This is a genomic window from Brevundimonas sp. UBA7664 (assembly GCF_002483305.1).
Classification (GTDB): Bacteria; Pseudomonadota; Alphaproteobacteria; order Caulobacterales; family Caulobacteraceae; genus Brevundimonas.
Genome location: NZ_DLHQ01000026.1, coordinates 200,069 through 312,292, shown reverse-complemented (window position 1 = coordinate 312,292; position 112,224 = coordinate 200,069). Strand labels below are relative to the sequence as shown.

Sequence of the window (112,224 nt, the reverse complement as noted above, 5' to 3'; positions counted from 1 at the left end):
CCGATCCGACGGCGGTGGTCTTCTCCAGCGGCGGCACCGAGTCCAACGCCCAGGCCGTGGCCAGCGCCATCGCGGCCGGCTGCGAGCGGCTGATCGTCAGCGCCACCGAACATCCTTGCGTGGCCGAGGCGGCGAACGTCAGCGGCGTGCCGGTCGAGATCCTGCCTGTCGACGCCGACGGCGTGGTCGATCTGGTGTGGCTGGCGGAGGCGCTGAAGCGGCCGGGCCGGGCGCTGGTCGCCATCCACCATGCGAACAATGAGAGCGGCGTCATCCAGCCGATCGCCGAGGCGGCGGCGCTGGTCCGGGGCGCGGGCGGCTGGCTGCACGTTGATGCGATCCAGACGGCGGGCAAGATCCCGGTCGACATGCGGACGCTGGACGCGGACACCCTGACCCTGTCGGCGCACAAGCTGGGCGGGCCGCAGGGTGTGGGCGCGCTGATCTCGAAAGAAGGCGTTCCGATCATCCGCACCCTGCACGGGGCGGGGCAGGAGCGGGGGCTGCGCGCCGGCACCGAGAATGTGCCGGGCATCGCCGGCTTCGGCGTCGCGGCCGACTGCGCCGCGCGCGATCTGTCGGAAGCCATGGCGCACAGGGCGTGGCGCGACGCGGCCGAGGCCCGGGTCAAGGCTGCGGGCGCCACCATCATCGGCGGGGCGGTCGAGCGCCTGCCCAACACCCTGTTCATGGCCGTCGAGGGCTGGGACAGCCCGCAGCAGCTGATCACCCTCGACCTGCAGGGCGTCATGGTTTCGGCGGGCAGCGCCTGTTCCTCGGGCAAGACCAAGCCGTCCAAGACGATCTCGGCCATGGGGCTGGATCATCTGGCGACCGGCGGCGTGCGGGTCTCGGGCGGCTGGGGCACCACCCGCGACGACTGGGCGCGGTTCGCGGAGGCCTGGGTCGCTGCATATGAGACGTATCGCGCGCGGACTGCCGCCCGCCAGAAAGCTGACGCCTGATGGCCGCCGTCCAGAAGACCATCGACGCCGTCGCCGCCCTGGAGAAGTACGAGCACGGCTTCACCTCGGACATAGACACCGAATACGCGCCGCGCGGGCTCAACGCCGACATCGTCCGCTTCATCTCCGAGAAGAAGGGCGAGCCGGAATGGATGCTGGAATGGCGTCTGGCCGCCTATGAGCGCTGGCAGGCGATGGAGGAGCCGACCTGGGCGTCGGTGAAATATACGCCGGTCGATTACCAGAGCCTGTTCTACTACGCCGCGCCGAAGGAGAAGGCGGGGCTGAAGTCGCTGGACGAGGTCGATCCGGAGATCCTCGCCATCTACGCCAAGCTGGGCATTCCGCTGAAGGAGCAGGAGGTGCTGGCGGGGGTCGAGGGCGCGCCGCGCTACGCCGTGGACGCGGTGTTCGACAGCGTCTCGGTGGTCACCACCTTCAAGGCCGAGCTGGCCAAGGTCGGCGTCATTTTCATGCCGATTTCTGAGGCCTTGCGCGAACATCCTGAGCTGGTGCGCAAATATCTGGGATCGGTGGTGCCGGTCTCGGACAACTATTTCGCGGCCCTGAACAGCGCGGTCTTCAGCGACGGATCGTTCGTCTACATCCCGCCGGGCGTGCGCTGCCCGATGGAGCTGTCGACCTATTTCCGCATCAATGCGAGCCAGACGGGCCAGTTCGAGCGAACCCTGATCATCGCCGACAAGGGCAGCTACTGCTCCTATCTGGAGGGCTGCACGGCCCCGATGCGTGACGAGAACCAGCTGCATGCGGCGGTGGTCGAGCTGGTCGCGCTGGACGATGCCGAGATCAAATATTCGACGGTGCAGAACTGGTACCCCGGCGACGCCGAGGGCAAGGGCGGCATCTACAACTTCGTCACCAAGCGCGCCGACTGCCGCGGCGACCGGTCGAAGGTGTCCTGGACCCAGGTCGAGACCGGGTCGGCCGTGACGTGGAAATACCCGTCCTGCATCCTCAAGGGCGAGGAAAGCTCGGGCGAATTCTATTCGATCGCCATCACCAACGGACATCAGCAGGCCGACACCGGCACCAAGATGATCCACCTCGGCAAGAATTCGAAGAGCCGGATCATCGCCAAGGCGGTCTCGGCGGGCAAGTCGGACTCGACCTATCGCGGCCTGGTGTCGGTGCACCCGAAAGCGACGGGCGTGCGCAACTTCACCCAGTGCGACAGCCTGCTGATCGGCGGCGACTGCGGCTCGCACACCGTGCCCTATATCGAGGCCCGCAACGGCTCGGCCCAGCTGGAGCACGAGGCGACGACCACGCGCCTGTCCGACGACCAGCTGTTCTACGCCCAGCAGCGCGGCCTGTCGCAGGAGGAGGCGGTGGCCCTGCTGGTCAACGGCTTCGTCCGCGACGTGATGCAGAAGCTGCCGATGGAGTTCGCCGTCGAGGCGCAGAAGCTGGTGGCGATCAGTCTGGAAGGGAGCGTGGGTTGAGCGTCGATAGCGGTCTGATTGTCCGCAAGGACAGGCTGCCGACGCGTGCGGACCTGACGGCCGCGATCGCCGAGACGGGCGTGACCATCGCCTTTCCCGCCGGCTTCCGTCCGGACCGAACGGCGGACGGCTGGCTTGCGGTCACGGTCGACGGGGACAAGACGGGCTTCGACTACCGTGTTCAACCCCTGGCCGAGATCGCGTCGGAAGACCTGCCCGAAGGCGCGGCGGACTGGGGCGACACGGTGTTGTGGTTCGGCGCGCGAGGTTCGCTGTCGGCGCAGACGGTGTCGCTGATCCAGGAAGTGCTGGGCCGTCGGTACGAGGCGGCCCTGATGATCGACGGCGAACTTGTGCCGCCGACGGCGCTTGAAGCTGCCGGCGAACCGTCCGCCGACCTCGATCCGGACTTCGCCGCGACGATGCGGGGCACGCCCGCCGAGCGCGCCGCGGCGATGGAGCGCTACGTGGCCAAACACTATCCGCCCATTCCGGTCGACCCGCACGCGAGGACGAAGGATCTGCTGAAACAGCTGATCGTCCCCATCCTCATCTTCGCCGCGCTCGGCGGCTTCTACCTCTGGTCTCAGCTCAAATAATGCTCTCCATCTCCAATCTCCACGTCTCCGTCGGCGACAAGCCGATCCTCAAGGGGCTGACGCTCGACGTACCCGCGGGCGAGGTGCACGCCATCATGGGGCCGAACGGGGCCGGCAAGTCGACGCTGGGCTACGCCGTGGCCGGACGGCCCGGCTATGAGGCGACCGAGGGCGGCGTGTCGTGGAAGGGCGAGGATCTGCTGGGTCTGGAGCCCGCCGAGCGGGCGGCCAAGGGCGTCTTCCTGTCGTTCCAGTATCCGATTGAGATTCCCGGCGTCCCGGCGCTGACGTTTGTGCGCACGGCGCTGAACGCCCAGAAGCGGGCGCGCGGCGAGGAGGAGGTCTCGGCCCCCGCCTTCCTGAAGTTGGTCAAGACGGCGTCGGCGGCGCTGAAGATGGATTTCGACATGTTGAAGCGGCCGCTCAACGTCGGCTTCTCGGGCGGCGAGAAGAAGCGGATGGAGATCCTGCAGATGGCCCTGCTGGAGCCGTCGCTGCTGATCCTCGACGAGACGGATTCGGGCCTCGACATCGACGCCCTGCGGATCGTGTCGGAGGGCGTCAACGCCCTGCGGTCGCCGGACCGGGCCATGCTGGTGATCACCCACTATCAGCGGCTGCTGGACTACATCAAACCGGACCGGGTGCATGTGCTGGCGGGCGGGCGGATCGTGGCGTCCGGCGGCCCGGAGCTGGCGCTGCAGCTGGAAGCGGAAGGGTATGACAAATACCTGCCGGAGGCGGCGTGAACGCGCTTCCGGTCATCGATCTGAAGGACGCCTCCAGCTTCCCCTCGAAGCGGGTCGAGGCGTGGAAATACAGCGACCTGCGGCGATATCTTCGCGAGGCGCCGCCGCCTTCGCCGTCGGCGGCGGTGCCGCTGGTCGGGTCCGGGCCGTTTGGAGCGCTGGGCGGCGAGGCCATGGTGTTCGTCAACGGCCGGGCCGTGAACGAGACCCAGCTGATGGTCTGCGGCGACAAGACCGTGCGCCTGCGGCTGATTTCCAAGGCCGAGGGGACGGGCCACGCCATGACCGCGCGGCTGTCGGCGCGGGCGGGCGCGAAGCTGCTGTTGCTGGAGACGCATGAAGGCCAGGGCTCGGCCTATGTGGCGCACAACCGGCTGGAGCTGGACGTGGCGCGCGGGGCCGAGGTGACCCGGATCGTTCTCGCCGACGAGCCGGCCGATGCGATCTCGATCAGCCAGGCGGTGGTGCGGGTCGAGCCGGGCGGTGTCTATCGCCAGACCATCCTGACGACCGGCGCGAAACTGCAACGGCTGGAGACCCAGGTGGCGCATCGGGCGCAGGGCGCGGATGTTCGGCTGGACGGTATCTATGTGCTGTCGGGCGAGCGGCAGAGCGATCTGACCACGGTGGTCCGTCACGACGGCCTGAACGGCGTGACCAGCCAGCTGACCAAGGGCGTGGTGCGCGACACGGCGCGGGGGGTCTTCCAGGGCAAGATCGTGGTTGAGCGCGGGGCCGACGGCACCGATGCGCGGATGGGCCACCACGCCCTGATCCTCGGCGAACGGGCCGAGGTGGACGCCAAGCCCGAGCTGGAGATCTACGCCGACGACGTGCAGTGCGCGCACGGCAATACGGTCGGGAATCTGGACGAGGCGGCGCTGTTCTACATGCAGCAGCGCGGGTTGCCGGTTGATGAGGCGCGGGCGCTGCTCACCCAGGCGTTTCTGATCGAGGTCGTGGACCGGATCGCGCACGAGGGCGCGAGAGAGGTGGCGAGGGAATGGCTGGAGCAGCGCTTGTGACCACCCGCCCCTCCACCGCTTCGCGGTCCCTCTCCCCCGATGGGGGAGGGGACTTCGATCCTTACGCCGCCCGCGCCCAGTTCCCGATCCTGTCGAGGACGGTGAACGGCAAGCCGCTGGTCTATCTGGACTCGGCCGCCTCGGCGCAGAAACCGAGGGTTGTGATCGACGCCCTGACGGCGGCGATGGAGCATTCCTACGCCAACGTTCACCGTGGCCTGCATACCCTGGCCAATGAGACGACCGAGGCGTTCGAGGCGGCGCGCGAAAGCGTAGCGCGGTTCCTGAACGCGGAAAGCCCCGACCAAATCATCTGGACCAAGGGCGGGACCGAGGCGATCAATCTGGTGGCGTCGGGCCTCGGCCAGTCCATCCGGCCGGGCGACGAGATCGTCATTACCCAGATGGAGCATCACGCCAATATCGTGCCCTGGCATATGCTGCGGGAGCGGTTCGGCGCGGTGCTGAAATGGGCGCCGGTCACCGACGACGGCGCCTTGGACATGCCGGCGCTGGCGGCGCTGATCGGGCCGCGGACCCGGCTGGTGGCCGTGACCCATATGTCGAACGTGCTGGGCACGGTGAACGATGTGCGCGCCATCGCCGATCTGGCCCATGCGGCCGGGGCGCTTGTGCTGGTGGACGGCTGCCAGGGGGCGGTGCATTGCAGCCCCGACGTCCAGGCCCTGGACGCGGACTTTTATGTCTTCACCGGCCACAAGCTGTTCGGCCCCACCGGCATCGGCGGCCTGTACGGCAAGCGCGCGGCGCTGGAGGCCCTGCCGCCGTATCAAGGCGGGGGCGAGATGATCGCCACCGTGACCGAGGATACAGTCACCTATGCGGGCCTGCCCCATCGGTTCGAGGCGGGAACGCCGCCGATCCTTGAGGCCATCGGCCTGGGGGCTGCGATCGATTGGCTGGGCCAGTTCGACGCCGGTGCGATCCGTGCTCACGAAGCGATGCTGATGGACCGTGTCCGTGTGCGGCTGGACGGCCGGAACTGGCTGACCGAGATTGGAACCGCGGCGGGCAAGGGGGCGATCTTCACCTTCACCGTCGACGGCGCCCATGCCCATGACATCGCCCAGGTGATGGACCGTTACGGCGTCGCCGTGCGCGCCGGCCTGCACTGCGCCGAGCCGCTGTCCCGCCGGTTCGGCGTCACATCGAGCGCCCGCGCCAGCTTCGCCCTATATAACACCCTCGAGGACGCCGACGCCTTCGCCGACGCCATGATCAAGGCCCGTGAGTTTTTCGCATGAGCGACCCGACGATCCCTGTCACTGACAACGCCGCCTTCGCCGAAGCGTGGGACGCGCCGCAGAAGAGCGCCCTGGCCCAGGCCGAGATCGACCGGATGACGGACGACATCATCGAGGCGCTCAAGTCGGTGTTCGATCCGGAGATCCCGGTCGACATCTATGAGCTGGGACTGATCTACAAGGTCGACCTGTCCGACGACCGCGACGTGGCCATCGAGATGACTCTGACGGCACCCGGCTGTCCCGTGGCCGGCGAGATGCCCGGCTGGGTCGAGGACGCGGTCCGGAAGGTCGAGGGCGTCCGGTCGGCCAAGGCAGAGCTGACGTTCGATCCGCCGTGGGACGCGTCGAAGATGAGCGACGAGGCCAAGCTGGCCCTGAACATGTTCTGATGGACCGTCCGATGACCGAGCTTCAGACCACGACCCGTCCGCGCCGACCGCGTCCCAAGGCCGTCAGCCTGACCGAGGCCGCGGCGGACCGCGTGCGCGACATCATGGCCAAACCCAGGAAGGACGGGGCAGACAAGCCCTATGTCGCCCTGCGCGTCGGGGTGAAGAACGGCGGCTGCGCGGGGCAGGAGTACACCTTCGCCTATGCCGAGACGATCGAGCCGATGGATGAAGTCGTCGAGGACAAGGGGGTGACCATCCTGATCGACCCCAAGGCGATCCTGTTCCTGATCGGCTCCGAGATCGACTATGAGACGACGAAGCTGGCGTCGAAATTCGTGTTCCGGAATCCGAACCAGACCGACGCCTGCGGCTGCGGCGAGAGCGTCACCATCATTCCCGCGAAGGCGCTGGAAGCCGACTGATGATCCGACTGGAGAGGGTGACGAAGCGCTTTCATAGCGCGGCGGGCGAGCGCGTGGCGCTCGACGCCGTCGATCTGACCGTCGAGGCGGGCCAGGTGTTCGGCGTGGTCGGGCGCTCGGGGGCCGGCAAGTCGACGCTGATCCGGGCCATCAATCTGCTGGAACGGCCGGACGCCGGGACGGTGACGGTTGATGGCAGGGAGATGACGGCCCTGGCGCCGGCCGAGCTGCGCGCGGCGCGGCGGCGGATCGGCATGATCTTCCAGCATTTCAACCTGCTGAACGCGAAGACGGTGGCCGAGAACGTGGCCTTCCCGCTGCGGCTGGAGGGGCGGCCGGCGGCGGATGTGGACCGGCGCGTGGCGGACCTGCTGGAGCAGCTTGGGCTGTCCGAGCATGCGCGCAAGCATCCGGCTCAACTGTCGGGCGGGCAGAAGCAGCGGGTGGGCATCGCCCGGGCCCTGGCCTGCGAACCCGGCGTGCTGCTCTGCGATGAAGCGACCAGCGCCCTGGATCCCGAGACGACCGACGAGATCCTTTCGCTGCTGGACCAGCTGAACCGCGACCTGAAGCTGACCATCGTGCTGATCACCCACCAGATGGAGGTGGTGCGCCGCGTCTGCGACCGGGTGGCGGTGCTGAAGGACGGGCGGGTGGTGGAGGAGGGGGCGACGGCCGACGTCTTCCTGCATCCGAAACACGCCGCGACCCGCGCCATGCTGGCCGAGGGCGAGGACGGATTCGAGACCGCTGACGTGCCGCCGGGCGGCCGGCTGGCGAAGCTGACGTTCCGGGGCGGCTCGACCTATGAGCCCGAACTGAGCCGCGTCGCGCGGTCGGTGGGCGTGGACTATTCGATCCTGTCGGGCCGCATCAGCCGTATTCGCGGCGAGCCCTATGGCCAGCTGGTCGTGGCCTTCACCGGCGGCGACGCCGAAGCGGCGGTGGCGCAGCTGACCACGCGTGGCGTTACGGTGGAGGCGGTTTGATGGAAGCCTTCTTCGCCAATGTGGACTGGCCCGAGATCGCCCGGGCGTCGCGCGACACCCTGCTGATGCTGGGCGGATCGATGGCGCTGACGGTGCTGTTCGGTATTCCGTTGGGGGTGCTGCTTTATCTGTCGGGCAAGGGCCGGCTGGCGGCCAATCCGCTGGTGAACGCGGTGCTGTCGTTGATCGTCAACATCCTCCGCTCTGTGCCCTTCATCATCCTGCTGATCGTCATGCTGCCGGTGACGGTGCTGCTGGTCGGGACGTCGCTGGGCGTCGCCGGAGCGATCCCGCCGCTGGTCGTGGGCGCCGCGCCCTTCTACGCCCGGCTGGTCGAGACGGCCCTGCGCGAGGTCGACAAGGGCGTGGTCGAGGCGACCCAGGCCATGGGCGGGACCACCTTCCAGATCGTCACCCGGGCCCTGCTGCCCGAGGCCATGCCCGGCATCATCGCCGGCGCGACCGTGACCGCCATCGCCCTTGTGTCCTACACCGCCATGGCCGGGGTGGTCGGGGCCGGGGGTCTGGGCGACCTGGCCATCCGCTTCGGCTACCAGCGCTTCCAGACCGATGTCATGGTGGTGACCGTCGTATTGCTGCTCCTGCTGGTGCAGGTCCTCCAGATGCTCGGCGACCGGCTGGTCGCCTCTGTTTCCCACCGCTGATCGCTCCCCGAAAGGCCCGCCCATGATCCGCCGCTCGCTCCTGATCCTCGCCGCCGCCGCGACGGTGCTCGCCGCCTGTGGGCAGGGGGCGGACAAGGCCGGGGGCGAAGGGCCGCTGCTGGTTGGGGCGACGGCCGTCCCGCACGCCGAAATCCTCGAGCATATCAAGCCGCTGCTGGCGGCCGAGGGGGTGAACATCGAGATCAAGGTTTTCAACGACTACGTCCAGCCCAACACCCAGCTGGCCGAGCGCCGGCTGGACGTGAACTATTTCCAGACCAAGCCCTATCTGGACGAGTTCAACGCCTCGCGCGGCTCCGACCTGATCACGGTGGCGGGGGTGCATGTCGAGCCGCTTGGCGCCTATTCGCGCCGGTTCCGGACCCTGGCCGAGCTGCCGGACGGGGCGGAGGTGGCGGTGCCCAATGACGCCTCCTCGATCGGACGGTCGCTGATCCTGCTGCAAAAAGCCGGGCTGATCCGCCTGAAGGATCCGGCCAATCCGCTGCAAACGCTGAGGGATATCGTCGCGAATCCGAAGAACCTGCGCTTCCGCGAACTGGAGTCCGCGACCCTGCCGCGGGTGCTCGACCAGGTCGACATGGCGGTGATCAACACCAACTATGCGCTGGACGCCGGCCTGAGGCCGCGCACCGATGCCCTGACCCTTGAAGGCGCCGACAGCCCCTATGTGAATTATCTGGTGGCCCGGCCGGACAATCGCGAGGACCCTCGCGTCGTGGCCCTCGCGGCCATGCTGCGCAGCCAGGCGGTCAAGGATTTCATCGCCCGGAAATACGACGGGGCGGTGATCCCGGCGGCCTGACGCATGGCCTATGACCCCGACTTCGGCGAATGGGTGCGCGAGCATTTCGCGGCCCTGGGTCCGCTCGAGATCAAGCGGATGTTCGGCGGCGCGGGCGTCTATGCGCATGGCCTGATCTTCGCCCTGCTGGATGACGGCGTGGTCTGGCTGAAGGCGGACGAGGTCAATGCACCGCTGCTCGCGGCGGCCGGGTCGCGTCAGTTCACCTATCCGACGAAGGACGGCAAGCAGATGGCGATGGCCTACTGGTCGCTGCCGGAGCCCGCGCTGGACGATTCCGACGCGGCGGCCGACTGGGCCCGGACATCGATCGACGCCGCCCTTCGCAAGTCGGCGCTCCGGAAGCCGCGCAAGCCGAAATCCTAGGCCGCAGCGGCCGGTGTCTTCGCCCGTGCGGCTTCATCGGGCGCGAGAACCCGTACGGCCGGAGCGACGGGACGGCCCGTGGCCTCGGCGATCAGTTCGGCAGTCCTGCCCTCGACGGCGGCTTCGAGGCGGGCGAGGAATTCCTCCTTGCCCAGCCCGGTCGGGATGGGATCGAGGAATTCCAGCGTCGCGGTCCCCGGCGTCTTGCGGAAGGCCTCCTGCGGCCAGAACAGGCCCAGGTTGGTGGCCAGCGGCACGACCGGCATGTCGAAATCGCGGTACATGTGCCAGACGCCGGAGCGATAGCGGAATTTCTCGCCGACCTTGGCCAGGTTGCCCTCGGGATAGATCAGGATCTTCCGGCCGGCGGCATGGGCGTCGGCGGAGCGGTGTTTCAGCGCCTCGCGGGCTTCGCGGCCGCCGCAGTTGTTGACCACGATGGCGCCGAGCTTGCGCAGGACCGTGCCGAGCAACGGAAACTTTTCAAGGTGGTCGCCGGTGACGAAGGCGAGGTCGTCGAACTGGTCATAGGTCGCGAACCCGTCGCCCCAGCTCTGGTGTTTGGACGCGATGATGAAGGCGGCGGCGGGCAGGCGGTCCTTGCCGCGTGCCTCGATGCGGATGCCGGCGAACAGCCGCATGGCCTGGACCATCCGTTTCACATAGCGGCGGATGATCCAGCTGGTCGCGCCTCGGCCCGGCGTCAGGGCCGCGAAGGCCGCCGCCGAGGCATAGATGACCGACAGGAGCCAGTAGGCGACGTTGAAGGCGAGGCTGCGCATCGGTCCACTATGACGTGAAACGGTCCGGGCGAAAGGCTTCAGGCAGCCTGGTCGAGCCGCTCGGCGCTGGTCACCCGGTTGCGGCCGGCGTGCTTCGACGCATAGAGGGCCGCGTCGGCGCGATCCAGCAGGCAGGAGGCGGATTCGCCGACGCGTCGCTGCGCGAAGCCGGCCGACAGGGTCACGGCTCCGAGTTCATCGTCGGTCGAACGGCGGCGCAGCGAGCGAGAGGCGATCTCCTTGCGGATGGCCTCGAGCGCGTTCTGGACCTGGGGGAGGCTTTCCTCGGGGAAGATCATCGCGAACTCCTCGCCACCGTAGCGGGCGGCGATGCGCGGCGCCTTGGCCACCCGGCCCATGACGCTGGCGACGTAGCGCAGCACCTGGTCGCCGGTCTGGTGACCCCAGGTGTCGTTGAACCGCTTGAAATGGTCGATATCGAGCACCGCCAGGGTCAGGGCGCCGCCCTCCGACTCAGCCCGGGCGCAGGCGGATTCCAGATGTTCGTCGAACGCCTTGCGATTGGCTAGATTGGTCAGGGCGTCGGTCATGGCGTCGCGACGGACCTGTTCGAGGTGCTCGCGCAGACGGGCCACCTCCCGCGTCGAATCGTCGAGCCGCTTCTCGAGGGTCTCGTTTTCGCGCTGGATGCGGCGGGTGGCGGTGGTCAGGCCCGAGACGATGGTCTGGAGACCGGCGCCGTCACTGGCCGTTTCGATGCTGGTGGCGGCCTTGTCGAGGGTGTGGCCGTAGGCGGCCTGGGACTTGTGGGCGTTGGCGATGGCTTCGGAGACGCTGGACAGTTCGCGGTCCAGCACCCGGCCGGCGTCGCGGATTTCCTCGGTCAGCCGTCCCCGCGGCAAATACTCGGCGGCGAGCATGTCGGCAGTCGCTTCCGTGAACGGCTCGGACGCGGCCAGGATACGCTTGATCTCCCGCCCCAGCGCGCCGTCGGGGTCGCCGAGATAGTGGACCCAGATTTCGAAATTCAACGGGGTCGGCCAGACGCCAGCCGATTCCATCGCCTCGATCACCCGGCGCGCCAGTCCGTAGGCTTCCGGGCCCCGAAGGGTGGTTTCGAGCTGAGGCGCCATACGAATTCCCCGACGCGTCGCCCTGAGCGACCGTTTCTGCCGGCAACGCTATGCGCGGTTCCGTAACGTCGGGTTAAATCCGGTTCGCTGATCGTCGAATTCCGAGACGTTTCAACCCTTGAGGGAAACGGGCCGACGCAGGAAGGCGGGAACGTCGCCTTCGCCGAACGGACGTCCGTTCGAACGTTGGGGCTCGGGGCTTGTGCCGTCGCCGCGGCGGTCCGACTGGCGCAGGTGAGTCTCCTGCATCGGTCGGTCCTGGGTCGCCGCAGCAGGCGCCTCGGCGGGTGCGGCGATCGGCGCCGGAGTCGGCATCGGAGCCTCAGCCGCCTCCGCCACGGCGGACCTGGCCCCACGACGGCTGCGGGTCCGGCGGGGCTTGGGGGCGTCAGCGGCCGCGACGTCGACCTCGGGGGTTTCGACGGCCGCGGCGACGGGTTCAGGCATCGGAGCCGGCTCGGCGGACGCGACCGGTTCGATCGCGGCGTCGCGCGGTGTTTCGCGGGGCCCGCGGCCGCGGCCCCGGGCGGGCGCACGTTCGGAGCGGCTGGAATCGCGATCCGCGTCGCGGCGCGGCTGCTCCTTGCCGGGCGAGAAGTCGGCACCGTCCAGGGTCAGCTCGATGGGATCCATCTTGATCAGCTTCAGCACCTTGTCGAGCGACCGGTCATCGGCCGGCGTCACGATCATGAAGGTCTGGCCGAGCTTGCCCGCCCGACCGGTGCGGCCGATGCGGTGGACGTAGTCGTCGGCGTGGTGCGAGACGTCGTAGTTGAAGACGTGGCTGACGTCGGGGATGTCGAGACCGCGTGCGGCCACGTCGGAGGCGACCAGCAGCTTCAGCTCGCCCGAGCGGAAGGCGGCCAGGGTCTTCATGCGTAGCGACTGGTCGAGGTCGCCGTGGATCGGCGCGGCGTCGAAGCCGTGCTGTTTCAGCGACTTGGCGACCACATCGACTTCGGATTTGCGGTTGCAGAAGACGATTCCGTTGCGCACGTCGGCGCGGCCGATCAGGGCGCGCAGGGCGGCGCGCTTGGCCTTGGGATCGCTGGACGGGATGCGGACTAAGTACTGGGTGATGGTCTCGGCCGTCATGGCCGGGCGCGAGGCCTCCAGCCGGGTCGGGTCCTTGAGGAACTGGGTCGTCAGTCGGGTGATCTCGGGCGGCATGGTGGCCGAGAAGAAAAGGGTCTGGCGGCGCGGCGGCGTCAGTTTGAAGATGCGCTCGATGTCGGGGATGAAGCCCATGTCCAGCATGCGGTCGGCTTCGTCGATGACCATGATCTCGACGCCGTTCAGCATGACCTTGCCGCGCTCGAACAGGTCCAGCAGCCGGCCCGGGGTGGCGATCAGGACGTCGACGCCCTTGTTCAGCAGGGTCACCTGGTCGCCCATGGAGACCCCGCCGATCAGCAGGGCCCAGCTGAGCTTGGTGCCCTTGGCGTATTTCTCGAACGAAGAGGCGACCTGGTCAGCCAGTTCGCGGGTCGGGGCCAGGACGAGGGCGCGCGGCATGCGGGCCTTGGCCCGGCCCGACGACAGCCGGTCGATCATCGGCAGGGTGAAGGCGGCGGTCTTGCCGGTGCCGGTCTGGGCGATGCCGAGCACGTCACGGCCGGCGAGGGCGACCGGAATGGCGGAAGCCTGGATGGGGGTGGCGGTGGTGTAGCCGGTGTCGGCGACGGCCTTGAGAGTCGTGGGCGAGAGGCCCAGCATTGAGAATTCGGTCATAGGTCCTTGGGACTGGTAAGGACGGCCCGCGCATCGGGTCGTCGTGCGATGTCGCGGAACCGCCCTGTCTCTGGGCGAGCGGGCGGCGCGGATTCGCCAGTCCTGTCCCGAACGTGCGCCGCATATAGAAGTCCCCACGACAGAGTCAACTATTCGTGTGCCGGGTGTCGGGGCTTGGCTTTTCCTAACCGATTGTTAATAGTCGGCCTCGGGATGGGTTGAGTTGGGGGCTTCCAGATGCTGCGAGCGCTTGTCGTCGCGACCTTGGCTGTCGTGTGTCTGGCTGCAGGCCCGGGCCGGGCCGACATAAACTCCGTTTTCGGCAATACGGTGGTCTCGCGCTATCCGGACGGCGGCTGGGTCAAGCACTGGTTCAATCCGGACGGCACCTATGCGGCGCAGTTCTCGGACGGACGGCGGCTGGCGGCGCGCTGGTCGGTGGCGGGCGAGCGGGTCTGCCTGACGCATATGCGGCCCAGCATCATGATGATCCCGCGCTTCTGCACCGAGATGGTTGAGGCCGAGGTTGGCGAGACCTGGCAGTCCCGCGATCCGCTGGGCCGCCGGGTCCAGAATATCCTGGTCGCGGGCCGCAACCCGTAGCACCCGATCTCCCCCACGGGTTGCGCGCCCTCGCCGGACGGCGACGCGTCGCTAGCGTGCGGGTCTGAAACCTCGGGGGAGGGCGTGTGCGTCTGTTTCTGATCGCCCTTACGGCCGCCTTCGCCGTGTGGCTGCCTCGCGCGCCCGCCGAGGGCAGCGAGGTTCCCTATATCCCCGCGGCGACGATCCAGGCTGGCCAGGCCGTCCTGACCATGCCGCCCGGGCGCTATGGTTCGATCCAGCATGTCCGGACCCCGTTGCCGCCCAAGGCCATCGCCCTGACCTTCGATGACGGCCCCAGCCCCCTGTACAACACCCAGGTGCTGGACATCCTCGACGCGCGGGGGATCAAGGCCACCTTCTTCTTCGTCGGCCAGTATGTGCGAATGCACCCTGAACAGGTGCGCGAGGTCGTGCGCCGGGGCCATAACGTGGCCAGCCACAGTTGGTCGCATCCGACCTATCTCCGCCATTGGGCGCGTGAGGCCCAGGTCAGCGAGGTGCGCAAGAGCTACGCCGCCCTCGAGGCCGCCCTGGCCGACGCCCCGCCCGAGGAACGCGCCCGGATCGAGCCGATGTTCCGCTTTCCGGGTCTGGGCGAGGGCGCCTGGATGGCGGATTGGCTGAACCAGCGCGGGATCATCGTCGTCTCGGCCGAGGCCGGCACCGATGACTGGCGCGGCTATTCGGCCGAGTCGATCACCCGGATCACGCTGAATGCGATGGAGAGCAACCGGGGCGGGGTGCTGATCCTGCACGAGACCCGGCCGCAGATGATCCGGGCGCTACCCGGCCTGCTGGACGAACTGACCGCGCGCGGCTTCACCTTCGTGCAGATCACGGCGGGGCCGGACGGGCGCGAACAGGCGCTGGCGGCGGATGATGCGGTGCTGACGCTGCGGTGAGGGACGCCGGTTCACACCGGCGGGGCCGCGCCATTCCCTGATTTCGGTTTCAAAGGGAATGGCGCGAGTGACGGGACTCGAACCCGCGACCTCCGGCGTGACAGGCCGGCACTCTAACCAACTGAGCTACACCCGCGTATTCCCGACGCGAAGCAGTGCTCCGCGGCGAGGGGCGTCGTTTAGGCGGGGGGGCCTCGCAGTGTCAAGCGCGTCCGGGAAGGAAATCGACGATCATCGCGTTGTGACTCCCGGACCCGCCACCGCGGCGGCTTCCGGAGGCGCGACCGGGCCCGTGATACCGCCGTCCACGGGCAGTTGGACCGCGACCGCAGGCGGCGGTGGCGTGTAGTGGACGCCGACCCCCGGCCCCAGCGGCAGATCCAGCGCGACCCACAGCGCCACCATGGTCAGGCCCGCGACCAGGAAGGCGCCGGCGTAGGGCAGCATGGTGGACATCAGCGAGCCCAGGCCGAATCTCGGGTCCCAGCGCTGGGCGAAGGTCAGGATCAGGGGGAAGTAGCTCATCAGCGGGGTGGCGATGTTGGTCACCGAATCGCCCATGCGGTAGGCGGCCGTGGTCATCTCCGGGCTGATGCCCAGCAGCATGAACATGGGCACCACGATCGGGGCGAGGGCCGACCATTTGGCCGAGGCCGAGCCGACGAACAGGTCGAAGAAGCATGACACCAGGACGACGCTGATCAGCAGCAGGGGAGCGGGCATGTTGATCTGGCGCAGCTGCTCGGCGGCATTGATGGCAAGGATCGGCCCTAGGCCCGACCAGTTGAACATCGCCACGAAATGGGCGGCGAAGAAGACGAGCACGAGATAGGGGGCGAGCTGGACGATGCCCTCGCGCATCATGCGGACCAGATCGCGGTGGCTGGTCACGCTGCGCGCGCCGATGCCGAAGGCCGCGCCGGACATGAAGAAGGTCAGGGCGAAGAAGGCGGCGAGGGATTTGTAGAGGGGGTTGAACCGCTGGGCCGCCTCGGCGTCGGGGTCGACGAAGGGCGAGCCAGGCAGGGCGGTGATCAGGGCCCAGAGGGCGATCATGGCGAGGACCGTCAGGCCCGCGAAAGCGAGGCCACGTTTTTCATCTGCGGTGATGGCGGTCTTCTCGTCGGCGGTCGTGACGGCGCCGTCGATCGGCTTCCAGGGCCCGAGGCGGGGCTCGATGATCCGGTCCGTGATGAACCAGACGATCGGGGTGAAGACCAGCACGACGCCGACGATGAAGAACCAGTTGCCGGCGATGTTCACGGAGTAGGACGGGTCGATCAGATGCGCGGCCGGTTCGGTGATGCCGAGCAGCAGGGCGTCCTGGGCGCCGGGGAACAGGTTTCCCGCATAGCCGCCCGAAACCGCCGCGAACCCGGCTGCGAGACCGGCCAGGGGATGGCGGCCGACGGCGGCGAAGATCACGGCGGCCAGGGGGATGACCACGACATAGGCGGCGTCAGAAGCGTGGTGGGAGAGCATGCCGGTGATGACGATGACCGGCGTCAGGATCGCCTTGGGGGCGTTCAGCAGGGCGGAGCGGATCGCGGTTGTGAACAGGCCGCTGCGTTCGGCGACCGAGGCCCCGTAGATGATGGTGACGACGATACCCAGGGGCGGGAAGTCGGTCAGGGTCGAGGGCATGCCGATGATCAGCCGCTCGAGGTTCTCGGGCGCCAGCAGGCTCTTCGCGGCCAGGGCATCGCCCGTGACCGGATTCACCGCCGACCAGCCCAGGCCGGCCCCGACAAGGCTCAGGACGATCAGTCCGCCGATCAGCCAGAGGAACAGGAAGACGGGATCGGGCAGTTTGTTGCCGATGCGTTCGATGCCGTTCAGCACCCGGCTTCCCATGGTCATGCGTCCCTCCCGGACGGTTCTCAGAACAGCGCGCCATAGGGCGGGAGCGGCGCTTGCGAGGCAAGACTGACGGCCTGCGACATGCTGTCCCCTAATCTGCGAACCATTCTCAAGAAAAACCTTTCGTCACATGGGTTTGAACGGGCGCGGTTCCGGGGCTAGAAAGCGCCGAATCCGCCCCTCCCTTTGACGGCGGACAAGGTCCCTTCCGGATGAATGCATTCCTGCTCGAATATCTGCCGATCGTGATCTTTCTCGGGATCGCGGCGGTGCTCGGTCTCGGTTTCATGCTGGCGGCCTGGGTGCTGGCGCCGAAGAACCCCGACAGCGAGAAGCTGTCGGCCTATGAGTGCGGCTTCAACGCGTTCGACGACGCGCGCATGAAGTTCGACGTGCGCTTCTATCTGGTCTCCATCCTCTTCATCATCTTCGACCTTGAGGTGGCCTTCCTGTTCCCGTGGGCGGTGTCGATGTTCGACCTGTCGCGCGCGGGCATGGTGTTCGCCTTCTGGTCGATGATGGTCTTCCTCGGCGTGCTGACCGTCGGGTTCATCTACGAATGGAAGAAGGGCGCGCTCGAATGGGAGTGACGACCAATACCGTCCCGCTGGTCGGAGTCGGCAACCAGGGCGCTTCGCCCGTGGGGCCGGCGTCGTCGCGTCTGGCCACGCCGATGAGCACGACCATGTTCAACACCGGCGCGCGGTCGGCGGTCGAGGGCTATGACCCGGCCATCCACGACAAATTCTTCGAGGCCGTGAACGCCGAACTGGGCGAGCGCGGCTTCATCACCACCTCGCTGGACGACGTCATCAACTGGGCCCGGACGGGTTCGCTGATGTGGATGACATTCGGCCTGGCCTGCTGCGCCGTGGAGATGATGCAGGCGTCGATGCCGCGCTTCGACATGGAGCGGTTCGGCATGGCCCCGCGCGCCAGCCCGCGTCAGTCGGACCTGATGATCGTGGCCGGCACCCTGACCAACAAGATGGCTCCGGCCCTGCGCAAGGTCTACGACCAGATGCCGGACCCGCGCTACGTCCTGTCCATGGGCAGCTGCGCCAACGGCGGCGGGTATTACCACTACAGTTATAGCGTGGTGCGCGGCTGCGACCGGGTCGTGCCGGTGGATGTCTATGTGCCGGGCTGTCCGCCGACGGCGGAGGCGCTGCTGTACGGGCTGTTGCAGTTGCAGAAGAAGATCCGGCGCACGGGGACGATCGACCGATGAACGCGCTCGCCCGTATTGCGGAGATGGAATCCGCCCTGACGCCGCTCGGGGCGGAGATGGTCGGCGAACTGGGCGTCGAGGCGCAGGTGGCGTTCGGCGAACTGACGCTGATGGCCACGCGCGCCAACATCCTGTCGGTGCTGACGGCGCTGAAGGAGCGGTTCGGTTTCCACCAGCTGCTCGACCTGTGCGGCGTCGACTTCCCCGACCGGGCCGAGCGGTTCGAGGTGGTCTATCACCTGCTGTCGATGACGCGGAACGCGCGCGTGCGGGTCAAGCTGACGACCGACGAGGTCCAGCCGGTGCCGAGCGCCGTGGGCGTCTTCCCCTGCGCCGACTGGTTCGAGCGCGAGGCGTTCGACATGTACGGCATGCTGTTCGAGGGCCATCCGGACCTGCGCCGGCTGCTGACCGACTATGGTTTCCAGGGGCATCCGCTCCGCAAGGACTTCCCGATGACCGGGTATGTCGAAGTGCGTTACGACGAGGAGCAGAAGCGGGTTGTGTATGAACCCGTCAAACTGACCCAGGAGTTCCGGAACTTTGATTTCCTGTCGCCCTGGGAAGGCGCGGACTATCCGCTGCCCGTTCTGCCCGGCGACGAGAAGGCGGGATGATCCATGAAGATGAATCGCGCGGCCATCCGTTCGGCGTCCTCCTTCTTCCTGGTGACGTTCTCGACGGCCTTCCTGTTCACGCTGGGAGCGCGGCTGACCGGCTGGTTCACGCGGGCGCCCGAGGTGGAGCCGGCGCAGCTGCAGTCGCTGGGCGTGGCGATCATGGTCGCCGTGGTCTGTCTGGCGGTCGGGGCAGGGATCCGTCGGCTGTCGGCCGGCGAGTTGCAGAGCGCGCTTCTGGGCGCCTCGGCGGTGCTGCTGTCGACGCCGCTGGCGCTGGCAGTGCTGACCGGCAACTGGGAGCTTTCAACGGCCGCGGTCTCGGGCATGGGCGTGTTGACGCTGGCCCTGGGATGGCTGGTGGCACTGACCCGCAAGGGCCGTTTGCACGACGAGGATTCCGTTGATGGCTGACGGTCACAACAAACCCCTGCCCATCGGCGCCACCGACATCTTCGATGACGGTCTGACCGATCACGCCCGGGCGATGGACGAGCGGAAGTTCACGATCAATTTCGGCCCGCAACACCCGGCCGCGCACGGCGTGCTGCGTCTGGTGCTGGAGCTGGACGGCGAGCTGGTCACCCGCGTCGACCCGCACATCGGCCTGCTGCACCGCGGCACCGAAAAGCTGATGGAGGCCCGGACCTACCTGCAGAACGTGCCCTATCTCGATCGTCTCGACTATGTCGCGCCGATGAACCAGGAGCACGCCTTCTGCCTGGCCATCGAGAAGCTGCTCGGCGTGGACGTGCCGTACCGGGCCCAACTGATCCGGGTGCTGTATTCCGAGATCGGCCGCATCCTCTCGCACCTGCTGAACGTGACCACCCAGGCCATGGACGTCGGCGCCCTGACGCCGCCGCTGTGGGGCTTCGAGGAACGCGAGAAGCTGATGGTGTTCTACGAGCGCGCCTCGGGCGCCCGTCTGCACGCCAACTATTTCCGCCCCGGCGGCGTCCACCAGGACCTGCCGATGGAGCTGGTCGACGACATCGGCCGCTGGTGCCGTGAATTCCCGGCGGCGCTGAAGGACATCGAGTCCCTCGTTACCGAGAACCGCATCTTCAAACAGCGCAACGTCGACATCGGCGTGGTGTCGAAACAGCAGGCGCTGGACTGGGGTTTCACCGGGGTGATGCTGCGCGGTTCGGACATTCCGTGGGACCTGCGCAAGTCGCAGCCGTACGAATGCTACGCCGATCTCGAGTTCGACATCGCCGTCGGCAAGAACGGCGACTGCTGGGACCGCTACCTGTGCCGCATCGAGGAGATGAAGCAGTCGGTGCACATCATGGAGCAGTGCATCCACAAACTGCGCAACTGCCCCGGCGAGCCGGTCATGGTCGAGGACAACAAGATCGTCCCGCCGCGTCGCGGCGAGATGAAGCGGTCGATGGAAGCCCTGATCCACCACTTCAAACTCTACACCGAAGGCTTCCGCACCCCGGAGGGCGAGGTCTATGCCTCGGTCGAGGCGCCCAAGGGCGAGTTCGGCATCTATCTGGTCTCGGACGGCACCAACAAACCCTATCGCGTCAAGATCTCGGCCCCGGGCTTCCGCTCGCTGCAGGCCATGGACTGGATGAACCGCGGCCACATGCTGGCGGATGTCTCGGCCATTCTGGGCTCGCTCGACATCGTGTTCGGCGAGGTCGACCGGTGATGTTCGACTGCGATCCCGCCACCGTTATCGACCAGCAACTCGCCGCATGGCGGGCGCGCGACGCGGAGGCGTTCGCGTCCCACTATGCCGCCGACGCGGTGATGACCGACCATCCGGGCGTGGTGACCTTCAGCGGCCGCGAGGCCATTCAGGCGCGCTATGCCGAGGCGTTCGCCGCCAGGGGCGCAGCAGAGGTGGTCATCGAGACGCGGATCGTTTCCGGCGAATACGTCATCGACGACGAGACGGTTTCGTGGGCGCGGGGCGGCGGACGCGCCGTCGTCATCTATCGCGTGCAGAACTGCCTGATCACCCGTGCGGACTATCTGCCGTTCCAGGCGGCTTCGGCCGGGACGGAGGCGGTCCAGTGAGCGCCTTCGCCGTCGATCCGATTTTCACCCAGTTGCAGGCGATCGCGTTCGCCGGGCTGCTGGCGTTCGCCGTCGCGGTGCAGTTCGCCTTCTCGCCCAAGCGTCGGGCGATCATGGGCGGGATGAAATTCGCCATGGCCAGCGCCGTCGTCGCGGCTCCGGGGCTGGCCGGCGTGACCTTCGTGCGCGGAGCCTACCGGCTGGGTTATCTGGAAGAGGGGCGCGGCTTCTGGGAGGCCAATCTGCGCTCGATCGTCTGGATGAGCGGCGCGATCTTCGCGGGCCAAATGGCCGTGCGTTTCCTGCCGCCGATGTCGTGGCTGTCGCGTGATCTGGGGAACGCCGGACGGGCCGTGTGGAGCGAGCGTCTGGGCCGCTGGCTGGGGAGGACGCGATGAGCGACAAACCCCTGAGCGATCTGGTGCGGCAGGGCTGGTCCGTGGTCGCCTATTCGGCCACCGACATGAGCGGCGAAACCTATCAGCACAATGTGCTGCTCACCCGTCAGGGCGCGCATCGCATCCTGACGCTGCGCAAGAAAATGATGGGCGAGGGGATCGTCGCCTCGGAGTTGGAAGTCTGATGAGCGTTCGTCGTCTCGCCAAGGAACAGCCCGCCTCGTTCGCCTTCTCGAAGGCGACGAAGGCCAAGGCCGACTGGTGGATCGCCAAATATCCGGATGACCGCCGCCAGTCGGCGGTGATCCCGATCCTGTGGCTGGTGCAGAAGCAGGAGGGCTGGTGCCCCGAGCCGGCGTTGCGCGCCATCGCCGAGCTGCTGGGCATGCCCTACATCCGGGTGCTCGAGGTCGTCACCTTCTACACCATGTTCATGCTCGAGCCGGTCGGCTCGGCGGCCCTGATCCAGGTCTGCGGCACCACGCCCTGCATGCTGCGCGGGGCCGGCGAACTGATGGACGTCTGCAAGAAGAAGATCGGGCCGAAAGACACGCTGAGCGCCGACGGCCGCTTCACCTGGCAGGAAGTCGAATGCCTCGGCGCCTGCGCCAATGCGCCGATGGCCCAGATCAACGACTATTATTTCGAGGATCTGACCGCCGACAGCATGGCGCAGATCATCGACGACTTCGCCGCCGGCAAAACGCCGAAACCGGGCAGCCGCGTCGGTCGCGCCAGTTCCGAGCCGGAGGGCGGGGCCCTGACCCTGACCGATCCCAAGCTGTACGACGGCTCGGCGGGCAAGAAGATCAAGAAGCTGCCCAATAGCGATCCGGTGGTCGCATGAGCCGTCCCGACCTTTCCGATGACGCCCGGCTGGCCGAGTACCGCGCGGAACTGCGCACGGTTGGCCGCAACCAGCGGCTGGCGGGTTTCGCCCTGGTCATCCTCGGGGCCATCGCCGTCTGGGCCGCCGGCTATGCCGGTGGAGCGGGACCGGCGGTCCAGTGGGGCGGCTATGCGGCCCTCGCGTTCGGCTGGGCCCTGATGCTGGCCGCCATCTTCCTGCGCACGCGCTATCACCGCCGCCGCATGCGGGAGGAGGGGTGATGACGATGAACCTGAAGCCGGAGACCCTGCGCATTCTCGTCTTTGCCGGGATCGCGGATGTCGTGATTGGCGCCGGGCTGGCGATCGCCATGATCAGGGGCCTGTTCGGCCCCGGCCTCGAGCTGTTTTCGCTCGCTGGCGTCGCCGTCGCCGTGTGGGGAGTGGTCCTGATCGTATGGGGCCGCCACAAGCTCAGCCAGGTCGAAGACCGGCGTGGAGATCTGAACTGACCATGGTCGGAATCCTCGAAGACAAGGATCGCATCTTTACCAACCTCTACGGCCTCCAGGACTGGACGCTGGAGGGGGCGAAGAACCGCGGCGCGTGGAACGCGACGAAGGACATGCTCGACCTCGGGCGTGACTGGATCATCACCAACGTCAAGAACTCGGGCCTGCGCGGACGCGGCGGGGCCGGTTTCGGCACGGGTCTGAAATGGTCCTTCATGCCGAAAGAGGTGAAGGACCGGCCGCACTATCTGGTCGTCAACGCCGACGAGTCCGAGCCCGGGACCTGCAAGGACCGGGAGATCATGCGCCATGATCCGCAGCTGCTGATCGAAGGCTGTCTGATCGCCAGCTTCGCGATGCAGGCGCACGCCTGCTACATCTATCTGCGCGGCGAATATGTGCTGGAACGCGAGCGCATGGAGGCGGCGGTCAAGCAGGCCTATGAGGCCAGGCTGATCGGCAAGAACAACGTCCACGGCTGGGATTTCGACGTCTATATCCACCACGGCGCGGGCGCCTATATCTGCGGTGAAGAGACGGCGCTGCTGGAGTCGCTGGAGGGCAAGAAGGGCCAGCCGCGACTGAAGCCGCCGTTCCCGGCGGGCGCGGGTCTGTACGGCTGCCCGACCACGGTGAACAACGTCGAGTCGATCGCGGTGGTGGGCACCATCCTGCGCCGCGGGGCCGAGTGGTTCGCGGGCTTCGGCCGGCCGAACAACACCGGCACCAAGATCATGTCGATCAGCGGCCACGTGAACCGGCCGTGCAATGTTGAGGAGGCGATGTCGATCCCGCTGCGTCAGCTGCTGGAAGACCATTGCGGCGGCGTGCGGGGCGGCTGGGACAATCTGAAGGCCATCATCCCCGGCGGCTCCTCGGTGCCGCTGATCACGCGCGAAATGTCGGAAGTCGCGCTGATGGATTTCGACTCCTTGCGCGAAATGCGCTCGGGCCTCGGCACGGCGGCGGTGATCGTCATGGACCAGTCGACCGACCTGGTCCGCGCCATCGCCCGCATCAGCTATTTCTACAAGCACGAGAGCTGCGGCCAGTGCACGCCGTGCCGCGAGGGCACGGGCTGGATGTGGCGGGTGCTGGAGCGGATGGCCGTCGGTGAAGCCGACCCGTCCGAGATCGACCTGCTGCTGGAAGTCTCGACCCAGATCGAGGGCCACACCATCTGCGCCCTCGGCGACGCCGCCGCCTGGCCGGTGCAGGGGCTGATCCGGCATTTCCGTCACGAGATCGAGGAGCGCATCTCGTCCTACCGCAGCCGCCGTGCGAATTTCGCCGGCCATGCGATCGCGGCGGAGTAGGGGATGCGGGTTCTCGCCGTCATCGTCGTGACCGCTCTCGCTCTCGCCGCCTGCGGCGCGGAGTCGGAGACGGCTGCGCCGACGCCGGAGGTTGTTGCTGGGCCTGTGGTTCCTGCTGTTGACGCCGGTTCCGCCCCCGCCGTCGTCCTGAACGAGACAAGCCGACGGCAGGTCTGCGTCGCGGGCATGGCGGCGATTCACGGGCAGACCATCGACGCGGCCGGCTTCGAAGGCGAGACGGTCGGGGCGGTTCGCATCGATGGAACCGACGGGAACATCATCTCCCTCTCCTGGCCGGCCCCGGTCGACGGCGGACGGCGCTTCGCCGACTGCCGGATCGAGGGCGATGTGATTCAGTGGCGACCCACCCGTCCGGGCTCCGGCGAAACCGCGGCCTGGATGAACGGGCCTGCCGATCCGGTGACCCGCTTCGCTTTTGAGGGTGACGAAATTCTCGTCACCCAGACATTCGATGACGGAACAAAGACGCAGACGATGCTGTCTGCACCGTCTGCCAGGGGGCGGGGCTGATGCGCGGCAAGGTTCTGAGTTACGACGACTATACCGGCTCCGGCCTGATCAGCGGCGACGACGGCGTGCGCTACACCTTCACGCGCGGGAGCCTGATGGGCGGGGCGCGCGAGGCCTTCGCCGGCCAGCAGGTCGATTTCGAGGTCGCGGACGGCGTGGCGACCAACATCTACGTCACCGGCGGCGCACCGCTGAACCTGTCGGGCGACAAGAACCGGATCGTGGCCGCCCTGCTGGCCTTCGTTCTCGGCGGGATCGGCATCCACAAATTCTATCTCGGCAAGACGACCGCCGGGGTGCTGATGCTGCTGGGCGGCACGATCGGCTGGATCACGTTCGGCTTTGTTCCGGCGCTCGTCTACCTCATCGCCTTCATCGAATTCATCATCTACCTGCTCAAGACCGACGGCGACTTCCACCGCGACTATGTCGCGGGGAACAAGTCCTGGTTCTGATCCGGTCCGCTTAGAGAAACGCAGAGGTCGCGGCGAATGCCCATCGCGAAAGTCAACGGCGTAGAGGTCGAGTTCGAGCCCGGGATGACCGTGCTCCAGGTCGCCGAGCGCGCTGGCGAGGAGATTCCGCGCTTCTGCTATCACGAGCGGCTGTCGATCGCCGGCAACTGCCGTATGTGCCTGGTCGAGGTGAAGCCCGGACCGCCGAAGCCGCAGGCGTCGTGCGCCCTGCCGGCCGCCGAGGGCCAGGAGATCTTCACCGACACGCCGATGGTCAGGAAGGCCCGCGAAGGGGTGATGGAGTTCCTGCTCATCAACCACCCGCTGGACTGCCCGATTTGCGACCAGGGCGGCGAGTGCGACCTGCAGGACCAGGCCATGGGCTATGGCCGCGACGGCTCCCGCTATGCGGAGAACAAGCGCGCGGTCGAAGAAAAGAACATGGGCCCGACCATCAAGACCTTCATGACGCGGTGCATCCAGTGCACCCGCTGCGTGCGGTTCGTGACGGAAGTGGCGGGCGTGCCGGACATCGGCATGATCTCGCGCGGCGAGGACGCCGAAATCACCACCTATCTGGAGAAGGCGGTCGACAGCGAGCTGTCGGGCAATGTCAACGACCTGTGCCCCGTCGGCGCCCTGACCCACCGGCCGTGGCAGTATCACTATCGTCCTTGGGAGCTGAAGAAGACCGAGACCATCGACGTGATGGACGCGCTGGGCTCGAACATCCGGGCCGATGCGAAGGGCAGCGAGGTCATGCGCATCCTGCCGCGCGTCAACGAGGGCATCAACGAGGAGTGGCTGTCGGACGTCAGCCGCTATGCCGTTGACGGTCTGCAGGCGCGTCGTCTGGACCAGCCGTATGTGCGAGAGAACGGCAAGCTGCGCCCGGCCACGTGGGACGAAGCGCTCGGGGTCGTGGCCGAGAAACTGACGGCCGCTTCGGCGGACCGGATCGGCGTCATCGCCGGCGATCTGCAGGATGCGGAGTCGATGAAGGCGGCGCTGGATCTGTTCCGGGCGCTGGGATCGGCCAATACCGACTGCCGTCAGGACGGCTCGGCGCTGGGTTACGGCCCGCGCGAGGGCTGGCTGTTCAACTCGGGCCTGGCCGGGATCGAGGCGGCCGACGCCGTGCTGATCGTGGGCGCCAATCCGCGCACCGAGGCGCCGCTGCTGAACACCCGTCTGCGCAAGGCGTGGCTGGCGGGGACGAGCGAGATCGGACTGGTCGGCGAGCAGGCCGATTTGACCTATGAATACAGCTACCTCGGCTCGGGTTCGAAGACCCTCGGCAAACTGCCCAAGGCGGCGATCGACGCCCTGACCAAGGCCGAGCGACCGGCGATCATCGTCGGCGGCGGCGCGCTGTCGGGCGAGTCCGGACCGTCGGTGCTGAACGCGCTCGGCGCGCTGGCGAAGAAGGTCGGCGTGGTGGCCGGGGGCTGGAACGGCTTCAACGTCCTGCACACCGCCGCTTCGCGCGTGGCGGGTCTGGACATGGGTTTCGTGCCCGCTGAAGGCGGCCTGACGGCGGCGCAGATGGCGGGCAAGGGCGCGCTGGACGTGCTGCTGCTGCTGGGCGCGGACGAGATCGACGCCTCGGCTTCGAAGGCTTTCAAGGTCTATCTGGGCAGCCATGGCGACCGTGGCGCGCACGGCGCCGACGTGATCCTGCCGGGCGCGGCCTATACGGAAAAGTCGGGCCTCTACGTCAACACCGAGGGCCGGGTTCAGCTCGCCGAACGCGTCGTCTTCCCCAAGGGGCAGGCGAAAGAGGACTGGGCCATCCTGCGGGCGCTGTCGGCCCGCGTGGGGCGGACCCTGCCGTACGACACGCTGGACGCCCTGCGTGCGAAGCTGATGGCGGATCACCCGACCTTCGGCCGGATCGACTATCTGGCCCCGGCCGCGTCCTTCGACGTCGGGTCGCTGGGCAAGAAGGGCGACCTCGGCGACGTGGCGTTCCGTTCGGCCGTGCGCGACCCTTATCTGAACAACCCGATCACGCGCGCCAGCGCGACCATGGCCGAGCTGTCCGCCCTGCGGATCGCCCCGGTCGCGATGGCGGCGGAGTAAGGCGCGATGGACTTCTGGACCACACCCCTCGGCTGGACCCTCGCCACGGCGGGCGGCATCCTGCTGGTCACCGTCGGGATCCTGATCTCGCTGGCCTTCCTGCTGCTGGCCGACCGGAAGATCTGGGCCGGCGTGCAGATGCGCAAAGGGCCCAATGTCGTCGGGCCGTTCGGCCTGCTGCAGTCGTTCGCCGACTTCTTCAAATTCGTGCTGAAGGAAATCATCGTCCCGGCCGGCGCCGACAAGGTGGTGTTCCTGCTGGCGCCGCTGCTGACCTTCATCCTGGCCTTCATCGCCTGGGCGGCCATTCCGTTCGCGCCGGGCTGGGTTATCTCCGACCTCAACGTCGGCATCCTGTACATCTTCGCGATCAGCTCGCTGGGCGTGTACGGCATCATCATGGGCGGCTGGGCTTCGAACTCGAAGTATCCGTTCCTCGGCTCGTTGCGGTCGGCGGCGCAGATGGTGTCCTATGAGGTGTCCATCGGCCTGGTGATCATCAACGTCATCCTGCTGGCCGGGTCGATGAACCTGACCTCGATCGTGACGCAGCAGCAGGGCATGTTCTGGAACTGGTTCGCGTTCGGCGGCGGGGCCGGGACCTGGCCGACCATCGCGGTCATGTTCCCGATGGCGATCATCTTCTTCGTCTCGGCCCTGGCCGAGACCAACCGTCCGCCGTTCGACCTGCCCGAGGCCGAGTCCGAGCTCGTGGCGGGCTATCAGGTCGAATACAGCTCGACCCCGTACCTGCTGTTCATGATCGGCGAGTACGCCAACATCGTCTTCATGTGCGCCATGATCACCCTGCTGTTCTTCGGCGGGTGGAATCCGGGCGTGCCGCAGGACTGGCTGGACATGCTGCCGGGCTGGCTGGAGCAGGCCATCTATCTGGTCACCTTCCTGGGCAAGACCGTCTTCTGGTTCTGCATGATCGCTCTCGTGAAGGCCTTTGTGCCCCGCTACCGCTACGACCAGCTGATGCGTCTGGGCTGGAAGATCTTCCTGCCGACCTCGCTGGTCTGCGTCGTCGTGGTCGCCGCCTGGCGCGTGTTCGCGGTGGGCGCATGACCCGGATCCTGACCATCGCCGTGCTGGCCGCGCTGACCGGCGCCTGCACCATCCCGACCTATGAGGCCGACCCTGTGTCGCCGCATCAGTGGGAACGTCGCCAGGAGGCGATCATGCGCCAGCAGGCCGAGCGGGAACGCCTGTGCCGCATCACCAGGGAAGACGACCCGCGCAAGGAAGAGCTTTGCCGCGGCGTGTCCGGAGCCAGCCAGTAATGTTGAACCGTCTCGTCCAGGCCGCGAAGGGCGCCCTCCTGATCGACGTGATCGGCGCCGTCGGCCTGTCGCTGAAATACATGGCCCGGCCCAAGGCCACGGTGAACTATCCGTTCGAGCGCAATCCGCAGTCGCCGCGTTTCCGGGGCGAGCACGCCCTGCGCCGCTATGCGAACGGCGAGGAACGCTGCATCGCCTGCAAGCTTTGCGAGGCGATCTGCCCGGCCCAGGCCATCACCATCGAGGCCGAACCGCGCGCCGACGGCAGCCGCCGCACGACCCGCTACGACATCGACATGGTCAAATGCATCTACTGCGGCCTGTGCGCCGAGGCCTGCCCGGTCGACGCCATCGTCGAGGGTCCGAACTCGGAGTTCACCGTCGAGACGCGGGAAGAGCTGCTCTACGACAAGGACCGGCTGCTCGCCAACGGCGACCGCTGGGAACGACTGATCGCGAAGAATCTGGAACTCGACGCGCCTTACCGGTAAGGCGCACACGCTGAACAGGACGGCGATTCCGAACGGGGTCGTCCTCCACTAACCGAAAGGGGCGCAGGCCTCCGATGTTGCAAGGCATTGCCTTCTATCTGCTGGCCACGGTGGCCGTGCTGGGCGGCCTGATGGTCGTCACGGCGAAGAACCCCGTGCACAGCGTGCTGTGGCTGATCCTGGCCTTCTTCTCGTCGGCGGGGCTGTTCGTCCTGCTCGGGGCGGAGTTCCTGGCGATGCTGCTGGTGGTCGTCTACGTCGGCGCCGTGGCGGTGCTGTTCCTGTTCGTCGTCATGATGCTGGACGTCGACTTCGTGAAGCTGCGCGAGGGCTATGCCCGCTATCTGCCGCTGGCGATGATCGTCGCGGGAATCCTGCTCGCCGAGATGGTCATGATCTCGCTGGCCGTGGTCAGCGGGGGCGCGGCCGCCGATGCGACCGGGCCGGTCGCGGCGACGGCGGACATGAGCAATGTCGAGGCCATCGGACGTGTTCTGTACACGGACTATGTCTACATCTTCCAGGCGGCGGGGATCGTCCTGCTGATCGCCATGATCGGCGCCATCGTCCTGACCCTGCGCCACAAGCCCGGCATCAAGCGCCAGAACATCGCCCGCCAGGTTGGCCGCGATGCGAAGACGGCGATGGAGGTCAAGTCCGTGACCACCGGCGCCGGCGTCACTCCCGAGGATCTGGTCTGATGGATATCACCCTGCAGCACTATCTGGCGGTGGGCGCGATCCTGTTCACCATCGGGGTCTTCGGCATCTTCGTGAACCGCAAGAACGTCATCATCATCCTGATGTCGGTCGAGCTGATCCTGCTGGCCGTGAACATCAATTTCGTCGCCTTCTCGGCCTATCTGAACGACGTGCAGGGGCAGATCATGGCCATGTTCGTCCTGACCGTGGCCGCGGCCGAGGCCGCCATCGGCCTGGCCATTCTGGTGACCTTCTTCCGCAACCGCGGCGACATCGCGGTTGACGACGCCTCCGTGATGAAGGGCTGACCGTGGATCTCGCGCTTCTCGTCACCCTGGGCGTCTTCGCGCCGCTGCTCGGCGCCGTTATCGTCGGCCTGAGCGGCCGGCGGCTCGGCGACCTGGTCTCGAAGACCATCACCACGGGCCTGCTGTTCTTCTCCTGCGCCGTGGCGTGGGTCGTGTTCAGCCAGTGGACCTGGGGGCATATGGAGGCCTTCACGGTCGAGCTGTTCCCCTTCATCAATGTCGGCGATTTCCAGTCGGTCTGGTCGATCCGCATCGACGCCCTGTCGGCGGTCATGCTGGTCGTGGTCACCAGCGTGTCCTCGCTCGTCCACCTCTATTCGTGGGGGTATATGGCCGAGGATCCCGACAAGCCGCGGTTCTTCGCCTATCTGTCGCTGTTCACCTTCGCCATGCTGGCGCTGGTCACCGCCGCCGACTTCATGCAGCTGTTCTTCGGCTGGGAAGGGGTGGGGCTGGCGTCCTATCTGCTGATCGGTTTCTGGTACAAGAAGTCCACCGCCAGCGCCGCCGCGATCAAGGCCTTCGTGGTCAACCGGGTCGGCGACTTCGGCTTCGCCCTCGGCATCCTGACGGTGTTCTGGATGTTCGGCACGATCCAGTTCGCCGAACTGTTCCCGATGATCGCCGCCAAGGCGGGAACCGGCTGGGTCTTCCTGGGTCACAACTGGTCGGCGCTCGACCTCGCTGGCGCCCTGCTGTTCGTCGGCGCCATGGGCAAGTCGGCCCAGTTCTTCCTGCACACCTGGCTGCCCGACGCCATGGAGGGCCCGACGCCGGTGTCGGCCCTGATCCACGCGGCGACCATGGTCACCGCCGGCGTCTACATGGTCTGCCTGCTGTCGCCGATCTATGAGTACGCCCCGTTCGCCTCGGCCATCATCGCCCTGACCGGCGCGGTCACGGCCCTGTTCGCGGCGACGGTCGGTCTGGCCCAGAACGACATCAAGCGGGTCATCGCCTATTCGACCTGTTCGCAGCTCGGCTACATGTTCTTCGCGGCGGGCGTCGGCGCCTATCAGGCCGCCATGTTCCACCTGTTCACCCACGCCTTCTTCAAGGCCCTGCTGTTCCTCGGCGCCGGCTCGGTCATTCACGGCATGCACCACGAGCAGGACATGCGGAAGATGGGCGGGCTGTGGAAGCTGCTGCCCGTCACCTATGCGGTGATGACCATCGGCACCATCGCCATCACCGGCCTGGGCATTCCCGGCGTTGGCGGTCTGGCGGGCTTCTATTCCAAGGACTCGATCATTGAGAGCGCCTTCGCCTCGTTCACCAACGGCCATTCGGCCATGGGGCTGTTCGCCTTCTTCGTCGGCATCCTCGCCGCCGGCCTGACCGCCTATTATTCATGGCGTCTGGTGTTCATGACCTTCCACAACAAGCCGGTGTGGAAGGACGCGCATCACGACGACCACGCGCATGACGACCACGCCGCTCATCCGGCCCAGCTCGAGACGCATGACGAGCCGCTGGCTGATGACGGCCATGCCCATGACGACCACGCCCATCACGGCCCGCTGAAGCCGCACGAGAGCCCGTGGATCATGCTGGTTCCGCTGCTGCTTCTGGCGGTCGGCGCGATCGCCGCGGGCTTCGTCTTCGCCCCCTGGTTCATCGGTCACCACGAGCACGACTTCTGGCGCGGCGCGATCTTCGTCGCCGAGTCCAACCATGTCCTGCACGACAGCCACGACGTCCCGACCTGGGTGAAGTGGTCGCCGCTGGTCCTGACGCTGATCGGCAGCTTCGCCGCCTTCTGGCTCTATGTGATGAAGGAAGGCATGGCGCGCCGGATGGCCGACCGGGGCGGGCTGGTCCACGGCTTCCTCTACAACAAATGGTATTTCGACGAGCTGTATGAGGTCGTGTTCGTGAAGGGCGCGCGGGCGGTCGGCGACCTGTTCTGGAAGGTCGGCGACGTGAAGATCATCGACGGCGGCGGGCCCAACGGCATGGCCTGGCTGTCGCGCAAATTCGCGGGCGGCCTGAGCCGCTTCCAGTCCGGCTATGTCTATTTCTACGCCTTCGTGATGTTGCTCGGCCTGGCCGGCTTCCTCGCCTTCGCCATCTATACGTGGGGAGCCTGATCTTGCCCCAGATCCCCTTCATCCTCAGCGTCGTCACCTTCCTGCCGCTGGTCGGCGCGGGCCTGATCCTGCTGGCGCGGCTTTTCAACAAGGCCGGAGCGGACAGCGCGGCGCGCTGGATCGCGCTTCTGACCACCGTGGTCACCCTTGCGGTTTCAGCCGTGCTGGTGGCGACGTTCGATCCGTCGAGCGCGGCCTACCAGTTCGTCGAGCGCTACGTCTGGTTCGTGGGCGCCCAGTACCATATGGGCGTGGACGGCATCTCGATCCTGTTCGTCCTGCTGACCGCCTTCCTGATGCCGATCTGCATCCTGGCCAGCTGGGCCACGATCAAGGAGCGGGTGGTCGATTACATGATCGCCTTCCTGGTTCTGGAGACGCTGGTCATCGGCGTCTTCACCTCGCTGGACCTGTTCCTGTTCTACATCTTCTTCGAAGGCACCCTGGTGCCGATGTTCATCATCATCGGCGTGTGGGGCGGGGCGAACCGGATCTACGCCTCGTACAAATTCTTCCTCTACACCCTGCTGGGCTCGGTGCTGATGCTGCTGGCCATGCTGTGGATGGCCGCCGAGACCGGCACGACCAGCATTCCGGCGCTCAAGGAATACGCCTTCAGCCCGACGGTCCAGCCGCTGCTCTGGCTGGCCTTCTTCGCCTCCTTCGCGGTCAAGATGCCGATGTGGCCGGTCCACACCTGGCTGCCCGACGCCCACGTCCAGGCGCCGACGGCGGGGTCGGTCATCCTGGCCGGCATCCTGCTGAAGCTGGGCGGCTACGGGTTCATCCTGTTCAACCTGCCCATGTTCCCGCAGGCGTCGCAGACCTTCGCGCCGCTGGTCTTCGCCCTCTCGGCCATCGCCATCGTCTACACCTCGCTGGTCGCCTTCCGGCAGACGGACATGAAGAAGCTGATCGCCTATTCGTCGGTGGCGCACATGGGCTTCGTGACCATGGGCATCTTCGCCGGCAACGATCAGGGCGTGCAGGGCGCGGTGTTCCAGATGCTGAGCCACGGCCTGATCTCGGGCGCGCTCTTCCTCTGCGTCGGCGTGGTCTATGACCGGATGCACACCCGCGAGATCGCCCTGTACGGCGGCCTGACCGCGCGCATGCCATGGTTCGCGGCCATCTTCATGCTGTTCACCATGGCCAACGTCGGCCTGCCGGGCACCTCGGGCTTTATCGGCGAGATCCTGACCATGGTCGGCATCTATGAGGTCTCGACCTGGACGGCGTTGTTCGCCGCCTCGGGCGTGATCTTCTCGGCGGTCTATGCGCTGACGCTGTACCGCAACGTCATGTTCGGCGAGATCACCAATCCGGCGATGAAGGCGATCACCGACGTCGACAAGCGCGAACTGCTGATCTTCGCGCCGCTGATCATCGGCACCCTGTGGCTGGGCTTCCAGCCCGGTCTGGTGCTGGACTACACCGCCGCCTCGGTCGAGGCCCTGACGACCACCTATCGCGCCGCGATCGGCGGGTGAGACGATGATGCCAGATCTTGATTTCGCCCTGCGCCTGTCCGCCCCCGAGAGCACGCTCGCGGTCGGCGGCCTCGTGCTGCTCATGCTCGGCGCCTTCATGGGTGAGAAGAGCGCGCGCTTCATCTCAATCCTGTCGGTCGGCCTGCTGGTCGCCGCGACCGCCGTGACCGTGACGGGGCCGCTCGGCATGGCCTTCAACGGCGCCTATGTGGCCGATCCGCTGGCCGTCTACGGCAAGGCGCTGATCTTCCTGTCCAGCGCCGTGGCCATCGTGCTGGGCGACGGCTGGATGCGCCGGGCGAAGATCGCCAAATTCGAATATCCGGTCCTGATCGTGCTGGCCTCGGCGGGCATGGGGATGATGGCGTCGTCGGGCGACCTGATCTCGCTTTATGTCGGCATCGAGCTGCACTCGCTGGCCCTCTATGTGCTGGCCGCCTACCACCGCGACGACCTCAAGGCGTCGGAAGCGGGGCTGAAGTATTTCGTGCTAGGCGCCCTGTCGTCCGGACTGCTGCTGTACGGCGCGAGCCTGATCTACGGCTTCACCGGCTCCATGCGGTTCGACGAGATCGCCGCCTACGCCGCCGCCAATGAGTCCACGGGGCTGATCTTCGGCCTGGTGTTCCTGATCTGTGGTCTGGCTTTCAAGGTCTCGGCCGCGCCGTTCCACATGTGGACGCCCGACGTCTATGAGGGCGCGCCGACGCCGGTGGTGGCCCTGTTCGCCACGGCGCCCAAGGTCGCCGCCATGGTGCTGATCGCGCGTACGCTGGAAGGCGCTTTCGCCGGTTCGCATGACCAGTGGGCCCAGGTGCTGATCCTCATCTCGCTGATCTCGTTCGCCGTCGGGGCGTTCGGCGGTCTGGTGCAGAAGGATCTGCAGCGGCTGCTGGCCTATTCCTCGATCGCCAATATCGGTTACGCCCTGCTGGGCATCGCCGCCGGTACGACGCTGGGGGTCAAGGCCATGCTGGTGTTCATGACCCTGTATGTCATCGACCAGTTCGGCTTCTTCGCCATCCTGCTGTCGCTGTCGCGCGGTGGAAAGCCGATCCGCAGAATCGCCGACCTGGCGGGCCTGCGGAAGGACAAGCCGGTGACGGCCATTGCCCTGACCGTGCTGTCGCTGTCGGTGCTGGGCATGCCGCCGCTGGCCGGCTTCTGGGCCAAATTCTATGTCTTCGGCGCAGCCGCCGACGCCGGCTACTGGATGGTCGGCGCGGCCGGTCTGGTCGCCTCGGTGGTGGCCGGGTTCTACTATCTGCGCATCATCAAGCTGATGTGGTTCGACCCGACGCCCGAGGGCGTGGGGCCGACGGATGCGTCGCCGGTCGAGGCGAGGACCATCGCCTGGGCCTCGGCGGCTTTCGCCTTCCCGCTGGTCATCGTCGCCATCGGCTGGATCGACCATTTCGCGGGCATCGCGGCGACCGGCTTCGGAGCCGGGTAGGGGCGGATGCCCGCCGCGCCCATCCTGCTGCTCGACCAGACCGACTCGACCAATGCCGACGCCCGCCGGCGCGCGGACGCGGGCGAGTCCGGCCCGTTGTGGATCGTCGCCCGACGCCAGACCGAGGGCCGGGGACGGCGTGGGCGGTCTTGGGAAAGCCAGGACGGCAACCTGTTTTCCACCCTGCTGCAATTGACCCGAAAATCGCCCGCTGAAGCGGCGCAGGTGACGTTCGTCGCCGCGCTGGCGATCGCGGACCTGCTGGACGCGTACGCCCCCGTGTCGCTGGTGACGATCAAATGGCCCAATGACGTGATGTTGGCGGGTCAGAAGGCGTCTGGCGTGCTCGTGGAGTCCGGGGCGCACGAGAGCGGCGGCCTGTGGCTGGCGGTCGGGATCGGCGTGAACCTGGCCCATGCACCGGACGGCACCGAGCGGCCGGCGACGGCGCTGGTCCACCACCTCCGGGGAGACGTGACGGCGCCGCCCACGGTCGAGGCCGCGGCCGCGACGCTGGCCGGCGCCTTCGACGTCTGGATGACGCGGTGGGAGACGTTGGGCTTTGAGCCGATCCTCGACGCCTGGCGGGCGCGGACGGCCGGGCTGGAGGGGCCCGCGGTGGCGCGGCTGGGTCGCGAGACGGTCGAGGGCATCGCTGAGGGCGTGGCGCCCGACGGCGCGCTGAAACTGAGGCTGGCGGACGGGAGCCTGCGGCTGATCTCCGCCGGCGATGTCTTCTTCGGGGAGGCCGCGTAATGCTGCTGGCGATCGAGCAGGGCAATACGAACACACTGTTCGCGGTCCATGACGGCAGCGACTGGATCGCCCAGTGGCGCACGGCCACGGAAAGCAGCCGTACGGCCGACGAATACGCCGTCTGGCTGAGCCAGTTGCTGGCCATGCACGGGCTGGCGATCAGTCAGCTCGACGGCTGCATCATCTCCAGCGTCGTGCCGCAGTCGATCTTCAACCTGCGCAACCTGTCGCGCCGCTATCTGTCGGTCGAGCCGCTGGTCATCGGCGACAATGTGCAACTGAGCATGGCGGCGCGGATCACCAAGCCGAGCGAGGCGGGGGCGGACCGGCTGGTCAACGCCATCGGCGCGCATCTGGTCTATCCGGGCGACCTGATCGTCATCGACAGCGGCACGGCCACGACGTTCGACGTCATAGCCGCCGACGGGGCCTTCGAGGGCGGGGCCATCGCGCCGGGGATCAATCTGAGCCTTCAGGCGCTTCACGAGGCGGCGGCCATGCTGCCGCGCATCGCCATCCAGCGACCCGACCGGGTGATCGGCAAGGATACCGTCTCCAACATGCAGTCCGGCGTCTTCTGGGGCTATGTCGCCCTGATCGAGGGCATGGTCGCGCGCATCAAGGCGGAGTGGGGCAAGCCCATGACCGTCATCGGCACCGGCGGCGTCGCTTCGCTGTTCGAAGGGGCCACAGAATCAATCGACCGGTTCGATCCGGACCTCACTATCCGCGGCCTGCTCGAAATATGGCGGCGGAACACCCATCTAAAGGACGCATGAAAAAGAACCCCAACGACGAACTCGTCTTTGTCCCGCTCGGCGGGTCGGGCGAGATCGGTATGAATTTGAACTGCTACGGCTACGGGCCGGAGGCGAATCGCCAATGGCTGATCGTCGACGTCGGCGTGACGTTCGGCGACCTGTCGACGCCCGGCGTCGATGTGATCGTGCCCGATCCGGCATTCCTGGACGGCGAGACCATTCGCGGCATCGTCCTGACCCACGCGCACGAGGACCACATCGGCGCCCTCGGCTGGCTGTGGCATCGCATTAAGGCCCCCATCTACGCCACGCCCTTCACCGCCTTTCTGATCCGGGAGAAGCTGCGCGAGGCGGGTATCCTGAACGAGGTGAAGATCATCGAGGTGCCGCTCAGCGGCACGATCGATCTCGGGCCCTTCCAGGTGACCATGATCACCATGACCCACTCGATCGCCGAGCCGAACTCGCTGGCCATCAAGACGCCGTTGGGCACCGTCTTCCACACCGGCGACTGGAAGCTGGATCCCAGCCCGGTCATCGGCCAGCCGACCGACATCGCGGCCATCACCAAGCTGGGCGACGATGGTCTGCTGGCCATGGTCTGCGACTCGACCAACGTCTTCGTCGAGGGCCAGGCCGGCTCTGAATCCGACGCCCAGCAAGGGCTGATCGATCTGATCGGCAGCCTGAAGACCGGCCGGATCGCGGTCGGCTGTTTCGCCTCCAACGTCGCCCGCATGGTCAGCGTCATCAAGGCGGCCCAGCTGGCTGGACGGCGCGTGGCGCTGGCCGGTCGGTCAATGCACCGGATCACCGCGGCGGCCCGGCACGTCGGTCTGTTCAACGACTCGCAGCGCATCCTGACCGAGGAAGAGGCGCGGGTCTGGCCGGCGGACCAGATTCTCTATCTGTGCACCGGCAGCCAGGGCGAGGACCGCGCCGCCCTGTCGCGCGCGTCACAGGGGACCCATCCGCTCATCAAGCTCGGATTGGGTGACCACTGCATCTTCTCGTCGCGCGTGATCCCGGGCAATGAGCTGTCGATCGCGGCCCTGCAGGACCGGCTCGCCGACCGCGGGGTGCGCCTCTACACCGAGAAGGATCACCCGCACGTCCACGTCTCCGGCCACCCGTGCCGGGATGAGATGAAGCAGATGTACGCCTGGGCGAGGCCGCGCATCTCCGTGCCGACGCACGGCATGCGCCGCCACCTCGCCGAGCACGCCAATATGGCGAAAGACCTCGGCGTCCCCGAGCAGGTCACGCCCCGCAACGGCGACATGGTGCGTCTTGCGCCGGGTCTGGCTGCCATCATCGACGAGGTCCCCAGCGGCCGGCTCTATGTCGACGGCGGGCGTCTGGTCACCGAACAGGGCGAGGCGCTGCATGAGCGGCGGCACGCGTCGACCAACGGCGTGCTGATCGTCAGCTTCGCCATGGACAAGCGCGGCAAGATCGTCAGCGACATCGACGTGCGCGCCATTGGCCTGCCGGGCGACGAGGCGTCGCCGCTGGGCGATGCCCTGGATGATCTGGCGGAACGCGCCGAACAGGCGGTGATGAAGCTGAAGGGCGCGGCGCTGGAGGACGAGATGGTCATCGAACAGGCCGTCTCGCGGGCTCTGAAGAAGGCCAGCCAGCAGATCTGGGACCGGCGGCCGATCGTCGAGACGATCATTCTGCGGATGTAATCCGGGCAGTCAGGCCTTTGAACCGGCGGGTTCGCTTCCTATAAGGAGCCGAATCCGCCGCCCAGGACCGCCCCATGCCCGACGCCCCGCCCGAGTTTCTGTACAAGCGCGTCCTGCTCAAGGTCTCGGGCGAGGTCCTCATGGGCGATCAGGCCTATGGCATCGACATGAAGACCGTCTCCGTCGTGGCCCAGGCCGTGGCGGATGTGGCGCGCGAGGGCGTCGAGATCTGCCTGGTTATCGGCGGCGGCAACATCTTCCGTGGACTGAGCAAGGCCGCCGGGGACATGGAGCGGGCCACGGCTGACTATATGGGCATGCTGGCCACGGTGATGAACGCCCTGGCCATGCAGGCGGCGCTGGAGAAGATCGGCGTCCAGACCCGGGTGCAGAGCGCCCTGACGATGAATGCGGTGGCCGAGCCCTATGTGCGCCGCCGGGCGCTGCGCCATCTCGAAAAGGGCCGGGTGGTGATTTTCGCCGCCGGCGTCGGCGCGCCGTTCTTCACGACCGATTCGGGCGCCGCGCTGCGGGCCGCGGAGATGGGCTGCGACGCCCTGCTGAAGGGCACCAGCGTGGACGGCGTCTATACGGCCGATCCCAAGAAGGACCCGACCGCGACGCGGTACGAGACCCTGACCTATCACGATGTGCTGGCGAAGGATCTGAAGGTCATGGACGCCTCGGCCATCGCCCTGATGCGTGACTCGGGCATTCCGATCGTGGTTTTCTCGATCCGGGAAGACAATTCGCTGCGTCGGACGTTGACGGGGGAGGGGACCTTTACGGTCATCTCGTCCAACAAGGCCGCCTGAGCCGCCAAAGCCAAGAAAACACGAGAGAAACCACCATGGCCAAGCCCGACCTCAAGACCTACCGCGAGCGTATGGACAAGTCCGTGTCCGCCCTGAAGGAAGAGTTCAACGGCCTGCGGACCGGCCGCGCCAACGTGGGCCTGCTGGACCCCGTGCAGGTGCAGGCCTACGGCTCCAACGCCCCGCTCAACTCGGTCGCCGCGATCAGCGTGCCCGAGCCGCGGATGATCTCGGTCAATGTCTGGGACAAGTCGATGGTCGGCCCCGTCGAGAAGGCCATCCGCGCCGCCGGCCTGGGCCTGAACCCGATCGTTGACGGCCAGACCCTGCGTATCCCGGTGCCGCCGCTGACCGAGGAGCGCCGCAAGGACCTGGCCAAGCTGGCCGGCAAATATACCGAGCAGCAGAAGATCGCCGTCCGCAACGTGCGCCGCGACGCCAATGAGGATCTCAAGAAGGCCGAAAAGGCCGGCGAGATCAGCCAGGACGAGCAGAAGAAGATGGAAACCGAGGTCCAGAAGGACACGGATGCGGCCATCAAGCGCATCGACGAGGCGCTTCGGGCCAAGGAAGTTGAGATCATGCAGGTTTGACGGCGCGAATTGCCGTAGGATACGCGTCGCATGCCCGCCGAGCCCTTTCATATCGCGCCGACTGACGGACCGCGCCACGTCGCCCTGATCATGGACGGCAACGGGCGCTGGGCCGAGGCGCGGGGCGTGCCGCGGGCCATGGGTCACCGCGAGGGCGTGCAGGCGCTGAAACGCACCGTCGAGGCCGCGCCCCGGTTCGGCATCCGCTGCCTGACGGTGTTCGGCTTTTCGACCGAGAACTGGAGCCGGCCGGCCGAGGAAGTGTCGGACCTGATGGGACTGGTCCGCTCCTATGTCGCCAGCGATCTGAAACGGCTGGAGCGTGCGGGCGTGCGGGTCCGGGTGCTGGGCCGCCGCGCCGGCCTGCCGGCTGACATCATCCGCATCATCGAACACGCCGAGGCGTCGACGGCGCACAATGACAAATTCCTGCTCCAGGTCGCCTTCAACTATGGCGGCCGGGCCGACATCGTCGATGCGGTGCAGCGCCATGTCGATGACGTCCTGGAGGGTCGGGCGACCGGCCCGCTGGACGAGGAGGCACTGGGGCTTCGGCTGTCGACGGCGGGCGCGCCGCCGGTCGATGTGATCGTGCGCACCTCGGGCGAGCAGCGGCTGTCGAACTTCCTGCTGTGGGAGGCCGCCTACGCCGAACTGGTCTATCAGAACGTGCTCTGGCCGGACTATGGCGCCGAGGGGCTGGCCGACGTGGTGGAACAGTACCGCAACCGCGATCGTCGCTTCGGCGGCCGGACTGCGCCAGCCGAGGCCGCCGCGCCCGCCCTTGCGGCCGGCTGATGGCGGTCAAGGCGGGCGACATTGGCCTGAGGGCTGCATCGGCCATCGTGCTGGCGCCGGCCGCGGTCCTGGCCATCTGGGCCGGGGGGCTGTGGTTCCTCGCCCTTATGCTGATGGCCTGCGCCCTGCTGGCGGCCGAATGGGCGATGATGAGCGCCGCGCGGGCGTGGCGGGTCATGGCCGGGGCCGTGGCCTTCGGGCTTGTCGCCGGGGTGGTGGCGGCCCACGCCGGGCAACTGTCCCTGGCCCTGGTCATGCTGGTCTTCGGCGCGGTCGCGGCCGGCCTGTTCGCCCGCAATCGCGGTCAGGAGGCTCTGGATGCCGCCTACGGCGTGCTCTACCTCGGCTGGCCCGCCGTGCTGCTCATCTGGCTGCGAGACGTCGACACCCCGAGCGGTCTGGCCTGGACCGTGTCCGCCTTCGCCATCGCCTGGGCGTCCGACATCATGGCCTATCTGGTCGGCAGCCTGGTTGGCGGACCCAAGCTCTGGCCGCGCTTCTCGCCCAACAAGACGTGGTCGGGCTTCATCGGCGGTCTCGCCGCCGGCACCGTCGCGGGCGCCGCGCTGGGGACCTTCCTCGACATGGGCATCGGCGCCTACTGGGGGGCGGCCCTCGGGCTGGCGGCCGCCCTGGCCACCATGGCCGGCGACCTGTGGGAATCGGCGCTCAAGCGGCGTTACGGCGTCAAGGACGCCGGCAAGTTGATCCCGGGCCATGGCGGCCTGCTGGACCGGGTGGACGGACTGATGTTCGCCGTTGTGGTCGTGGCCTGCGGCCGGCTGATCGTCGGCCTCACGGGCGGGGCGGCATGATCCGGCGGCGGATCACGGTGCTGGGTTCGACGGGCTCGGTCGGCTGTTCGACGCTGGACCTGATGGATCAGGCCGAGACGGCGGGAACGGGTGTTTTCGAGGTCGAGGCCCTGACCGGCGGCGCCAATATCGCGCGGCTGGCCGAACAGGCGCGGCGCTGGAAGCCGAAGCTGGCGGTCACCGCCGACCCGGCCCGGCTGGACGCCTTGCGCGAGGCCCTGGCTGGAACCGGGGTCGAGGTCGCCGCGGGCGATCAGGCGGTGATCGAGGCCGCGGCCCGGCCCGTCGACTGGATCATGGCCGCCATTGTCGGCGCCGCGGGCCTGCGCTCGGCCTGGGCCGCGGCGGCCACCGGCGCGACCCTGGCCCTGGCCAACAAGGAGAGCCTGGTTTGCTGCGGGCCGGCGCTGATCGACCGGGTGAGGCGGTCCGGGGGACGGCTGCTGCCGGTCGATTCCGAGCATTCCGCCATCCACCAGGTGTTCCCGCATGAGGCCCCCGAGCGGGTCGCCAAGCTGGTTTTGACGGCTTCGGGCGGGCCGTTCCGCACCACGCCGCGCGAGGCCCTGAAGGCGATCACGCCCGAGCAGGCCGTGGCCCATCCCAACTGGAGCATGGGGGCCAAGATCTCGGTCGACAGCGCCACCATGGCGAACAAGGGCCTGGAGGCCATCGAGGCGGCCTATCTGTTCGACATGCCGGCTAACCGGATCGGGGTGGTCGTGCACCCGGAGTCCATCGTCCACAGCCTGGTCGAATATGTCGACGGCTCGACTCTGGCCCAGATGGGGCCGCCGGACATGAGGACGCCGATCGCCTATGCCCTGGCCTGGCCCGACCGGCTCGCGTGGAACGCGCCGCGCCTCGACCTCGCCGCCATGGGCCGATTGACGTTCGAGGCCCCGGACGAGGACCGCTTCCCCGCCCTGAAACTCGCGCGTCAGGCGTTACAGGCGGGCGGCGCGGCGCCCATCGTGTTCAATGCGGCGAACGAGGTTGCGGCCCTGGCCTTCCTTGACCGTCGACTGGGCTTTCTCAATATTGCCGCAGTCGTCGCCGACACCTTGTCGCGCGTGACGGCCTCGGGGGTGGATTCGGGTTCCGACAATGCCTGCGACGCGGCCCTGGCCGTGGATGCTCAGGCGCGTCGGATGGCGGAATCGATCATCCGCGGCATCGCGGCGGCAGCCTAAATGGCGGAGGGACCGATATCGGCATGACGGGATTTATCGGTCAGGCGCTGCTCTACACCGTACCCTTCCTGCTGGTGCTGACCTTTATCGTCACCATCCATGAGCTCGGCCATTTTCTTGTCGCCCGCGCCTTCGGGGTGAAGATCGACCGGTTCTCCGTCGGTTTCGGCAAGACCATCGTCGCCCGCACGGACAAACACGGCACGGAATGGCGGCTGGCCTGGCTGCCGCTGGGCGGCTACGTCAAATTCTCGGGCGATCTGGACCCGTCCAGCGTGCCGGACCAGGCGGGTCTGGCCGAGCTGAAACAGCGGGTAATCGCCGAGAACGGGGCGGGCGCCGAGCGCCACTATTTCCATTTCAAGCCGATCTGGCAGCGGGCGTTGATCGTGGCGGCGGGGCCGGCGGCGAATTTCGTGCTGGCCGCCGTGCTGTTCACAATCCTGTTCAGCGTCGTCGGAGAGCAGAGCGCGGCGCCGCGGGTTTATCAGGTGGCTCCGGGCTCGCCGGCCGCGGCGGCCGGTTTCCAGCCCATGGACCTGATCAAGTCGGTGAACGGACGCCCGGTCGTCGACAGCAGCCAGGTCACCAACACCGTCATGCTGAGCGCCGGAGACCCGCTGACCTTCGTGATCGATCGCGGTGGGCGCGAAATGACCCTGGTCGCCACCCCGGTCCGCCGCCTGGAACAGGACGACCTGGCCGGACAGGTTCGCGTCGCGCGTATCGGCATGGTCATGCAGCCCGACATCCGCGTCCGTCGGCTCAATCCGCTGGAGGCGGCCGGCAAGGGGTTCGAAACCATCGGCACGACCGTGGCGACCACGGGCACTTATATCGGCCGAATCTTCGCTGGCAAGGAATCCGGTGATCTGCTGAGTGGCCCGATTGGCATCGCAAAGGCCGCCGGCGGCGTGACCCAGCAGGCGGTCGCGGCGAATCCCGACCCGGCCTGGATGGCCCGCAACCTCGCCCTGTCGTTTATTAGCCTCGCCGCCATAGTTTCGATCGGAATTGGCATTGTTAATCTGCTGCCGATACCGGTCCTCGACGGGGGCCACCTGCTGTTCTACGGCTATGAAGCTGTGGCGCGCAGGCCAGTCCCCGCCCGCGTTCAGGAGGTCGGCTACCGTGTCGGTCTTGCTTTGCTGGCGGGATTGATGTTGTTCGCGACCTGGAACGACCTGCAGAAGCTGAGCCTGTTCAAATTCCTCGGCGGGCTCGCATGACGAGCCGACGCCAGCCCCCGATGGTTTCCCGTATGATCCGACAAGATGCGTCCGCCCTCCGTTTCGTCAGGGCCCTGAGCCCCAGCCTGCTGGCCCTTGCGGTAGCCGCGGGGCTGGCCGGCCCGGCCATGGCCCAGACAGCGCCTCCGCCCGCGCCCGCGATCCAGCCCGGCGCCCCGGTCGAGGCCGCTCCGCCGGCCGAGGCCGAAGCGGCGCCCGCCCAGCAACAGGGTGTCACGATCAATCGCATCCTGGTGCGCGGCAACCAGCGCATCGATCAGACCACGGTCCTGTCCTATCTGCCGATCCAGCCCGGAGACACGGTCGATCCGTCGGTGCTGGACGTCGCCGTCCGCACCCTGACGCGCACCCAGCTGTTCGCCGACGTCCAGCTGGGCGTCCAGCCGAACGGCGATCTGGTCGTCGAGATCGTCGAGAACCCCATCATCAACCAGGTGGTGTTCGAGGGAAACAGCGCGATCGGCGAGTCCAAGCTGATCGAGGAAGTCACGCTGAAGCCCCGCGGCATCTATACCCGCGCCCGAATTCAGGAAGACGTCGGCAAGATCGTCGAGCTCTATCGCCTGTCGGGCCGCATCTCGGCCACCGTGACGCCGAAGATCGTCCAGCTGGACCAGAACCGCGTCGACGTGGTGTTCGAGATCAACGAAGGCCCCGAGACCGGCGTGCGTGCCATCACCTTCCTGGGCAATTCGGCCTTCTCGGACAGCGACCTGCGCGAGGTCATGATCACGGAACAGTCGGCCTGGTACCGGCTGTTCACCAGCAACGACAACTACGACCCCAACCGGCTGGACTATGACCGCGAACAACTGCGGAAATTCTACACCAACCGCGGCTATTACGACTTCCGCGTCCTGTCGGCGATTTCCGAACTGGCGCCCGACTCCAGCGCCTTCGGCATCACCCTGACCGTGGACGAGGGAGATCGCTACAATTTCGGCACGATCGAGATCACCACCGAGAACGATCGTCTGAACACGGATTTCCTCAAGCTGCTGCTCCCCATCCGGACCGGCCAGCTGTATGAGAGCGACAAGATCGAGACCGCCGTCGACGCCCTGACGTTCGCGGCGGGTTCGGCCGGTTACGCCTTCGTCGAGATCAACCCGACCTATCGCGCCAATCCCGAGACCGACACGGTCGATGTGACCTTCGCCATCAGGGAAGGCCAGCGCGTCTACGTCGACCGCATCAACATCATCGGCAACACCCGCACCCTGGACAATGTGATCCGGCGCGAGATGATGCTGACCGAAGGCGACGCCTTCAACCGTACCTTGCTGGAGCGGTCGCGCAACAACTTGCGGGGTCTGGGCTTCTTCAAGGACGTCACCATCGATGAGGCCCGCGGCTCGGCTCCGGACCGGTCCGTGGTCAACGTCAGCGTGATCGAACAACCGACCGGCGAGCTTTCGGTCGGGGCCGGTTTCAGTTCGGTCGACGCCTTCGTGATCAATCTGGGCATCACCGAGCGCAATTTCCGCGGTCGGGGCCAGAACGTGGTCGCGCGGGCCGAGTGGGGTTCGCTGCGCCAGCAGATCGACTTCCGCTTCACCGAGCCCAAATTCCTCGGCCGCGATCTGCGGGCGGGCTTTGATGCCTTCCACTCCCGCTACGACCTCAGCGAATATTCGTCGTACGATTACCGTTCGACCGGCGGCGGGCTGCGCATTTCCTATCCGCTGAACGGCTACACCCTGCTCAGCACCCGCTACTTCCTGAAGAGCGACGAGATCATCGTGCCGAGCGGCTTCTGCAGCACCGGCGCCGGCGGCTCCAGCGCCCTGTGCGACCAGATCGGCTCGTTCATCAACTCATCGGCGGGCTATACCCTGCTGGTCGACCGCCGGAACGATCCGGTCCGGCCGACGCGCGGCTGGACCGGCACAATTCGTCAGGATTTCGCCGGCATCGGCGGCGATGTGAACTATGTGAAGAGCGAGGCGGAAGTTTCGGCCTACTGGGGCATCACGCCTTCGTGGGTGGTCACGGCGACGACCTCGATGGGGTATATCTCGGGCTGGGGCGGCGATCCGATCCGGATCAATGATCGCTTCTTCAAGGGCGGGAACAGCTTCCGCGGCTTCGAGACGGCGGGCATTGGGCCGCGCGACCTCACGCTGGGCACCAACAATGACGCCCTTGGCGGCAATTTCTACGCCATCGGCACGCTGGAAATGACCCTGCCGAACGGCTTGCCGGAAGAGTACGGCATCCGGACCTCGCTGTTCGCCGACGTTGGTACCGTGGGCATTCTCGACGACCGTTACACCCTGGGCGCCGGCGGCGTTCCCAATCCTGCGATTGTTGACGACCTGGCCCTGCGGGCCTCCGCCGGCCTCAGCATTCACTGGCGCTCGCCGATGGGCCCGATCCGTTTCGACCTCAGCCACATTCTCGGCAAGGAAGACTACGACAAGACCGAAACCTTCCGCTTCTCGACTTCCACGCAATTCTAACGGCGGGTCCCGTCCCGCACCAAAGGTCCAAGATGAAACTGTTCGCTATCGGCGCTTTCGTTCTCGCCTCCCTGGCCGCAGGCTCCGCCGCGGCGCAGTCAGCCGCGCCCCCGGCCAACCCCGGCCCCGTCATTCCGGGTGTGTGCGTGTTCCACAACGACCGTCTGCTGGCCCAGTCGACCGCCGGCCAGTCGGTCCAGGCCGGCATGCAGCGCCTGTTCACCGAGGTTCAGGGCGAACTTACCCCCTACGCCACCTCGCTGCAGACCGAAGCCCAGGCCCTGCAACAGGGCGGCCAGGCCGCTGACCCGGACGGTTCGCGCGCCCGCGCCTTCCAGGCGCGCGCCCAGGAGGCCCAGCAACTGGAGCAGCGCCGTCAGGCCGAGCTGCAGTACACCCAGCGCCAGCAGATCCGCGCCATCGCCACCGCCGCGGACCCGATCCTGGTCGCCGTCTATCAGGAGCGTGGCTGCGGCCTGCTGCTGGACCGTTCGACGGTCTATCTCCAGAACCCGGCCATGGACATCACCGACGTCATCATCCAGCGACTGAACACGTCCCTGCCGTCGCTCTCGTTCAACCGCCTGGAAGTTCCGGCCGAACAGCAATAGTCGGCTGCCATGCCCGATCCGCGCTTTTTCGATGGCCTGCCGGCGCTGGGCGTCGCCGAGCTGGCGGAACGGATCGGAGGCGAAGTCATGCGGGGCGGAGACCGACAGGTCTCCGCCGTCGCTCCGCTGGCGTCGGCGGGTCCCGGGGACGTAGCCTTTCTCGGTGATCGCAAATTCGTCGCCGCCCTGGGCGAGACCCAGGCCGGCTGCGTCATCGTACCGGCCGTGGCGCAGGAGGCCGTCCCCGCCGCCGCCTCCATCATCATCTCTGACGAGCCGCAGGCGGCCTGGGCGCGCGCTTCGGCGACGTTTCACCGGCCGGTGAGCCTCGACGCCGCCGCCGACCCGCGCGAGGTCGCGGAAGACGATACGGTCGTGTTCGAGCCCGGCGTGGTCGTCGGTCGCGGCGCGCGCATCGGGCGGGGCACCCGCATCGGCGCCAACAGCGTGATCGGGCCCGGCGTCCAGATCGGGCGCGACTGTTTCATCGGGGCCAACGTCAGCATCGCCTTCGCCCTGATCGGCGATCGCGTTCGCCTGTTTTCGGGCGCGCGGATCGGCGAGGCCGGCTTCGGGGCCGCCCGCTCGAAGGCCGGCCCTGTCGATATTCCCCAGCTGGGCCGGGTCATCCTTCAGGACGGCGTCACCGTCGGGGCCAATACCTGCATTGATCGCGGGGCCTATGACGACACCGTCGTCGGCGAGAACACCAAGATCGATAACCTGGTCATGATCGCCCACAATTGCGTGATCGGCCGCAACTGCCTGCTGGCCGCCCACACCGGGATTTCCGGCTCGTGCATCGTCGGCGACAACGTCATGTTCGGCGGCCAGGCCGGTGTCGGCGACCATATCCGCATCGGCGACGGCGCCCGGGTGGCGGGCGGGGCCGGCGTCCTCGCCGATATTCCGGCGGGCGAAACATGGTCGGGATATCCCGCCAAACCGATCCGACAGTCCTTGCGCGAAGCGGTCTGGCTCGCCAAACAGGCGTCAGGCAGGGCGCGCTCTTAGCCGCCGACGGCGAGGAAGGCCGCAGGATGAGTGACGGTAGAATTGACTATGCCGAGGTGATGCGGCGGCTGCCGCACCGCTATCCCTTCCTGCTGGTCGACAAGGCCGAGGATTTTGTCGCCAACACCTCGATCACCGGCATCAAGAACGTCACTCACAACGAGCCGTATTTCCCGGGACATTTCCCGATCGATCCGGTCATGCCCGGCGTGATGATTATCGAGGCCATGGCCCAGACCGGCGCCCTGCTGATGTCCAAGTCGATGGACGTCCAGGTCGAGGGCAAGGTGATCATGTTCATGTCCATCGACGGCGTCCGTTTCCGCAAGCCGGCCCGACCTGGCGATCAGCTGCACATGAAGGTCATCGTGACCAAGATCCGCGGCGACATCTTCAAATTCCGCGGCGAGACCTTCATCGACGGCAAACTGGCCTCAGAAGCCGATTTCGCCGCCATGATGGTCACCGTCGACAAGCCGGTCCCATGAGCCGCATCCACGCTACGGCGGTTGTCGATCCGGGCGCGCAGCTGGCGGACGGGGTCGAGATCGGCCCGTGGAGCATTGTCGGTCCGGGGGTGATCCTGGCCGAGGACGTGCGTCTGGCCAGCCATGTGGTGATCCAGCAGGACACGACGGTCGGCGCCCGCACCGTCATCCACCCCTTTTCCGTCATCGGCGGCGATCCCCAGCACGGGGGCTACAAGGGCGAGCCCGTCCGGCTCGAGATCGGCAAGGACAACCTGGTGCGCGAGCACTGCACCTTCAACCGGGGCACGCCGGGCGACCGCAAGCTGACCACCATTGGCGACAACTGCCTGTTCATGACCGGGGCCCATGTCGGTCACGACGCGGTCGTCGGCGATCATGTCACCTTCGCCAACCACGCCACCCTGGGCGGCCATTCGCGGGTCGGGAGCCGGGTCTTCCTGGGCGGGCTTTGCGCGGTGCACCAGTTCGGGCGGGTCGGGCAGGGGGCCATCGTCGGCGGACTGGCGGCCGTGACGCGCGACGTCATTCCCTATGGCTCGGCCTGGGGCAATCACGCCCAGCTGCACGGCCTCAATCTGATCGGGCTGAAGCGCAAGGGCTACGACAAGACCGCCATCCGCCGTCTGCTGGCCGCCTATCGGGAGCTGTTCGAGGGCGGAGGGACGTTCGCCGACCGCCTCGACATGGTCGGGGCCGGCTATGCCGACCTGCCGGAGATCATGGAGATCGTGGCCTTCATACGAGAGGACGGCAAACGTCCCCTTTGCCTGCCGGGCGAATGAGCAAGCTCGGCCTGATCGCCGGCGGCGGGGCCCTGCCGGTATCCGTGGCGGCGCGCTGCGAGGCCGAAGGCCGGCCGGTGTTCGTCGTGCGGCTGGCCGGCTTCGCTGACCTGCACCTGGCGCGCTATCCGGGCATCGAGGCCGGCATGGCCGAGTTCGGCAAGATCCTGTCGGCGCTGAAGAAGGCGGGGTGCACCGGCGTGTGTTTCGCCGGCATGGTCAGCCGTCCTGATTTCAAGACCCTGAAGCCGGACCTGAAGGGCGCGACCCTGCTGCCCGGCATCATCAAGGCGGCGACCCAGGGCGACGACGCCCTGCTGCGCAAAATCCTGTCGGTGTTCGAGGGCGAGGGCTTTGGCATCGAGGGGGCCGACGACATTCTGGGCGGCGAGACCCTGCCGGGCGGGGCGTTGGGCGCCGTCCAGCCGACGCAAGAGCAGCTGTCTGATCTGAGGAAGGCGCTGCACGTCGCGGAAAAGGCGGGCGAACTCGATATCGGTCAAGGCGCAGTCGTCTGCGACGGCCTGGTGCTGGCGGTCGAGGCCCAGGAAGGCACGGACGCCATGCTGGCCCGGGTCGCGGGCCTGCCTGCCGATCTGCGCGGCTCGGCGGAGGACCGCAAGGGCGTGCTGGGCAAGGCGCCCAAGCCGATCCAGGACCTGCGGGTGGATATGCCGGTGATCGGCGTCCGAACCATCGAGATGGCCGCGGCTGCAGGGCTGGCGGGGATCGGCGGCGTTGCGGGCAAGCTGATCCTGATCGACCGGGCCGGGCTGATCGAGGCCGCCGACCGGCTGGGCCTGTTCGTCTGGGGCGAGCAACGGTGAGCCGGCCGCTGAAGATCATGCTGGTCGCCGCCGAGGCGTCGGGAGATGCGCTGGGGGCCGGGCTCGCCGGGGCGCTGAAGGCGCGGCTGGGGCCAGAGGTCGCCTTTGTCGGCGTCGGCGGGCCGCGCATGGCGGCACAGGGGGTCGAAAGCCCCTTCGATATCGCCGAACTGTCCATTCACGGCTGGGTGGAGGGGCTCAGGGCCTACGGGATCGTCAAGCGGCGCGTAGCCGACACGGTGGCGCTGGGCCTGGCCGAGAAGCCGGACGCGGTCGTGCTGATCGACAGCTGGGGCTTCACCATCCGGGTGGCCAAGGCGTTCAGGGCCGCTCTGCCAGACGTACCGCTGATCAAATACGTCGGGCCGCAGGTCTGGGCCTCGCGCCCGGGGCGGGCGAAGACACTGGCGGCGGCGGTCGACCACCTGCTGGCCCTCTACGCCTTTGACGCGCCGTGGTTCGAGCGCGAGGGTCTGACAACGACGGTGGTGGGGTCGCAGGCCCTGCATGTCGACATGAGCGCCGCCGATCCTGCCGCCTTCCGGGCCTCGCGCGGCATCGCGGCCGCGGCGCCCTTGTTGGTGGTCCTGCCCGGCAGCCGCCCGTCGGAAATCCGGTTGATGACGCCCGTCTACGAGGCGGCGGTCGGCCGGCTGAAGGCCGCCGATCCGTCGCTCGAGGTCGCCGTGATCGCAGCCGGAACGGTCGCGGCCGATGTGACCGCGCGGGTCGCGGCCTGGCCTTTCCGCGCCCATGTCGTCGGCGAGGAAGAAAAATACGCCGCCATGCGCGCGGCCACGGTCGCCCTCGCCACCAGCGGCACGGTCTCCACCGAACTGGCCCTGGCCGGGGCGCCGATGGTCATCGCCTACCGCTTCCAGCCGCTCAGCTATGCGATCATGAAGCCGTTCTTCACGGGCAGGTATGCGACCCTGTTCAACCACGCCGCGGACGCCGAGATCGCCCGCGAACTGATCCAGAATGACGCCACGCCGGAGAAGGTGGCGGCGGAGGTCGGGCGGCTGCTGGCCGATCCGCAGGTGCGCTTCGTGCAGTCGGCGCGTCAGACGGCGGCGCTGGACCTGATGGGGCGCGAGGGGCGCGATCCGTCCGAGATCGCGGCGGATGCGGTGTTGAGGGTTATTGCTGGCAAGGCTGGCAGATAGCGCTATCTGACCGGCCTAGAACGATCCGCTCCCGGAGGGCCATAGATCGAAATCCGGGTAAGCGATTCTTAGGTCTCGCCGGGCGCGGGCACCTGACTGATCAAGATCGCACGGCTGTCGGGATCCAGCAGGCTCTCAACTTCAGAGAGGTAGAAAAATTCGCAGTCATAGTCCCGCCGCGGCTCCGAGAGCGGAGTAATGCGTGCGGTAACGTGCTCCCACATATCGCCGTAGTCCCGTCCCCATCCGGTACCGTCGTAGACTCTCAGTTCTTTACCGCTCGCCATGCGTACGATGGTGCATCGCCCGTATCGCTCCGTGAGCACTCGAAGGATGGCCGCTCCAAGTCCTTCTTTGAGCTCACCCCAGCCTTGTCGTTCGATCATTGCGCCCGCCTCCCAGTTGCCCCGGCGTACTGGATCGCACCTCCGCCTTCCATTCAAAGCGCACGCCAATGAAAAACGCCGGGGCTTTTACCCCGGCGTTTCGCAGTTCCGTATTTGACCGCTTGATCAGCCCCGCGACTGGATCGGCACGTAATCCCGCTCGGTCGGGCCCGTGTAGAGCTGGCGCGGGCGGCCGATCTTCTGGCCGGGGTCGGCCATCATTTCCTGCCACTGGGCGATCCAGCCGACGGTGCGGGCCAGCGAGAACAGCACGGTGAACATCGAGGTCGGGAAGCCCATCGCCGACAGGGTGATGCCCGAATAGAAGTCGACGTTCGGGAACAGTTTGCGCTCGATGAAATACTCGTCGTTCAGGGCGATGCGCTCCAGCTCCTTGGCGACCTGGAACAGCGGGTCGTTGGGGTCGCCGACGGCGGCCAGCACCTCGTCGGCGCTTTCCTTCATCACCTTGGCGCGCGGGTCGTAGTTTTTGTACACCCGGTGGCCGAAGCCCATCAGCTTGTATTTCTTGGCCTTCACGCCCTGGATGAACTCCGGGATCTTGTCCGGGGTGCCGATCTCCTTGAGCATGTTCAGCGCCTCCTCGTTGGCGCCCCCATGGCTCGGGCCCCACAGGCAGGCGATGCCGGCGGCGATACAGGCGAAGGGATTGGCGCCCGACGAACCGGCCAGACGGACGGTCGAGGTCGAGGCGTTCTGCTCGTGGTCGGCGTGCAGGATGAAGATGCGGTCCATGGCCCGGGCCAGCACCGGGTTGACGACATACTCCTCGGCCGGAACCGCGAAACACATCCGCAGGAAATTCTCGGCGTAGTTCAGGTCGTTGCGCGGCGAGATGAATGGCTGGCCGATGTGATATTTGTAGGCCCGCGCCGCCAGGGTCGGCATCTTTGCGATCAGCCGGATGGCCGAGATGTTGCGCTGGACCGGATCATGGATGTCCAGGCTGTCGTGATAGAAGGCCGACAGCGCCCCGACCGTGCCGACCATGATCGCCATCGGGTGGGCGTCGCGCCGGAAGCCTTCGAAAAAGCGGTCGAACTGCGAATGCAGCATGGTGTGCATGGTGACGCTGCGCTCGAACGCCTCGTACTGGGCGGCGGTCGGCAGTTCGCCGTGCAGCAGCAGGTGGCAGACCTCGACGAAGTTGGACTGCGAGGCCAGCTGGTCGATCGGATAGCCGCGGTGCAGCAGGGTGCCGATATCACCGTCGATGAAGGTCAGGGCGCTTTCGCACGCCGCCGTCGAGGTGAAGCCGGGGTCGTAGGTGAAGGCGTCGGTCGCGCCATACAGCTTGCGGATGTCGATCACGTCGGGGCCGGTCGACCCCGAAAGCACCGGCAGGTCGACGCTCTTGTCGCCGTAGGTGAGGGTGGCCGTGCCGGCGGGTTTGGCTTGTTCAGTCATTGCAGCCCCTGAATTGCTAGGCGGCGGATCGGCGCGGGGAGGCGCAATCCACGGTCTGGTGAAATGTCAGATAGTCTGTTGCAGCGCATCATCCAAGCGCCCGAGGCTTTCTTCGCGGCCCAGGGCGGCCAGGGTCTTCGCAATATCGGGCGAGACGCCGTCCCCTGTCAGGGCGGCGCGGACGGCGGGGCCGATCTTGCCGAAGCCGACGGCCTCTTCCTCGGCGAAGACCTTGAGCTCTGCCTCGAGCGCAAAGACGTCCCAGCTGGCGAACAGCCTGAGCCGGTCTCGCAGACGGCCGATCCGCTCGCCTGATTCGCCCGTCAACATCGGCAAGGCCTTTTCATAGATCGACAGGGGCCGGACCTTGAGCGCGAAGCCGGTCTGGTCGGCCAGCTCCAGCACGGTCTTCGCGCGGTCCTTGATGAAGGGCATGGCGCGCAGCAGGCGGGCTTCGTCGTCGGGGCCGAGGGCGTGGCCGCGGGCGAGGTGGACGTCCAGCGTCATCTTGGCCAGCCGGTCATCGTCGGCGAGGCGGATCCAGTGGGCGTTGACGTGGGCCAGCTTGTCGAAGTCCAGCCGCGCCGGGGCCTTGCCCACGCCGGTCAGGTCGAACCATTCCAGCGCCTGGGCGTCGCTGAACAGCTCATCGTCGCCGTGGGCCCAGCCCAGCCGGGCCAGATAGTTGCGCATGCCCTCGGGCAGATACCCCATCTCGGCATATTCATGCACCGCCTGGGCCCCGTGCCGCTTGGACAGTTTGGCGCCGTCGGGGCCGTGGATCAGGGGGATGTGGGCGAAGGTCGGACGCGTCCAGTCCAGGGCGTCATAGATCAGGCTCTGGCGAGCGGCGTTGTTCAGATGGTCATCGCCGCGGATGACATGGGTCACGCCCATATCGTGGTCGTCCACCACCACGGCGAGGTTGTAGGTCGGCGCGCCGTCGCTGCGCAGCAGGACCAGGTCGTCGAGGTCGTCATTGGCCCAGCTGACCGTGCCCTGCACCTGGTCCTCGACCGTCACCTGGCCGGGGAGGGGGCGACGGAACCGGACCACGTGAGGCTGGGACAGGTCATCGACAGACGGTTCGCGGTCGCGCCACGGAGATTCGAAGGTGCGGCGCTCGGCCTTGGCCAGGTCGCGCAGACGGCCGGTCTCCTCGGCCGAGGTGAAGTCGCGATAGGCGGCGCCGCGTTCCAGCAGGTCGTTGACGACTTGGCGGTGGCGGTCGGCGCGGCTGTACTGGAACACCGGTTCCTCGTCGGCGAACAGCTCGAGCCAGCTGAGGCCGTCGAAAATGGCCTTGACGGCGGCGTCGGTCGAGCGCTCGCGGTCGGTGTCCTCGACCCGGACCAGGAACTTCCCGTTGCGTCCCTTGGCATACAAATAGTTGAAAAGCGCCGTCCGGGCCCCTCCTATGTGCAGGGAGCCGGTTGGCGAGGGGGCGAAGCGCGTGACGACAGCGGGCGTGGAGTCGGATGGGGAGGCCATGGCGGGCGTTATAGCGCCGGCGCCGGCGAATCCCACCCTCGCCGAACGGGCGCGCCGGTTCCTGGCGACGCAGGTCGCCGCCCAGACGTTGCGCTGGCGGCTGTGGGCCCCGGTGGCGTTCGGCGGCGGCTGCGCCGTCTATTTCGCCCTGAAGTCCGAACCGCCGGCCTGGCTGTTGATCGCCGGGGCCATGCTGGCTTCCGGTCTCTGGATCGGGGCGCGCCGCTTGGCGCTTACGCGGGCCTGGACGCTCGGACTGATGCTGTTGGCCTGTCTGGCCGGGGGAATCGCCGTGGCCAAACTCCGGACGGACGCCGTGGCGGCGCCGATCGCGCCCGCGATGGCCGCGCCGACGGTGGTCGAGGGCTGGGTCATCGATGTCGACAGCCCGGGCGCGGCCGGGCCGCGGGTCGTCATCGCCCCGGTCCGCATTCGCGGCCTGTCGCCCGAGGCGACGCCGGTGCGGCTCCGGGCCACGGTGCGCGGCGCGGCGCCGGAGCCGGGCCAGGCCGTGCGGCTGTTCGCCATTCTCAATCCACCGCCGGCGCCGGCCAGTCCGGGGGCCTATGACTTCGGCCGCAATGCCTATTTCCAGGGTCTCGGCGGGGTGGCCTTTTCGCTGGGCGAGACGCGGCCGGCGTATCTGCCGCCGCCGCCGTGGAAGGTCAGGGCGGCCATGGCGGTCAACGGTCTGCGCTACGATCTCGCGAAGCGGATCGTGGCGCGGCAGGGCGAACGGACCGGCGGGGTCGCCGCCGCCATGACCACGGGACACGAGGCCTGGCTGGACCCGGCCCAGGTCGATGTCATGCGCGATTCCGGCCTGGCGCACATCCTGTCGATCTCGGGTCTGCATATGGCGGTGGTCGGCGGCTTCGCCTTCTTCCTCGTGCGCCTGCTGGTGGCGGCCTGGCCATGGCTGGCGCTGCGGGTGTCGGGCAAGAAGGTGGCGGCGGTCGCGGGGCTGCTGGCGGTGGGGACCTATCTGGTGGTGTCCGGCCATCCCCCGCCGGCGGAGCGGGCGGCGATCACTGCCTCGATCGCCTTCATCGCCATCCTGCTGGATCGCCAGGCGATCAGCATGCATGCCCTGGCGGTCGCGGCCTTTGCGGTCCTGATGCTTCAGCCCGAGGCCATCGTCACGCCGGGCTTCCAGATGTCGTTCGCGGCCACCGCGGCCCTGGTGGCCCTGGCCGAGGCCTGGCCGGCGAGGCCACGCGAAATCTCGACGCCGTGGCCGATCCTGATCGTGCAGCGCGCCGGCGCCTGGGTGGGCATCGCCGTGATGGCCAGCCTGGTGGCGGGGGCGGCGACGGGGCCGTTCGCCATGCAGCATTTCAACCGGACAGCCATGTACGGCCTGCTGGCCAATCTGGCGACGGCGCCCTTGTCGGACTTCCTCATCATGCCGGCGTTGGCGCTCGGCGCCCTGCTGGAGCCGCTGGGCCTCGGCGCGCCCTTCCTGTGGCTGGCGGGGCAGGGGATCGGGATGATGCTGGCCATCGGCGCGTGGACGGCGGGCCTGCCAGGGGCGGTGAAGACGGTGGCCAGCGCGCCGGGCTTCGTCCTGCCGGTCGCCTTTCTCGGCGTCCTGTTCTGCTGCCTGTGGCGCGGGAGGTTGCGCTGGCTGGGCCTGCCGTTCGCGGCGGCGGTCATGCTGTGCCCGCGCGCGCCGACGCCGGACCTGTGGATCGGCGACGGCGGGACCAATGCGGCCTTCGTCGAGCGCGGTCAGGCCGTGGTGATGCGGCCGGGCGTGCGGCAGTTCGCGATCGATGTCTGGTCGCGTCGGCGCGGCGTGGCTCCGGTCGACCGGGCGACGGAGGGGTGGGCCTGTGCGCGATTCTCGTGCGCGCCGGTCGAGCCCGGAGCCGGTCCGATGGCGATGTGGTGGGGCCGCCGCGCGCCGTCGCCGGAACAGATCGACGTCCTGTGCCGCTCTGCCCCGATGGTCAGCCTGCGGGCGTCCATCGCGGTGCTGCCGCCCTCATGCGAGGGACGGCTCGTTCTGGACGGGACGGACCATGCCCGCGGCGGTGCGGTCGAACTTTGGCGCGACGGGCCGGCGTCAGCCAACCGCTGGCGCGCGGTCTGGGCGGCCGAGGTGCGCGGCGACCGGCCGTGGAGCAGGCTCGGCGATCCGGAAGTCAGTGATACCGGCGGATGAGCCCGACCAGCTTGCCCTGGACCTCGACCTGATCGGGTCCGAAGATGCGGGTCTCGTAGTTGCGGTTGGCGGGCTCGAGCGCGATCGAGGCGCCCTTCTTGCGCAGGCGTTTGAGGGTGGCTTCCTCGCCCTCGACCAGGGCCACGACGATCTCGCCCGAGGTGGCGGTGTCGGTCGATTTGATGATCACCAGATCGCCGTTGAGGATGCCGGCCTCGATCATCGAGTCACCCTCGATCTCCAGCAGATAGTGCTCGCCCGCGCCCAGCATGGCCTCGGGCACCGGATAGCGGGCCGTTTCGTGCTCGATGGCGGCGATGGGCGTGCCGGCGGCGATCTTGCCCATCAGCGACAGTTCGCGGGTGTCGTTGGCCGGTTCGGCGGCCATGGGGCGCCCGCCGCCCTCGATGACCGAGGGGGCGAAGCCCGCCCGGCCGCGCGGTGCGCCCGCCGTGGCCTGATCGGGCATCTTGGTGACCTCCAGCGCCCGGGCGCGGTGCGCCAGACGCCGGATGAAGCCCCGTTCCTCCAGCGCCGTGATCAGCCGGTGGATGCCCGATTTGGACGCCAGATCGAGCGCCTCCTTCATCTCGTCGAAGGAGGGGGACACGCCGGTCTCCTTGATCCGTTCGTGGATGAACATCAGCAGTTCGTGCTGTTTGCGCGTGAGCATGGCGACCTCGAAGACGAATCCCGTTGCAGGAACGCTAGCGGAACAAACCGCAAACGTCCACAGGGTGTTCCTGTGCTGTTCCGGTTAAGGTCCGGTTACCGCAGGAGGTCGCGCGTCGCCGCCTCGACATCCGCCTGACGCATCAGGCTCTCGCCGACCAGCACCGCCTGGGCATGGGCATCCGACACCCGCTGCACATCGTCGGGCGTGAAGATGCCGCTCTCGGCGACCAGCAGGGCGCGGACGGGGCTGAGGATGGCGAGGCGTTCGGTCACGGCGAGATCGACCTCGAACGTCCGCAGGGAGCGGTTGTTGATGCCGACCAGATCGCCGCCCAGCTTGCAGGCACGGGCCATTTCGGCCTCGTCGTGGGTCTCGATCAGCGCGTCCATGCCGAACCGTTCGGCCTCGGCGAGCAGGTCGGCGGCGAGGGCGTCGTCGATCATGGCGAGGATGATCAGGATGCAGTCGGCGCCCAGCGCCCGGCTCTCGGCCACCTGCCAGGGATCGACGAGGAAGTCCTTGCGCAGGCAGGGGAGGGCGACGGCGTCACGGGCGGCGGCGAGGAAGGCGTCGTCGCCCTGGAAGCTGGGGCCGTCGGTCAGGACCGACAGGCAGGTGGCGCCGCCGGCCTCATAGGCGCGGGCGAGGGCGGGCGGGTCGAAGTCGGCGCGGATCAGGCCCTTGGACGGGCTGGCCTTCTTGATCTCGGCGATCAGGGCGGGACGGCCGGTGTTTTCGACATGGCGCTCAAGGGCGGCGCGGAAGCCGCGCGGGGTGGAGGCAGCGCGCGCCAACAACTCGACCGCGTCCTGCGATGTCGCGGCCTTGCGGGCGGCCACGTCCTCACGCTTGTAGGCGGCGATGCCGGCCAGAACATCGCTCACGCCGGCTCTTCCTCGATGACTGTGTTGGTGGCCTCGACCAGATCGGCGAGGGCCCTGGCCGCGCGGCCGTCGTCGATCACCGTCGCCGCCAGGACCGCGCCCTCGGCCAGATCGGCGGCGCGGTCGGCGACGACGAGGGCGGCGGCGGCGTTGAGCAGGACGATGTCGCGATAGGCGCCCGTCGCTCCGTCCAGCAGGGCGCGGAGGGCGGCGGCGTTCTCTTCCGCGTCGCCGCCGCGCAGGGCGTCGAGCGAAGCGCGGGGCAGGCCGGCGTCTTCAGGCGTGACGGTGAAGCGGCGGACGGCGCCGTCCTTCCATTCCGCCACCTCGGTCTCGCCCGTGGTGGTCAGTTCGTCGAGGCCCTGGCCGTGGACGGTCCAGGCCCGGGTCGCGCCGAGCCGGCCCAGCACCTCGGCCAACGGTTCGAGCAGGCGGGGATCATAGACGCCCATGACCTGCCGCTTGGCGCCGGCCGGATTGGACAGCGGGCCCAGCAGGTTGAAGACGGTACGGAAGCCGATCTCGGCCCGCACCGGCCCGACGTGGCGCATGGCCCCGTGGTAGGCGGGGGCGAACAGGAAGGCGATGCCGGCCTCGTCCAGCGAGCGGCGCTGCTGGGCCGGCGTGGCCTGCAGATTGACGCCGAGCACCGACAGCACGTCCGAGGAGCCGGATTTGGAGCTCATCGCCCGGTTGCCGTGTTTGGCGACCTTCAGGCCCGCGCCGGCCAGCACCAGGGCGGCGGCGGTCGAGATGTTGAAGGTGTGCTGGCCGTCGCCGCCGGTGCCGCAGGTGTCGATGGCGTCATAGGGGTGGTCGAGGGTGCGGGCGGCCTCGCGCATGGCGGTGGCGAAGGCGGCGATCTCCTCGACCGTCTCGCCGCGGATGCGCAGGGCGGTGACGGCGGCGGCGACCTGGGCGGGGGTCGGCTCGCCGCGCAGGCAGGCGGCGAAGAAGTCGTGCGCCTCGTCCGCCGACAGGATGCGGCCGTCGACCAGTTTGGCCAGCAGGGGTTTGAAACCTTCAGCCATCTCAGACCATCGCCGTGAGTCTGACGTTGGCCAGATCGAGGAAATTGGCGAGCAGGTCGTGGCCGTGTTCGGTGGCGATGGATTCGGGGTGGAACTGGACGCCGTGGATCGGTCGGGTCTGGTGCGCCAGCCCCATGATCTCGCCGTCGGCGGTCCAGGCGGTGACCTCGAGCACATCGGGCAGGGTCTCACGGCGCACGGCCAGCGAGTGGTAGCGGGTGGCGGTGAAGGGCGAGGGCAGGCCCTTGAAGACGCTGTGGCCCTCATGCTCGATCGGCGAGGTCTTGCCGTGCATCAGGGATTTGGCGCGGATCACCTCGCCCCCAAAGGCCTGGCCCATGGCCTGATGTCCCAGGCAGACGCCGAAGATCGGCATGTCCAGCGGGGCGGTGTCGAGGATCGAGAGGCAGATGCCCGCCTCGTTCGGGGAGCAGGGGCCCGGCGACAGCAGCACGGCCTCTGGCCTGAGGGCGAAGGCCTCTGCGGCGGTCAGGTCGTCGTTGCGCACGACACGCGTCTCCGCGCCCAGTTCCGCAAGGTAGTGGACCAGGTTCCAGGTGAAGCTGTCGTAGTTGTCGACGACGAGGATCATGCCCGGCTTCTAGGGGCTGCACGGGGCCGCGCCAAGCGGCTGTGACGGTAAGTCTTCGTTAACCGAACCCGCCCGAACTGGGGCCACCAACCGGAGGGGCACCATGGCACACGCAGGCATCACCAAGGCGCGCACCCTGCTGGCGCCGGCGCAGCCGTCCCGGTCCAGTCCCTACGCGGCCCTCGGCGCGGCTTCGCTGGCCGCGATGGCGGCGGTGTTGATGGCCGGGGTGATGGTGCTCGGGCCGGGCGTGCGGTTCGACGAACCCGCGATTTCAGCCCAGCCCTAACGGTTTCCGAACGGATAGCGCCAGGCGTCCTCGGCGGCGCGCATGGGCGCGCGGGCCTTGGCGAGGGTTTCGGCGTATTCCGCGGCCGGATCGCTGTCGGCGACGACGCCGGCCCCGGCCTGGACGTGGATCTTGCTGTCGGCGAAGAGGGCGGTCCTGAGCACGATGCAGATGTCAGCCTCGCCGCCCGCCGAGATGTAGCCGACGCCGCCGCCGTAACCGACGCCGCGCTTTTCGCTCTCCAGCTCGTCGATGATCTCCATGGCCCGGACCTTGGGCGCGCCGGACAGGGTGCCGGCGGGCAGGGCGGCCAGCAGGGTGTCGACGGCGTCGAGGTCGGGATGGGCGTCACCCTGGACTTCGGAGACGATGTGCATGACCGAGCTGTAGCGTTCGACGCGGAAGCTCTCGATCACCTCGACCGTGCCGGGGGCGGCGACCCGGCCCACGTCATTGCGGCCGAGGTCCAGCAGCATCAGGTGCTCGGCCCGCTCCTTGGGATCGGCCAGAAGTTCGGCCTCAAGCGCGCGGTCGGCCTCGGGCGTCTCGCCGCGGGGGCGGGTGCCGGCGAGCGGGCGGATGGTGACGCGGCCGTCCTTGAGCCGGACCAGGATCTCCGGGCTCGAGCCGGCAAGCTGGAAGTCGCCGAAGTCGAGATAGAACAGATAGGGCGAGGGATTCCGCCGCCGCAGAGAGCGGTAGAAGGCGAACGGATCGCCGGCCCAGGGCGCGGCGAACCGGTGGCTGAGCACGACCTGGAAGATGTCGCCGGCGGCGATGTAGTCCTTGGCCCGGGCGACCATGGCGGCGAAGTCGGAGTCCGCGACCGGCGAGCGGAACGGTGCGATGGCGGCCTCAACGGGAGCGGGCAGGGCGGGCAAGGGCCTCCGCAGGTCGGCTTCGAACCGGTCGAGCCGGCTCACGGCCCGGTCGAAGGCGGTTCGCGCGTCGAGCCCGCTGTCCGGGTAGGCGGCGGAGACCAGCACGATCTCGTGGCTGACGGAGTCGAAGATGGCGACCAGCGACGGGCGCGTCAGGACGGCGTCCGGCAGGTTCAGCGGATCGGGATTGGGCGCGCCCAGCGGCTCCAGCAGCCGCACCATGTCATAGCCGAACACCCCGAACAGGCCGGCGGCCATGGGCGGAAGGCCGGCCGGCAGATCGAACCGCGACGCCGCCATCAGGGCGCGCAGGGACGTCAGGGCGTCGGAGGGCTCTGGCTGGAATCGTTCGGCGGCGATGTCTCCGCCCCGCGCCAGTTCGGCCCGGCCGTCGCGACAGCGCCAGACCACGTCCGGCTCGCGCGTGATGATCGAATACCGGCCGTTGACCGCGCCGCCCTCGACCGATTCCAGCAGGAAGGCGTGGGTCCGGCCATGTCCGACCTTGAGGAAGGCCGAGACCGGGGTTTCGAGGTCGTCCACCAGGCGGCGGACGACGATCCGCGGCCGGCCCAGGGACCAGCCGCGGTCGAATTCGGCGAAGTCTTCGCCGGCCTCCGCCGTCATCGCGCCGGCGGCGTCGCCGGCGATGCGGGGGCGGCCGGGGCTTCCGCCGGCAGGCCGAGGGCCAGCCGCGCCAGGGCCTCATCGTATCTGGCCTTGCTGCGCTCGGCGGCGGTGCGGATGGCGGTCTCACCCACGGCGTTCAGATGGTCGCCGGCCATGCGCTGACGGAACTGTTCGGCGACGGGGGCGGCGAGGGCGGGCACTGCGGCGGTGATGCGGTCCGTGCGGCCGATGACGAAGGTGTCGTCGGTGTTCTGCTGCGAGAACGGTTCGCCGCGGGCGCTGCCGAACACGCCGGCGATGACGCCCTGGCCGTTTTGTTCGGCGGACTGACGGCTCAGACCGGTCCCGGTCTGGATCGTGGCGCCGACCGAGGCGGCCACAGCGGCCAGATCCTCGCCGCCGCGCACGCGGGCCGCCAGGGCGCTGGCGCGCGCCCCGAGCAGGCGGGCGTTCTCGCGCAGGACCCATTGCCGGGCCAGGGGCTCGCGGATGGCGGCCAGGGGGGGCAGGGCGGCGGGGGTGATCGCGTCGAGACGGACGACGAAATACTGGCCCTGGCCCATGTCGACCACTTCGCTCTCCGCGCCTTGGCCGAGGCTCCACATGGTCTGGATCAGTTGGGGCGGGAGCGCCGGTGTGATTTCCTGGCCGTTGCGCAGCTTGCCGTCCTCGCGGATCGGCGGGATCTGGATGACGCGGCCCCCGACCTCGCGCACGGCGACGTCCAGCGTCTTGCCCTCCTGACGGGCCTTTTCATAGGCCTCGACCCGCCGATAGACGGCGGCGCGGGCGTCTTCCGCGCGCAGCTCCTGGACCACCTGTTCGCGGACGTCGGCGAGGGTCGCGGCGCGGCCCGGCTGGATGGCCGTCACCTTGGCGACCACGAAGCCGACGCCGGCCTGGACGGGAGCCGAGACCTCGTTCGCGGCGAGGCCGAACACGGCCCCGGCCACGGCCGCGTCGCCCAGGGCGCTGCGCGGCGTATCGACATATTCGGCCGGCTGGATGCTGTTGGCGCGGGCCACGTCGGCCGGAGCCTGGCCGGCGCGCAAGGCGGCGGCGATGCGGTCGGCCGCGGCGCGGTTGGGCGCGGTCAGGGTGACGAAGGTGCGCTTCTCCGGCAGCGACAGGGCGTCGCGACGGAAGTTGAACCGTTCCTCGATCCGGGCCTCGGTCGGCGCGGCTGCGGGGCCGGCATCATCGAACAGCACCACCGAGGCGGTGCGGGATTCCGGCAGACGCAGCTGGTCGGCGCTCTGGTTCATCAGGGCGGTCAGCTGGGCGTCGGTCGGAACGCCCGCCGTGCCGGCCATGGCCTGGGTCACGGTGAACCAGCGACCGTCGCGCGTCTCCAGCGTCTGGCTGGCCAGGATCGCGCCATAGATGCGCGGCAGGCGCAGGCCGGCGCCGAGCGCGGAGCCGTAGTGCTGGGTGGAGTACTGATCGCGGAACTGGGCCTCGAACATCTCCGGCGTGACGTTGATCTCGGTCAGCCGGGCCTGGTACTGGTCCTCGCTGAACTGGCCGGTGACGTTGTCGAAGAACTCGGGGGTCTGGCGAATCTGGCGCAGGATCAGTTCTTTTCCGGGCCGGATGCCGGCCTTCCAGGCCCAGTTGAGGAAGCCGAACTGCTGGGATTTCTGTTCCAGGTACTGCCTCAGGCCGCCCTCGCCGATCAGTTCCTCGAAATCGAGCGCCCGCCCGGCCTGCTGCTGGGCCTGGTCGCGAATCCGGTCCATCTCGCTGCGGAACTCGGCCTGGCTGAGATTGCGGTCGCCCGCCGAAACCACGTGCTTCGGACCCAGATTGGCCAGAACGTCCATCTGGCTGCCGCCGCCGACCACGAGCGCCAGCGCCATGACGACGAGCAGCCCTATGGCCCATTTGGATTTGGCGAAGGCGCGGATGGCGGAGAGCATGGTCGGTCCTGGCGGATCAGAGGCAAGGGTGCTGCTTGGCCTATAGGGTGTCAGCGCCCTGCACGGCAAGATGAAGGCAGGATTGTTTGGCCAGTCAGACGGGCGCCGGCTCGTCGATTGGACGCGGTGGTATCCGCAGGCCGTCCCCGGCGTCGCGATCCGGGACGGCTTGGCTTGTCGAAAGGCGCCGCATAGAAAGCGGGAATGAAACAATCCGTGAAACTGATCGCCGGCAATTGGAAGATGAACGGCCTGGGCGCGAGCCTGGGCGAGGTTGAAGCCCTGCGCCAAGCGCTGGCGGAGGCGCCTCCGGCGTGCCGCGTCGCCCTGTGCCCTCCCGCCACCCTGATCGAACGCATGGCGCGGGTCGCGGGCGACGGGATCGAGATCGGCGGCCAGGACTGCCGGGCGGAAGCCCACGGCGCCTACACCGGCGACCTGTCGGCGGCGATGCTCAAGGACGCCGGCGCATGCCTGGTCATCCTCGGCCATTCCGAGCGCCGTCAGGGCCATGGCGAGACCGACGCCCTTGTTTCGGCCAAGGCGGAGGCGGCGCTGGCCGCGGGTCTGGCGCCGATCATCTGCGTCGGCGAGACGCTGGAGCAGCGCGAGGCGGGCCGGGCGGTCGAGGTGGTGCGGGGACAGATCATGGGATCCCTGCCGCTGGCGCTGGCCGGGCAGGACTTCGCCGTGGCCTATGAGCCGGTCTGGGCCATCGGCACCGGCCTGACGCCGACGTTGCAGCAGATCGAGGAAGTCCACCGCGCCGTCCGCGCCGCGATGATCGAACGGTTGGGTCTGGGGATCGCCGCCACGCCGATCCTGTACGGCGGCTCCGTCAAGCCGGACAACGCCGCCGAGATCCTCGCCGTGCCCGAGGTCGGCGGGGCGCTGGTGGGCGGGGCCTCGCTGAAGGCGGCGGACTTTATCGGGATTGTCCGGGGAGCGTAGGGATCAGTTTGCTCCCATCCGCCATCAATGTTAGACGCCGCCGCTTGATCGGCGCCGCCTCGCGCCACACATATCGGCTGCCATGCTCCAGACCATTCTCCTCGTCTCCATGATCCTTATCTCGGTCGCGCTCGCCGGCGTGATCCTGATTCAACGTTCGGAGGGCGGCGCCCTTGGAATGGGCGGCGGTCCGTCGGGCTTCATGACGGCGCGGGGCGCGGGCAATCTGCTGACCAAGACGACCTGGGTTCTGGCCGTGCTGTTCTTCCTCTGCGCGATCGGCCTGACCATCCTCGGCAACGTTGAGCGGTCGAGCCGTTCGATCGTCGACGCCGACGCGATCGGCGAGCTGGTCGCCCCCTCGACGTCGAGCGCTCCGGCGGCCGATCCGGCGGCTCCGGCCCAGCCGGCCGCGCCGTCGCTGCAGAACCTGGAATCCAGCCTGTCCGGCATTTCTCCGGCTCCGGCTCCGGCTCCGGCCCAACCGGCCCCCGCAGAATAGGATGAGCGGGGACCTTATCCCCGCCTTCCGCTCCCGCCCTCAAAGTCTCCGCAGTTCGCCGCTCGAATCAGCGGTAGAGTGATCTCCCATGGCCCGTTACGTGTTCATCACCGGCGGCGTGGTTTCCTCCTTGGGAAAAGGCCTCGCTTCCGCCGCTCTCGGCGCGCTCCTGCAAGCGCGCGGTTACAAGGTGCGTCTGCGCAAGCTCGACCCCTATCTGAACGTCGATCCGGGCACGATGAGCCCGTATCAGCACGGCGAGGTCTTCGTCACCGATGACGGGGCCGAGACCGACCTGGACCTGGGCCACTATGAGCGGTTCACCGGCGTGTCGGCCGCGAAGTCCGACAACATCACCACCGGCCGCATCTATTCCACCATCCTTGAGAAGGAGCGGCGCGGAGATTACCTCGGCGCCACGGTGCAGGTGATCCCGCACGTCACCGACCAGATCAAATCCTTCTGTTTGACGCCGGCCCTGACCGATGACGGCGAAGATGTCGATTTCGTGCTGGTCGAGATCGGCGGCACGGTCGGCGATATCGAGGGTCTGCCGTTCTTCGAGGCCATCCGCCAACTGGGGCAGGACCTGCCGCGCGGCCAGTCGTGCTTCGTGCACCTGACCTTGCTGCCCTTCATCAAGACGGCCGGGGAGATGAAGACCAAGCCGACGCAGCATTCGGTCAAGGAACTGCGCTCGATCGGCATCCAGCCGGACATCCTGCTGTGCCGCTGTGAATTCCCGATCCCGCCTGACGAGAAGCGCAAGATCGGCCTGTTCTGCAACGTGCGTCCGACCGGCGTCATTCAGGCCATGGATTCCAGCGACATCTACGCCGTGCCGCTGGATTACCACCGCGAGGGGCTGGACGCTGAGGTGCTGGCCCATTTCGGCATGACCGACGCCCCGGCGCCGGACCTGTCGATGTGGGAGGAGATCGCCAGGCGGCGACTGCATCCCGATGGCGAGGTCACTGTGGCCGTGGTCGGCAAATACACGGTGCTGAAGGACGCCTACAAATCCCTGATCGAAGCCCTGCATCACGGTGGGGTGGCCAACAACGTCAAGGTCAACATCGACTGGGTCGAGGCCGAGACCTTCGAGGGCGACCGGGAAGCCTGTGACGCGCGCCTTCAGGCGGCGCACGCCATCCTGGTGCCCGGCGGCTTCGGCGAGCGCGGTTCGGAGGGCAAGATCGAGGCGGCCCGGTTCGCCCGCGAGCGCAAGATTCCCTATTTCGGGATCTGTTTCGGCATGCAGATGGCGGTCATCGAGGCGGCGCGGAACCTGGCGGGGTATCCCAAGGCCTCATCGACCGAGTTCGGTCCGACGACCGAACCGGTGGTCGGCCTGATGACCGAATGGACCCAGGGCAACCAGCGCGTTCTGCGCCAGCAGGGCGGCGACATGGGCGGGACCATGCGGCTGGGGGCCTATGACTCGACCCTGAAGCCGGGGTCGAAGATCGCAGAAATGTACGGCTCGACCACGATCAGCGAGCGGCACCGCCATCGCTATGAGGTCAACATCAACTACCGCGACGCTATCGAACAGAAGGGCGGACTGACCTTCGCCGGCCTGTCGCCGGACGGCGTCCTGCCCGAGACGGTCGAGCGCGAGGACCATCCGTGGTTCATCGGCGTCCAGTATCACCCGGAGCTGAAGAGCCGGCCGTTCGCGCCCCATCCGCTGTTCGCGGGCTTCATCGAGGCGGCTGTGGTGCAGAGCCGGCTGGTCTGAGCATGGGCCGCCGCGAGAGCGGCCTGCCTGTCAGGAGTCGTTCTTAGGAGCCGGGCTTGGCGCTTTCGGCGGGACGAGGCCCTCGAACGGGCGGCGGTCGCGACAGCGGACGCAAACCCGCGTCCCCGGCTCGCTGCGGCTGTCCACGTACAGATGTCCCTTCATCAGGCATTTCAGCGACTTGAACATCGGTGGCTCCGCGCGGAGAGACCGGCTCCGCATACAAATAGCCGTGTTACATTTGTTGTTGCAGTGCAAGATAAAGAAGCGTGACGGCATCTGACCATCCAGCGACCGCGCTTCACCGCCCCGGGTGGTATGCGGGGCCCGTGGCCGTGTAGCGTGCGAAACGGAAGCGAACGCGTTCCCGAGGCTGTCCGCGAACCCGAAGCGGCCGACCTGTCAGTCCTCCAGATCCTGCCCCGGAGCCGCACGATGCCATCCCTGAAAGCCTCCTATCCGCTCTACCTGGCCAATGAGGCGCTGACGCCCAACCAGGATCTGGAGGTCACCGACAAATACTCGGGCGAGGTGGCGACGCGCGTCGCCCTGGCCGACCCGGCCCTGATCGACCGGGCGATAGGCGAGGCGGTCAAGGCGACGGAGCCGATGGCGCGGATGGCGGCGTATGAACGACAGGCGGTTCTGGCCCATTGCGTCAAACGCTTCGCGGAACGGGCGGATGAGCTGGCCCTCGCCCTGTGCATCGAGGCCGGCAAACCGATCCGGGATTCGCGCGGGGAGGTGACCCGGCTGATCGACACCTTCCGTATCGCCGCCGAGGAGTCGGTGCGGATGACGGGCGAGGTCCAGCCCCTGGACATTTCGGCGCGGGCGCGCGGCTATCAGGGTATGTGGAAGCGCGTCCCGATCGGGCCCTGTTCCTTCATCTCGCCGTTCAATTTTCCCCTCAACCTGGCGGCCCACAAGATCGCTCCGGCGCTGGCCGTCGGATGTCCGTTCGTGATGAAGCCGGCGTCGCGTACCCCGCTGGGGGCGCTGATCATCGGCGAGATCCTGGCCGAGACCGATCTGCCCAAGGGCGCCTTTTCGATCCTGCCCGCCACCCGCGACGGTTCGGACCTGTTCACCACCGACGACCGGCTCAAGCTGCTGTCCTTCACCGGCTCGCCCGAGGTCGGCTGGGCGCTGAAGGCGAAGTCGGGAAAGAAGAAGGTGGTGCTGGAGCTGGGCGGCAATGCCGCCGTTATCGTCGACCGTGACAGCGACCTGGAAGACGCCGCCGAGCGGATCATCTTCGGGGCTTTCTACCAGTCCGGCCAGTCCTGCATCGGGGTGCAGCGTATCCTGATCCACGACGACATCTACGGCCCGTTGCGCGATCTGCTGGTCGGGAAAGCCCGGGCCCTGATCTGCGGCGACCCGCGCGAGGAGTCCACCTTCATCGGTCCCCTGATCGACGAGAAGGAAGCGACCCGGCTGGAGGACTGGATCAACGAGGCGCGGGCCGCCGGGGCGACGGTGCTGTGTGGCGGGAACCGCACCGGCGCCATGCTGGACGCGACCCTGCTGGAGGGCGTCGGCCGCGGCCTGAAAATCCGCGAGGAGGAGGCGTTCGGGCCGGTCGCCATCCTGTCGCGCTTTTCGGATTTCGAGGTGGCGCTGGCCGAGGTGAACGATTCAAAATTCGGGCTTCAGGCCGGCATCTTCACCCGCGACATTCACAAGGCCATGCGGGCCTGGGACGTGCTCGAGGTCGGCGGCATCCTGATCGGCGACGTGCCCAGCTATCGCGTCGACAACATGCCCTATGGCGGCGTCAAGGATTCCGGCCTCGGCCGCGAGGGCGTGAAATTCGCCATGGAGGACATGACCGAGATCCGTAATCTGGTCATCCGTCAGCGGCCGGTGGCCTAGATCCGCCCCGCTGCATGAACTCTTTGTCACGCGCCGACCAGTTGTGGGCCACCTTCGGCTGGGTCATGGTCGCGCGCTCAGAATGAGTCTGACCGGGGTGAAACAGATGCGTATCGCCAAGATACTGGCCGGCGTGGCGGCGGCGGGCCTGATGGCCTTTCCTGCGATGGCGCAGGAGGGCCGCTATGCGCCCCAGCTGACCCGGATCCTTGAGGAGGCTGCCAAGGGGAACTGCCTTCCAGCCCTGATGGCGCCGACATTGCTCGACGCCTGCAACGGCCAGATCCAGGGCATGGCGCCGGCCTTGGACGCCATGGGGGCGGTCGAGATGGTGACTTTCGTGAGCGCACAGGACACGCCGGACGGCCCGGTCGAGACCTACACGGTCAAGTTCGCTGGGGGTCAGACCCTGGACTGGGTCATCGGCCACGAGCGCGACGGCAAGTTCAGCACCGTCGGCACGGCGGGCTAGAAGACCATGGGGGCCGGGGTCGCCGTGAGCCTTCTGTTCGCCGGACTGCTGGGGGTCGCGGCGGGTTCGCAAACGCCGCCGATCTTCCATCCCGGCGCGCCCGGCCAGCCGTCGCGGATCGTGACAGCGGCCGAGGCGATGGAGCTCGGCCGATCAACCTTCATTCCCGCCGACGCCGCCTTCATGCAGCACATGATCGTTCACCACGCCCAGGCGGTGGACATGGTCGAACTGCTGGAAACGCGCGGGGCCGATCCGACCGTGAAGCTGCTGGGCCGACGGATCGCGCTCTCCCAGCAGGCCGAGATGGACCTTATGCGCGGCTGGCTGACGGACCGCGCCCAACCGCTGGAAATGCCGGTCATGGGCGGTCACGCCGGCCAGGCCGGGATGGATCACAGCGCGCACGCCGGCATGGATCATGGCGCGCCTGCGGCTGACGATACGCCGGTCATGGCGGGCATGCTCTCGCCCCGGCAGATGCGGGCGCTGGCGGCCGCAAGCGGCCCGGCCTTTGACCGGCTATTCCTCGAAGGCATGATCCAGCATCATCAGGGCGCGCTCGACATGGTCGGCGCCCTGATGGCCCAGCCCGGAGCAGGGGAAGACACCCTGCTTTCCGATTTCCTCACCTCCGTCGTGGCCGACCAGTCGGCCGAAATCCTGCGCATGCAGTACCTGCTCTCCGAGCTTTGAATCCCAACCTTTTCCTGAAAGACCGGCCATGAACGTTCGCAGCACCCTGCTCTCATCCGTCGCCGTATTCGGCCTCCTTCTGGGGGCGACGGCGGCGTCGGCCCAGCAGGCCAGCGGCCCGGGCGTCACCCAGCAGATCCCGGTCGACGCGCGCAGCACCCTGACGCCCGGCCTGCGCGACGCCGGCATGAGCGCGTCCGGTCTGGTCCTTGAGCATTCGCTGCCGATGGCGCCCGGATTCGTCGATCCCGACATCGGCTTTTCGCCGCCGACCAGCCGCGAGGAAGGCCAGGCCCTGGTCGCCCGCATGCGGAGTAACGCCGCCTTCAGCCCGCTTGGCATGGCCAACACCGACATGGCGCTGTCGGACGGAAAGCTGTTCATCGGCAATTTCAACGGTTTCAACGCCTATGAGCTGGGCGAGGGCGCGCCGCGGCTGGTGATGTCGGTGGTCTGTCCCGGCGGCCAGGGCGACGTTTCGGTGCATGGCGACCTGCTGTTCATGTCGGTCGAGGAAAACCGCGGCCGCCTCGATTGCGGGGCTACAACCACGGCCAGCGCCGTGGACAGCGAGCGCTTCCGGGGCGTGCGCATTTTCGACATCAGCGACCTGAACGCGCCGCGCCAGATCGCCGCCGTCCAGACCTGCCGCGGTTCGCACACCCACACCCTGGTGCCGCACCCGTCCGATCCGAATGTCCTTTACGTCTACGGCCAAGGCACCTCCGACGTGCGCAAGACCGAGGAACTGGCCATCTGCACGGACGGCCAGCCGGACTCCAACCCGGAGACCGCGCTGTTCTCGATCGATGTGATCCGGGTCGACCTGAACCGGCCGCAAGACGCCGCCATCGTCAACCGGCCGCGCATCTTCGCCGACGGCACGACCGGCCGCGTGGCCGGCCTCTGGCGCGGTGGCCGGGCCGGCGTCGCCAGCCAGGACACGGCGCAAACCAACCAGTGCCATGACATCACTGTCTATCCCGAGATCGGCCTGGCGGGGGGCGCCTGCAGCGGGAACGGCATCCTGCTGGACATCTCCGATCCCGAGCGTCCGACCCGGGTTTCGGACATCTTCGATCCGGACATGGCCTACTGGCACTCGGCGACGTTCAACAACGCCGGCGACAAGGTGGTCTTCACCGACGAATGGAGCGGCGGCATCGGCGCGCGCTGCCAGGCCACGGACCCGGCGACCTGGGGCGCGAACATGATCGCCACGATCGAGAACCGGACGCTGAGCGGCAAGAGCTTCCACAAGCTCCCGTCGGCGCAAGGATCGACCGAGAACTGCGTCGCCCACAACGGCAATATCATCCCGGTCCCGGGCCGCGACCTGATGGTCCAGGCCTGGTACCAGGGTGGAATCTCGATCATGGACTTCACCGACCCGGCGCGCCCGATCGAGGTCGCCCATTTTGACCGGGGTCCGATCAGCGCCGAACGCCTGTACGTCGGTGGATCCTGGTCCGCCTACTGGCTCAACGGCCGGATCTATTCGAGCGAGATCGCCCGGGGGCTCGACGTGCTGCGGCTGGTCCCGACCGACCAGCTGTCCGCGGCCGAGATCGCCGCCGCCGAGGCGGTGATGTCGGCGACCATCAACCCCCAGACCCAGACCCGTGTCAGCTGGGCCGACACCCCGGACGTGGCCGGCGCCTACCTCGACCAGCTCACGCGCTCGCAGGGCATCGAGGCGGGGCTCGCCGGACAGGTGCAGGCCCGGATCGAGCAATGGCGGGGCGGGAATGCCGACCTTGCCGGTTCGGCTGAACTCTCCGCCGCCCTCAACGCGGCGTCCGGCAAGGCCACGGGCGTGGCGGCGGCCCGATTGAAGGCCCTGGCGGACCTGTTCGGACGCCAGGCCGGCTAGCCTCCGTCTGTTGGATTGAATGTGGCTGCCGTCGCGCCTTCTCGGACAAGGTGCGACGGCAGGGAGGTTCAGCGGGTCGTGATGAACCCGCTTTCGCTCTGGCGCGGGATCCCCGCAGAAACCGCCCCAACGCTTTTCGACGCAGACTCCGTGGTCGGTGGCGCGGTTGTCGGCGGTGCGGCGGAACGGCTCCGGGCGCTCGTCGCACGTTACGCGGCCGAAGCCTGTGCCCCGCTCGCGCGTCGCCTCGTTGAAAACTGGCCTGCAGCCCTGGGGCGTTTCACCCATGTCCTGCCACGGGAGCCAGGCCCCAACGCCTTCAATGCCCGCCGCGCCTGAAGAGCCGCCCCGCGCCGCTATCGGACACCAGATCTCCGCCAGCCAGCAGACCTTCGCCTGAGTCCATCCGCTCCGGAGCGACACGCGCGATGGCGGATGGCAGCGCGGGAAGTGAACGCGCTTGACGGATGCCTCCGCACACCGCAGCTTGTAGTCCGAATTCAAATTGAGCTTGGTCCCTTGGCCCATATCACCGTCGCCCTTCGCGCCCGTCCCACCGCCTCAGGCGGCGTTGCGGTCGCGCGCGCCAGCGGCCTCGGTATGACCACCACCACCACCACCACCACGCTCATGGCGGGGACAGGTTAGCGCGCACCAGGACTCAGGATCGCCCAACCCAACCCCGCCCGGACCCCCGGGCGGGGTTTTTCATTTCCGCCCCTAGTTCCAGCCCTCCCGATCAGCCTCCTCCCGAAAGCCCCGATCATGCCCAGCCTCGCCCTTCTCCGCCCCGAGCCCGCGCTCGTCCGACTTGCCCCGCTCCCGGGCGCGCCCGTCGTGGTGATGAAATTCGGCAGTTCGGTCCTGACCGGACCAGCCGACGCGCCGGCCGTGGCCTCCGCCATCTATGCCGAGGTACGGCGCGGTCGTCGGGTCGTGGCTGTGGTCTCTGCCTTCGCCGGCGAGACCGACAGGCTGTTGGCAGAGGCGCGCGGGCTCGGTCTCGCCCACGACAATCCCCTGTTGCCCGCCTATGTCGTGCAGGGGGAGGAGCGCTCCGCCGCCCTGACCGCGCTGGCCTGCGACCGCATCGGCCTGGATGCCGTGACGCTGACGGTGCGCGAACTCGGCATCCTCGCCGAAGGCCCACGTGAACACGCCCGTCCCGTCGCCCTGGCTCGCTCGGTGTTGGAGCAGGCGCTGGAACGTCACGAGGTCGTGGTGGCGCCGGGCTTCGGCGCCCTGGGGCCTGACGGCCGAACCGTCCTGCTGGGCCGGGGCGGCTCGGACCTGACGGCCCTGTTCCTGGCCGCCGAATTCGGCCTTGACCACGTGCAGCTGGTGAAGGACGTCGACGGTCTCTACGACCGTGATCCGAACACCGATCCGGACGCCCGCCGTTACGATCAGGCCAGTTGGGCGGAGGCCAAGGCCCTGGGCGGAGGCCTCGTTCAGCCCGACGCGCTCGACCTCGCCGAGGCCCGACGTCTGTGCGTCGAGGTGCGCAACCACGCCGACGGCCACCGCACAGTAATCGGGGCCGAGGGCGCGCCCCCGCGCCGCGTTCCGCCGCGCAGACGACTGAAGGTCGCCGTCGCCGGCTGCGGGGTCGTCGGCGGCGGCGCCCTCTCCCAACTGCTCGGCGACGCCCGCGTCGAGGTGGTTGGCGTTCTGGTTCGCGACCCGTCCAAGGTCCGTCACATCCCCGGTTTTTCGACCGAGGCGCTTGCACCGTTGTTCGTGGCTGACGCCGCCGCCCTGCTGGCTCGCGAACCGGACATTCTGCTCGAAGCCTTGTCGGAAGCCGACGCGGGTCACGCCCTGATCCGTGCCGCGCTCGAGCGCGGCGTCGATGTGGCCAGCGCTAACAAGCAGGCCATCAGCCGGGACCCCGCCGGCCTGCTCGCGCTGGCCGGGGAGCATGAGGCTAAGCTGATGTGGTCGGCCGCCATCGGGGGCGGCGCCCCCATGGTCGAGACCCTGCGCGCGGCCCGCGCCGACGGCCCGGTCACAGCCTTTGAAGCCGTGCTGAACGGCACGGTCAACTTCATGCTTGAACGTCTCGATTCCGGCGCCTCCTTCGACCAGGCCCTGGCCGAGGCGCGGGCCGCCGGCTTCGCCGAGGAGGATCCCTCCTCGGACCTCGAAGGTCTTGACGCCGCCGCCAAGGTCCGCCTGCTGGCCTTCGAGGCTTTCGGCCTGATGCCGGACGAGGCGGACATCCCGCGCGACGTGCTTTCACCCGACGCCCCGCCACCGCCGGGTGCGCGCCAGCTGTGTCGTTGCCGTCTGGACAACGGCCGGGTCGTCGCCGAGGTTCGTCTCGTCGCCGGCACCCTGGATCCCCTGTTCGCCGCCTTGAACGGAGAGCGCAATGCCTTGAAGGTCATCGGCCAAGAGGGATCGATCGTGCGTTGCCGGGGCCGCGGCGCCGGCCGCTGGGCCACCGCCGAAAGCCTGCTGGCCGACCTCGCCGACCTCGCCGCCAACCGCTTTGCGCTTCAGGACGCCTGACGTGGCGGTATTTACTCCGGTCCACGAAGCCGAGGCCGAGGCCTTTATTTGCCGCTTCGGCATCGGAACCCTGCACGCCCTGACGCCGATCGCCGAAGGGGTGGAGAACACCAACTACCGTCTGGATACCGATCAGGGGCGGTTCGTCCTGACCCTGTTTGAGGGCCGCATTGACGCGCGCGATCTGCCATTCTGCCTGGGCTTGACCCGGCATTCGGCCGACCGCGGATTGCCCTGCGCCCGCGCGCTCACCGACGCGGAAGGCCAGTCGGTCGGGCGCCTGAACGGACGTCCCGCGGCCATTCTCGACTGGCTGCCCGGCGTCGCGAAGACCGAGCCCTCCCTCGATGATCACGCGGCCGCCGGCATCCTGCTCGCCCGTCTGCATCTGGCGGCGGCCGATTATCCGGGAACCCGGGCCAATCCAGTGGGGCCTGCCGCCCGGCAGGCGCTGTTTGAGCGTTGCAAGACGCGCGCCGTCGGAGCCGATCGGCGACTGCTTGACCGGCTGGCTCCGTGGGTCGCCGAGGGAGCGCCGGATCCGGCCGCCGACCTGCCGCGAGGCGCTATCCACGCCGACTATTTTCCCGACAACCTCCTGTTCGATGCGAGCGTCCCGAGCGGCTTGATCGACTTCTATTTCGCCTGCGTCGACGCCTTGGCCTATGACCTCGCCATCGCCCTGTCGGCCTGGGGGTTCGACGCCCACGGGACGCCGCTTCCCGCGGCCTTGGCGGCCTTCCAGTCGGGCTATGAGTCGATCCGCCCACTCACGGCCGCCGAGCGGGAGGTCCTGCCAGAGCTCGGCGCGGTGGCCGCGGTCCGGTTTACCCTGACCCGCCTGCACGACCGGCTGTTCCACGATCCCGTCGCCCTGGTCACGCCCAAGGATCCGGCACCCTTCCTGCGCCGGCTCGACTGGTGGACCGGAGCGGCGCTCGCCGCCTGATCAGCGCGGAAGGTCGATCGCGGCCAGAACGGACTCCAGCGTCGGATCCACCGTCTTGAAGCGCTCGCTGAGGCCCTCCAGCCCCTCGAGCCGAGGCGGCCGCTCCGGCGCGAAGCCGAGCGCCGCCTCGACGGCCTCTGGAAACTTGGCCGGATGCGCGGTCGACAGGGCGACCACCGGGCCGGCCGTGCGGTCGAGTCGCCGGGCGGCGTGCAGGGCCACGGCCGTGTGCGGACAGATCACCCGGCCGCATTCGGTCCAGGTCCGGGTGATCTCCCGAGCCGTCTCCGCTTCGCTGACCGAGACCGCTGACACCTCGCGCCGCAGGGCCGTTCGCAGATCGTCCGGTAAGGTGATGCGGCCGTCCCGGGCGAAGTCCTCGAACAGGCCGCGCGTGAGATCGGCGTCGCGGCCGGAGGCCTCGAACACCAGCCGCTCGAAATTGGACGGTGCCTGCACATCCATGCTGACGCTGGCGGTCGGTCGGGCCCTCACCTGCTCATAGACACCGGTTTCCAGCGCCCGCACCAGCGCGTCGTTGCAGTTGGTCGCCGCCACCAGTCCGGCCATCGGCAGACCCATCCGCCGCGCGCCCCAGCCGGCGAACGCGTCGCCGAAATTGCCAGTCGGCACCACATAGGTCGCTTGACCCGCCTCGGCACCGAGGGCGCGCGCCGCGCTGGCGTAGTAGGGAATCTGTCCAGCCAGACGGGCCCAGTTGATGGAGTTCACAGAGCTCAGCCGCCGCGCGGCGCGCAACTCCGGATCTTTAAGCAGCGCCTTCACCATCCGCTGGCAGTCGTCGAAGTCGCCCCTGACAGCGAGGTTCACGACATTGGCGGCGCCGGTGGTGGTCATCTGCAGCCGTTGCACCGGCGACACCCGTCCCAATGGATGCAACACCACCAGATCGATCCGCTCCATGCCGCCGAAGGCACGGACGGCCGCGGCGCCCGTATCCCCACTGGTCGCCGTCACCAGCAACAAACGTTCGTCGCTGGCGGACAAGGCAGTCTCCGCCAGCACCGCCACCATCTGCATGGCGTAGTCCTTGAAGGCCGCCGTGGGGCCGTGAAACAGCTCGAGCATGAAAAGGCCGGGCGCGACCTCTACGAGCGGCGCTATGTCCCGGTGCGCGAACTGGTCGGACAGCCGCGCCGTGGCCCGGTCCAGGGCTCCAGCCGGCAGGGCTTCGCCAATGAAAGGCGACAGTACCGCCGCCGCCTGCGCTGTGGCGTCGCCCCCTTGACCCGCCACATTCTCCGGCAATCGTGGCCAGACCCGGGGAACGTAAAGCCCGCCGTCCGGAGCGACCCCGGCCAGGAGAGCGCCCGCGAAATCCACTTCTGGCGAGGCACCGCGCGTACTGATGTAGGTGGGCAAAGATGACAGGACCATCGGCGTTCCAGCGGCCGGGCATGGCCGTGGCCATTTGACTGTTCTGGCCCGGGCGATGCAACAGACAGGGCTCCGCGACCCCCATTGATTTCATGCGGCGGGGATCCGCCGACGGTCTTTAAGCAAGGCTATGATCCGGTCGGCCGCGAGCCAGGGTGCTGTCAGGCAAGCGCTAAAAGGTCTCCGGCATAGTCGGCCTAAACCGCTGTCGGGGATGATGTTTCGTGAAGTCGCTTTCGTTCAAGCGTCACCGGTTTCCGGCTGACGTGATCCGTCAGGCCGTGTGGCTGTACTTCCGGTTCAGCCTCAGTTTTCGTGGCGTAGAGGAGCTGATGGTGCAGCGGGGGATCGAGGTCAGCTACGAGACGATCCGGTGCTGGACCATCAAGTTCGGCCCCTTGGTCGCCCGGCGGCTAAAGAAGCGGCGAGGGGCCCCGTCGCCGCGCTGGCACCTGGACGAGATGGTCTGCCGGATCGGTGGACAGCGGATTTAGCTGTGGCGAGCGGTCGATGATGAAGGCGAGGCCCTGGACCTCGTGGTCCAGCGCCGGCGGGATACGGAGGCGGCGCTGAGGCTTCTTCGACGCCTGCTACACAACCGGCCGGTTGAGCCGCAGACGATCACGACGGATGGCCTGGCCTCATATGGCGCGGCTCTGGATCAACAGGATCTGCGGCACCTGCATCGACCCGGACGGCTTCGGGAGAACAATCGAGCAGAGAACTCGCACCTGCCGGTCCGACGACGAGAGCGACAGCAGCAGCGGTTCAAATCCCAAGCCTCCGCTCAGAGATGCCGCACCACCCACGCGGCGATCTACAACACCTTCAACATCCGGCGGCATTTGATCAGCAGACCAACCCTTCGGCTTTTCCGAGCCGAAGCGGCGAACGCTTGGGCGGCCGCTGCTGCCTGATTCCAGGCAGGGTAGGGCGGCTTTCGACTTGGCGCGGTTAACCTGTCGGCACCGACCATTTCGACGCCCGCCCTCCAGCCGCCGCGACCCGGCACGCCCGGGCGGTGTGATCCCGGGGACATCCCCCACTGGGGGAATCCCCGAGTTTGTCGACCGACAACGTCCCGCCACCCTGATCGACGGATGGAAACTTCACTTGGCCGGACCGGGACATCCCGCGTGGCCGCAGGGATACCGCGAGATGACAACCAAACGACTATGGCTGCTCCTGGCCGTGATCATGATGGCGTCCTTCGCCGTCCTCGGGCTGCAGGGGCGAGAGATCCACAGACTGGCCCCGCCCATTCCGGCGCAGGTCGTCGATGCGTCCGGTTCAGTGCTGTTCACCCGCGATGACATCCAGACGGGCCAGCTGGCGTGGCAATCCATGGGCGGCCAGCAGGTCGGTTCGATCTGGGGCCACGGCGGCTATGTCGCGCCGGACTGGTCGGCCGACCAGCTGCACCGGGAATCGGTCGCCCTGCTCGACCTCTGGGCCGGACGGGAATACGGCGCGCCCTACGCCGCGCTCGACGTCGAGCGGCAGGCCGGTCTCAAGGCCCGCCTGAAAGCCGAGATGCGCACCAACACCTATGATCCGACGACGCAGACCATAACGGTCTCGAACGATCGGGCCGCGGCCATCCGCGAGGTGAAGGCCCACTACACGGCGCTGCTGGGCGATGATCCGGCCCTGGAGTCGCTGCGCGAGCAGTACGCCATCGCCAACAATCCGGTGCCCGACGCCGGCCGTCGCGACCAGATCGCCGCCTTCTACTGGTGGGCCAGCTGGGGCGCCGGCACCAATCGCCCCGACAGCGACATCACCTTCACCTCGAACTGGCCGCACGAGCCCCTGATCGACAATGTGCCGACCTCGGCCAATGTCGTCTGGTCGGTCGCCAGCGTGCTGTTGCTGATCATCGGCGTCGCCGCTCTCGTCTTCTGGCACGCCAGCACCAAGCGCGAGGACCACGTCGTCGTCCCGACCAGCGACCCCCTGGGCTCGATGAAGCCGACGCCGTCGATGAAGGCGACCGGTAAGTATTTCCTCACCGTCATCGCCCTGTTCCTGGCCCAGGTCGGCCTCGGCGCCGTCACCGCCCACTATGCGGTCGAGGGCCATGACTTCTATGGCTTCCCCCTGTCGGAATGGCTGCCCTATGCGGTCAGCCGCACCTGGCACACCCAGTTGGCCATCTTCTGGATCGCCACCGCCTGGCTGGCCACGGGCCTCTACATCGCGCCGATGATCTCGGGCCACGAGCCCCGCTTCCAGAAGCTGGGGGTCAACATCCTGTGGTTCGCCCTGCTGATTGTCGTGGTCGGCTCGATGATCGGTGAATGGTTGGGCGTGCAGCAGGTGCTCGACCTGAACACCAACTGGTGGTTCGGCCACCAGGGCTGGGAGTACGTCGACCTCGGACGCTTCTGGCAGACACTGTTGTTCGTCGGCCTGCTGCTCTGGCTGGTGCTGGTCACCCGCGCGCTCTGGCCGGCGCTGAAGTCGCCCAACGCCGCCAAGCCGGTGATCATGGTGCTGTTCCTGTCCACGATCGCCATCGCCCTGATGTATGCGGCCGGCTTCATGTGGGGCAAGCACACCCACATCTCGATGGTCGAATACTGGCGCTGGTGGATCGTTCACCTGTGGGTTGAGGGCTTCTTCGAGGTCTTCGCCACCGCCGTGATCGGACTGCTGTTCGTGCGGCTCGGACTGGTCCGGGCGGCGACGGCCAACCTGGCGGTCATGTTCGGCACCATCGTCTTCATGACCGGCGGCGTTCTGGGCACCCTGCATCACCTCTATTTCGCAGGCACGCCCGTATCGATCATGGCTATCGGCTCGATGTTCTCGGCGCTGGAAGTCGTGCCCCTGGCCCTGATCGGCTTCGAGGCCTTCGAGAACTGGCGCCACACCAAGGCGGCGCCCTGGGTCAAGCTCTACAAATGGCCGATCCTGTTCTTTGTCGCTGTGTCCTTCTGGAATCTGCTCGGCGCCGGCGTCTTCGGCTTCATGATCAACCCGCCGCTCAGCCTCTATTACATCCAGGGTCTGAACACGACGGCGACCCACGCCCACGCCGCCCTGTTCGGGGTCTACGGGATGCTGGGCATCGGCCTGCTGCTGTTCTGCTTCCGCGGCATGTCGCGCGCCGAGGCCTGGAGCGACAAGCTTCTGGGCTGGACCTTCTGGCTGCTCAACGGCGGTCTCCTGATGATGGTCTTCCTGTCGCTGCTCCCGGTCGGCGTGGTCCAGGCCTTCGCCAGCATTGAGCATGGCATGTGGTACGCGCGCTCTCCGGCGGTCATCCACTCGCCCCTGGTCGAGACGCTGGTGTGGATGCGCGTCCCTGGAGACGTGGTGTTCGGGGCGGGGGCTTTCACCCTGGCGATCTTCGCCGCCCGGCTGGTGATCGGGGGTCTGCAGCCGAAGCCGGCGATCGACGCCCCGGTGAAGCCGGCGGTCCTGCCGGCCGAGTAGCGGGCCGCCAGCGTATGGGGCGGGGAGGGGTTCGCCTCTCCCCGCCGTTTCTTTTTCAAGAGGTTATTTCTCCCGTGGCCACGACCGCCCAGTCCATCCGGCAATATTCAGGCCCGCCCTTGTTCAGTTTCGGCTTCAGGCCCTTCTTCCTGTTCTCGGCCGTATGGGCGGCGGTCGCCGTGCCGGTCTGGGTGGCGTCCATGACGCTGGGCGACGGGACGGTCGGGGCCACGGACGGCCGGCTGTGGCACATCCATGAGATGCTGTTCGGCTATCTGGCGGGGGTCATTGCCGGCTTCCTGCTGACGGCCGTGCCCAACTGGACCGGCCGCCTGCCGGTGACGGGCGTGAAGCTGGCGGGGCTGTTCGCCCTGTGGCTAGCGGGCCGGGCAGCGGGCTTCCTTCCGACGTCCATGGCGGTTCCCGCCGCGGTGATCGACAGCGCCTTTCTCGTAGTTTTCGCCGCGCTTATCTGGCGCGAGGTGCTGGCGGCGAAGAACCGGCGCAATCTGCCGGTCTGCCTGCTGGTCTCGGTGCTGGCGGCCGCCAACATCGCCTTCCACCTGCGGGACCAGATTCCGCTGTTTGGGCCGGGCGGAGAGCGGGCCGCGGTGGCCGTCGTCACCGGATTGATCGCCCTGATCGGCGGGCGGGTGACGCCCAGCTTCACCCAGAACTGGACCCAGGCGCAGGGACTCCTGAAAGGCCCAACCGCTTTCAACCGGTTCGACGCCGGGGTGTTGGCCGTGACCGGCGTGGCGCTGGTCGCCTGGGTGGCGGCGCCTCTATCTCCGCTCACCGGCGCCGCCCTCGTTGTCGCCGGCGGCGCCAATCTGGTCCGGCTGGCGCGCTGGCGCGGCTGGCTGGCGCGGCGCGAGGCGCTCGTCTGGATTCTGCACCTAGGCTATGCCTGGCTCGGCGTGGGGCTGATCCTGCTTGGACTGGCCGCGCTGGCTCCCGACGCGGTGCCATTCACCGCCGGCGTCCATGCGTTGACGACCGGGGCGATGGGGGTCGAAACCCTCGCCATCATGACGCGGGCCACGCGCGGCCATACTGGCCGGCCGAGGGTCGCTGACCGGACGACGACCGTCATCTATCTGCTGATCCTGTCGGCGGCGGTCGTTCGGGTGTCGGCGCCCTTCCTCGCTGACTGGACCGTGGTCCTGCTGGCCGTTTCGGCGACCCTGTGGGCGCTGGCCTTCGCGGGCTTCGCCGCCGCCTACGGGCCAATGCTGTGGCGGCGGTCGCTATGACATTGCGCCCGCGCAAGGCGACGGCTTTGGCGACATGCGACGCATTCGCCATGACCCGTCCCGCCATACCCTGTTGCGACCCGGCGATGTGCCCATCCGACCTGTGCTGTCACGGTGACTGCCACTGCTCGCCCTCCACCGCCCGCGGCGGTCAGCTGATGCTGCGGGCGCTCGGGGTGGGCGCGGCGGCGCTGGCTGCGGCGGGCGTGGTTTTGCCGGTTCTGCCGACGACCCCGTTTGTCCTCTTGTCGGCCTGGGCGCTCGCGCGGTCGTCACCACGCCTCGAGGCATGGCTGCGGAACCATCCCCGGCTCGGTCCGCCGCTGAAGGCCTGGGAGCAACGCCGCGCCATCCCGCCCCGGGCCAAGGCCGTCGCCGTGGCCAGCCTGCCGCTCAGCGGCCTGCTGGTTCATGCGTCAGGGGCTGGTCTGGCCGTCACCGCCGCTGCGGGGCTGGTGCTGGCCTGCGCGGGTGGATGGATCCTGACCAGGCCGTCCTGACCAGAGCCGACAACCTTCTGGAGACCCCATGCCCCCATCCCCCGCCGCCGTCGTCGCCGGCGCCTATTTCCCCGGCCCCCGTTCGGAAAATGAGACCTGGGTCCGGGGCGAGTTCCAGGCGGTGCTAGATCAGTGGTTCGGCTGGCGCAAGAGCCTGTTCGCCGACGACCCGTATCTGGTCGGGCCGGCCGACCGGCTGTCGTCCGAGCGGCTGGAACGGCGCGAGATCCTGTCGCGGGAGCTGGCCGAATTGTGTGAGGCGCTGACCGCCGAGACCCCCACCTATACGCCCCGCTACATCGGCCACATGAAGGCCGAGGTGTCGCTGCCGGCGCTGCTGGGCTGGCTGGCGGCCATGCTGCACAATCCCAACAACACCTCGCGCGAGGCCAGCAAGGTCGGCACGGTCATCGAGGCCGAGGCCATCGCCATGCTGGCCGCCATGGTCGGCTATGATCCGGCGACGGCCGAGGGTCATTTCACCTCCGGCGGCACGGTGGCCAATTTCGAGGCGGTCTGGCGGGCCCGCTATCGCCTCGACCACTGGCTCAGTCTGGGCCTCTACATCGCTGAAAAGACAGGCGAGCCGCTCGACGTCTTCGCCTCGGCCCACATGGGCTGGGACCGCTTCCGGGACCTGTGGGCCGAGCACGGGCTGACCGATGCGGTGCTGCGTCGCTACAGCGCCGCCGTCGGCGTGCCGGCCGCCATCTGGCTCCGCATCGGCCGCGCCGCCGGCCGCGACTACCTGGGTCCCGTGCTGCTGGTCCCGGGCAACAAACACTATTCCTGGTCCAAGGCCGCCAACCTGTTCGGTCTCGGCGAGGAGTCGCTGTGGGCGGTCGATCTCGACACCGAGGGGCGCCTTGATGTCGATGATCTGGAGCGGCTGATCCTGCGGGCGGAGGCGGCGGGGCGGCCGGTGCTGATGGCTGTCGGCGTGGCCGGCACCACCGAGACCGGCGAGATCGACCCGATCGACGCCCTGCATGACCGGCTGGAGCGCTGGGAGGCCGAGCGCGGCGTGCATATCTGGCGGCATGTCGACGCAGCCTACGGCGGTTTCCTGTGCGCCATCCTCGGCGGGCCGGATGAGGCGGTGCTCACCCCCGCCAGCGTGGCGGCGCTGCGGGCCATCGGGCGGGCGGATTCGGTGACCATCGATCCGCACAAGCTGGGCTATGTGCCCTATGCCTGTGGCGCTTTCCTGACCCGGGACACGGCCCGGTACGCGGTTTCTGCCTTCGACGCCCCCTATCTGGACCGCCCCGAGCTCGGCGACGGCAAATGGTCATCGACCTTGGAGGGCTCGCGCTCGGCGGCCGGGGCGGCGGCGGTCTGGCTCAGCGGACGGACGATCGGCTTCGGACCCGCCGGCATGGGGGCGCTGTTGGCCGAGACGGTGCGGACGCGGCAGGCGTTCGAGGCCGCCCTCGGCGCCGCCGTGCCGGAGGTGAGGTTCCTGGAGCCCGCTGACGCCAATATCGTCTGTTTCTCCGTGGCCCTGGCCGGCGAGTCCCTGGCCAGCGCCAATCACCGCACCACGGCCCTGTTCGACCTGATCCATCATTCGCCGGAATTCTCGGTCTCGAAGACCACGCTGGGCGCCGACTATGCGTCGGCGGTCGCGCGCCATGTCGATGGCTTCGCCGGCGTCGTCGACGCCCCGGGGATGGTGCTGGTCCGCTGCGTCTTCATGAACCCCTACTGGGCGGCGCCGGAATTCCGCGAGGCCCTGTTTCCGCCGTTCATCGCCTTGGTCCGCGCAAGTCTGGCCGACAGCCTCGAGGCGGCGGCGTAGCGGAAATCAGGGGTCGGCCGGGCGCTCGCCACCGTACAATTGCGGAGCTCGGGCCTTGTGCCAGCGCAAGGAGAGACAGCCGGCGGCGGCTCATTTGAGGCGGCGGTCCGGTCAGGGCCGAACTGTTGCTCCGGGCCCGCCATGCTTCTCTCCACTGTCTCCATCGCCGCCCTGATGCTGGCGACCGGCGCTCCGCAGGAGGCTTCGCCGCTCGCTCAAAATGCGGCCCTGGACGAACCGGTCGTGCTCGCCGATGTCGTGCTCCTGGGACGGCGCGATCCGATGGATCCCGGCGTGGCCGCGCGCGCCCGCACCGAGGCCCAGGAAACGCCGGGCGCGGTCGCCGTGGTGGCCCGGGAACAGTATGTCGACCATCTGGTCATGCACCTCGGCGACGCCCTGCACAGCGTGCCCGGCGTCTATGCCGAAAAGCGCTGGGGCGAAGAGGTGCGGCTGTCGATCCGCGGCTCGGGCGTGGGCAATGCGTCGCACAACCGCGGCGTGGTGCTGGCCCAGGACGGCGTGCCGTTCAACCAGGCGGACGGCTTCGGCGACTTCCAGGAAATCGACCTGCTCAGCGCCCGCTACATCGAGGTGTTCAAGGGCGGCAACGCCATCCGGTTCGGCGGCGCGACCATGGGCGGAGCGATCCAGCTCAACACCCCGACCGGATACGATGCACCGGACCGCAACGAGGTCAGACTGGAGGCGGGTTCGTTTGACACCTGGCGCGCTCATGGCGAGATCGCCCGCCAGTGGGGCGACACGGACCTCTGGGCCGGTGCCTCGGTGCTCGGCGCCGAGGGCTGGCGGGATCATTCCGCCCAGGCCTCGCGGCGGCTCAGTCTCAACGCCGGTCACCGGTTTGGAGAGGGCCGCGAGATCCGGGTGCTGCTCAGCGCCGCCGACATCGAGAACGAGATACCCGGCGCCCTGAGCCTGAGCCAGGCGCTGGAGAATCCAACCGCCGCGGCGGCGGCCAATGTGGCGCGGGACTACCGTCGCGACATGACCTCCCTGCGCGGCTCGGTGCAAATCCGCTGGCGCCTGGACGAGGCGTGGTCCTTCGAGGGCGGGGTCTATGGCGCGATCAAGGATCTTGACCACCCGATCTCGGTGGTGATCGACCAGCACAGCCGCAACACGGGCGCCTTCGGGCGCTTCGACTGGGCCGGCAAGCTCGGCGGCCTGAACGCCGACCTGTTCGTCGGCGCCTGGCTGCGCAGCGGCGAGCTGGACAGCCGGACGTTCCAGAACAACGCCGGCGACCGCGGCGCCCTGACCGGCGACAACACCCAGCGCGCCACGGCCGTGGACGCCTTCGCCGAGGGCCGGCTGTTCGTCACCCGCCGTTTGGCCCTCGTCGCCGGGGGCAGCCGGGGGCGGGCCACGCGCGACTATGTCGATCACGCCAATCCCGCGCGCGACGCCGCGAAGGATTTCGACTGGTTCGCCCCCCGGATCGGACTGCTGTGGGAGGACGACGGCGGCCGCCAGCTCTTCGCCAACGTCACCCGCTCGGTCGAGCCGCCGCATTTTTCGGCCCTCGTGCAGACGCCTTATCCGGACTTCGTCCCCGTTGAGGCCCAGGAGGCCTGGACCGTCGAGGTCGGCGCCCGGGGACGCAAGGGCCCGCTGTCATGGGATATGACCCTCTATCGGATGGCGGTTGAGAACGAGCTGCTGACCTTCCTGGCCGCGCCCGACATTCCCGCCGCCACCTTCAACGCCGGCGACACGATACACCAGGGCGTCGAGGCCGGGCTGGACTGGGTGGTCTGGCGCGATGGCGAACGCCGGCTCAAGCTGCACCAGACCTACGCCTGGACCGACCTCCGTTTCGACGGCGATCCCCACTATGGCGACGGCCGCCTGCCGGTCGTTCCGGAGCACCACTACCACGCCGAGCTGAGTTACAGCGCCGGCCGCTGGTCGATCGCGCCGTCGGTGCAATGGACGCCGAAGGACAGCTGGGTCGACTACGCCAACACCCTGAAGTCGCCCGGCCACGCCATCTGGTCGCTGAACGCGACCTTGACCGTCGTGCCCGGGATCAAGCTGTTCCTCGACGCCCGCAACCTGACCGATGAGCGCTATGTCGCCAACGCCAGCGCGATCACCGACGCGCGGGTCGCCTCGACCGCCGTGTTCTGGCCGGGCGAGGGACGCAGCGCGTTCGTCGGGCTCCGCAGCAGCTTCTGACCCGTCGGTTCGCACATCATCGGCTGCTCCAGGATCAGTGGGTGGCGAGGGCGGTCGAGCGGTCCGGGCACAGCGATCTGGTCTTCCGTATGAACCCTTAGGGGATGCTGCGCAGGCGCCGTCCCGAGCCGTAGAGGTTCAGATAAACTACAGAAAACACGTACATTTTGTGCAGGCCTCGTCGTTTCCTGGCCGGGAGTGAGCGGCGCCGGGTCGCAGGCCGCCCGAACGTTGTGCCCGCACAAAGTCGCCCTTCCGGCCGGCTCCTAGACCATCCCCATTGGGGCCACAGCGAGCCCCGGGGAATGACCATGAAACTGATCGCACTTCTCACCAGCGTCGCCGCCCTGGCCCTCGCGGCCGCGGCTCCCGCCGTTGTCTCGGCGCAGGAGGCCGAGGCCGCCCCGACCGCTCCGGCGATCGACATCATCCGCCGCGCCACCGATCTGCCGGGGCCGCTGAACGCCAACAGCCCGCGTCACCATGTGGTCGGTCTTGAAACCACGGAGGTGATCGGTCAGCTCGAGGACGGGACCAGCTACACCTACTGGACCTACAACAACCGCGTCCCGGGGCCTTTCGTCCGCGTCCGTGTCGGCGACACGGTCGAGGTCAACATGACCAACGCCGCCAACAGCGTGATGATGCACAACGTCGACTTCCACGCCGTGACCGGTCCCGGCGGCGGGGCGGCGGCGACCAACGCCAACCCGGGGGAGACCAAATCCTTCACCTTCAAGGCCCTGCAGCCCGGCCTCTATGTCTACCATTGCGCCACGCCGATGGTGGCCCAGCACATCGCCAACGGCATGTACGGCCTGATCCTGGTCGAGCCCGAGGGCGGCCTGCCTGAGGTCGATCACGAATTCTATGTGATGCAGGGCGAGATCTACACCGAGGAAGAGCAGGGCACGCCGGGCCTGCTGACCGAGAGCATCGAGCGGCTGCTGGACGAACGGCCGACCTATTATGTCATGAACGGCGCCTTCAAGGCCCTGACCGGCGACAACGCCCTGCAGGTCGAGGTCGGCGACAGCGCCCGCATCTATTTCGGCGTCGGCGGCCCGAACAAGATCTCCAGCTTCCACGTCATCGGCGAGATCTTTGAACGGGTCTATCGCGACGCCTCGCTGACCAGCCCGCCGGTCACCGACGTGCAGACCGTGCTGGTGCCTCCGGGCGGGGCCACGGTAGTGGACCTGACCTTCGAGGTTCCCGGCAGCTACATCATGGTCGATCACGCCCTGAGCCGGGTCGATCGCGGCGCCGCCGGCATCATCCAGGTCACCGGCCCGCAGAACCCGGAAATCTTCCGGGGCGCCCCCGAGGCTCACAACCACATGGAACACTAGCCGCCAGTCTGGTGTGCGACTTGCGGCCGCCGGGGATGTCCCCGGCGGCCGTCCTTTTTCAGCCGGAGACAGACGATGACGATGAGACGCGCCGCGGCCCTGGCCTTCGCGCTCGCGGCGGTCCCCGCAGCGGTCGCGGCCCAGACGGCTGTGGACGACACGGGCGCCCGCATCCTGTTCGAGACGCGTCTGCGGAGCGAGACGGTCGACCAGCAGGGCTTTGTCGACCAGGCCCATGCGCTGACCCTGCGGGCCCGGCTCGGCTGGCGGTCGTCGACGATGCATGGTCTGCAACTGCTCGTCGAGGGAGAGGGGGTCGCGGTGCTGGACGATCGCTATTCCGCCCCGGTTGATCCCGTCCCCGGCCGCCCGGCCGTCGCCGACGGGGAGACGCTGGAACTGAACCGGGCGCAGGTGCGGTGGACCGGCTTGCCGGACACGGAGGTCGTGGCCGGACGGCAGCGGCTGGTCGTCGGCAACAGCCGGTTCGTCGGCAATGTCGGCTGGCGTCAGAACGAACAGACCTTCGACGCCGTCAGGATGACCACCACGGCGCTGAAGCCCGTCACCCTGACCTGGGTGTTCGCCGACCGGGTCCAGCGCCCGCTGGGCCATGAACATGCGCAAGGGGTCTGGCGGGGCGGCATCCACCTGCTGCAGGCCGCGGCGGACACGCCCGTCGGGCGGCTGAGCGCGTTCGGTCTCGCCATCGATCTGGACAATGCGCCGGCGCAGTCATCGACCACGATCGGCGCGCGGCTGACCGGGTCGCGGCCGGTGGCCGACGAGCTGTCGCTGACCTGGGCCGGCGAATATGCGGTGCAGTCCGACAACGGGTCCAATCCCAACGACTATGCGCTGAATTTCCAGGCGGCGGCGGTGGGGCTGCAGACGTCGCGCTGGTCCGCGGGTCTCGGCTATGAGCGGTTCGACGGCGATGGCCTCTCGGGCTTCCAGACGCCGCTGGGTACGGGCCACGGCTTCCTTGGCTGGTCCGATGTCATCACCACCACGCCGGCGTTCGGCATCCGCGACCTGTTCCTGCGCGGCCATCTCGGCGTTCCGGCCTGGGGCCGGACCGTCCGGCTGACCGCAGAGGCGCACGTCTTCCAGGACGCCGACGGCGCGTTCGATCTGGGCCAGGAACTGGACCTGTCCGCCGCCCTGCCGATCGATCGCCATTGGTCAGTCGAGCTGAAGGCGGCCCATTTCGTGGGCAGCCATCCCGCCTTCGGCGACGCCGACAAGGCCTGGATGAGCCTGGAATACCGCTACTGAACCGGAGGGAGCGGTCATCGCCCCCTCCGGTTCAGCCTAGCCGCATTTCGAATAGCCGCAGTCGAAACAGGTGTCGCAGCCTTCCTTGCGGACCAGGCCGGGCGTGCCGCAGCGTGGACAACAGGTCTTCGAACCCGCCCCGCTCGCCGGCGCGGGGGAAGGGGCGCCCTCGCCAGGGTCATGGTCCGCGCAGGCGGCTACGTCCCTCGCCAGATGGCGCTCGATGACCCCGCCGATCGCCGCCAGCAGCGACGGCACATAGCGGCCGTTGATCCAGCCGCCGCCGCGCGGCTCGAACACCGCCTTCAGCTCCTCGGCCACGAAGGAGACGTCGCCGCCACGCCGGAAGACCGCCGAGATCATCCGCGTCAGGCCCAGGGTCCAGGCGTAGTGCTCCATGTTCTTGGAGTTGACGAAGATCTCGAACGGGCGCGGGCCGTCGGGGCCCTCGACGTCGTTGAGGGTGACGTAGACGGCATGCGGACTGTCGGGCCATTTGATCTTGTAGGTCGACCCGGAGAGGGACTCGGGGCGCGGACTGAGGCGGATTTCAGCGGGCGAGGCCGGGGCCGGAACGACGGCCGGTGTGGCCGACAGCACCGAACCGGTGACGGCGTTGGGCCGGTAGGTGGTCAGGCCCTTGCAGCCCAGCCGCCAGCCTTCGACATAGACGTCAGCGAAATCGTCAAAGGCGATGTCCTCGGGGCAGTTGACGGTCTTGGAGATGGAGCTGTCGATCATCGCCTGGGCCGCCGCCTGCATGCGCAGATGCTCGGCGGGGCTCAGGGTCTGGGCGGTGACGAAAGAGTCTGCGGGCGGCGGGGCGTCGCCGTGCAGCCGTTTCCACACGGTCAGGGCGTAGTCCTCGACCGCCTCCTCGCGCTTCGAACCGTCTGGCTGAAGCACCTTGCGGGTGTAGGCGAAGGCGAACACCGGCTCGACGCCGGACGAGACATTGCCCGCCATCAACGAGGTGGTTCCGGTCGGGGCGATCGAGGTCAGGCAGCCGTTGCGCAGCCCGTGCCGGGCGATCAGGGCGCGGGTCTCCTCATCCAGCTCAAGCAGGTTGGGGCGGTCCAGCACGACGGAATCGTAGAGCGGGTAGGGGCCTTTCTCGGCGGCCAGTTCGGCCGAGGCGCGGTAGGCCTCGCGTTTGATGACGCCGAGCCAGCGTCGCGTGGTTTCGGCCGCCGCCTCGCCGCCATAGGGAATGCCGCAGAACACCAGCGCGTCGGCCAGGCCGGTGACTCCGAGGCCGAGCCGCCGCTTGGCCCGCGCCTCGCTGGCCTGGGCCTCGAGCGGGAAACGCGAGACGTCGATGACGTTGTCGAGGAAGCGGATGGCGACGCGCGTCAGTTCGCCCAGCCGCTCCTCGTCCAGCGTCGCCCCGGGATCGAATGGGCTGTTCACCAGCCGCGCCAGGTTGATCGATCCCAGCAGGCAGGCGCCGTAGGGCGGCAACATCTGCTCGCCGCACGGGTTGCTGGCCGAGATGGTCTCGACCCCGGCGAGATTGTTCCGCTCATTGACCCGGTCGATGAAGATCACCCCCGGTTCGGCGACATCGTAGGTCGCCTGCATCAAGCGGCCCCACAGGTCCCGGGCCGGCACGGTCCGGTAGGTCTCGCCGCCGAACATCAGCGGCCAGTCCGCGCCCGCCTCGAGGGCGTGCATGAAGGCGTCGGGAACCAGCACCGAGACGTTGAAATTCCTCAGCCGGACCGGGTCGCGCTTGGCGTCGATGAAGGCCTCGATGTCGGGGTGGTCGATGCGCAGACAGCCCATCATGGCGCCGCGCCGCTGGCCGGCCGACAGGATGGTGCGGCACATCGAGTCCCACACGTCCATGAAGCTGAGCGGCCCCGAGGCGTCGGCGCCGACGCCTTTCACCGGCGCCCCTGACGGCCGGATCGTCGAGAAGTCCATGCCGACGCCGCCGCCCTGCTGCATGGTCACGGCGGCCTCGCGCACGGCGTCAAAGATGCCGTTCAGGTCGTCCGGCACCGTGCCCATGACGAAACAGTTGAACAGGGTCACGGCGCGGCCGGTGCCGGCCCCGGCCATGATCCGGCCGGCGGGCAGGAACTGGAAGTCGGACAGGGCCTCGGCGAACCGCTCGCGCCAGTGGCGCCTCAGCTTCGGCGTCTCGGCTTCGGCGATCGCCGCCGCCACCCGGGCCCATGTCTGTTCGACGGTGTCGTCGCCGGCGCCTTCGCTGGGGTTGAAGCGGTATTTGCTGGACCAGATGTCGGCCGCGAGCGGGTTGTCGAACGCCATGGGAAGTCTCCTTCCCGCAAAGGCTCGCCGATTCTCGCCGGTGATAGATTGTTCGGGCGCAATGACGCGTGCGCGCGGTGTTTTCGCCGCGCCATCCGTGAATCTACGGAGCCCGGTGTTTGTTCCGACGCAACGTTCGGAAGATCACCGGAACTAAAACAGGACCGTGCCGCGAACAACTCGCGCATTCTTCTTGAAGGTCCAAGTCATGTTCCCGAAACTTCTCCCCATGGTCTGCGCCGGCGCGATGCTGTTCGCCGCCGGTTCGGCCGCCGCGGGCGAACACGTCGTGCAGATGCTGAACAGCGGGCCGGGCGGCGCCATGGTCTTCTCGCCTGCGTTCGTTCAGGCGCGTCCTGGCGACACGATCCGCTTCGTCCCCACCAATCCGGGTCATAACGCAGAGACAATCGCCGGGATGATCCCGGCCGGCGCGACGGTCCAACGGGGCGCGATGGGGCGGGAGTTCGTCCTGCGGGTCACCCAACCCGGCGTCTATGGCGTCAAATGCGCGCCCCACTACAGCATGGGCATGGTCGGGCTGATCCAGGTGGGACCGGCTGTGTCCAACGTTGAAGCGGTTCGCACGGCTGTCGCCCGCACGCCGCCGCTCGCACGTCGGCGGTTTACCGCGATGCTCGGCCAGATACGCTGATCCGGTCCGGCGCGGCTGAGGGGCGGCCTTCAGGGGCCGGCCGTCGGCCGTGTCGCTGCTGGGCCGGATGCCGAAGGATCAGCCGGCGCCGTTTCTTGCGAGCTGGGTCAGGGCGCGAGGGTCGCGCACGATGATCCGCCGCCGGGCGCTTCCGGTCACGCCGCGCTGATCGAACGCGGCCAGGGTCCGGCTGACCGTATGCAGGGTGGAGCCGGCCATTTCCGCGAGGTCCTGACGCGTGATCGGAAAATCGATCTCGATGCCGGCCTCGGTGGGCCGGCCGGCCTTCTCCATCAGGCGCAGCAGGGTGCGCGCGATCCGCTGCTCCACCCGCTCGCCGGTCATTTCACCCATCCGGCTCTGCAGATCCATCAGTCGTGCGCCGGCCGCCGCCGTCGAGCGCAGCCCGATTTCGGGATGCCGCCGGATGAGCTGGCGGAGCGTGGGGATGGTCCACCAGATTTCGACGCTGTCGACCACCGCGACGGCGTCGGCGGGAAAGGCCTGATTCATCAGGGCGGCGACCGTGCCGTACATTTCGCCGGGGCCGATAAAGCGAAGCACCGCCTGCCCCCCGTCGGCCCGGGTCTGGACGATCTTGACCCGACCCTCCAGCAGGCTGTGGCCGCTGACGCCCGGGTCTCCCTGGGCGAAGATGCGGGTTCCGGCTGACAGTCGCCGAACCGAACCCCCCTCAACGACGGCCTGCAGCGCCTCGGGCGCCAGGCCGGCGAACATCTCGGAGCGCCTCAGGATCTCGATATCGAAAGCGACGGGCATGGGACGAATCCGGGGACCGCCGACGGCGACGACCCGCCCACCAGATCGATTGCGGGGCGCGGCGTCGACTCCGGAAAAACCCCTAGGGAGCACTCCCGAAGGGCAGGCGCAGATTCGAACAACAGGTATAATAACCCTGCTAAGTCTCGGAAATAACGAGACTAAAGAAAACGGATAATATCCGCAGAAGAAATATCAGTAATAATGTGATACATTATCTAAATCCGTCGCTCAAAAGCGCGTATCAGAGACGAACGATATTGATGCGCCAGCCATCAATAATTTACACAACGCGTGTGTGGGCAGTATAGTTCGTGGCGGACAGGGTGGGATTCGAACCCACGGTAGGCTTTCACCTACGGCGGTTTTCAAGACCGCTGCCTTAAACCACTCGGCCACCTGTCCGTGTTCCTCGAGCGGACTGGCCGCATAGCGCCAAACGCGGCGTTAACCAAAGCGGAAATGTCCTTTGCCATGCTGATCGCCTTCAGGGGCAGGGCCATGGCGGATATTTTTTGCGGGAGAGTGTTCAGGGGGCTGCTGGTTGCGGGCCTGCTGTCGATGGTCGCCGCCTGCGCCGGCGTGGCCCGGCCCGAGGCGGCGCGCCTGCCCGTGGTGACCGATCCGGCGCCGATCGTCTCCGGCACCATGCGCCGTTATCAGGTGCGCGGCCGCTGGTATCAGCCGGCCGAACAGCCCGGTTATGACGAAACCGGCCTGGCCTCCTGGTACGGCGACCAGTTCAACGGGCGGCCCACCGCCACCGGCGAACGGTTCGACATGAATGCCCTGACGGCGGCCCACAAGACGCTGCCGCTGCCCGGTCTGGTCGAGGTGACGAACCTGGCCAACGGCCGGCGCATCGTGGTCCGGGTCAACGATCGCGGCCCCTTCGTCGACAACCGGATCATCGATCTTTCGCGCGGCTCGGCCGAGGCCCTGGGCATGCTGAACGCCGGGGTGGGCGAGGTCAGGGTGCGTTATCTGGGCCGTGCGCCGCGCACCGGCGGCGGGACCACGCTGCAATACGCGACCGCCGGGGTGGAGCCGCCCGCGCCCGTCACCCGGGCCCCGCCCCGGACCGAAGGCGGCGCCTACTGGATCCAGGCCGGCGCCTTCTCCGACCGGCGGGCCGCACGCCGGGTCGCCGACCAGCTCGGCGACCAGGCCACGGTGGACGCGGGCATGGACGACGGCCTGTTCCGCGTCCTGGTCGGCCCATGGCCGGATCCCAACGCCGCCGAGCGGTCGCGCCAGGCCGTGATCGCGCGCGGATACGCCGACGCCCTGTTGATATCGGCGCGCTGAGGCTTGCTTGATCGCCCGCCGTCGCCATTGTGCGTCGGTGACCCAGGGCAGATTCATTACGTTCGAAGGCGGCGAGGGGACGGGCAAGTCGACCCAGGCCGCGCGGCTGGTCGAACGGCTGCGTGCGCGTGACCTGGAGGTCGTCCAGACCCGCGAACCGGGCGGCTCGCCCGGGGCCGAGGACATCCGCGCCATCGCCCTGAACGGAGACGCCGGGCGCTGGTCGCCGATGACCGAGACCCTGCTGATGTACGCCGCCCGATCGGACCATCTGGAGCGCACCATACGCCCGGCGCTGGAGGCCGGACGCTGGGTGGTGTGCGACCGGTTCGCCGATTCCAGCCGCGCCTACCAGGGCGTGGGCGGCGGTACGTCGGCCGCGTTCATAGAATCGCTGGACGCCGCCATCGTCGGGGCGACCCAGCCGGACCTGACCCTGATCTTCGACCTTCCGGTCGAGGTCGGGCTGGAGCGGGCTTTCGGGCGCGGCCTGTTCGAGACGCGGTTCGAGTCCAAGGGGCTGGAATTCCACGCGCGTTTGCGGCGCGGCTTTCTCGACATCGCCGCCGCCCATTCCGACCGCTGCGTCATCATCGACGCCGACGGGGACCAGGACGCGGTGGCCGCCCGGGTGTGGGCCGCCGTCGAGGCGCGGCTGCCGTGAGCGAGCACCCGCGCGACCGGTTCGACCTGATCCCCGACGCAGCGGCCGAGGCCGCCTTTCTGGACGCGTTCGGCAAGGGCCGGCTGCACCATGCCTGGCTGCTGTGCGGGCCCGAGGGTTCGGGCAAGGCGACCTTCGCCTACCGCGCCGCCCGCCGCCTGCTGGGCGCGGCGCCCGATCCGACGCGCGGCCCGCTGGGGACCAGCCCGGATGACCCGGTGGCGCGGCTGGTCACGGCCCGGTCCCATCCCGATCTGCTGGTGCTGGAGCGCGCCGTCGAGGGCGGCAAGACGAAGAAGTCGATCTCGGTCGACCAGGCCCGCGACCTGCCCGAGTTCTTCTCCAAGAGCCCGTCGCAGGCGCATTATCGCGTGGCCATCATCGACGCCGCCGACGATCTGAACCTGAATGCCGCCAACGCCCTGCTCAAGGTTCTGGAGGAGCCGCCGGAACGGGGCGTGCTGTTCCTGGTCACCCATGCGCCGGGCCGGCTGCTGGCGACCATCCGCTCGCGTTGCCGCCGGCTGGCCTTTCCGGTCTGGCCGCTGCACGCGCTGGAGGAGCTGGCGCGCAACCGTACGGGCGTGAGCTCGGCCGAGGCGGTGCGGATCGCCGGCATGGCGGGCGGTTCGCCGGGACGGGCGCTGGCCCTGGCCTCCGGGGCGACGCTGGACGCGGACCAGCTGGCCCAGGCCTGGGTGTCGGCGCCGACCGTCGACCGCGCCGAGGCTCTCGCTGTGGGCGACAAATTCAGGGGCCCCGAGGGGCAGGAGCGGTTCGAGACCCTGATGGACCGGTTGAGCGCGGCGGTGAAGGTGCGGGCGCTGGAGGAGGGGGCCTCCGGCGCGCGCTGGGCCGAGCTGTGGTCGCGTCTGTCCGAACTGCCCGACCGCGCCGCGGCGATCAATCTGGATCGCGGCGATGTGCTGGCGGGGGCGCTGGCCGATCTGCAGCGCGTCAAGGCGGGCGGCGGATGATCATCGACAGCCACGTCAATCTGCACGCGCCCCAGTTCGACGAGGACCGCGACGCCGTCATCCTCCGCGCCCGCGAGGCCGGGGTGCAGATGATGGTCGAGATCTCCGACAAGCTGTCGACGTTCGAGGCCACCCACGGCCTGGCCATGGCCCATGACGACATCTGGTGCACCGTCGGGGCCCATCCGCATGAAGCGAAGGATCACGCCGACCTGACCGCCGACCGGCTGGTCGAGTTGGCCGGGCGGCCACGGGTGATCGGCATCGGCGAATGCGGTCTGGACTTTCACTATGATCTCAGCCCGCGAGACGTGCAGGCGGCGGTGTTCCGGACCCATATCCACGCCGCCCGCCGGACCGGCCTGCCGCTGGTCGTGCATACGCGCGAGGCCGACGATGTCATGGCCGGAATTCTGGCCGAAGAGCAGGCCGACGGGCCGTTCCGTTTCCTGATGCACTGCTACACCAGCGGTCCGGAACTGGCGGAAAAGGCCGCGGAACTGGGGGCGTGGTTTTCAGTGTCGGGCATCGCCACCTTCAAGGCGGCGGCGGACGTGCGCGAGATCATCAAGGGCATGCCGGCGGACCGGATCATCGTCGAGACCGACTGCCCCTATCTGGCGCCGATGCCGCACCGGGGGCGGCGCAACGAACCGGCCTTTGTGACCCATGTGCTGGACAAGCTGGCCGAGATCCGCGGCTGGGGCCGGGGCGAAGCCGAGGCGCGCACGACGGAGGCCTTCTTCGCCCTGTTCGACCGGATTCCACGACCGGAGGGCGCATGAGCGCCGCAGGCGAGCTGGAGGTCGTGATCCTCGGCTGCGGCTCGTCAGGGGGCGTGCCGCGCGGGGATGGGGACTGGGGCGACTGCGATCCGGCCGAGCCGAAGAATTTCCGCACGCGCTGTTCGCTGCTGGTGCGCGGGCATGGGCCGGGCGGCGCGACCAGCGTGCTGATCGACACTTCGCCGGACCTGCGGGCGCAGATGCTGGCGGCGGGGGTCCGGCATGTGGACGCGGTGCTTTACACCCACGACCACGCCGACCAGACGCACGGGATTGATGACCTGCGGGTGTTCGCCATGCGGACGCGGCGGCGGATTCCGGCGTGGATGGACGCGGCGACCAAAGCGGCGCTGACGGCGCGTTTCCCCTACATCTTCGAGAGCGTTGAGGGCTATCCGGTGATCCTCGACGCCATGCCGGTCCCGCCGCACGGGACGCCGTGGTCGGTGAGCGGGGCCGGGGGCGAGGTGCCGGTGGTCACCTTCGACCAGGCGCACGGCCCGATCCGGTCGGTGGGCTACCGGATCGGGCCGGTGGCCTATTCCAGCGACGTATCCGACCTGGGCGAGGCGGCGATCGAGGCGGTGCGGGGCTGCGACCTCTGGATCGTCGACGCCCTGCGCTGGACGCCGCACCCGACCCACGCTCATGTCGAGCGGACGCTGGACTGGATCGCCCGGTCAGGGGTAACGAAGGCGGTGCTGACCAATCTTCATATTGATCTTGATTACAAGACGTTGTCGGCGATAGTTCCCGAAAATGTCGAGGTCGCATATGATGGCTGGAGCGTCCGGCTCTAGCCCAGCAGCCGCGCCGCCTGGGGGGCGAAATAGGTCAGGACCCCGGCACCGCCCGCGCGCTTGAACGCATGCAGGCTTTCGAGGATGGCGCGGTCCTCCTCAAGCCAGCCATTGGCCATGGCGGCCCGCATCATCGCGTACTCTCCCGACACCTGGTAGGCGAAGGTGGGAACTTTGAATGTCTCGCTAACCCGCTGAACAATATCGAGATACAGCATCCCCGGCTTGACCATGACCGCGTCGGCGCCCTCGGCGATGTCCATGGCCACCTCGCGCAGGGCCTCGTCGGAGTTGGCGTAGTCCATCTGGTAGGTCTTCTTGTCGCCGGTCAGCGCTTTCGCGGACCCGACGGCGTCGCGATAGGGGCCGTAGAAGGCCGAGGCGTATTTGGCGGCGTAGGACAGGATCAGGGTGTCGTGGAAGCCGTTCGCCTCCAGCGCCTCGCGGATGGCCTGCACCCGGCCGTCCATCATATCCGAGGGGGCGACCACATCGGCGCCCGCATGGGCGTGAATGAAGGCCTGTTCGGCGAGGCGCTCGAGGCTGGCGTCATTGAGGATACGGCCGTCCTCGACCACGCCGTCGTGGCCGTGGTCGGTGTAGCAGTCCAGCGCCACGTCGGTGATGACGCCGATCTCCGGGGCCGCGTCCTTGATGGCCTTGATACAGGCGGGGATCAGGCCGTCCGGGTCGGTCGCGCCCGTGCCGATGGCGTCCTTGATGGCTCCGTCGACATTGGGAAACAGGGCCACGGCGGGAATGCCGAGGTCGCGGGCCTCGACGGCGGCGGCGGCGGCGGCTTTCGGCGACAGGCGGAAGACGCCGGGCATGGACGCGACCGCAATGCGGTCCTCGGCGCCGTCGTGGACGATCAGCGGCCAGACCAGATCGGCGGGCGTCAGGACGGTCTCGGCCACCAGCCGGCGCACCCACGGGCTGCTGCGCAGGCGGCGGGGACGGGCGTAGGGAAAGGCGGCGGGGGCGAAAGGCTGGGTCATGCAGGGGTCATAGGCGGGTTGGAGGTCGGGGAAAACAGGCTGCGAAGCGTTTGACCTGCCTGCGCCGGCCGGTTCCGAAGTGAAAAGCGCGGCGCGAGCCGTACGAAGAACGCGCCGTGTCTGTCCGGAAAATACCGTTCACACCGTTCACACCGTTCGCTTCGTGCGCCTCTACACCGGCTGACGGCGAACAGGCTGGCACGTCGCTGCGTCAGAATCGGACGTTGGGTTGTGGGTGACGCCGCGCGAGCGGTTGGCTAGAAGCACGGCGAACGGTCCGGCAGAGGCCGCCGACGCGACGGGAGCTTTCATGGACTTCGCCCTCAACGACGACCAGCGCGCCATCCAGGATGCGGCCCGGCAGTTTGCCGAGGCCGAACTGGCCCCGCACAGCGCCGAATGGGACGAGACCAAACATTTCCCCGTCGAGGTGATGAAACACGCCGCCGAAATGGGCTTCTGCGGCATCTACACCGGCGAGGAGCACGGCGGCATGGCCCTGGGCCGGGTCGAGGCGGCGCTGATCTTCGAGGAGTTGTCGCGCGGCGACGTCTCCACCGCGGCCTTCATCTCGATCCACAACATGGCGACGTGGATGATCGACAAATTCGGGTCGGACGAGCTGCGCGGCCGCTATGTGCCGCGGCTGACGACCATGGAGCTGATCGCCAGCTACTGCCTGACCGAGCCGGGTTCCGGGTCGGATGCAGCGGGCCTGCGCACCACGGCGAAGCTGGACGGCGATCACTGGGTGCTGAACGGCTCCAAGGCCTTCATCTCGGGGGCGGGGACGTCCGACGTCTATGTGGTCATGGCCCGGACCGGACAGGACGGGCCCAAGGGGATCTCCACCTTCGTGGTCGAGAAGGACGCGCCGGGCCTGAGCTTCGGCGCGCAGGAGAGGAAGATGGGCTGGAACAGCCAGCCCACGGCCATCGTCGCCTTTGACGACTGCCGCATCCCGGCGGCCAATCTGCTGGGCAAGGAAGGCGACGGCTTCCGCTACGCCATGATGGGTCTGGACGGCGGCCGGCTGAACATCGCCGCCTGTTCGCTGGGCGGGGCGCGGCTGGCGCTGGAGACGACCCAAGCCTACGTCACGACGCGAAAACAGTTCGGCAAGCCTTTGTCAGACTTCCAGAATACCCAGTTCAAACTGGCCGATATGGCGACCCAGCTGGAGGCCTGCCGCCTGCTGGTGCTGCGCGGCGCCTGGGCGCTGGACACGCGCCACCCCGAGGCGACCAAATGGTGCGCCATGGCCAAGCGGTTCGCCACGGACGCCTGTTTCCAGATCGCCGACGAGGCCCTGCAGCTGCACGGCGGCTACGGCTATCTGAAGGACTATCCGCTGGAGCGGATCGTGCGCGATCTGCGGGTGCACCGGATTCTCGAGGGCACCAACGAGATCATGCGGGTGATCACGGCGCGGGAGATGTTGCGGCAGTAGGCAGTAGGCGGGAGACTGGCGAATGATCGAACTGTTGATGGCTGCGACCCTGTTCGCAGCGCCTCAAGATCCGGCCGGGGAACTGAGGGAGCCGCGTCAGTGGGGCGCGCCGGCGTGGGAACGGCGACCGATTCCCGACTATCCCGAGGGCGAAAGCGGGGTCGTTCAGGCGCTGATAACCTGCACGGCGGGTGACGAAGGCCGCCTTCTGGACTGCCGCATTGACCGGGTTTCGCCCCGCAGGACGCGCTTCGGCCGCGAGGTCATGAGGCGGCTTCCGGGCAGTCGTATCCAGCAAGGCCTGATCCAGCCCGGCGACACCACGACATTCCTGATATGGGCTTGCGCCGGCGCCCAGCCCTGCGAGCCCACGGCGTGGCCCGACTAAAGGCCCGCGGCACTGGACCCGTGCGCGTCAGCCCCCTAGACGCTGCCGCATGAGCGCCGAATCCGAAGTCCTGGCCCGCGTCGAATCCGGCGTGGGCCGCATCACCCTGAACCGGCCGAAGGCGCTGCACGCGCTGAACCGCGCCATGTGCGAGGCGATGACCGAGGCCCTGCTGGCCTGGCGCGAAGACGATGCCGTCAAATCCGTGCTGATCGACCATGCCGGCGAGCGTGGCTTCTGCGCCGGCGGCGACATCCGGATGATCGCCGAAAGCGGGGCGGGGGACGCCTCGGAGGCGAAGGCCTTCTTCAAGGTCGAGTACCGACTGAACCATCTGATGTTCGAATACCCCAAGCCGATCACCGCGATCGTCGACGGCATCGTCATGGGCGGCGGCGTGGGGATCAGCGAGCCGGCCGACGTCCGCATCGCCACCGAACGCACCACCTACGCCATGCCCGAGACCGGCATCGGCCTGTTCCCCGACGTCGGCGGCGGCTGGTTCCTGCCGCGCCTGCCCGGGCAGACCGGCGTCTGGCTGGCCCTGACCGGGGCGCGGCTCAAGGCGGCGGACACGGTCTTCCTCGGCATCCACAGCCACTTTCTGCCGGCGGACGCGCTGGACGCCTTCCGTCTCATCCTCGCCGCCGATCCGGCCCATCCGATCGACGTCGCCGACGGTCTTGAGGCGGACCCGGGCGAAGCTCCCGTCGAGGCCCATCTGGCCGCCATCGACCGTCTGTTCGCCTTTGATACGGTGGAGGAGATCTTCGCCGCGCTGGCGGCGGACGGCTCGGACTGGGCGCTGGCCCAGCTGGCGACGCTGAAGACCAAGTCGCCGCAATCGCTCAAGGTCACGCTGCGGCAACTGCGGCTCGGCGCGGCCATGCCCACCTTCGCCGGGAACATGGCGCTGGAATACCGGCTCGGCGGTCGCGTGGTCCGGACCCACGACTTCCAGGAAGGCGTCCGCGCCGTGGTGGTGGACAAGGACAATACGCCGAACTGGTCGCCCGCCGACCTGTCGGGCGTCAGCGAGGCCGACCTCGATCGCCTGTTCGCGCCCCTGCCGGCGGGGCAGGAATGGACGCCTCTGGCCTAGATCGGCCCTTGCATCGCCGGTACATTCGGGGCGTAGCTTGGCCATCGCTTCCGGGGACCGTCATGCTGAAATCGCTGCTCGCCGCCGCCGTCATCGCCGTCTCGCTGGGCGGCTGCGCCTCGGAGCCCTGGGCCGGGCGCGGCGACCGTCAGGCGACCCGCACCTACCAGGCCCTGGCCCTGGCCGAGCTGCAACGCGCGGCCATCGTCGATCCCCTGCGTCCGGCGGATGAGGTCGCGCGTGATCCGCTGCGGCATCCCGACCGGATGCTGGCCTTCGCCATGGTCGCGCCCGGTCAGAAGATCGCCGACATCCGCCCGGAGGAGGGATACTTCACCCGGCTGTTCGCCCGCGTCGCCGGCGATACGGGCAGGGTCTACGCCTTCGTGCCCAACCGGACCGCCGCGCGTGAGAACGCGTTCGGCGACGCCCTGGCCGCCGCCTATCCGAATGTGACGCGGCTCAACGGCGATCTGGATTCCATGAGCTTTCCGGAGCCGCTGGACATGATCTTCATGGCCCAAGAGTACCACGACTTCCACATCCCGGCCTTCGGGGTGGACGTCGCGGAGATGAACCGCGCCGTCTTCGCGGCCCTGAAGCCCGGCGGATATTACATCGTCATCGACCATTCCGGACGCGCAGGCACGACCAATACGGAGGTCCAGTCGCTGCACCGGATCGAGGGCGCCTTCCTGCGCCGCGAGGTCGAGGCGGCGGGCTTCGTCTTCGACGGCGAATCCACCGCCGTGGCCAATCCCGAAGACGACCGCACCATCAATGTCTTCGATGCGGCCATCCGCGGCCGGACCGACCAGTTCGTCTATCGCTTCCGCAAACCCGGCTGAGACCGGCCCGGGTTGCGCCATCCGCGCCGTCCGGGCGCAAGGGGAGATTCTGATGCGTCGTTCCATCATGCTCGCGGCCGTGGCGGCCCTCGCCCTGTCCTCGGCGGCCTGCATGGGCGCCATGGGCGAAGGCGCGCCGCCCGCGCCCGCCGACTACGCCGCGGCCCTGGCCGGATCCTCGCGACCCGCCGATGACCGCGCCCGCGACGAAGCGCGCCACACCGCCGAGACCCTCGCCTTCGCCCGGGTCCGGCCGGGGCAGAAGATCGCCGACATGATCATCGGCGGGGGCTATTTCACCCGCATCTTCTCCGCCGCCGTCGGGCCCGGGGGTCGGGTCACGGCCTGGCAGCCGGCCGAGTTCATCGCCTTTCAGGCCAGCTATGGCGAAAGCCTGACGGCGGTCGACGCCCTGGCCAATGTGGACGGAATTCGCTCATCGATGGGCGCGCCGGACTTTCCGATGGGGCTGGACCTGGTCTTCACCGCCCAGAATTATCACGACCTGCACCTGAACATCGCCCCGGCCGACACAGCCTCGCGCGTCAACGCCGCCGTCTTCCGCGCCCTGAAGCCGGGCGGTCTGTATGTCGTCATCGACCACCACGCGGTCGCCGGCGCGCCCCTGACCGCGGCCGACACGGTCCACCGCATCGACGTTGAAGCCGTCAAACGCGAGGTGCTCGCCGCCGGCTTCGTGCTCGACGGAGAGAGCGCCATCCTGGCCAATGCCGAGGATCCCCGCACCGCCAGCGTCTTCGACGCCTCGATCCGGGGCCGCACCAGCCAGTTCATGCTGCGGTTCCGCAAGCCGGGCTGAGACGATGCGCCGATCCGTCCTGATTCTGACCGCTCTTCTGGCCTTCATCGCCCCGGCGGCGGCGCAGGAGGCCGGGTCTCATATCCGGGCCGCGGTCGCCGACGCGGGAAGACCGGAGACGGACCGGCAGCGTGACGCCTCGCGCCTACCGGCTGAAGTCCTGGCCTTCGCCGGCGTCCACGAAGGCTGGCGGGTCGGCGAATATATGCCGGGCGGCGGCTATTTCACCCGCATCCTCGCCCGCTCGGTGGGGCCGGCCGGCCATGTGCTGGCGTATCAGCCGGCCGAGATCGTGCGGATGCGGCCGGCCTTCCTGACCGAAATCCAGGCCGCGGCGGCGGAGCCCGGCATGGGCAATGTCAGCGTCGTCTCGGCCCCGACCCGTGACTTCGCCGCGCCCGAGCCGCTGGATCTGGTCTTCACGGTCCAGAACTACCACGACCTCTACGGCCCGTTCGCCGCCGATGGCACGGGCGCCGCCTTCGACCGGGCGGTGTTCGCGGCGCTGAAGCCGGGCGGGATCTATCTGGTGATCGACCACCATGCGGCCGCCGGGACCGGGCTGGGCGGCGCGGGACAGCAGCACCGGATCGAGCGGCGGGCGGTCATCGACGCCATCACCGGCGCCGGCTTCGTGCTGGACGGAGAGAGCGACCTGTTGGCCAACCCCGACGATCCCCTGACCGCCAGCGTCTTCGCCCCTGCGATCCGGGGCCGCACCAGCCAGTTCACGCTGCGCTTCAGGAAGCCGGGCTGATCAAAAACCCTCTACGGGTGCTGGCGACGGCGTCGGCGAGCGGCTAACCCTCCCGCCAAAGCAATCGGGAGACGTCGCCATGACCCACAAGATCGCCTTCATCGGCCTCGGCAACATGGGCGGGGGCATGGCGGCCAACCAGGCCAAGGCCGGTCACGCCGTCGCCGCCTTCGACCTGTCGCAGGCCGCGCTGGACCGCGCCGCCGCCGCCGGCTGTACGCCCGTCGGGTCGGTGGCGGAGGCGGTCAGGGACGCGGACGTCGTCATCACCATGCTGCCGGCGGGCCAGCATGTGCTGAAGGTCTATTCGGAGCAGGTGATCGGCGTGGCGCCGACGTCGACCCTGCTGCTCGACTGTTCAACCATCGACGTCGACACGGCCCGCAAGGTCGCCGGCCTGGCCCGGGACGCCGGCTACGCCATCGCCGACGCCCCGGTGTCCGGCGGGACCATGGCGGCGGACGCGGGCACCCTGGCCTTCATGGTCGGCTGCGACGCGCCCGACTTCGCCCGCATCGAGGCGGCGCTGGAGCCGATGAGCCGCGCCACCTTCCGCGCCGGTGATCATGGAGCGGGGCAGGCGGCCAAGATCTGCAACAACATGATCCTCGGCATCACCATGCTGGGCACCTGTGAGGCCATCGGCCTGGCCGAGAAGCTGGGGCTGGACCCGGTCAAGATGTTCGACATCGTCGCCAAGTCGTCCGGGCAGAGCTGGTCGACGACCACCTACTATCCCTGGCCGGGCCCGGTGCCGACCGCGCCCTCGAACCGCAACTATGACGGCGGCTTCGCCACGGCGATGATGCTCAAGGACCTGAAACTGGCCCAGGACGCCGCCGCCAAATCCGGCGCCTCGACGCCGCTGGGGGCCCAGACCGAGGCCCTGTTCCAGATGTTCAACGGCCTCGGCTACGGCGGCCGCGACTTCTCGGCCATCCTGCAGATGCTGCGCGGCAAGCTGGACGACCTGCCGAAGGGTTGAGGTCGAGTTTGTGAGAACCGTTATCAATTAGGGGTTTGCGGCGTTTTGTCCGGCCGGATTCATGGACAAATCAGCCTGATCAGCGCATCACGCGGCAAGTTTTCGTCGCCAGCAGAGCTGTCCGCTTGTTCGATTACAAGGCCGCATTCGGGACCGCCGTCGAGCAGGTCAAGGGAGAGGGGCGCTACCGCGTCTTCGCCGACCTGAAGCGCGTGCGCGGCCAGTTTCCGAAGGCGATCCGGCGTCGTGAGGACGGCGCCGAGCAGGACGTCATCGTCTGGTGTTCTAACGACTATCTCGGCATGGGCCAGCACCCCGAGGTGCTGGAGGCCATGCAGGCCGAGATCGACCAGGTCGGCGCCGGCGCCGGCGGCACCCGCAACATCTCCGGCACAACCCGTTCGGCGGTCGATCTGGAAGCCGAGCTGGCCAGCTGGCACCAGAAGGAAGCGGCGCTCCTCTTCACCTCGGGCTATGTCGCCAACGAGGCGACCCTGACGACGCTGCAGCGCATCCTGCCCGGCCTGATCGTCTTCTCCGACAGCCTGAACCACGCCTCGATGATCGCCGGCATCCGCAACGGCGGCTGCGAGCGGCACATCTTCGCCCACAATGATCTGGAACACCTCGAACGGCTGCTGCGCGACGCGCCGGCCGATGCGCCCAAGCTGATCGCCTTCGAGAGCGTCTATTCGATGGACGGCGACATCGCCGACCTGGCCGGCACCATCGCCCTGGCCCGCAAATACGGCGCCCTGACCTATCTCGACGAGGTCCACGCCGTCGGCCTGTACGGCGCGACCGGCGCCGGCGTGGCCGAGCGCGACGGCGTGCTGGACGGGATCGACATCGTCGAATGCACCCTCGGCAAGGCCATCGGCGTCATGGGCGGATACATCGCCGCCGACGCGGTGATCATCGACGCGGTGCGCAGCTGGGCCTCGGGCTTCATCTTCACGACGTCCCTGCCGCCGGCCCTGACCGCCGGGGCCCTGGCCTCGGTGCGGTGGCTCAAGGCCCATCCCGAGGTGCGCGTGGCGCATCAGGAGCGCGCCGCGACGCTCAAGGCCCGCTTCAAGGCCGCCGGCATTCCGGTGATGGACTCGGTCAGCCACATCGTCCCGGTGTTCGTCGGCGACCCGATCCACGCCAAGATGATCTCGGACATGCTGCTGGAAGAGCACGGCGTCTATGTCCAGCCGATCAACTATCCGACCGTGCCCAAGGGCACCGAGCGGCTGCGCTTCACCCCGTCGCCCAACCACACCGACGCCATGATGGACGACCTCGTCCGCGCCATGGACCGGCTGTGGACCCACTGCAATGTGGCGCGCCTCCCTGCCGTCGCCTGACGACATCGGCGAGGTCATCGTCGAGCTGACCCGCAACGGGGCCTATCTCAAATGTTCGGCCGTGCATGTCGCGACCGGCATTGAAGCGTCGGCGATCGGACCCGTGGCCGAGCGCGTCGGGCTGGAGCGCATCGCCATCGGCAAGTTGAAGCGGGCCCTCGCCGCCCGCTGACCACAAGATGTTGTGGTCCCCGGCGGTCAGGCCTAAATGAAGCGCCGCAGTTTTCGGGGACTTAACGTGACCGCCTTCACCCACGCCGACTATTTCTCGAAGAGCCTCGCCGAGGCGGATCCCGACATCTTCGGCGGCATCCAGGGCGAGCTGGGCCGGCAGAAGGAGCAGATCGAGCTGATCGCCTCCGAGAACATCGTCTCGAAGGCGGTGCTGGAGGCTCAAGGGTCCGTCCTGACCAACAAATACGCTGAGGGCTATCCCGGCCGCCGCTACTATGGCGGCTGCGAATATGTCGACGTCACCGAGACCCTCGCCCGCGAGCGCGCCAAACAGCTGTTCGGCTGCGCCTTCGCCAACGTCCAGCCGCACTCGGGCGCCCAGGCCAACCAGGCGGTGTTCCAGGCCCTGTTGACGCCGGGCGACACCTTCCTGGGCATGGATCTGGCCGCCGGCGGCCACCTGACCCACGGCTCCCCCGCCAACCAGTCGGGCAAATGGTTCCGGCCGGTGACCTACAAGGTGCGCGAGAGCGACTGCCTGATCGACTATGACCACGTCGCCGAAATGGCCGAGAAGGAGAAGCCCAAGCTGATCCTCGCCGGGGCCAGCGCCTACAGCCGCCACATCGACTTCAAACGCTTCCGCGAGATCGCCGACAGCGTCGGGGCGTATCTGATGGTCGACATGGCCCATTATGCCGGCCTGATCGCCGGCGGCGTCTATCCCGATCCGCTGCCCCACGCCCACGTCGTCACCACCACGACGCACAAGACCCTGCGCGGACCGCGCGGCGGCATGGTGCTGTCGAACGACATCGAGCTGGGCAAGAAGATCAATTCGGCCGTCTTCCCGGGCCTGCAGGGCGGGCCGCTGGAGCATGTCATCGCCGCCAAGGCCGTGGCGTTCGGCGAGGCGCTGAAGCCCGAGTTCAAACTCTATGCGAAGCAGGTCGTAACCAATGCCCAGGCGCTGGCGGCGGTACTGGTCGAGCGCGGCGCGGCCATCGTCTCGGGCGGCACCGACAGCCATCTGATGCTGGTCGACCTGCGGCCCAAGGGCGTGACCGGCAAGGCCACCGAGGCGGCGCTCGAACACGCCCTGATGACCTGCAACAAGAACGGCGTGCCGTTCGACACGGCGCCGTTCACCGTCACCTCGGGCGTCCGTCTGGGCACCCCCGCCGGCACGACCCGCGGCTTCGGCGTGGGCGAGTTCCAGCAGGTCGGCCATTGGATCGCCGACGTGATCGACTCGATGAAGGGCACGGACGAGGCCGACGCCGGCGTGTCGCAACGTGTGGCGGGCGAGGTCCGCGAACTGACCCGCCGCTTCCCGATCTACGGATAGACCCGCGATGAAATGCCCCTTCTGCGGACATCAGGACACCCAGGTGAAGGACAGCCGCCCGTCGGATGACGGCGCCGCCATCCGCCGCCGTCGGTCCTGCCCGCAGTGCAGCGGGCGGTTCACCACCTTCGAACGGGTGCAGCTGCGCGAGCTGATGATCCTGAAGCGCAACGGCCGCCGCGCGCCGTTCGACCGCGACAAGCTGGAGCGGTCGCTGAACGTCGCCCTGCGCAAACGCCCGGTGCAGGCCGAACAGATCGAACAGCTGGTCAGCCGCATCACCCGCCAGCTCGAGAGCTTGGGCGAGACCGAGATCCCGTCCTCGACCGTCGGCGACTTCATCATGAAGGCGCTGAAGTCGGTCGATGAGGTGGCCTACGTCCGCTATGCCTCGGTTTACAAGGACTTCCGCCACACCGGCGACTTCGCCAAATTCCTCGGCGCCGAGGGCCTCAACGAGGGACAGGACGACGAGTCCGGTTCGCGCTGATGCGCCCGAGCGTCACCCTGAAGCTGGCGACCTCTCTCGACGGGCGGATCGCGACCGCCTCCGGCGAAAGCCGCTGGATCACCGGCGAGGCCGCCCGTCTCGAAGGCCACCGCCAGCGCGCGGCCCATGACGCCATCCTGGTCGGCGTTGAAACCGTGCTGATGGACGATCCTGAACTGACCGCGCGCCTGCCGGGCCGCTCGGTGGACCAGCCGCTGCGGGTGGTGCTGGACAGCCGGTTGCGCACGCCCGTCACGGCGAAGGTGGCGACGGGCGGCGACAGTCTGATCCTGACCGCCTGTGAGCCGAGGCCGGTGGGCTCGGCCAGGGTGGAGCAGGTCGAGTCCGTCGAGGGCCGTCCGAGCCCCGCCGCGGCCCTGGCCGCCATCCGCCGCCAGGGCGCCGCCTCGGTGCTGATCGAGGGCGGTGGACAGGTGGCGGCCTCCTTTCTGCGCGCCGGCCTGGTGGACCGACTGGAGTGGTTCCGCGCCCCGATCCTGCTGGGCGGGGAGGGACGGCCCTGCGTGGCGGCGCTGGCGCTGGCGCGGCTTTCGGACGCCCCGCGGTTCCGGTGCCTTGCGGTCGCGCCCTGCGGTGACGACCTGTGGGAGCGCTACGAGAGGCTCTGATGTTCACCGGGATTGTCACAGACATCGGTCGCGTCCGTTCGGTCAGGCAGACCGACCGCGACCGCCGCTATGAGATCGAGACCGCGTGGGATACGGGCGGGATCGATCTGGGCGCCTCGATCAGCCATGCGGGCTGCTGCCTGACGGTCACCGAGAAGGGGCCGGGCTGGTTCGCGGTCGAGGTCTCGGGCGAGACCCTGTCGAAGACGACGCTCGGCGACTGGCGCGAGGGCGATCCGGTCAATCTGGAGCGGGCCGCGAAACTGGGCGACGAACTGGGCGGCCATATCGTCTCGGGCCATGTCGACGGCCTGGGCCGGGTCGTCTCGGTGACGCCCGAGGGCGGGTCGCACCGGATCGACATCGCCGCGCCCGCGCCGCTGCACCGCTATATCGCCGCCAAGGGATCGATCACGGTCGACGGCGTGTCGCTGACGGTGAATGCCGTCGAGGGCGAGGTCTTCGGGCTGAACATCATCCCCCACACCTGGGAGGCGACCACGCTCGGCGCCCTGAAACCGGGCGATGCGGTCAATCTGGAGATCGACATGCTGGCGCGATACCTCGCGCGGTGGCAGGAGACGGCGTGATGGCCAATACAATCAATCTCGCCTCGAACATGTTCGACAGCCCGATCAGCCCCATCGAGGACATCCTCGAGGATGCCCGCAACGGCAAGCCGTACATCCTCGTCGATGCCGAGGACCGGGAGAACGAGGGCGACATCATCATTCCGGCCCAGTTCGCGACGCCGGACCAGATCAATTTCATGGCCCGCCACGCGCGCGGGCTGATCTGCCTCGCCATCACCGCCGACCGGGCGCGCCAGTTGCGCCTGCCGCCGATGGCCGCGGAGAATCGCGAAAGCATGGGCACGGCCTTCACCGTCTCGATCGAGGCGAAGGAGGGGGTCACGACCGGCATCTCGGCGGCGGATCGGGCCCGCACCGTCCAGGTCGCCGCCGATCCCACCCGGGGCGCGGACGACATCGTCTCGCCGGGCCATGTCTTCCCGCTGGTCGCCCGCGACGGCGGGGTGCTGGTCCGCACCGGCCACACCGAGGCGGCGGTCGATATCAGCCGCATGGCCGGGCTGACGCCCGCCGGCGTCATCTGCGAGATCATGAACGACGACGGCTCGATGGCGCGGATGCCCGACCTGGTCGCCTTCGCCCAGCTGCATGGGCTGAAGATCGGCACCATCGCCGACCTGATCGCCTATCGCCGTCGCACCGAACGCTATGTCGAGCGGGTCATGGATACCCCGTTCGAGAGCATCCACGGCGGGCCTTTCCGGCTGATGCTGTACCGGAACACCATCGAGGGCGCCGAGCATGTCGCCCTGGTCCACGGCCAGATCGAGCCCGGCAAGCCGACGCTGGTGCGGATGCACCAGGTCGATTTCGCCGCCGACCTGCTCGGCCATGTCGAGGCCCGGCAAAGCTATATTCCAAAGGCCCTCAAGGTGATCAGCGACCATCCGGGAGCGGGGGTGACCGTCTTCCTGCGCGATCCGGACCTGCACGGCCTGGCCGAGCGGCTGGCGGGGGTCGAAAAGCCGGTCGCGGTCGACCGGTCGATCCGCAACTACGGCGTCGGGGCCCAGATCCTGCTGGATCTCGGGGTGCGCGACATGATCGTGATGAGTTCGACCCGCCCCAACCCCGCCGCGCTTGAGGGCTATGGCCTGCGCATCGTCGGCTGGCGCGACATGGACGGAGAAGACCAATCCTGAGTGATCCCACCCGCGTCCTCATCGTCGAGGCGCGCTTCTATGACGGTCTGGCCGACGCCCTGCTGGAAGGGGCGAAGGACGCCCTGCGCGCCCGGGGCGCATCGTTCGATGTCGTCTCCGTGCCGGGCGCGCTGGAAGTCCCGACGGCCATCGCGCTCGCGGTCGAGGCCGGCCGGTATCCGACCGCCCCCCGCTATGACGGCTTCGTCGCGCTGGGCTGCGTCATCCGCGGGGAGACCTATCATTTCGAGATCGTCGCGGATCAGTCGGCGGCCGGCCTGCGCAATCTGGGGCTCAATGGCGTGGTGATCGGCAACGGCATCCTGACCACCGAGGACGAGGACCAGGCCTGGGCCCGCGCCCGCCTCAGCGAAGGCGACAAGGGCGGCGGCGCGGCCCGCGCCTGTCTCGACCTCATTGCCTTGCGCAAGCGGCTGCGCGTAGGACTGGGCGCGTGACCGAACCCGCCAGCCTCAAGTCCGTGCTCGAGCAACTCGCCGAGGCCGAAAAACAGCGCGCCGAGCCGCAGCTGACCAGCCGTCAGCGGCGAGCGCGCACGGTGGCGCGCCTCGCCGCCGTGCAGGCGCTGTATCAGATGGAGCTGGCCGGCGAGGGCGTGGATACGGTCATCGCGGAATTCTCCAACCACCGCTTCGACTCCGACATGGAGGGCGAGCCGCTGGCCGAGGCCGATGAGGACTATTTCGCCGAGATCGTGCGCGGCGTGGTCGGCGGCCAGCGCGACATCGACACGGCGGTCAAGGCGCGGCTGGCCTCGAACTGGCGGCTGGAGCGGCTGGATTCGACCCTGCGGGCCCTGCTGAGGGCCGGGGCCTGGGAGTTGCGCGACCGTCAGGACGTGCCGCGCGAGATCGTCATCGACGAGTACGTCGAGCTGGCCAAGGCCTTCTTCGACGACGCCGAGGCCAAATTCGTCAATGCGGCGCTGGACGGCGTCGCCAGAGACGTCCGCCCGAAAGCCTGACCATGCCCTCGGTCGATGTCGCCGGCGAGTTCGAGACCATCCGGCGGCTGTTCGCGCCGCTGGCCCATCCGGAATGGGGCCGGGGCCTGGCGGATGACGTGGCCGTGGTGCCGTCGCGGCCCGGCCACGATCTGGTCCTGACCAAGGACGCCATCGTGGAGGGCGTCCATTTCCTGCCCACCGATCCGCTCGACACGGTGGCGCGCAAGCTGATGCGCGTGAACCTGTCGGACCTCGCGGCCAAGGGGGCCGAACCGTTCGGCTATCTGCTGGCCTGCCATTGGTCCGAGCGCTGCGGCTGGCCGGAGCGGATGACCTTCTGCGACGGCCTGCGGGTCGATCAGAAGACCTTTGGCGTCGCCCTGATCGGCGGGGATACGGTGGCGACGCCCGGACCGGCCGCCTTTTCCATGACCCTGCTCGGCTGGATCCCCAAGGGGCGCACGGTGGGACGCGCCGGCGCCAGGGTGGGCGATCTGGTCTTCGTCACGGGCGCCATCGGCGACGGCTGGCTGGGCCTTGAGGCGATACAGGAGCGGCTGTCGCTCGATCCCGAGCGGATCGCGGCCCTGTCCGATCACTACCGGACGCCGACCCCGCGCACCGACTTCGCCCTGCCCATCCGCGACATGGCCAGCGCCGCCATCGACGTTTCGGACGGCCTGATCGCCGATCTCGGCCATCTGGCCGCGGCGGGACAGGTGCGGATCGAGATCGACCTCGAGACCGTGCCGCTGTCGGCCGCCGGCCAGGCCTGGTTCGACGGCCGCGTCGACGAACAGGCGGCGCTGGAGAAGCTGGTCACCGGCGGCGACGACTATGAGATCGCCTTCACCGCCTCCGCGCGCGACGAGGCCGCGCTGCGCCGCGAGGCCGAACGCCGGCACCTGCGTCTGACCCGGATCGGCCGCGTCACGGCGGGGCAGGGCGTCACGGCGCGCTTCGGCGGCCAGCCGGTCGCCTTCGCCCGGCCCGGATTCACCCACGGCTGACAACGAATTCTCAAGGCGTCGCGGTCAGGGTGACCGAATGCGCCGTCGTGACCTCATCGCCGCCACCGCCGTCCTCTCCGCCGTCGCTCCGGCGGCGCTGGCTGAAGACGCGCCAGCGGGCGGCCAAAGCCTGAGCATGCCGGGCGTCGGCCTGCCGATCATCGCGGGCGGGCGGTTGCGCAACTATGTCTTCGTTTCGCTGCGCCTGCATCTCGGCGGCTCGGCGACACCGGAGACCATGCGCGCCAAGGAAGCCTTTCTCCGCGACGCCCTCGTTCGCGCCGGCCATCGCACCCCCTTCGTGGTGGCGGATGACTGGACCCGAATCGACACGGCCGCCCTGTCCGCCAGCCTGATGCGGTCGGCCGTCACGATCGCCGGACGCGGCGCGGTCACCCGCGTCGAGATCGTCAGTCAGGCCCCGCGCCGACGGACCGGCGTCCAGACCCGCTGATCCACATTCGCCTGTTGCGTCGGCCCCCGGCATTTGGCACGTTTCCGCCGCAATTCCCCATGGACGTGATAGGCGTCCGTTGCGCACGGGGGGACCGGAAGGCGGAAAGAGGCGAATAACGCCCGCCGCGCCAAGGAACCGGGCGTCCTTTGATTCACAGGACTTGGAAACGTCATGAGCAACTATCTGTGGCTGGTCATCGCCGCAGGCGCGCTGGGGGTCCTCTATGGACTGATCCAGACCGCCTCGCTGATGAAGGCCAGTACCGGCAACGACAAGATGCGCGAGATCGCCGCGGCGATCCAGGAGGGCGCTTCGGCCTATCTGCGGCGGCAGTACACCACGATCGCCATGGTCGGCGTGGTGATCCTGGTCGCCGCCTATTTCCTGATCGGCGAATGGGCCGCCATCGGCTTCGTCATCGGCGCGGTCCTGTCGGGCCTGGCCGGGTTCGCCGGCATGCTGATCTCGGTGCGGGCCAACGTCCGTACGGCGCAGGCTGCGTCGGAGAGCCTCGGCAAGGGTCTGGATCTGGCCTTCCGCTCGGGCGCCATCACCGGCATGTTCGTGGCGGGCGGCGCGCTTCTGGGCGTGGCCGGCTACTACGCCATCCTGACGGCCGGCATGGGCTTCGAGCCGACCAGCCGTGAAGTCATTGACGGTCTTGTGGCCCTCGGCTTCGGCGCCTCGCTGATCTCGATCTTCGCCCGTCTGGGCGGCGGCATCTTCACCAAG

The 112,224-nt window shown here is 68.2% G+C and carries 113 protein-coding genes, 2 tRNA genes and 1 pseudogene (1 of these 116 running past the window's edge); 97 read left to right on the top strand and 19 right to left on the bottom strand.

Going from position 1 to position 112,224, the window contains the following annotated elements; translation table 11 throughout:
- The 12 genes from B2742_RS07610 to B2742_RS07555 all read left to right on the top strand — a co-directional run.
- Positions 1-965: the 3' portion of a cysteine desulfurase family protein gene (locus tag B2742_RS07610; protein ID WP_292064656.1), read on the top strand. Its footprint begins 175 nt before the window's first position; only the last 965 of its 1,140 coding nucleotides appear in the window; its start codon lies off the left edge, out of view; the stop codon is at positions 963-965.
- Entirely contained in the window at positions 965-2,431 is a 1,467-nt protein-coding gene (sufB, locus tag B2742_RS07605) for a Fe-S cluster assembly protein SufB (protein WP_292064654.1), read from the top strand. The genes B2742_RS07610 and sufB overlap by 1 nt, the downstream gene beginning before the upstream one ends.
- Positions 2,428-3,030: a hypothetical protein gene (locus B2742_RS07600; protein WP_292064652.1), complete on the top strand. Its 603-nt coding sequence runs from the start codon at positions 2,428-2,430 to the stop codon at positions 3,028-3,030. The genes sufB and B2742_RS07600 overlap by 4 nt, the downstream gene beginning before the upstream one ends.
- Entirely contained in the window at positions 3,030-3,779 is a 750-nt protein-coding gene (gene sufC / locus B2742_RS07595) for a Fe-S cluster assembly ATPase SufC (protein ID WP_292064649.1), read from the top strand. The genes B2742_RS07600 and sufC overlap by 1 nt, the downstream gene beginning before the upstream one ends.
- The gene (gene sufD / locus B2742_RS07590; RefSeq protein ID WP_292064647.1) at positions 3,776-4,804 is read left to right on the top strand and encodes a Fe-S cluster assembly protein SufD; all 1,029 of its coding nucleotides are present in this window, start codon (positions 3,776-3,778) and stop codon (positions 4,802-4,804) included. The genes sufC and sufD overlap by 4 nt, the downstream gene beginning before the upstream one ends.
- Positions 4,801-6,069, top strand: a complete 1,269-nt coding sequence (locus B2742_RS07585; RefSeq protein ID WP_292064645.1) for an aminotransferase class V-fold PLP-dependent enzyme — start codon at positions 4,801-4,803, stop codon at positions 6,067-6,069. Before sufD ends, B2742_RS07585 begins: the two co-directional genes overlap by 4 nt.
- A gap of 95 nt (positions 6,070-6,164) precedes the next feature.
- The gene (locus B2742_RS07580) at positions 6,165-6,461 is read left to right on the top strand and encodes an SUF system Fe-S cluster assembly protein (RefSeq protein ID WP_292064729.1); all 297 of its coding nucleotides are present in this window, start codon (positions 6,165-6,167) and stop codon (positions 6,459-6,461) included.
- Between the two features lie 11 nt (positions 6,462-6,472).
- Complete coding sequence (locus B2742_RS07575; protein ID WP_292064643.1) at positions 6,473-6,886, top strand: HesB/IscA family protein; 414 nt, start codon at positions 6,473-6,475, stop codon at positions 6,884-6,886.
- Positions 6,886-7,875 (top strand): methionine ABC transporter ATP-binding protein, encoded by a 990-nt coding sequence (locus B2742_RS07570; RefSeq protein WP_292064640.1) that lies wholly within the window; start codon positions 6,886-6,888, stop codon positions 7,873-7,875. The genes B2742_RS07575 and B2742_RS07570 overlap by 1 nt, the downstream gene beginning before the upstream one ends.
- Positions 7,875-8,540 (top strand): methionine ABC transporter permease, encoded by a 666-nt coding sequence (locus tag B2742_RS07565; RefSeq protein ID WP_292064637.1) that lies wholly within the window; start codon positions 7,875-7,877, stop codon positions 8,538-8,540. Before B2742_RS07570 ends, B2742_RS07565 begins: the two co-directional genes overlap by 1 nt.
- 22 nt (positions 8,541-8,562) lie before the next feature.
- A complete protein-coding gene (locus B2742_RS07560) occupies positions 8,563-9,366 on the top strand; it encodes a MetQ/NlpA family ABC transporter substrate-binding protein (protein WP_292064635.1) in 804 nt (267 codons plus the stop codon).
- Between the two features lie 3 nt (positions 9,367-9,369).
- Positions 9,370-9,732, top strand: a complete 363-nt coding sequence (locus B2742_RS07555) for a TfoX/Sxy family protein (RefSeq protein ID WP_292064631.1) — start codon at positions 9,370-9,372, stop codon at positions 9,730-9,732.
- On the opposite strand, the gene B2742_RS07550 is transcribed toward B2742_RS07555, so the two are convergent.
- The 3 genes from B2742_RS07550 to B2742_RS07540 all read right to left on the bottom strand — a co-directional run bounded on the left by B2742_RS07550 (position 9,729) and on the right by B2742_RS07540 (position 13,339).
- Complete coding sequence (locus B2742_RS07550; protein ID WP_292064629.1) at positions 9,729-10,514, bottom strand: lysophospholipid acyltransferase family protein; 786 nt, start codon at positions 10,512-10,514, stop codon at positions 9,729-9,731. The two genes, B2742_RS07555 and B2742_RS07550, sit on opposite strands and share 4 nt — an antisense overlap.
- A gap of 38 nt (positions 10,515-10,552) precedes the next feature.
- Positions 10,553-11,608: a GGDEF domain-containing protein gene (locus tag B2742_RS07545; protein WP_292064627.1), complete on the bottom strand. Its 1,056-nt coding sequence runs from the start codon at positions 11,606-11,608 to the stop codon at positions 10,553-10,555.
- Positions 11,609-11,719: 111 nt separating this feature from the next.
- Positions 11,720-13,339 carry a DEAD/DEAH box helicase gene (locus tag B2742_RS07540; RefSeq protein WP_292064624.1) on the bottom strand — a complete coding sequence of 540 codons (1,620 nt, stop codon included), beginning with the start codon at positions 13,337-13,339 and terminating at the stop codon, positions 11,720-11,722.
- A 237-nt stretch (positions 13,340-13,576) separates the two neighbouring features.
- Here B2742_RS07540 and B2742_RS07535 point away from each other — a divergent pair, with 237 nt between their 5' ends.
- A complete protein-coding gene (locus B2742_RS07535; protein ID WP_292064622.1) occupies positions 13,577-13,942 on the top strand; it encodes a hypothetical protein in 366 nt (121 codons plus the stop codon).
- A gap of 86 nt (positions 13,943-14,028) precedes the next feature.
- Positions 14,029-14,847 (top strand): polysaccharide deacetylase family protein, encoded by an 819-nt coding sequence (locus tag B2742_RS07530; RefSeq protein ID WP_292064620.1) that lies wholly within the window; start codon positions 14,029-14,031, stop codon positions 14,845-14,847.
- A gap of 59 nt (positions 14,848-14,906) precedes the next feature.
- On the opposite strand, the gene B2742_RS07525 is transcribed toward B2742_RS07530, so the two are convergent.
- Positions 14,907-14,983, bottom strand: a tRNA-Asp gene (locus B2742_RS07525).
- A gap of 95 nt (positions 14,984-15,078) precedes the next feature.
- Positions 15,079-16,707 (bottom strand): AbgT family transporter, encoded by a 1,629-nt coding sequence (locus tag B2742_RS07520; protein WP_292064618.1) that lies wholly within the window; start codon positions 16,705-16,707, stop codon positions 15,079-15,081.
- A gap of 212 nt (positions 16,708-16,919) precedes the next feature.
- On the opposite strand from B2742_RS07520, the gene B2742_RS07515 reads away from it, so the two are divergent.
- The 39 genes from B2742_RS07515 (at position 16,920) to lpxB (ending at position 50,558) form a co-directional block, all read left to right on the top strand.
- Positions 16,920-17,297 carry an NADH-quinone oxidoreductase subunit A gene (locus B2742_RS07515; RefSeq protein ID WP_292064616.1) on the top strand — a complete coding sequence of 126 codons (378 nt, stop codon included), beginning with the start codon at positions 16,920-16,922 and terminating at the stop codon, positions 17,295-17,297.
- Positions 17,267-17,938 (top strand): NuoB/complex I 20 kDa subunit family protein, encoded by a 672-nt coding sequence (locus tag B2742_RS07510; protein ID WP_414633051.1) that lies wholly within the window; start codon positions 17,267-17,269, stop codon positions 17,936-17,938. Before B2742_RS07515 ends, B2742_RS07510 begins: the two co-directional genes overlap by 31 nt.
- Positions 17,939-17,961: 23 nt before the next feature.
- Positions 17,962-18,555 carry an NADH-quinone oxidoreductase subunit C gene (locus B2742_RS07505; RefSeq protein ID WP_292064725.1) on the top strand — a complete coding sequence of 198 codons (594 nt, stop codon included), beginning with the start codon at positions 17,962-17,964 and terminating at the stop codon, positions 18,553-18,555.
- Between the two features lie 3 nt (positions 18,556-18,558).
- Positions 18,559-18,969, top strand: a complete 411-nt coding sequence (locus B2742_RS07500; protein ID WP_284220502.1) for a hypothetical protein — start codon at positions 18,559-18,561, stop codon at positions 18,967-18,969.
- Complete coding sequence (locus B2742_RS07495) at positions 18,962-20,221, top strand: NADH-quinone oxidoreductase subunit D (RefSeq protein ID WP_292064614.1); 1,260 nt, start codon at positions 18,962-18,964, stop codon at positions 20,219-20,221. The genes B2742_RS07500 and B2742_RS07495 overlap by 8 nt, the downstream gene beginning before the upstream one ends.
- On the top strand, positions 20,221-20,592 hold the full coding sequence (locus tag B2742_RS07490) for an SgcJ/EcaC family oxidoreductase (RefSeq protein ID WP_292064612.1): 372 nt from the start codon (positions 20,221-20,223) through the stop codon (positions 20,590-20,592). The genes B2742_RS07495 and B2742_RS07490 overlap by 1 nt, the downstream gene beginning before the upstream one ends.
- Complete coding sequence (locus B2742_RS07485; RefSeq protein WP_292064611.1) at positions 20,589-20,990, top strand: hypothetical protein; 402 nt, start codon at positions 20,589-20,591, stop codon at positions 20,988-20,990. Before B2742_RS07490 ends, B2742_RS07485 begins: the two co-directional genes overlap by 4 nt.
- Complete coding sequence (locus tag B2742_RS07480) at positions 20,987-21,175, top strand: hypothetical protein (protein ID WP_292064609.1); 189 nt, start codon at positions 20,987-20,989, stop codon at positions 21,173-21,175. Before B2742_RS07485 ends, B2742_RS07480 begins: the two co-directional genes overlap by 4 nt.
- Positions 21,175-21,837 (top strand): NADH-quinone oxidoreductase subunit NuoE, encoded by a 663-nt coding sequence (gene nuoE / locus B2742_RS07475; RefSeq protein WP_292064607.1) that lies wholly within the window; start codon positions 21,175-21,177, stop codon positions 21,835-21,837. Before B2742_RS07480 ends, nuoE begins: the two co-directional genes overlap by 1 nt.
- The gene (locus B2742_RS07470; RefSeq protein ID WP_292064605.1) at positions 21,834-22,100 is read left to right on the top strand and encodes a hypothetical protein; all 267 of its coding nucleotides are present in this window, start codon (positions 21,834-21,836) and stop codon (positions 22,098-22,100) included. The genes nuoE and B2742_RS07470 overlap by 4 nt, the downstream gene beginning before the upstream one ends.
- Positions 22,100-22,330: a hypothetical protein gene (locus tag B2742_RS07465; RefSeq protein ID WP_292064602.1), complete on the top strand. Its 231-nt coding sequence runs from the start codon at positions 22,100-22,102 to the stop codon at positions 22,328-22,330. Before B2742_RS07470 ends, B2742_RS07465 begins: the two co-directional genes overlap by 1 nt.
- Before the next feature lie 2 nt (positions 22,331-22,332).
- Complete coding sequence (gene nuoF / locus B2742_RS07460) at positions 22,333-23,646, top strand: NADH-quinone oxidoreductase subunit NuoF (protein ID WP_292064600.1); 1,314 nt, start codon at positions 22,333-22,335, stop codon at positions 23,644-23,646.
- A gap of 3 nt (positions 23,647-23,649) precedes the next feature.
- Positions 23,650-24,177: a hypothetical protein gene (locus B2742_RS07455; RefSeq protein WP_292064598.1), complete on the top strand. Its 528-nt coding sequence runs from the start codon at positions 23,650-23,652 to the stop codon at positions 24,175-24,177.
- Positions 24,177-24,632 carry an NINE protein gene (locus B2742_RS07450; RefSeq protein ID WP_292064596.1) on the top strand — a complete coding sequence of 152 codons (456 nt, stop codon included), beginning with the start codon at positions 24,177-24,179 and terminating at the stop codon, positions 24,630-24,632. The genes B2742_RS07455 and B2742_RS07450 overlap by 1 nt, the downstream gene beginning before the upstream one ends.
- A gap of 36 nt (positions 24,633-24,668) precedes the next feature.
- The gene (nuoG, locus tag B2742_RS07445; RefSeq protein WP_292064595.1) at positions 24,669-26,714 is read left to right on the top strand and encodes an NADH-quinone oxidoreductase subunit NuoG; all 2,046 of its coding nucleotides are present in this window, start codon (positions 24,669-24,671) and stop codon (positions 26,712-26,714) included.
- Positions 26,715-26,720: 6 nt separating this feature from the next.
- Positions 26,721-27,785, top strand: coding sequence for an NADH-quinone oxidoreductase subunit NuoH (nuoH, locus tag B2742_RS07440; RefSeq protein ID WP_292064593.1), 1,065 nt, complete (start codon positions 26,721-26,723; stop codon positions 27,783-27,785).
- Complete coding sequence (locus tag B2742_RS07435; protein WP_292064592.1) at positions 27,782-28,000, top strand: hypothetical protein; 219 nt, start codon at positions 27,782-27,784, stop codon at positions 27,998-28,000. The genes nuoH and B2742_RS07435 overlap by 4 nt, the downstream gene beginning before the upstream one ends.
- On the top strand, positions 28,000-28,491 hold the full coding sequence (gene nuoI, locus B2742_RS07430) for an NADH-quinone oxidoreductase subunit NuoI (RefSeq protein WP_292064590.1): 492 nt from the start codon (positions 28,000-28,002) through the stop codon (positions 28,489-28,491). The genes B2742_RS07435 and nuoI overlap by 1 nt, the downstream gene beginning before the upstream one ends.
- Positions 28,492-28,565: 74 nt before the next feature.
- A complete protein-coding gene (locus tag B2742_RS07425) occupies positions 28,566-29,192 on the top strand; it encodes an NADH-quinone oxidoreductase subunit J (RefSeq protein WP_292064587.1) in 627 nt (208 codons plus the stop codon).
- On the top strand, positions 29,192-29,500 hold the full coding sequence (gene nuoK, locus B2742_RS07420) for an NADH-quinone oxidoreductase subunit NuoK (protein ID WP_292064585.1): 309 nt from the start codon (positions 29,192-29,194) through the stop codon (positions 29,498-29,500). The genes B2742_RS07425 and nuoK overlap by 1 nt, the downstream gene beginning before the upstream one ends.
- A gap of 2 nt (positions 29,501-29,502) precedes the next feature.
- Positions 29,503-31,590, top strand: coding sequence for an NADH-quinone oxidoreductase subunit L (nuoL, locus tag B2742_RS07415; protein WP_292064583.1), 2,088 nt, complete (start codon positions 29,503-29,505; stop codon positions 31,588-31,590).
- 11 nt (positions 31,591-31,601) lie between these two features.
- On the top strand, positions 31,602-33,080 hold the full coding sequence (locus tag B2742_RS07410) for an NADH-quinone oxidoreductase subunit M (RefSeq protein ID WP_292064723.1): 1,479 nt from the start codon (positions 31,602-31,604) through the stop codon (positions 33,078-33,080).
- A 7-nt stretch (positions 33,081-33,087) separates the two neighbouring features.
- A complete protein-coding gene (gene nuoN / locus B2742_RS07405) occupies positions 33,088-34,533 on the top strand; it encodes an NADH-quinone oxidoreductase subunit NuoN (protein ID WP_292064581.1) in 1,446 nt (481 codons plus the stop codon).
- A 6-nt stretch (positions 34,534-34,539) separates the two neighbouring features.
- Positions 34,540-35,289 (top strand): biotin--[acetyl-CoA-carboxylase] ligase, encoded by a 750-nt coding sequence (locus tag B2742_RS07400; protein WP_292064580.1) that lies wholly within the window; start codon positions 34,540-34,542, stop codon positions 35,287-35,289.
- Positions 35,289-36,068: a type III pantothenate kinase gene (locus B2742_RS07395; RefSeq protein ID WP_292064577.1), complete on the top strand. Its 780-nt coding sequence runs from the start codon at positions 35,289-35,291 to the stop codon at positions 36,066-36,068. The genes B2742_RS07400 and B2742_RS07395 overlap by 1 nt, the downstream gene beginning before the upstream one ends.
- A complete protein-coding gene (locus B2742_RS07390; RefSeq protein WP_292064575.1) occupies positions 36,065-37,741 on the top strand; it encodes a ribonuclease J in 1,677 nt (558 codons plus the stop codon). The genes B2742_RS07395 and B2742_RS07390 overlap by 4 nt, the downstream gene beginning before the upstream one ends.
- A 74-nt stretch (positions 37,742-37,815) precedes the next feature.
- Positions 37,816-38,556, top strand: a complete 741-nt coding sequence (gene pyrH / locus B2742_RS07385) for a UMP kinase (RefSeq protein ID WP_292064571.1) — start codon at positions 37,816-37,818, stop codon at positions 38,554-38,556.
- Positions 38,557-38,591: 35 nt separating this feature from the next.
- The gene (gene frr / locus B2742_RS07380) at positions 38,592-39,149 is read left to right on the top strand and encodes a ribosome recycling factor (protein WP_292064570.1); all 558 of its coding nucleotides are present in this window, start codon (positions 38,592-38,594) and stop codon (positions 39,147-39,149) included.
- A gap of 30 nt (positions 39,150-39,179) precedes the next feature.
- Complete coding sequence (uppS, locus tag B2742_RS07375) at positions 39,180-39,947, top strand: polyprenyl diphosphate synthase (RefSeq protein WP_292064568.1); 768 nt, start codon at positions 39,180-39,182, stop codon at positions 39,945-39,947.
- Entirely contained in the window at positions 39,947-40,762 is an 816-nt protein-coding gene (locus tag B2742_RS07370; protein ID WP_292064567.1) for a phosphatidate cytidylyltransferase, read from the top strand. The genes uppS and B2742_RS07370 overlap by 1 nt, the downstream gene beginning before the upstream one ends.
- Positions 40,759-41,955, top strand: coding sequence for a 1-deoxy-D-xylulose-5-phosphate reductoisomerase (gene dxr / locus B2742_RS07365; RefSeq protein WP_292064565.1), 1,197 nt, complete (start codon positions 40,759-40,761; stop codon positions 41,953-41,955). Before B2742_RS07370 ends, dxr begins: the two co-directional genes overlap by 4 nt.
- Before the next feature lie 23 nt (positions 41,956-41,978).
- Positions 41,979-43,184 (top strand): M50 family metallopeptidase, encoded by a 1,206-nt coding sequence (locus tag B2742_RS07360; RefSeq protein WP_292064563.1) that lies wholly within the window; start codon positions 41,979-41,981, stop codon positions 43,182-43,184.
- Between the two features lie 32 nt (positions 43,185-43,216).
- Complete coding sequence (gene bamA, locus B2742_RS07355; protein WP_292064559.1) at positions 43,217-45,667, top strand: outer membrane protein assembly factor BamA; 2,451 nt, start codon at positions 43,217-43,219, stop codon at positions 45,665-45,667.
- A gap of 32 nt (positions 45,668-45,699) precedes the next feature.
- Entirely contained in the window at positions 45,700-46,278 is a 579-nt protein-coding gene (locus tag B2742_RS07350; protein WP_292064556.1) for an OmpH family outer membrane protein, read from the top strand.
- A 9-nt stretch (positions 46,279-46,287) separates the two neighbouring features.
- Entirely contained in the window at positions 46,288-47,292 is a 1,005-nt protein-coding gene (gene lpxD, locus B2742_RS07345; RefSeq protein WP_292064554.1) for a UDP-3-O-(3-hydroxymyristoyl)glucosamine N-acyltransferase, read from the top strand.
- Between the two features lie 26 nt (positions 47,293-47,318).
- Complete coding sequence (fabZ, locus tag B2742_RS07340) at positions 47,319-47,780, top strand: 3-hydroxyacyl-ACP dehydratase FabZ (protein ID WP_292064551.1); 462 nt, start codon at positions 47,319-47,321, stop codon at positions 47,778-47,780.
- Complete coding sequence (gene lpxA / locus B2742_RS07335; protein ID WP_292064548.1) at positions 47,777-48,565, top strand: acyl-ACP--UDP-N-acetylglucosamine O-acyltransferase; 789 nt, start codon at positions 47,777-47,779, stop codon at positions 48,563-48,565. The genes fabZ and lpxA overlap by 4 nt, the downstream gene beginning before the upstream one ends.
- On the top strand, positions 48,562-49,392 hold the full coding sequence (lpxI, locus tag B2742_RS07330; RefSeq protein ID WP_292064545.1) for a UDP-2,3-diacylglucosamine diphosphatase: 831 nt from the start codon (positions 48,562-48,564) through the stop codon (positions 49,390-49,392). The genes lpxA and lpxI overlap by 4 nt, the downstream gene beginning before the upstream one ends.
- On the top strand, positions 49,389-50,558 hold the full coding sequence (lpxB, locus tag B2742_RS07325; protein ID WP_292064544.1) for a lipid-A-disaccharide synthase: 1,170 nt from the start codon (positions 49,389-49,391) through the stop codon (positions 50,556-50,558). Before lpxI ends, lpxB begins: the two co-directional genes overlap by 4 nt.
- A 68-nt stretch (positions 50,559-50,626) precedes the next feature.
- Here lpxB and B2742_RS07320 read toward each other — a convergent pair whose 3' ends face one another.
- The 3 genes from B2742_RS07320 to gltX form a co-directional block, all read right to left on the bottom strand.
- On the bottom strand, positions 50,627-50,944 hold the full coding sequence (locus B2742_RS07320; protein ID WP_292064542.1) for a hypothetical protein: 318 nt from the start codon (positions 50,942-50,944) through the stop codon (positions 50,627-50,629).
- Positions 50,945-51,070: 126 nt separating this feature from the next.
- Positions 51,071-52,372, bottom strand: a complete 1,302-nt coding sequence (gene gltA / locus B2742_RS07315) for a citrate synthase (RefSeq protein ID WP_292064540.1) — start codon at positions 52,370-52,372, stop codon at positions 51,071-51,073.
- Positions 52,373-52,438: 66 nt separating this feature from the next.
- On the bottom strand, positions 52,439-53,863 hold the full coding sequence (gene gltX / locus B2742_RS07310) for a glutamate--tRNA ligase (RefSeq protein ID WP_292064536.1): 1,425 nt from the start codon (positions 53,861-53,863) through the stop codon (positions 52,439-52,441).
- Between gltX and B2742_RS07305 the strand changes: the two genes are divergently transcribed.
- The gene (locus tag B2742_RS07305; protein ID WP_292064533.1) at positions 53,862-56,030 is read left to right on the top strand and encodes a ComEC/Rec2 family competence protein; all 2,169 of its coding nucleotides are present in this window, start codon (positions 53,862-53,864) and stop codon (positions 56,028-56,030) included. The two genes, gltX and B2742_RS07305, sit on opposite strands and share 2 nt — an antisense overlap.
- On the opposite strand, the gene lexA is transcribed toward B2742_RS07305, so the two are convergent.
- The 4 genes from lexA to B2742_RS07285 form a co-directional block, all read right to left on the bottom strand.
- The gene (lexA, locus tag B2742_RS07300) at positions 56,011-56,703 is read right to left on the bottom strand and encodes a transcriptional repressor LexA (protein WP_292064530.1); all 693 of its coding nucleotides are present in this window, start codon (positions 56,701-56,703) and stop codon (positions 56,011-56,013) included. The two genes, B2742_RS07305 and lexA, sit on opposite strands and share 20 nt — an antisense overlap.
- Before the next feature lie 95 nt (positions 56,704-56,798).
- Positions 56,799-57,590, bottom strand: a complete 792-nt coding sequence (trpC, locus tag B2742_RS07295) for an indole-3-glycerol phosphate synthase TrpC (RefSeq protein ID WP_292064527.1) — start codon at positions 57,588-57,590, stop codon at positions 56,799-56,801.
- Positions 57,587-58,621, bottom strand: coding sequence for an anthranilate phosphoribosyltransferase (trpD, locus tag B2742_RS07290; protein WP_292064525.1), 1,035 nt, complete (start codon positions 58,619-58,621; stop codon positions 57,587-57,589). Before trpD ends, trpC begins: the two co-directional genes overlap by 4 nt.
- A 1-nt stretch (position 58,622) precedes the next feature.
- Positions 58,623-59,213 carry an anthranilate synthase component II gene (locus B2742_RS07285; protein ID WP_292064522.1) on the bottom strand — a complete coding sequence of 197 codons (591 nt, stop codon included), beginning with the start codon at positions 59,211-59,213 and terminating at the stop codon, positions 58,623-58,625.
- Between the two features lie 103 nt (positions 59,214-59,316).
- Here B2742_RS07285 and B2742_RS07280 point away from each other — a divergent pair, with 103 nt between their 5' ends.
- Complete coding sequence (locus B2742_RS07280; RefSeq protein ID WP_292064519.1) at positions 59,317-59,502, top strand: peptidoglycan-binding protein; 186 nt, start codon at positions 59,317-59,319, stop codon at positions 59,500-59,502.
- Here B2742_RS07280 and trpE read toward each other — a convergent pair.
- Both trpE and B2742_RS07270 read right to left on the bottom strand, forming a co-directional pair.
- Positions 59,499-61,010, bottom strand: a complete 1,512-nt coding sequence (gene trpE, locus B2742_RS07275) for an anthranilate synthase component I (RefSeq protein WP_292064517.1) — start codon at positions 61,008-61,010, stop codon at positions 59,499-59,501. The two genes, B2742_RS07280 and trpE, sit on opposite strands and share 4 nt — an antisense overlap.
- The gene (locus tag B2742_RS07270) at positions 61,007-62,932 is read right to left on the bottom strand and encodes a peptidylprolyl isomerase (protein ID WP_292064514.1); all 1,926 of its coding nucleotides are present in this window, start codon (positions 62,930-62,932) and stop codon (positions 61,007-61,009) included. Before B2742_RS07270 ends, trpE begins: the two co-directional genes overlap by 4 nt.
- Positions 62,933-63,136: 204 nt before the next feature.
- Here B2742_RS07270 and tpiA point away from each other — a divergent pair, with 204 nt between their 5' ends.
- The 9 genes from tpiA (at position 63,137) to B2742_RS07225 (ending at position 74,508) form a co-directional block, all read left to right on the top strand.
- Entirely contained in the window at positions 63,137-63,883 is a 747-nt protein-coding gene (tpiA, locus tag B2742_RS07265) for a triose-phosphate isomerase (protein ID WP_292064512.1), read from the top strand.
- An 82-nt stretch (positions 63,884-63,965) separates the two neighbouring features.
- Positions 63,966-64,385 (top strand): preprotein translocase subunit SecG, encoded by a 420-nt coding sequence (gene secG / locus B2742_RS07260; RefSeq protein ID WP_292064495.1) that lies wholly within the window; start codon positions 63,966-63,968, stop codon positions 64,383-64,385.
- 88 nt (positions 64,386-64,473) lie between these two features.
- Positions 64,474-66,126 carry a CTP synthase gene (locus B2742_RS07255; protein ID WP_292064493.1) on the top strand — a complete coding sequence of 551 codons (1,653 nt, stop codon included), beginning with the start codon at positions 64,474-64,476 and terminating at the stop codon, positions 66,124-66,126.
- Positions 66,127-66,561: 435 nt separating this feature from the next.
- Entirely contained in the window at positions 66,562-68,004 is a 1,443-nt protein-coding gene (locus B2742_RS07250; protein ID WP_292064491.1) for an aldehyde dehydrogenase family protein, read from the top strand.
- 106 nt (positions 68,005-68,110) lie between these two features.
- On the top strand, positions 68,111-68,476 hold the full coding sequence (locus tag B2742_RS07245; protein WP_292064490.1) for a hypothetical protein: 366 nt from the start codon (positions 68,111-68,113) through the stop codon (positions 68,474-68,476).
- Between the two features lie 24 nt (positions 68,477-68,500).
- Entirely contained in the window at positions 68,501-69,172 is a 672-nt protein-coding gene (locus tag B2742_RS07240) for a DUF305 domain-containing protein (RefSeq protein ID WP_292064488.1), read from the top strand.
- Between the two features lie 28 nt (positions 69,173-69,200).
- Complete coding sequence (locus B2742_RS07235; RefSeq protein WP_292064486.1) at positions 69,201-71,045, top strand: LVIVD repeat-containing protein; 1,845 nt, start codon at positions 69,201-69,203, stop codon at positions 71,043-71,045.
- A 765-nt stretch (positions 71,046-71,810) separates the two neighbouring features.
- Positions 71,811-73,559, top strand: coding sequence for a homoserine dehydrogenase (locus B2742_RS07230; protein WP_292064484.1), 1,749 nt, complete (start codon positions 71,811-71,813; stop codon positions 73,557-73,559).
- A gap of 1 nt (position 73,560) precedes the next feature.
- On the top strand, positions 73,561-74,508 hold the full coding sequence (locus B2742_RS07225; RefSeq protein ID WP_292064483.1) for a homoserine kinase: 948 nt from the start codon (positions 73,561-73,563) through the stop codon (positions 74,506-74,508).
- Here the strand turns inward: B2742_RS07225 and thrC are convergent, their stop codons facing one another.
- A complete protein-coding gene (thrC, locus tag B2742_RS07220) occupies positions 74,509-75,906 on the bottom strand; it encodes a threonine synthase (protein ID WP_292064481.1) in 1,398 nt (465 codons plus the stop codon).
- 224 nt (positions 75,907-76,130) lie between these two features.
- On the opposite strand from thrC, the pseudogene B2742_RS07215 reads away from it, so the two are divergent.
- From B2742_RS07215 to B2742_RS07180, 8 genes and pseudogenes are all read left to right on the top strand, one after another.
- Positions 76,131-76,823: pseudogene (locus tag B2742_RS07215) on the top strand (IS6 family transposase).
- A gap of 241 nt (positions 76,824-77,064) precedes the next feature.
- Positions 77,065-79,347 carry a nitric-oxide reductase large subunit gene (locus B2742_RS07210; protein WP_292064479.1) on the top strand — a complete coding sequence of 761 codons (2,283 nt, stop codon included), beginning with the start codon at positions 77,065-77,067 and terminating at the stop codon, positions 79,345-79,347.
- Between the two features lie 74 nt (positions 79,348-79,421).
- Positions 79,422-80,603, top strand: coding sequence for an NnrS family protein (locus B2742_RS07205; protein ID WP_292064478.1), 1,182 nt, complete (start codon positions 79,422-79,424; stop codon positions 80,601-80,603).
- A 50-nt stretch (positions 80,604-80,653) separates the two neighbouring features.
- On the top strand, positions 80,654-81,103 hold the full coding sequence (locus B2742_RS07200; RefSeq protein WP_292064476.1) for a YbaN family protein: 450 nt from the start codon (positions 80,654-80,656) through the stop codon (positions 81,101-81,103).
- Between the two features lie 28 nt (positions 81,104-81,131).
- Positions 81,132-82,904 (top strand): pyridoxal phosphate-dependent decarboxylase family protein, encoded by a 1,773-nt coding sequence (locus B2742_RS07195; protein ID WP_292064474.1) that lies wholly within the window; start codon positions 81,132-81,134, stop codon positions 82,902-82,904.
- A gap of 141 nt (positions 82,905-83,045) precedes the next feature.
- Positions 83,046-85,106 (top strand): TonB-dependent receptor family protein, encoded by a 2,061-nt coding sequence (locus B2742_RS07190; RefSeq protein WP_292064472.1) that lies wholly within the window; start codon positions 83,046-83,048, stop codon positions 85,104-85,106.
- Between the two features lie 311 nt (positions 85,107-85,417).
- Complete coding sequence (gene nirK / locus B2742_RS07185; protein WP_292064470.1) at positions 85,418-86,458, top strand: copper-containing nitrite reductase; 1,041 nt, start codon at positions 85,418-85,420, stop codon at positions 86,456-86,458.
- A 75-nt stretch (positions 86,459-86,533) separates the two neighbouring features.
- The gene (locus tag B2742_RS07180; protein WP_292064468.1) at positions 86,534-87,736 is read left to right on the top strand and encodes a hypothetical protein; all 1,203 of its coding nucleotides are present in this window, start codon (positions 86,534-86,536) and stop codon (positions 87,734-87,736) included.
- A gap of 36 nt (positions 87,737-87,772) precedes the next feature.
- Here B2742_RS07180 and B2742_RS07175 read toward each other — a convergent pair whose 3' ends face one another.
- On the bottom strand, positions 87,773-90,013 hold the full coding sequence (locus B2742_RS07175; RefSeq protein ID WP_292064466.1) for an adenosylcobalamin-dependent ribonucleoside-diphosphate reductase: 2,241 nt from the start codon (positions 90,011-90,013) through the stop codon (positions 87,773-87,775).
- A gap of 208 nt (positions 90,014-90,221) precedes the next feature.
- Between B2742_RS07175 and B2742_RS07170 the strand changes: the two genes are divergently transcribed.
- Positions 90,222-90,668, top strand: coding sequence for a pseudoazurin (locus B2742_RS07170; protein WP_292064465.1), 447 nt, complete (start codon positions 90,222-90,224; stop codon positions 90,666-90,668).
- A 78-nt stretch (positions 90,669-90,746) separates the two neighbouring features.
- Here B2742_RS07170 and B2742_RS07165 read toward each other — a convergent pair whose 3' ends face one another.
- Positions 90,747-91,448: a Crp/Fnr family transcriptional regulator gene (locus B2742_RS07165; RefSeq protein ID WP_292064464.1), complete on the bottom strand. Its 702-nt coding sequence runs from the start codon at positions 91,446-91,448 to the stop codon at positions 90,747-90,749.
- 315 nt (positions 91,449-91,763) lie between these two features.
- Positions 91,764-91,853, bottom strand: a tRNA-Ser gene (locus tag B2742_RS07160).
- 96 nt (positions 91,854-91,949) lie between these two features.
- Here B2742_RS07160 and B2742_RS07155 point away from each other — a divergent pair.
- Genes B2742_RS07155 through B2742_RS07135 form a run of 5 tightly spaced genes read left to right on the top strand, consistent with a single transcriptional unit; the run spans position 91,950 to position 95,982 of the window.
- Positions 91,950-92,756 carry a septal ring lytic transglycosylase RlpA family protein gene (locus tag B2742_RS07155; RefSeq protein WP_292064463.1) on the top strand — a complete coding sequence of 269 codons (807 nt, stop codon included), beginning with the start codon at positions 91,950-91,952 and terminating at the stop codon, positions 92,754-92,756.
- Between the two features lie 37 nt (positions 92,757-92,793).
- Positions 92,794-93,420: a dTMP kinase gene (gene tmk / locus B2742_RS07150; RefSeq protein WP_292064462.1), complete on the top strand. Its 627-nt coding sequence runs from the start codon at positions 92,794-92,796 to the stop codon at positions 93,418-93,420.
- The gene (locus B2742_RS07145; protein WP_292064461.1) at positions 93,417-94,397 is read left to right on the top strand and encodes a DNA polymerase III subunit delta'; all 981 of its coding nucleotides are present in this window, start codon (positions 93,417-93,419) and stop codon (positions 94,395-94,397) included. Before tmk ends, B2742_RS07145 begins: the two co-directional genes overlap by 4 nt.
- Positions 94,394-95,182 carry a TatD family hydrolase gene (locus B2742_RS07140; protein ID WP_292064460.1) on the top strand — a complete coding sequence of 263 codons (789 nt, stop codon included), beginning with the start codon at positions 94,394-94,396 and terminating at the stop codon, positions 95,180-95,182. The genes B2742_RS07145 and B2742_RS07140 overlap by 4 nt, the downstream gene beginning before the upstream one ends.
- Positions 95,179-95,982: an MBL fold metallo-hydrolase gene (locus tag B2742_RS07135; RefSeq protein WP_292064459.1), complete on the top strand. Its 804-nt coding sequence runs from the start codon at positions 95,179-95,181 to the stop codon at positions 95,980-95,982. The genes B2742_RS07140 and B2742_RS07135 overlap by 4 nt, the downstream gene beginning before the upstream one ends.
- Here B2742_RS07135 and hemB read toward each other — a convergent pair.
- Positions 95,979-96,980: a porphobilinogen synthase gene (gene hemB, locus B2742_RS07130; protein WP_292064458.1), complete on the bottom strand. Its 1,002-nt coding sequence runs from the start codon at positions 96,978-96,980 to the stop codon at positions 95,979-95,981. The genes B2742_RS07135 and hemB overlap by 4 nt on opposite strands.
- Before the next feature lie 310 nt (positions 96,981-97,290).
- Between hemB and B2742_RS07125 the strand changes: the two genes are divergently transcribed.
- From B2742_RS07125 to B2742_RS07035, 19 genes are all read left to right on the top strand, one after another.
- Positions 97,291-98,430 carry an isobutyryl-CoA dehydrogenase gene (locus tag B2742_RS07125; protein WP_292064456.1) on the top strand — a complete coding sequence of 380 codons (1,140 nt, stop codon included), beginning with the start codon at positions 97,291-97,293 and terminating at the stop codon, positions 98,428-98,430.
- A gap of 22 nt (positions 98,431-98,452) precedes the next feature.
- Entirely contained in the window at positions 98,453-98,818 is a 366-nt protein-coding gene (locus B2742_RS07120; RefSeq protein ID WP_292064455.1) for a hypothetical protein, read from the top strand.
- A gap of 49 nt (positions 98,819-98,867) precedes the next feature.
- Complete coding sequence (locus B2742_RS07115) at positions 98,868-99,920, top strand: enoyl-CoA hydratase/isomerase family protein (RefSeq protein WP_292064454.1); 1,053 nt, start codon at positions 98,868-98,870, stop codon at positions 99,918-99,920.
- A 62-nt stretch (positions 99,921-99,982) separates the two neighbouring features.
- Entirely contained in the window at positions 99,983-100,768 is a 786-nt protein-coding gene (locus B2742_RS07110; protein WP_292064453.1) for a class I SAM-dependent methyltransferase, read from the top strand.
- Between the two features lie 52 nt (positions 100,769-100,820).
- Positions 100,821-101,588 (top strand): class I SAM-dependent methyltransferase, encoded by a 768-nt coding sequence (locus B2742_RS07105; protein ID WP_292064452.1) that lies wholly within the window; start codon positions 100,821-100,823, stop codon positions 101,586-101,588.
- Between the two features lie 4 nt (positions 101,589-101,592).
- Entirely contained in the window at positions 101,593-102,345 is a 753-nt protein-coding gene (locus B2742_RS07100) for a class I SAM-dependent methyltransferase (protein ID WP_292064451.1), read from the top strand.
- Between the two features lie 79 nt (positions 102,346-102,424).
- Positions 102,425-103,330 carry a 3-hydroxyisobutyrate dehydrogenase gene (gene mmsB / locus B2742_RS07095; protein ID WP_292064449.1) on the top strand — a complete coding sequence of 302 codons (906 nt, stop codon included), beginning with the start codon at positions 102,425-102,427 and terminating at the stop codon, positions 103,328-103,330.
- Positions 103,331-103,455: 125 nt separating this feature from the next.
- Positions 103,456-104,682, top strand: coding sequence for a 5-aminolevulinate synthase (hemA, locus tag B2742_RS07090; protein ID WP_292064447.1), 1,227 nt, complete (start codon positions 103,456-103,458; stop codon positions 104,680-104,682).
- Complete coding sequence (locus B2742_RS07085; RefSeq protein WP_292064446.1) at positions 104,654-104,854, top strand: DUF6898 family protein; 201 nt, start codon at positions 104,654-104,656, stop codon at positions 104,852-104,854. Before hemA ends, B2742_RS07085 begins: the two co-directional genes overlap by 29 nt.
- A 36-nt stretch (positions 104,855-104,890) precedes the next feature.
- Positions 104,891-106,204, top strand: coding sequence for a serine hydroxymethyltransferase (gene glyA, locus B2742_RS07080; protein WP_414633050.1), 1,314 nt, complete (start codon positions 104,891-104,893; stop codon positions 106,202-106,204).
- A 7-nt stretch (positions 106,205-106,211) separates the two neighbouring features.
- Positions 106,212-106,694 (top strand): transcriptional regulator NrdR, encoded by a 483-nt coding sequence (gene nrdR / locus B2742_RS07075; RefSeq protein WP_292064443.1) that lies wholly within the window; start codon positions 106,212-106,214, stop codon positions 106,692-106,694.
- Entirely contained in the window at positions 106,694-107,323 is a 630-nt protein-coding gene (locus B2742_RS07070) for a RibD family protein (protein WP_292064442.1), read from the top strand. Before nrdR ends, B2742_RS07070 begins: the two co-directional genes overlap by 1 nt.
- The gene (locus tag B2742_RS07065; protein ID WP_292064441.1) at positions 107,323-107,913 is read left to right on the top strand and encodes a riboflavin synthase; all 591 of its coding nucleotides are present in this window, start codon (positions 107,323-107,325) and stop codon (positions 107,911-107,913) included. The genes B2742_RS07070 and B2742_RS07065 overlap by 1 nt, the downstream gene beginning before the upstream one ends.
- Complete coding sequence (ribB, locus tag B2742_RS07060; RefSeq protein ID WP_292064439.1) at positions 107,913-109,058, top strand: 3,4-dihydroxy-2-butanone-4-phosphate synthase; 1,146 nt, start codon at positions 107,913-107,915, stop codon at positions 109,056-109,058. The genes B2742_RS07065 and ribB overlap by 1 nt, the downstream gene beginning before the upstream one ends.
- Entirely contained in the window at positions 109,055-109,516 is a 462-nt protein-coding gene (gene ribH / locus B2742_RS07055; RefSeq protein ID WP_292064721.1) for a 6,7-dimethyl-8-ribityllumazine synthase, read from the top strand. The genes ribB and ribH overlap by 4 nt, the downstream gene beginning before the upstream one ends.
- Complete coding sequence (nusB, locus tag B2742_RS07050) at positions 109,513-110,043, top strand: transcription antitermination factor NusB (RefSeq protein WP_292064438.1); 531 nt, start codon at positions 109,513-109,515, stop codon at positions 110,041-110,043. The genes ribH and nusB overlap by 4 nt, the downstream gene beginning before the upstream one ends.
- A 2-nt stretch (positions 110,044-110,045) precedes the next feature.
- Positions 110,046-111,035 (top strand): thiamine-phosphate kinase, encoded by a 990-nt coding sequence (thiL, locus tag B2742_RS07045; protein WP_292064437.1) that lies wholly within the window; start codon positions 110,046-110,048, stop codon positions 111,033-111,035.
- Between the two features lie 37 nt (positions 111,036-111,072).
- Positions 111,073-111,489, top strand: coding sequence for a hypothetical protein (locus B2742_RS07040; protein WP_292064436.1), 417 nt, complete (start codon positions 111,073-111,075; stop codon positions 111,487-111,489).
- Between the two features lie 174 nt (positions 111,490-111,663).
- Positions 111,664-112,224, top strand: a 561-nt coding sequence (locus B2742_RS07035; RefSeq protein WP_292064435.1) for a sodium/proton-translocating pyrophosphatase, incomplete at its 3' end; no start/stop codon positions are given.

Excerpts from the sequence above, each read along its gene's own strand:
- B2742_RS07555 (WP_292064631.1), top strand. The coding sequence starts at position 9,370 with ATGGCCTATGACCCCGACTTCGGCGAATGGGTGCGCGAGCATTTCGCG.
- sufC (WP_292064649.1), top strand. The coding sequence starts at position 3,030 with ATGCTCTCCATCTCCAATCTCCACGTCTCCGTCGGCGACAAGCCGATC.
- nirK (WP_292064470.1), top strand. The coding sequence starts at position 85,418 with ATGAAACTGATCGCACTTCTCACCAGCGTCGCCGCCCTGGCCCTCGCG.
- B2742_RS07200 (WP_292064476.1), top strand. The coding sequence starts at position 80,654 with ATGACCCGTCCCGCCATACCCTGTTGCGACCCGGCGATGTGCCCATCC.
- lpxI (WP_292064545.1), top strand. The coding sequence starts at position 48,562 with ATGAGCAAGCTCGGCCTGATCGCCGGCGGCGGGGCCCTGCCGGTATCC.
- ribB (WP_292064439.1), top strand. The coding sequence starts at position 107,913 with ATGGCCAATACAATCAATCTCGCCTCGAACATGTTCGACAGCCCGATC.
- B2742_RS07450 (WP_292064596.1), top strand. The coding sequence starts at position 24,177 with ATGCGCGGCAAGGTTCTGAGTTACGACGACTATACCGGCTCCGGCCTG.
- B2742_RS07495 (WP_292064614.1), top strand. The coding sequence starts at position 18,962 with ATGGCTGACGGTCACAACAAACCCCTGCCCATCGGCGCCACCGACATC.
- B2742_RS07505 (WP_292064725.1), top strand. The coding sequence starts at position 17,962 with ATGGAATCCGCCCTGACGCCGCTCGGGGCGGAGATGGTCGGCGAACTG.
- pyrH (WP_292064571.1), top strand. The coding sequence starts at position 37,816 with ATGCCCGACGCCCCGCCCGAGTTTCTGTACAAGCGCGTCCTGCTCAAG.
- B2742_RS07140 (WP_292064460.1), top strand. The coding sequence starts at position 94,394 with ATGATCATCGACAGCCACGTCAATCTGCACGCGCCCCAGTTCGACGAG.
- lpxA (WP_292064548.1), top strand. The coding sequence starts at position 47,777 with ATGAGCCGCATCCACGCTACGGCGGTTGTCGATCCGGGCGCGCAGCTG.
- B2742_RS07250 (WP_292064491.1), top strand. The coding sequence starts at position 66,562 with ATGCCATCCCTGAAAGCCTCCTATCCGCTCTACCTGGCCAATGAGGCG.
- B2742_RS07255 (WP_292064493.1), top strand. The coding sequence starts at position 64,474 with ATGGCCCGTTACGTGTTCATCACCGGCGGCGTGGTTTCCTCCTTGGGA.
- B2742_RS07285 (WP_292064522.1), bottom strand. The coding sequence starts at position 59,213 with ATGATCCTCGTCGTCGACAACTACGACAGCTTCACCTGGAACCTGGTC.
- mmsB (WP_292064449.1), top strand. The coding sequence starts at position 102,425 with ATGACCCACAAGATCGCCTTCATCGGCCTCGGCAACATGGGCGGGGGC.
- tpiA (WP_292064512.1), top strand. The coding sequence starts at position 63,137 with ATGAAACAATCCGTGAAACTGATCGCCGGCAATTGGAAGATGAACGGC.
- B2742_RS07245 (WP_292064490.1), top strand. The coding sequence starts at position 68,111 with ATGCGTATCGCCAAGATACTGGCCGGCGTGGCGGCGGCGGGCCTGATG.
- B2742_RS07425 (WP_292064587.1), top strand. The coding sequence starts at position 28,566 with ATGTTGCAAGGCATTGCCTTCTATCTGCTGGCCACGGTGGCCGTGCTG.
- B2742_RS07190 (WP_292064472.1), top strand. The coding sequence starts at position 83,046 with ATGCTTCTCTCCACTGTCTCCATCGCCGCCCTGATGCTGGCGACCGGC.
- B2742_RS07165 (WP_292064464.1), bottom strand. The coding sequence starts at position 91,448 with ATGCCCGTCGCTTTCGATATCGAGATCCTGAGGCGCTCCGAGATGTTC.
- B2742_RS07535 (WP_292064622.1), top strand. The coding sequence starts at position 13,577 with ATGCTGCGAGCGCTTGTCGTCGCGACCTTGGCTGTCGTGTGTCTGGCT.
- B2742_RS07100 (WP_292064451.1), top strand. The coding sequence starts at position 101,593 with ATGCGCCGATCCGTCCTGATTCTGACCGCTCTTCTGGCCTTCATCGCC.
- uppS (WP_292064568.1), top strand. The coding sequence starts at position 39,180 with ATGCCCGCCGAGCCCTTTCATATCGCGCCGACTGACGGACCGCGCCAC.
- B2742_RS07305 (WP_292064533.1), top strand. The coding sequence starts at position 53,862 with ATGGCGGGCGTTATAGCGCCGGCGCCGGCGAATCCCACCCTCGCCGAA.
- B2742_RS07390 (WP_292064575.1), top strand. The coding sequence starts at position 36,065 with ATGAAAAAGAACCCCAACGACGAACTCGTCTTTGTCCCGCTCGGCGGG.
- lpxD (WP_292064554.1), top strand. The coding sequence starts at position 46,288 with ATGCCCGATCCGCGCTTTTTCGATGGCCTGCCGGCGCTGGGCGTCGCC.
- thiL (WP_292064437.1), top strand. The coding sequence starts at position 110,046 with ATGCCCTCGGTCGATGTCGCCGGCGAGTTCGAGACCATCCGGCGGCTG.
- B2742_RS07280 (WP_292064519.1), top strand. The coding sequence starts at position 59,317 with ATGGCACACGCAGGCATCACCAAGGCGCGCACCCTGCTGGCGCCGGCG.
- B2742_RS07320 (WP_292064542.1), bottom strand. The coding sequence starts at position 50,944 with ATGATCGAACGACAAGGCTGGGGTGAGCTCAAAGAAGGACTTGGAGCG.
- B2742_RS07400 (WP_292064580.1), top strand. The coding sequence starts at position 34,540 with ATGCCCGCCGCGCCCATCCTGCTGCTCGACCAGACCGACTCGACCAAT.
- nuoI (WP_292064590.1), top strand. The coding sequence starts at position 28,000 with ATGTTGAACCGTCTCGTCCAGGCCGCGAAGGGCGCCCTCCTGATCGAC.
- hemB (WP_292064458.1), bottom strand. The coding sequence starts at position 96,980 with ATGACCCAGCCTTTCGCCCCCGCCGCCTTTCCCTACGCCCGTCCCCGC.
- B2742_RS07395 (WP_292064577.1), top strand. The coding sequence starts at position 35,289 with ATGCTGCTGGCGATCGAGCAGGGCAATACGAACACACTGTTCGCGGTC.
- B2742_RS07575 (WP_292064643.1), top strand. The coding sequence starts at position 6,473 with ATGACCGAGCTTCAGACCACGACCCGTCCGCGCCGACCGCGTCCCAAG.
- fabZ (WP_292064551.1), top strand. The coding sequence starts at position 47,319 with ATGAGTGACGGTAGAATTGACTATGCCGAGGTGATGCGGCGGCTGCCG.
- bamA (WP_292064559.1), top strand. The coding sequence starts at position 43,217 with ATGATCCGACAAGATGCGTCCGCCCTCCGTTTCGTCAGGGCCCTGAGC.
- nuoE (WP_292064607.1), top strand. The coding sequence starts at position 21,175 with ATGAGCGTTCGTCGTCTCGCCAAGGAACAGCCCGCCTCGTTCGCCTTC.
- B2742_RS07490 (WP_292064612.1), top strand. The coding sequence starts at position 20,221 with ATGTTCGACTGCGATCCCGCCACCGTTATCGACCAGCAACTCGCCGCA.
- B2742_RS07065 (WP_292064441.1), top strand. The coding sequence starts at position 107,323 with ATGTTCACCGGGATTGTCACAGACATCGGTCGCGTCCGTTCGGTCAGG.
- B2742_RS07580 (WP_292064729.1), top strand. The coding sequence starts at position 6,165 with ATGACGGACGACATCATCGAGGCGCTCAAGTCGGTGTTCGATCCGGAG.
- nrdR (WP_292064443.1), top strand. The coding sequence starts at position 106,212 with ATGAAATGCCCCTTCTGCGGACATCAGGACACCCAGGTGAAGGACAGC.
- nuoG (WP_292064595.1), top strand. The coding sequence starts at position 24,669 with ATGCCCATCGCGAAAGTCAACGGCGTAGAGGTCGAGTTCGAGCCCGGG.
- B2742_RS07040 (WP_292064436.1), top strand. The coding sequence starts at position 111,073 with ATGCGCCGTCGTGACCTCATCGCCGCCACCGCCGTCCTCTCCGCCGTC.
- nuoK (WP_292064585.1), top strand. The coding sequence starts at position 29,192 with ATGGATATCACCCTGCAGCACTATCTGGCGGTGGGCGCGATCCTGTTC.
- B2742_RS07105 (WP_292064452.1), top strand. The coding sequence starts at position 100,821 with ATGCGTCGTTCCATCATGCTCGCGGCCGTGGCGGCCCTCGCCCTGTCC.
- B2742_RS07230 (WP_292064484.1), top strand. The coding sequence starts at position 71,811 with ATGCCCAGCCTCGCCCTTCTCCGCCCCGAGCCCGCGCTCGTCCGACTT.
- B2742_RS07120 (WP_292064455.1), top strand. The coding sequence starts at position 98,453 with ATGATCGAACTGTTGATGGCTGCGACCCTGTTCGCAGCGCCTCAAGAT.
- sufB (WP_292064654.1), top strand. The coding sequence starts at position 965 with ATGGCCGCCGTCCAGAAGACCATCGACGCCGTCGCCGCCCTGGAGAAG.
- B2742_RS07125 (WP_292064456.1), top strand. The coding sequence starts at position 97,291 with ATGGACTTCGCCCTCAACGACGACCAGCGCGCCATCCAGGATGCGGCC.
- nuoF (WP_292064600.1), top strand. The coding sequence starts at position 22,333 with ATGGTCGGAATCCTCGAAGACAAGGATCGCATCTTTACCAACCTCTAC.
- dxr (WP_292064565.1), top strand. The coding sequence starts at position 40,759 with ATGATCCGGCGGCGGATCACGGTGCTGGGTTCGACGGGCTCGGTCGGC.
- B2742_RS07465 (WP_292064602.1), top strand. The coding sequence starts at position 22,100 with ATGACGATGAACCTGAAGCCGGAGACCCTGCGCATTCTCGTCTTTGCC.
- B2742_RS07480 (WP_292064609.1), top strand. The coding sequence starts at position 20,987 with ATGAGCGACAAACCCCTGAGCGATCTGGTGCGGCAGGGCTGGTCCGTG.
- B2742_RS07510 (WP_414633051.1), top strand. The coding sequence starts at position 17,267 with ATGGAAGAAGGGCGCGCTCGAATGGGAGTGACGACCAATACCGTCCCG.
- B2742_RS07360 (WP_292064563.1), top strand. The coding sequence starts at position 41,979 with ATGACGGGATTTATCGGTCAGGCGCTGCTCTACACCGTACCCTTCCTG.
- B2742_RS07370 (WP_292064567.1), top strand. The coding sequence starts at position 39,947 with ATGGCGGTCAAGGCGGGCGACATTGGCCTGAGGGCTGCATCGGCCATC.
- thrC (WP_292064481.1), bottom strand. The coding sequence starts at position 75,906 with ATGGTCCTGTCATCTTTGCCCACCTACATCAGTACGCGCGGTGCCTCG.
- B2742_RS07085 (WP_292064446.1), top strand. The coding sequence starts at position 104,654 with ATGTGGCGCGCCTCCCTGCCGTCGCCTGACGACATCGGCGAGGTCATC.
- B2742_RS07115 (WP_292064454.1), top strand. The coding sequence starts at position 98,868 with ATGAGCGCCGAATCCGAAGTCCTGGCCCGCGTCGAATCCGGCGTGGGC.
- B2742_RS07180 (WP_292064468.1), top strand. The coding sequence starts at position 86,534 with ATGACGATGAGACGCGCCGCGGCCCTGGCCTTCGCGCTCGCGGCGGTC.
- B2742_RS07235 (WP_292064486.1), top strand. The coding sequence starts at position 69,201 with ATGAACGTTCGCAGCACCCTGCTCTCATCCGTCGCCGTATTCGGCCTC.
- B2742_RS07565 (WP_292064637.1), top strand. The coding sequence starts at position 7,875 with ATGGAAGCCTTCTTCGCCAATGTGGACTGGCCCGAGATCGCCCGGGCG.
- B2742_RS07550 (WP_292064629.1), bottom strand. The coding sequence starts at position 10,514 with ATGCGCAGCCTCGCCTTCAACGTCGCCTACTGGCTCCTGTCGGTCATC.
- B2742_RS07270 (WP_292064514.1), bottom strand. The coding sequence starts at position 62,932 with ATGCTCTCCGCCATCCGCGCCTTCGCCAAATCCAAATGGGCCATAGGG.
- glyA (WP_414633050.1), top strand. The coding sequence starts at position 104,891 with ATGAAGCGCCGCAGTTTTCGGGGACTTAACGTGACCGCCTTCACCCAC.
- frr (WP_292064570.1), top strand. The coding sequence starts at position 38,592 with ATGGCCAAGCCCGACCTCAAGACCTACCGCGAGCGTATGGACAAGTCC.
- B2742_RS07570 (WP_292064640.1), top strand. The coding sequence starts at position 6,886 with ATGATCCGACTGGAGAGGGTGACGAAGCGCTTTCATAGCGCGGCGGGC.
- lexA (WP_292064530.1), bottom strand. The coding sequence starts at position 56,703 with ATGCTCACGCGCAAACAGCACGAACTGCTGATGTTCATCCACGAACGG.
- B2742_RS07175 (WP_292064466.1), bottom strand. The coding sequence starts at position 90,013 with ATGGCGTTCGACAACCCGCTCGCGGCCGACATCTGGTCCAGCAAATAC.
- trpD (WP_292064525.1), bottom strand. The coding sequence starts at position 58,621 with ATGGCTGAAGGTTTCAAACCCCTGCTGGCCAAACTGGTCGACGGCCGC.
- trpE (WP_292064517.1), bottom strand. The coding sequence starts at position 61,010 with ATGACGGCGGAGGCCGGCGAAGACTTCGCCGAATTCGACCGCGGCTGG.
- B2742_RS07545 (WP_292064627.1), bottom strand. The coding sequence starts at position 11,608 with ATGGCGCCTCAGCTCGAAACCACCCTTCGGGGCCCGGAAGCCTACGGA.
- B2742_RS07210 (WP_292064479.1), top strand. The coding sequence starts at position 77,065 with ATGACAACCAAACGACTATGGCTGCTCCTGGCCGTGATCATGATGGCG.
- nuoN (WP_292064581.1), top strand. The coding sequence starts at position 33,088 with ATGCCAGATCTTGATTTCGCCCTGCGCCTGTCCGCCCCCGAGAGCACG.
- B2742_RS07170 (WP_292064465.1), top strand. The coding sequence starts at position 90,222 with ATGTTCCCGAAACTTCTCCCCATGGTCTGCGCCGGCGCGATGCTGTTC.
- B2742_RS07455 (WP_292064598.1), top strand. The coding sequence starts at position 23,650 with ATGCGGGTTCTCGCCGTCATCGTCGTGACCGCTCTCGCTCTCGCCGCC.
- B2742_RS07195 (WP_292064474.1), top strand. The coding sequence starts at position 81,132 with ATGCCCCCATCCCCCGCCGCCGTCGTCGCCGGCGCCTATTTCCCCGGC.
- B2742_RS07500 (WP_284220502.1), top strand. The coding sequence starts at position 18,559 with ATGAAGATGAATCGCGCGGCCATCCGTTCGGCGTCCTCCTTCTTCCTG.
- B2742_RS07070 (WP_292064442.1), top strand. The coding sequence starts at position 106,694 with ATGCGCCCGAGCGTCACCCTGAAGCTGGCGACCTCTCTCGACGGGCGG.
- nuoH (WP_292064593.1), top strand. The coding sequence starts at position 26,721 with ATGGACTTCTGGACCACACCCCTCGGCTGGACCCTCGCCACGGCGGGC.
- B2742_RS07520 (WP_292064618.1), bottom strand. The coding sequence starts at position 16,707 with ATGACCATGGGAAGCCGGGTGCTGAACGGCATCGAACGCATCGGCAAC.
- B2742_RS07560 (WP_292064635.1), top strand. The coding sequence starts at position 8,563 with ATGATCCGCCGCTCGCTCCTGATCCTCGCCGCCGCCGCGACGGTGCTC.
- B2742_RS07470 (WP_292064605.1), top strand. The coding sequence starts at position 21,834 with ATGAGCCGTCCCGACCTTTCCGATGACGCCCGGCTGGCCGAGTACCGC.
- B2742_RS07435 (WP_292064592.1), top strand. The coding sequence starts at position 27,782 with ATGACCCGGATCCTGACCATCGCCGTGCTGGCCGCGCTGACCGGCGCC.
- B2742_RS07110 (WP_292064453.1), top strand. The coding sequence starts at position 99,983 with ATGCTGAAATCGCTGCTCGCCGCCGCCGTCATCGCCGTCTCGCTGGGC.
- B2742_RS07350 (WP_292064556.1), top strand. The coding sequence starts at position 45,700 with ATGAAACTGTTCGCTATCGGCGCTTTCGTTCTCGCCTCCCTGGCCGCA.
- B2742_RS07155 (WP_292064463.1), top strand. The coding sequence starts at position 91,950 with ATGGCGGATATTTTTTGCGGGAGAGTGTTCAGGGGGCTGCTGGTTGCG.
- B2742_RS07540 (WP_292064624.1), bottom strand. The coding sequence starts at position 13,339 with ATGACCGAATTCTCAATGCTGGGCCTCTCGCCCACGACTCTCAAGGCC.
- B2742_RS07135 (WP_292064459.1), top strand. The coding sequence starts at position 95,179 with ATGAGCGCCGCAGGCGAGCTGGAGGTCGTGATCCTCGGCTGCGGCTCG.
- B2742_RS07515 (WP_292064616.1), top strand. The coding sequence starts at position 16,920 with ATGAATGCATTCCTGCTCGAATATCTGCCGATCGTGATCTTTCTCGGG.
- gltA (WP_292064540.1), bottom strand. The coding sequence starts at position 52,372 with ATGACTGAACAAGCCAAACCCGCCGGCACGGCCACCCTCACCTACGGC.
- secG (WP_292064495.1), top strand. The coding sequence starts at position 63,966 with ATGCTCCAGACCATTCTCCTCGTCTCCATGATCCTTATCTCGGTCGCG.
- gltX (WP_292064536.1), bottom strand. The coding sequence starts at position 53,863 with ATGGCCTCCCCATCCGACTCCACGCCCGCTGTCGTCACGCGCTTCGCC.